We start from the raw sequence: 115,343 nt of genomic DNA on the forward strand, positions 1-115,343 counted from the left end.
ATCAAAAATATCGCAAGAAATTTAAACTCCTTTTAGACACCGTGGTTTTAGCGAAGGCGGCTTTCACCTTTCTCTTTTTTTTCAATAGACAAGTGATCACTATCAATTTGAAATAGAAACCCGGCTGTTTAATTCTCCATTCTCAACTCTCCATTCTCCATTCATTTTTGGCTGTTTAATTGTCAATTGTCAATTTACAAGTAACCCACCCATCCATAAACTCCGCATTATATTTTTTATAAAAATTAATTGCAGGTTCGTTCCAGTCGAGCACCTGCCATTTAAGAATGGTTTTATTTTCTTTTGTAATATTTATCATTTCATCAAACAGCAATATGCCAATTCCTTTTCCTCTGTAATTTTCTGTAACAACAAAATCTTCGAGCCACAGGTATCTTCCTTTCCACGAGGAATATGCATAATAATACAATGCCATACCAATGATCTTATTTTCATTCAGATCCAGGTCTTCTGCAACTATTGCCTCGAAATAATTTGCTGCAAGATCTTTTTCATAAGTTTCAGCAGTAGTTTTTACTTCGGCAGGTAATTTTTCAAATTCAGCAAGCTGTTTAACAAGTTCATACACTGCTTTCATATCGGAGATGGTTGCTTTGCGAAGTTGGATATTCATTGTATAAAGATAGGGGGAATAGAGAATTGATAATTGAAAATGTGCAATAAACTGAAAATCGGGGTCACGGTTGTTGAAAATTGCATTTTTGTAGCGTCGCAAAATTTTGCGACGCTACAATAATGCAATTTTCAACCGGGAACGTAGAACCAGAATCAGTCACAGTCGCAGTCACGCAGTCTCCCGGCAGCCAATTAAATATCCAATAACAATCAAAAAATATAAAACTTCAATCGGATTGACATCCCGGGAGATTATCCTTCGTATTGAAACTGCAATATCGAATAAAGAACAAAGAATAAAGAACCCGTCAGTGGCCGGGCAGGCATTAAACGGGTCTCAACCCTGAAACTATGTCAAACCATGAAACTTTAAGTAACCCTGAACCCAGAACCCAGAACTCAGAACCCCGAACCCAGAACTCAGAACTCAGAACCCCGAACTCAGAACTGAAACAAGTAGTGATCGACGAAGGAGATCTACTACATGTCAGAACTTCACTGCTTTATCATTACCTTTGCGTTAACAACCATTCTGTATATGAAGGTAAAAACCCTGGGCGAATTTATAATTGAGAGACAAAGCGATTTTCCATTTGCTACCGGAGAGCTCACGAGACTGCTTGCCGATCTGAGCATTGCGGGTAAAATAGTGAATAGAGAAGTGAATAAAGCTGGACTTGTTGATATTTTGGGAGCGGAAACCAGCGAGAATATGAGTGGCGAAACGCAGCAAAAGCTGGACATGTATGCCAACAAACAATTTATGAATGCCTTGATGGCGGGAGGAGAGGTGTGTGGATTTGCAAGTGAGGAAGAAGATAATTTTATCAGTTTTGATGGTGCAATTTCGTCTTCAGGAAAATATGTGGTGCTAATTGATCCATTGGATGGCTCCGGAAATATAGATGTGAATGTCTCAATAGGAACAATATTTTCAATTTTCCGTCGCCTGAGTCTCAGTGGTGGCGCTACTTTGGAAGATTTTTTACAAAAGGGAACAGAACAGGTTGCAGCCGGATATATTATTTACGGTTCTTCCACAATGATGGTTTATACAACCGGAAATGGCGTTAACGGATTTACCCTGGATCCATCCATTGGCGAATTTTGTTTATCACATCCCGATATTACCATACCGAATAAGGGCATTATCTATTCGATAAATGAAGGAAATTATGTTCATTTTCCCGAAGGAGTAAAACGATATATAAAATATACTCAGGAGGAGGATGATAAAACAAATCGTCCCTATACTTCGCGTTACATTGGTTCTTTAGTGGCTGATTTTCATAGAAATATGTTAAAAGGTGGGGTATATCTTTATCCTGAAACTGCTAAATCGCCAAAGGGTAAATTGCGACTATTATACGAATGTAATCCCCTTGCTTTTATTGCAGAGCAGGCAGGTGGATCTGCTTCTAATGGAAAAAGGCGAATTCTTGATATTGATCCGAAGGAATTACACCAAAAAACTCCACTTTATATTGGTTCTTCGGCTATGGTGGATAAAATAAAGGAATTTTTGGAAAGACATATTGAAGTTGGGGCCTGAGATCATAAAAGTTTGCCCTTTTCCTCCTGTTCAAAAAAAAGATCTATTTCCAGATTTCTTCCTTCTGCCGCTTCCACGGCTAATTGGTCGCAGCGTTCATTTTCGAGGTGTCCCGCATGACCTTTTACCCAAACAAAATTTACCTTGTGTTTAGCGTATGACCGCATTAAACGCATCCACAGATCCTGATTTTTTTTGCCCTGAAATCCCTTTTTCATCCAGCCGTAGATCCATTTTTTTTCAATGGCATCCACCACGTATTTCGAATCGGAATACACAGTAATTTCCAATCCATCCTTTGTTAAGGCTTCCAAACCCGCCACTACAGCCATAAGTTCCATGCGGTTGTTGGTGGTTTTTCGGAAACCTCCCGACAATTCCTTTTCGTGTTTACCGAATTTAAGGATGGTTCCAAATCCGCCTGGCCCGGGATTTCCTCTTGATGCTCCATCTGTATATATTTTTACCATTGTGGTCCCGGGTTTTAAATTCCTTTTACGTAATCTTTCAAAAAATATTTGTTAACCTTATAAAAATGCATAAATTTTACACCTTTATCGCAAATTTCAATTTGACACACACTTTTCGTTAAACGAAACACCACACAAAATGAAACAATTATTCCTTATCCTGAGTTTTATTTCCATTAGTACTGCGTGCAATACTGTTGAACGCGGTGCAGCGGAAAATGATACCCTGTCCCGTAAATTATTTGATACTTTACGGGATAATGATTTTGATAAATATGTAATACTTATTCCCGACAAAGGTACGTTCCGAAAAATTCAGGAGCATAACGGTCAGGAGATGGAAGATGTGAATAAGGTGTATGAGGAAGCATTACAAACAGCCGAAAACAGGTTTAACGATACAAGATCCATGTTTGGAAAGTGGGAAACTTGTAAATTTCTGCATAATACGGTGGAACCATCTAAATATGGCAATCTACCCTCTGAAGTGATTACGATAAAATTTAATGGCGATGGCGGTCCTTACAAGGTAACGGTCACCTCCGTTAAATTCAACAACCGATGGTATTGTATGGGAGATCTGAACTGGGTTGTTAAAACTGATTAAAAAGAGATTCTCCGCAATGAAGGAAGGCTTAAAAAAGGTTCCTTATCAAATATAAATACGATTGATTTTAGCGCAGTAAAATATTTTTTTATGCTTTTGCGTTCATTATCAACAATGCCATGTTTATTCATTTTAATATGATTTGACCTTTACTACACGTTAATAACCGTAATTTTCGCCACGTTTTTACATTACTTATTTATTGGTACGATATTTTACTTACTTGAATTTTATATGCTGAAATTAAAAATAATTAGACTCCTGATTTTATCTGTATTTATACTTGCAGGAGGAAGGTCATATGCACAACAATCGCTCATTCATTCGGATGTTTATGCCGATTATAAAAAAGCTTTTGAGTTATATGAAAATAAGATGTATTCCACAGCGCGCGAGTTATTCGATCAGGTGGCAATGATAATTCCCGAAGGAACCGAGGATGAAATATTTAATTATGTTTCAAACAGCAAATATTATTCTGCACGTTGTGCAATAGAACTTCGCAATCCCGATGCAGAAAAACAAATGCTGGAATTTATATATAATAATCCGGGAAACGTTTTGATAGGATCAGCATATAATGAACTTGGAAAAATATATTATAATAAAAAGGAATATACCAATGCCACAACCTGGTTTGAGAAGGTAGATGTTAAGGATCTTTCGCTGGAGGAGAGAGATCTATATAAATTCCAATATGCTTATAGTTTATTCAACAAGAAAAAATTTCCGGAAGCAAAAATTTTATTTGCACAGTTAAAAGATAAACAGGAAAGCCCTTATTATTTTGCCTCCAATTATTATTATGGTTTTATTCAGCAGGATGAAGGTAATTATGAAAACGCTTTGAGTTGTTTTGAGATAGTAAAAGATGTTACACCATACTCGTCGGTTGTTCCATATTATATTTCCAATATATATTTTCAGCAAGGTAAATACGATAAGGTTATCAGTTATGCAGAACCATTGATGGCTGATACTAAGTTAGTTTATTATGCGGAGATAAACAGTTTGTTAGGTCAGGCTTATTTCTATAAGAATAATTATAAAAAAGCTTTGCCTTATTTGAGTTATTATATTGAAAAAGCAAAAAATATTCGTTCAGAGGATTATTATCAACTTGCCTACACGCACTATAAAACGGGTGATGTAAATTCTGCGCTCACTACCTTAAAGGAAACTTCTGATGATAATGATACTTTATATCAGCATATTCAATTTTTATATGGTAACTGTTATCTCGATCTCAACAAAAAGGAAGAAGCCCGCAATGCTTTTATGGAGGCATCACGAATAGGTATTGATACGGAAATTCATGAAAATGCATTGTTGAATTATGGTAAACTTTCTTATGAATCAGCTTATTACACAGCTGCTGTATCAGCTTTTCAGGATTATTTAAAAACTTATCCAAAAGGTAAAAATAAATCGGAAGCGCAGGAATTACTGGCAACATCTTTATTAAGTACCAACGATTATGTTGCTGCGATGGAAGTGATTGAAAAGATACCACAAAAAACACCTAAATTAAAAGAGGCGTATCAAAAGGTATCTTATTACAGCGGCGTACAATTATTGGATCAGAAAAATTATACTGAAGCGGAAAAAATGTTTAACCAGTCGCTCGAAAATCCTATAGATGCAAACCTTCAGGCTGCATCCTATTTCTGGATAGGAGAAATACGATTTAACGAATCAAAATATCCTCAGGCGATTAATAATCACGTTAAATTTCAGGAACTTGCAAAGGTTGCAAAAGATCTGCCGGCAGAAACAACGGTGCCTTATTCCAATTACACTATAGGGTATGGGTATTTCAAACAAAAATCGTTTAGTAATGCAGCAAACTACTTTTCGAAAGTAACTACATCACTCAAAACAAGTAAAACTGATCTTATCCAGAATAATGTTTATATCGATGCTGTTTTGCGTTTAGGCGATTGTTATTTTATGACAAAAGATTATAAAAAAGCAGAAACTAATTACACAAAAATTATCGACAATAATAATAAAGGTGTTGATTATGCATTATTTCAAAAAGGAATGTTATTAGGACTTCAAAATAATGGTTCAGGTAAAATATCAACATTACAACAGCTCACTTCCAAATACAGTAATTCTCTTTATGTGGATGATGCTATGTACGAAATTGCAAATACACATTTTATCCTGAAACAAAACAGTCAGTCGATAGCTGCATTTAAAGATCTTATAAATTCAAAACCAAATAGCAGTTATGCAATTAAAGCATATCTTAAATTGGGATTGATCTATTACAATGAAAAGGATTACAAAAATTCCGAAAAATATTATCGACTTGCTTATGAGATGTCACCGAACTCGGCAGAAGGTAAGGAAGCCAAAGAAGGTTTATTGGATATTGTGACCATAACAGGTGAAACAGGTGCTGTTGATGGTGTTGCGGCTACATCTGAAGTGGATCAGAAAAAATATGATTACGCTAAAAATAAATTTGATGGTTCCGAATTTGCTGGAGCTGCCATTGCTTTTTCTGATTATTTAAGAGAATTTCCCAAAGGCCAGTTTAAAACCGAGGCGGAATTTTATCGCGGAGAAAGTTATTTTAAAGTGGAACAATACGGAAAAGCATTACCTGATTACGAATCCATTATAAAAAATAACCGCACGAAATTTTTAGAGTCTGCATTATTGCGTGCGGGATGGATTGAGTATTATCAAAATGAAGATTATAAAACTGCTTACGATTATTACGATAAATTATATGATGTTGCAGATTATAAAGAAAATACATTTGTAGCCATGGTCGGTTTATTGCGTACTGCATATTTCCTCAACGATTTTGATGAAGTAATAGTGAACGCGAACAGGATACTTGCAAGTGATCTGGTTTCCAACGATGAAAAAATTGAGGCTCATTATTTTTCGGGACAGGCACATTTATCCAATAATAATATTGATAAAGCATACGATGCATTTTCGAAGGCTGCTGCATTAACTACCAATGAATTTGGAGTGGAATCTCGTTTTCATATGGCGGATATTTTATTTCAAAAAGGTAAACTGGATGAATCAAAAGCAAAATGTCAGCAGATCATTAACGATATGCCTGCCTATGAAGAATGGATAGTAAGAAGTTATATTCTTATGGCAGATATAGCTGCTGCTAAAGGCGATTTTGCGCAGGCTAAAGCTACTTTGAACAGTATAATTGAAAGTTACACCGGTGATCCTGATCTTGTGGAACTCGCAAAACAAAAATTAGAACAAATTGAGGAAATGGAAAAATCGGGCAAGAAAAAATCAAATCCGGATGATTCCAATGAGGAACTTGAAATAAATTTTGACAACAATTAAAAATGAAAATAACCATGGTATTTCCTTCAAAAAATATAAAATATATCTTTTTATTTTCATTTGTATTTGCAACAATTGGAACTGTGCAGTCGCAGGTGACAGGTAATGAGGATGTAGATGTAGTGAGTGCATATAATCCGATACTTGCAGATGCAGTGAAAGAAAATTTCGATGCACAAATTCCGGCTAATAATGTGAAACCCGAAAAATTGGATTATAATATTCCTATCGATTTTTATCAGATTCCTTATCAGCCAGTTAAAGTTAAACCAATTCGATTGCCGGATGCACCTGCAGAAGAACTTGATAATATTTATGTAAAAGCTGGTTTTGGAACACAGTTTACACCTTTGGCAGAAGTTTATATCAACTCAAATAGAAATAAAAAATACACCTATGGGTTATACGGAAAATATATTTCCTCCAATGGTAGTTTGGAAAATCAGAATTATAATGATCTAAGATTAGGTGGGAATGCAAAATTTTATTTTGATGATAAGTATGCATTGCCAATAAATGCTTATTACTCCCGCAATTCGTTATTTTATTATGGATATAATGATGAGGATACCACAATTAAAGGTTCTGATATTAAACAGGTATTTAATAAATATGGATTTGATGTTGGATTTCACAATATTGGCGATAATCCGCTCAATATGGATTTCGGAATGAAATTCGGATTTACAGGCATTACCGATATTAATAAGTACAAAGAAATAAATCCGTTTATAACTGCTTACGGTGAAAAGAAATTAGAAAATAAAAGTATTTTGGGAGCAGAAGTAACTTATGAATATTATTCTTACGAAGGTGCAGGGGAGAACTCCAATTCTTTGGCGGGATTAAAACCGTATTACAAAATGATCAAGGATGAATGGAGTTTGAATTTTGGAACAGGAATAAAAGTGGACAAAGATGAAAATGCTTATTTTTTACCGGATATCCTTTTTTCCTATGATCTTATCGGAGATAAATTTGTATTTATTGCAGGAGCGCAAGGACATTTACAAAAAAATAATTTTGCCAATATCGTAGATGAAAATCCTTTCGTGAATGATACGCTTCAATATATTAATTCACCCATTCAGGAAATTTTTGCGGGATTGCGTGGATCCACCAATGGAAATTTTTCTTTCAGTGTAAAAGGATATCAGAAATCGGCTAAAGACCTTCCTTTTTATATCAACGACAGTACCGATATGAAAAGATTTAATGTGGAATATAGCGACGCAACCATTTGGGGTGGAAATATTGAACTCAGTTATTTTAACATCGACAAATTCCGTTTCACGGGTTCAGTTAATGCATTTACTTTCTCCGAGATCAAAAAATTCGACAATCCTTACCACCGTCCTACACTGGAGTGGACACTCAGCGGAATGTACCGTTTTAACAAAAAGCTGAACATGAATGTCGACATTTTTGGACTAGGAAAAACATTTGCTTTACTTCCGGGAGATGTTGAGGAGCAGATTGATGGAGTGGTGGATTTTAACCTTGGGGCAAATTACATGTATTCCAAATATTTTAACATTTTCGTGAATGTGAACAATATGGCCTCGTTTAAATACCAGCGATATTATAATTATCCGTCGTATGGCATACAGGCATTGGCGGGGATATCATTTACGTTTTAAACATTTGGTGGATTTCTTCTGAAGTTTTTGATGTGATAGCGGCGGATATTTGCGTTTAAAGACGCTCGTTGCAGAAGATCACCCAACATATTGTAAAGCTGTTACACGATCACAATTATGTGATAGTGCCTGGTTTTGGTGGATTTGTAACCAATTACCAGCCTGCAAAGGTGCATCCTACCTCATTTATCTTCAATAGTCCTTCAAAATCGGTTGCTTTTAATGTAAATCTGACCTCCAATGATGGATTACTAATCAATACCATCGCCAGAGAAGACCAGGTTCCCATAAAACAGGCAGAGGATCTTATTACCGAATTCGTTGTTAAGATCAGAGAGGCACTGCACGAACATAAACCGGTAAAACTGGCGGGAATTGGGCGATTAACCCTTGATGTAGAAAATAATATTCAATTTCTACCGGACAATTCACAAAACTTTTTGATGCAGAGTTACGGACTATATTCGTTCACTGCTCAACCGGTTGCCCGCGAACAAAAATCATTTGAGGTAAAACCGCTCAAAGCGATTACGGTTGCTAAACCACGTAAAAAAAGAACTTTTGCTGATTCTCTTTTACCGATAGCGGCTGTTCTACTTCTTACCATGTTAACCATGCAAATATTTATTCAAACGAGTATGAATGGTTTTGATTATGCGGAGATATTCGGAATGAAAAAAGTATTCGCAAAAAATACTTATTTGCTCGAAAAATATGAACCCGTTAAATTTGAAGTGAATCCCGGTATTGTTTACTTCAGAAAAACAGATACTCTTACGATCAGACCGACAATTGCGCCAATTACAGAAGTTAAAAATGAACCGGTTATAAAAAACAATTTGACTCCCGTAGTTACCAATGAAAATAAATATATTTTAGTTGCAGGATCTTATTATTCCGCAGCACAGGTAGAAATTATTCTCAATAAAATTCAATCCAAAGGTTACACAGGATACAATAAACCCTGGGGTAAATATCAAATAGTTGCAATATCAATTCCCGATAATATTTCACCATCCAGCTTTCGCGAAATTTTTATTACCGATACCGGCATTAAAGATGCGTGGGTGACTAGGAATAAGTAGGAGGGAGGAGAGAGGAGAGAGGAGAAAGGAGTTTAAATTTCTACGACATTTTTCAAATCCCACCGTTTGTTTTCCTGATTCCTGATACTTGATACATGATACTCATTGTAAAGGAGTTTAAATTTCTTGCGAAATTTTTTGTTATATGCCTTTAGTGAGACCCTCGCTGGGAGCGAGAGCCTCACTATCATCTGAAAAAAATTTACTAAATCCCACCGTTTGTTTTCCTGATTCTTGATATTAAAAAGGAGTAAGGAAAGAGGAGAAAGGAGTTTAAATTTCTTGCGAAATTTTAATTTATTCCACCATTTGTTTTCTTGATTCCTGATACTTGATACCTGATACAATTTTGTTTTCCTCTGTCCTCTTTCCAATGTCCTAAGTCCATTCCTATGTCAAATTTCCAATGTCCTATCTCCAGTCCTATGTCCTTTATCCTATGTCCTATGTCAAAAAAAATAGATCAAAAAAAAATCCGCCTTTAGGCGGATTTTTTTTTGATCTATTTTTTTTTACTCAGCGGATTTCTTTTCTTTCTTCTCTTTCAGTTCTTCTTTCATTTTTGCTTGTTCTTCCGGAGTAGCATTTTTATACTTTTCTTTTACATCGTCTTTTTTATCGGAATTATTACCAGCTTGATCAGCATCATCTTTTTTATCGTTGCGGTAATCTTTGAATTTCTGCATTTGATCTTTAGAAAGAACCTGAGAATATTCTTTGAAACGTTGTTTAGTCATTTCATCTTTTTCCGCTTTAGCTGCATCAGCATTTGGATTTTCCATGCCTTTGTATTTAGTTTTCAGATCTTCTAATTTATTTGCATAACGAAGATTGATAGCCAATACTTTTTGTTCCTGACTTGCATCAAGGTTGCAGATTTCATCCATTTTTGTTGTCCAATCTTTTGCAGTTCCTGCTGCATCACCTGACATTTCAGATTGCACTTTTTCTTTCTTATCAGATTTGTCACCTGATCTAGGCTCATCTTTCTTTTCAGTTTTAGATTCAGTACCGCCTTTTGTAGTAACCTGGGCATAACTGTTATTAAACAGTAGGGTAGCGATCATAACCAGTAGTAAACTTGCTTTTTTCATTTTATTGTTTTTTAGTAATGAGTATATTTGTAAAAATCATGCCATTATTTTAATAATGAGCTATAGCTGCAAAGTTATACTTTCCTTTTGTATTATGAGCCTAAAAAGAAGCTCTTTTTAATCTATCATTTATTGCTCTTCCAATTCCTTCATCCGGTAGTAATTCTGAAATAATGAGATCGGCTCCCGAATTTTCGGCTTCATGCATCAGCGAAAAGAGATTGTGTGCAGCCTCATGCAGTTCTTTTTTAGGAGAAAGCTGATAAATTTTAACTATGGCAGGGTGTTCGAATTTTGCGTAATAGGATAAAACAGCAATTTTCTTGTCAGCAAAACGCTTCAGCAATTCCTCAATATTTCCAAGTACCAAAGGCATTTTAGGAGCATAATGGCTATTTAACATGCCGGGTGCTTCAGGTGTTTCACTGCCCGATATGGTTTTTGGCAAATAACCCGTAATTTCTGCTATTTCCTCTGCTGAAACTCCGCCTGGACGCAATATCTCCACCTTTTCGTACATATTCATTTTAATAATAGTGGATTCAACACCTACACTGCATTCGCCACCATCCAACACATATTCGATCTGATCGCCTAATTGTTCCAAAACATGAGCGGCAGTGGTAGGACTTATTTTTCCAAATAAGTTTGCACTTGGTGCGGCGAGTGGGAAATCAAGCTCGGTTAATAATTGAATCGTGAGCGGATGATTGGGCATTCTCACGGCAACATAAGCACTTCCCGCGGTAATAATTGGATGAATTTGATCTGATTTCGGAAATAAAATTGTTAAAGGTCCAGGCCAGAATTTTTCGGCTATCTTTTTTAATAAGGGATCAATTGTGGTAGTTATTTTTTCCACCATTTCCCAAGATTGCACGTGAACGATCAAAGGATTAAATTTTGGTCTGTTCTTAATTTCGAAAATATTGATCACCGCTTCAGCATTAAATGCGTTAGCTGCCAAACCGTAAACAGTTTCGGTAGGTATGGCAACTACTTTTCCGCTTCGGAGCAATGTGGCTGCATGTTTTATATCACTACCCGCTTTCAAGATGCTGTAGTTTTAAAACAGTAAATTAAATTTCCTCCGGTATCAATATCCTTTCCTCCCACAAAAACTTTTTGTAAATTTTGATGCAATGATCTTTCTGATTTATAATTTTCTTTTAATCGACTGAATAATAATACTCCTTGTTTTGACAAAGCATTTTTAAGTGATATCATAAAATCTTCCGAATAAAATTTTTCAGGAACGTGTTTGTCAATAAAAAGATCAACTGTTATCAAATCAAATTTATTTGTATTTTTTTTCATCCATTCCAATGCATCGCTGTGATGAATTTTTATTTTTGAAATATCGCAGCTTGCCGGATAATATTTTTCTGCGAGTTCAATTATGGTCTTATCATATTCAACACAATGAATATCGCAGTCAATTTTATGAATTTTTTGTAACATTTGAGGAATACTTCCTAAACCTAAACCCAATACTAAAACCGATCTTACATTTAATAGTTCAGGTTTGATAAGGTAAAGTGCTGAGCGGTAGGATGTGTAACGATCTTCATAAGAATAGGTTGCATTCGGAGAATTAAGCATGTACTTTCCATTCCAAAGCAACACCTCAAGGTTATCACCAAATTGCCCTTTGCGCGACTCGATGTGAATTTGTTTTACAAAACTTATTATTTGCTTAAATGAACGCTTTTTGGAGGGAGTATCCACAATATTCTCAAAATTATTTGGTTTTATAGAATTTCATTGCCTCAACCATATATTCATCCCTTATATTGTTTATTCTTGTTTCATCGCTAGGGTGAGTACTTAAAAATTCAGGAACAGAAGAACCATTTGCCGACATTCTTGTCCAAAAGTCTATTGCAGTATGTGGATCATAACCTGAAGCAGCCATAAATATCAATCCCAAACGATCGGCTTCCGATTCTTGTAATCTCGAAAATGGAAGTAAAACTCCAACGGTTGTTCCCACACCAACTGCTCCTAATAATAATGTTCTGGTTTCAGCTGGTTTGTTCGCGAGAGCTATATCCAATGCCATATATCCTGTAGTTGCCAACAATCCCTGACTCATGCGTTCATTGCCATGTCGCGCTACGGCATGAGCTATTTCATGTCCCATCACAACTGCCAAACCTGCATCAGTTTTAGTGAAATCCAAAATTCCGGTATAAACAACAATTTTTCCACCGGGCATACACCAGGCATTCGCTTCCTTGCTTTCCACAAGATTAACTTCCCAAACATAACCTTCGATAAGATCAGCATAACCTTCCTGCTTCAAAACGGCTTCCACAGCGGGTATCAGCTTATCGCTCACCCGATTTACCGAAGAATAATCATTGCCCTTTTCTACCACATCACTCGTTTTCAAAAAATCGCTATAAGCAGTAAGACTCATAGCTATCATCTGACTTTCAGGCAATAAATGCAATTGATTTCTACCCGTGATCGGCACCTTCGAACAAGAAACAAAAAAGGTAATAAGGAGCAACGATGGAACTAATTTTTTCATGTAATTATATTTATGTTCTCATATGATTCAAATATCATACTAGAATGAATTGAAGTTTGTGCTAAATTAATGGTTTTTTACATTCTGATTGCTCAAAGAACCTCATTCTTCTGGCAAATCGAATGGTGAGTTAAAAAAGAGGAACGCGGATGACACAGATCGGGCGGATTTAAAAGGATGTTTTTACAGAGTTTAAATTGAATCTTAATACTCAATGGACCGTTCCACATTACTAATTGGACACAACTAAAACGTATCAGGTATCGGGACTTAGTCTGATTTTAATTGGAAATTTTATTCCAAATAAAAGTTTTGGCTAGATGAAAAATTTTAGATCCCAAATAAATCCCCCCTTTTTTAATCTTAACCAACCCTTCCTTCCTTTTTTCCTCCTTAGATCCTTCACCTTCGACTCTTCGAATCTTCTCCCTTCGAATCTTCAAATCTTCTCCCTTCGAATCTTTAAAAGGCTTTTCATGCCTATTTACCCTACGTTCATCGAAAATATTTCTTTCTTGGTTAAACACATCTTTACTTTGCAACGTTATTCAGTGTATAGATGAAAAAGTACTTTGTAATTGTTTGGATGTTGATCTTTTCCATCCCCTTATTCTCCCAGAACAAATATACCCTAAGCGGTTATGTTAAGGATTCCGAAACGGGTGAAGACCTTATAGGAGCTTATGTTTATCTCAAAAATGATGTGGCAACAGGGACTGTTACAAATATCTATGGTTTTTTTTCATTGACCTTGCCGGAGGGTAGTTATGACATAGTAACCTCTTATATTGGATATGAAACCCAAAATAAGACGATCTTATTAAATACCGATGTCCGACTCAATATTAACCTGACTCTTGGTAAAGAATTGGAGGAAGTTGTAATAAAAGGTGAAAGAGAAGATGCGAATGTGCAAAGCACCGATATGGGAAGGGTAGAATTAAATATTGAACAGATAAAAACAATTCCGGTATTATTTGGTGAAGTTGATATTTTAAAAGCGATACAATTATTGCCCGGTGTTGGTGGGGCAGGGGAAGGAAATACCGGTTTTTATGTGAGAGGTGGTGGTCCTGACCAGAATTTAATTTTATTGGATGAAGCTGTAGTGTATAACACTGGTCATTTATTCGGATTTTTTAGCGTTTTTAATTCAGATGCAATTAAAAATGTAACATTAATAAAAGGTGGTATGCCTGCTCAATATGGAGGTAGATTGAGTTCAGTTGTTGATGTGCAAATGAAGGAAGGTAATAATCAGGAATATCAGGCGGAAGGAGGAATAGGATTAATAGCATCGCGTTTAACAGTGCAAGGGCCAATTGTAAAGGATAAATCTTCTTTTATTGTTTCCGGAAGACGAACTTATATTGATGCCTTACTTGCACCTTTTTTAAAGGGAGGAGAATTTGAAGGAAACGGATATTATTTCTACGATCTCAATACAAAAGTGAATTACAAATTTGATGATAATAACAGATTATTTGCAAGTGGTTATTTCGGACAGGATGTATTTAATTATAAGGCACCTGATAACACTTTAAATGTAACAGTACCCTGGGGCAATGCCACCGGAACCCTTCGCTGGAATCATTTATTCAACGATAAACTATTTATGAATATGAGTGCAATTTATAACAGTTTTGATTTCTCGGTTGAAAGTGCATTTCAGGATTTTAATTTTAATTTATATTCGGGAATACAGGATTGGAATGGCAAAATTGATCTCGATTATTATCCCGGTTCTAATCACAATATAAAATTTGGAGGAAATTATATTTATCACACCTTTATTCCTTATTCTGCCTCCGGAAATTTTGATGATGTTGATTTTTCCACAGATACTTTAAGTCGCAAATACGCGCACGAAGCCGGAGTTTATGTACAGGATGAATTTGATATTACCGATCTTATAAAAATAAATATTGGTTTGAGAGGAAGTTATTTCCAACAAATAGGTCCTTATAATGATATTGTTTATGATGAAAGTAATCAGCAAATAATTGATACAGTTTATTATAGCAAGGGAAAATCAATTGCAGATTATTTTGGACTGGAACCTCGATTAAATGCACGTATAATTGTAGATAATAATTCCTCCATTAAAGCAGGTGTAACATTTAACAATCAATATATTCATCTTGTAAGTAGCTCTACAAGTACTCTGCCAACTGACCTATGGATACCAAGTTCAAAAAAAGTAAAACCGCAGATCGGAATACAATATTCGCTCGGGTATTTCCGAAATTTTTATAGTAATAAATATGAAACCAGCGTGGAAGTGTATTATAAAGATCTGAAAAATCAGATTGAATTTGCAGATGGATATGTTCCGGAGTTGGGAATTGATATTGAAGAAAATTTTGTTTTTGGAAGAGGAAGAAGTTATGGAGCTGAATTTTTTATAAAAAAAGCCAAAGGACAATTTAATGGATGGATAGGTTATACTTTGTCGAAAACGGAGCGTCAATTCGACGATCTGCAAACCGGTGCAAGTTGGTTCCCCACAAAATATGATCGTATTCACGACCTGGAGATCGTAGCAATTTATAAATTAAATGACAGGTGGGATTTTGCTTCCACCTTTGTATATGCAACAGGTCAGGCAACTACCATTGTTGAAAGTTTTTATGTTATAGGAGGGCAGTTGCAAACAGATTATGGTCCGCGAAATGGTTATAGATTACCGGCTTATCACCGTTTGGATCTTTCTGCAACCTTGCACAACAAACCCGAAAAAAAATATGAATCAAGCTGGAATTTTTCAATATACAATGTATACTCCAGAAAAAATCCATATTTTATTTATACTACGTGGGAAGGAGATTTTGCTTATGGGTCTGTGGATGTGCAGGCAAAACAAGTTTCCATTTTTCCTATCATTCCTAGTATTACCTGGAATTTTAAATTTTCAAAACAAAAGAATTAAAATAGACAATGAAACTTAATAAAATAATTGAATTAATAAAAGTAATACCTGTATTGATGTCAGGATTATTTTTATTTAATTCGTGTACACAAGACATCACAATAGATATTCCTGATCCTGAATCTAAAATAGTTGTGGAAGGTAGTATTGAACAAGGTTTACCTCCTATAATTTCATTAACATCTACTGTTCCTTTTTATGGTGAAGTAAATTTTAATGAGTTGGATAATTATTACGTTCACGGTGCAATTGTAACGGTAAGCGATGGGATTAATACGGTTGAATTAACGGAATTTTGTCTTGCAGATCTTCCCGATGAAATAATTCCTTTGGTAGCTGCTTTTTTAGGAGTTGATCTGGATACTGCAGGAACGATACCAATAAATATTTGTTTATATACCGTACCTGATATTTTTACCGGATTCCCTGCTTTCACTGGTGAAGCCGGTAAAACTTACGACCTGAATATTCAGTTTAATGGTAAAACCATAACTTCCTCTACAACCATATTTCCTCCCGTTCCTCCCGATTCAGTTTATTACCGCGAGCACGATGATCCGGAAAACGATTCTTTATTCAGATTGTACCTTACACTAACAGATCCTGTAGAACCCGGCGATTTTTATCGATATTTTACCAAGAGAAACAGCGAAGCATTTTATTCGGGATATTCGAGTGTATTTGATGATAATTTAATTAACGGGCAAACTTTTGATTTTACTCTTGATCGAGGATTTAATCCAACCGAAGAGTTTGAAGAACTGCCTTATGGATATTTTTTAAGAGGTGATACTGTAATTTTAAAGTGGTGCACCATTGATTATCCTACTTATAATTTTTGGAGGACTTTGGAATTTGACAGTGGAACTGATGGACCATTTTCCTCTGCTACTATAGTGCAAACAAATATTACCGGTGGACTTGGTATATGGTGTGGTTATGGTGTAAGTTATGATACTTTATATATGCCTGAATAAGGTTTCATGTAGTATTTATAATGCACTGAATTTTTAAATGGTTGATATATGTCATACTTGCCAAAGTGTATTGGGTTTAATTTTAAACCCAAAATATAACTATTATGAAAAAAAACATTGTCATTTTATCAATTTGCCTGTTCGCATTAGGTCAGGTAAATGCACAAATTGAACAGGGAACTATATTAGTTGGAGGAATGCTGGGGTTTAGTTCATCATCTGCAACCTTTACTTCTACAGCCGGTGGAACCAGCGTAACAACTGATCTTCCTAAATACAGTTCCTTCAACCTTGGTCCCTGGATCGGATATATGATCACTGAAGATCTTGCTGCCGGAATAGGAATCAACTATTCACAATCTAAATCTGTAGCTAAAGATGTTATCACTACAGGCGATGAGAGCACATCTACTAACAGCATGTTCACTATCGCACCGGGTGTACGTTATTACTATGTTCATGGTGATATGGTTCATCTTTATGCACAATTGGGTGTTCCAATTGGTTTTGGTTCCATGACCGACGAATACAACGATGGAAATACAACCACAACCACCGAAACAAAGGTTTCCTCCTTTGGAGTTGGAATTAGTCCGGGTGCTACAATTAATTTAACCGACAGATGCGGTCTTGATTTCTCTTACGGATTTTTAGGGTTTTCATCCTATACCGAAAAAGCTGATCTTAAAGACTTTAATGATGATCCATACACCGAAGAATATAAATCCAGTGGATTCGGTCTTGATTGGGCAGGTACTTTTAATTTTGGAATCTTATTTAATTTCTGAGATTATTTAATTAAATTTTCCAAGGGCGACAATTTTTTTGTCGCCCTTTTTTATTGAAAATCGAAAGCTTTCGTGAATGTGAATCGTGAGTCCGGATTGCTTCCTGTTCACTAGAATTATTAATTAATAGTAAAGTCATCAGGCTCACTAGAATCATACTCACTACTCCCTACTCACCACTTTCGCTTAGCAGAATTATTAATTAAGAGTAAAATCATCAAGCTCACTCGGATCAAACTCATTACTCATTACTCATCACTCATTTCGTGAATCGTGAATCGTCAATCGTGAGTCCGGATGACTCTAAACTCACTGGAATTATTAATTAAGAGTAAAATCATCAAGCTCACTCGGATCAAACTCATTACTCATTACTCATTGTTCATTCAAACACTGAGTACATTTCTGTACAAGGTGTACAACTATGTTAATTACCACTATTGTACAAGGTGAAGAACGGACATAATTTTGTATAATCATAATAATCAAAAAGAAGAAATCGTTAAGCAGAAGTAATTAAATAATTATCTCTGTAAAAATATAAAAATATGCTTTTGCTGTGTTTCGTTCAAGAAACAGCACAAGTATGAAAAGAGAACGGCTCCGGGTGAGCCGTTTTTTAGTTTAGGATGGTTTCTCAATTGTCAAATAATAAACTACAGGCTTCTTGCGTTTTACAATTATTGAGGGGCTGGCGCATACACACAATTAAATAAATTTCTTATTTTTAGATTGAATTTGGTTCGGAATGCGACAAGCGCTTACTATTATTTCAATTCTTGCCCTGTTTTTTGCCTCCTGTGCAAAAGATAGTATAATTCATGAAGATCTGATCATCGATGGGAACGTAGCTCCTCCAATTGACGGTGTCTCGCAGATCACTTTAAACAGTTATATCAATAACTTATATATCGACCTTTATGGGAGGGCAGCTACAGAATCGGAACTATTGGAACAATCCGATTATTTAATTGAATTTGATTACTCCGTAGATGCCCGTGAAGATATTGTTGAAAATTTGATGACGAGCTGGGAGTATTATAAAAATATAAACGTACTTACCACCCAAAAGTATCTGGTTTCTTTGGATAGTTTTTCTTTAAAATCGCAAATTGATTATTGGGTTTATATTATTGATATATATTATGATACGGGTTTGGATGTGGAGGCGCTTTATTATACCATCGAAAATGAAAAACTAATATTGTTGTCAACTGCACATGTGGAGTTATATGAAGGCTCCATTTTTATTGACGAATATTTTAAGCGTTTTATTAATAATTATTTTTACGACATGGTAAATATGGGAAGCGAAAATTTCGTGATCTCCTGTTTTCAGAATTTATTTCACCGATATCCTACCGACGATGAATTATTGGATGCTGTGTCAATGGTGGATGGTGCATCCAGTCAGATCTTTTTACAGGACGGGAGCTCGAAATCTGATTTTATTGATATCATAATTCATTCTCCGGAATTTTACCAGGGACAAACCATTGATGTTTTTAATTCCTTATTGGCAAGAGCGCCAAATAGTGAGGAAATGGATATGTATGGACAAGAAATGATGGATGTAAACCACTTTAACAGTGTAAAAATTAAACTTTTAATTTCTGAGGAATATGCAGGATTTTAAGAATACACAAACCGTTAAATATTTTATTTTTTCTATATTAGGAATTATATTTTTTATTTCCTCCTGTAAAAAAGAAATTGTGGAAGAGGTGATCTATGATAATATTATTTATCAGATCGATACTGTTCCAGTTTATCAATCCAACACCGAAAAAGATCGTTTAAAAACACCCATTCAATATATTTCGAGCCTTTATAGCAACCTAGCCTTTTCGAGTATTCCTACCACAATATTAGATAACCTTGTAATTTATAGATTATCTATTGGCGACAAAACCCTGGTAAATGAATTGATCTTAAATGCCATGCTCGAAGATCCCGCAGTTACCGCAATGTTCCCAACAAATGCAGAAATGCGCGATGATATTGATGCCTTTATAAATGAATCGTATTTGCGTTTTTATTTGCGCAATCCTACAGCCTATGAAAAATATAGTTTACACAACATAATTGAAAATGATGAGGATATAACTGTAACAGATGTGTTCAGGGCGTTTTTATTGAGTAACGAATATATGTTCTATTAATTGACAATTGATAATTGACAATTGATAATTAAACCCGATAATGCCCTCGACCTACAAGGTTTTTTTTAACCTGGTAGGTCTGAGGGAAGGGAGAAAATAAAATGAAAGAATGAATGAATGAAAGCATGAAAAAATAAATGTATTCATATTCGACATATAATCACAATAAATATGATCAGACAAAAAATACTTAACCTAAGATCTAAATTAAAATGTGATCACATTGTCAATTATCAATTATCAATTGTCAATTAAAAAGATGAACAGAAGAAAATTTATTCGAAATTCGGCAATGGCAGCAGCGGGGTTGATCGCTTCGCCATATATTCTTCCTGCAGGTACTTTTTCGAGGAGTTCAGGAGTGCGATTGGCTAATCATGTTGTATTAGTAATATTCGGCGGAGGAATTCGAAACCAGGAAACCGTAGAGCAACAATATTTAATAAATCAGGCTGCAGGTCCTTCTGGAAATATTATGCGCAATATGTTGTCAGGTGCGTCTCCTGCGTCTAACCTTGTATATAATATATGGGATACGGTTTCACCTGCTCCCTTAGCTACTAAAGGAACTTTATTCAAACACATGCGATATGCCAGTGGTCCAACGGGACATTTTAACGGACATACTGCAATCATCACCGGAAATTATACGCCGGAGAGTTTAAATTTATATGTAAATCCGGAAATGCCAACCATTTTTGAATATTATCGCAAACATAACGATCCTGTGAAAAGTGCATTAAATGCCTGGTGGATGTCGCTCGATCTTGGTCCATATGTAAATTTAAATTATAGCAATTCTCCCAATTATGGATCTTTATATGGTGCAAATCATATCAGCCCTTTAACTACTTTCGGAAATATTGGTTTCGATTATTTTTCTACCTTAAATGCCATGCATCCCGATGAGTTGAGCCGACTTGCAACAATTCGTTCGTTTCTTGATAGTAATTTTGATAGATCGGTTACAGATATTCCGGGCATCTCCAATATTGCCGAAGACAGAGAAGCAATTCAGGATTTTATTTTGAAATTAATTAAAGGAGAAATTCCAATTGAATGGCCTATTCCTGTTGGTACTCCTTATGATCAAATTACAGGTGACCTTTCTAATATTGCAATTTCCTGGAAAGTTCTTCAACAATTTCATCCTGAATTAATGGTGATAAATACTACAAATCTCGACATCTGTCACACCAATTTCAGCGATTATATTTCTTACTTACACAGAGCAGATTATGGTGTTGGTTGGTTATGGGAGAAAATTCAAAGCGATCCTGAAATGGCGAATGATACAATTATGATCTGTATACCTGAACATGGTAGAAATATGACACCCAATGTTATTGCAGATGCCAACGGATTATTTGCTTATGATCATACTGGTGATGAAAATTCACGAGATATATTTAGTTTAATTGTTGGTCCGCCTTCCGTTGTAAATCAAGGTCTGGAAGTTGGTGATGCAGAAGATCCCATTGGAGAAACGATTGATATTGTTCCGACGATCGCACATATTTTAGGATTTAAGGATAATATTCCCGGTGGATATTTATCGGGTTCCGTTTTAGAGCAAGCATTTGTATAAAATGAAAAACACCATTAAAATATTTTTATTTTTTTTAGCAATTGTTGTTTTTATAAACAGTTGTAAAAAAGAAATTATAAGAATAGAACCCGATCCTCCATTTAATCCTTTTGATACCATCAATTATTCTGATGGAGTGTTGGATGATATTCCTATCGACTCAAATAGTTTTTTGGGATTACATAAATATATATTCAGTCAAACCTGTGCTGTGCCGGGTTGTCATGACGGTTCATTTGAACCTGATTTCAGAACGGTGCAAAGTGCCTATAATACACTCGTTTATGCTCCCGTAATAAAAAATGACGCAGATGGAACCTTTAGTTGGAGAGTTGTTCCGGGTGATACTGCCTTTTCCTGGTTATATGAACGCATTACCACGGAAGATGAAATTTTGGGTCGAATGCCATTATACGATACCTTGTATCCAAATGAAAGACAAATAATTATTGATTGGATTTTAGATGGCGCAAAAGATGTTTTCGGACAGTCGCCAACGCTTGCCGATTTTCAACCGACAACTTATGGATTTATAGCATATCAAAATGATACAGATGGTATTCGCCTGGATACTATTCGCGCCGATTTTGTATCACCTGTTCAATTACCGGCATCTTCCAATGTGGAATTTTGGGTTGGAATTTATGATACCGATGAAAATCTTGTTTTCCAAAATCCTTCAAGTTATGTATCGAGCTCCATTAAAATATCTCAGGATGGATTATTTAATACAGGTGTAACAGAAATAGATTTTGAAGTGGAACCAAACTTTTTTCCATATTATGGTCCGTCCTATTATGATCCACTGTATATACTTCCTTATTGGCATCATTTTACAATTAATACCTCCGATTTTGAATCCGGTAAATTATATTTTTTGCGCATAAATGTTCAGGATAATTCGCATGATTATATCACCGAAATTCCTGATGATTCACAATTTTATATTATGACCTATTTTTCTTTTGTAATAGAATGATAAGAAAACCTTTCAATTTAATTGTGGTGATTGTGATGCTATTTGCAGGTTGCAAAAAGGAAGAGCCGATAATAAATCCACCTATGCCGGATGAACCCTATATTGAAATTCGATCAACTTCACCGGGTACTGTTACGGCCTTTGAAGACAGTATTGTTTTTATTATTTATTATGAAGATGGAAATGGCGATCTCGGATATAATTCACCCGATTCACTTTCCTTATTTGTAACTGACACCAGAATTCCTTTAACGGAATCGTTTTTTGTGCCGCTGCTTGCTCCTGAAGGTGCCGATATTGCTATTCAGGGGGAATTAAAGGTGGTTATGAATAATACCATTCTTGTTGATCCGGATGCTGCTTCTGAAAATGTAAATTTTGAAATACAATTGAAAGACAGGAGTGGGAATTTGAGTAATGTGGTTGTATCACAGAATATTACTGTTTTGCATCAGTAAAATCAGATGAGCACTTTTTCTAAGGTTAAAAATTTAAATATTTACAATTTCTTTTTCATTTTGTATGCTGCATCATACCCAATAAAATTATTAACTAAAATTGCTCTTCCCCACCTCATAATAAGTGGTTGTAAAACCAATAAAATAATTCCTATTAAAACCAATGAAATATTGATGGATATTGCTAACCACACCATAAACAAAACACATAAAAATCCAGTTATTATGATTACAATTGGATAACTCGTCCAAAGAGCTGCAGAATAAAATCCGGGTTCAAACTTATAACTAATGCCACAGTTGGTACATTTATCGGGCATACTTAAAGTGTATTTAAAATTATAGGGATTTTTATGCGTAAATAAATTACCCTCCTGGCACTTAGGGCATTTCAAATATACAATACTGTAAAATTGTGTTCCTTTTTTTACTTTTCCGAAAATACCCATGCTTGTGATTAATTTTCCTTTACCCAAAATTTTAATTCATTCTCAAAATCAGAATCCACTAATCTATAGTTATTCGGTACCTGATTAATATGCCCATAATAAGTTACCAATCTTGTATTAACCGGTAAATTTTCCAACTGCTCATACAAATAATTGGAGTAGTCGTAATACATTTGTTCCGCGATCAAAGCTGGGTTTTCAATCGTATCATTTTCTAAAATCAGTTCGTGAAAGGCATTATAAAAATAGATACCGGAATATCCTTTTAAGGAGATATTTTTTATATCATCGTGCAAAAACGTGATGTTTGGTACGTTTTCCTTTTTTTGAATCTTTTTACTGATATCACACAGTTTTTTTATTTTTTCCACCCCTGTAAAGTGTCCTTTTGTAGTTATGGCTCCAACAAAACAAAATTTGCCTGCTCCGGAGCCAATGTCCAATATTTTATCACCTTCCTTATATACAAGCCACGCGGCTGCTTTTGATGCAACTGATACCGGCGTCCAATGCACGGCTGATAAACGTTTAACCTCGTCCCCATAAATCATATCGAATGATTCATCAGTTAAAGTATTGGGCGACAATAATAATTTGATCGACATTTTAGTATGTGATACTCCCTATTGTAATGATAATCATTTATTAATTCCAATTTATACAATACCGAGGTGCATAACTTAATTCCCTTTTTGGAGAATTGTCATAGGCTTATGACAAATTCATGACAATTCCATGACCGTCTGTAAGGAATTTTGCAGCGCCTTTTTACGTAAGTAGTATATATATTTTAAGCGACGGTGAATCAATACAAAGTATTAACAGTTACCCATAAACAAGTTCCGGTTGAACAATTGAGGCATTATGTGATCAATTCGGATAAAGAAAGTAAGGATCTTGCCGAAAAACTCCATTTTATCAAAAAGGAGATGGGTTTGGATGAACTCATGTATTTGAATACCTGTAACAGGGTTACCTACTTTTTTACTACTACTGCTCCGATAACCGGAAATTTCACCACAAATTTTTTTAGGTCAGTAAATCCTCAGTTTGAAGCTTGTAATGCTATGCATTCTTCGTTCTATGAAGGTTCGCAGGCTTTAGAACATTTGTGCGAGGTAAGTGCTTCGCTCGATTCGATGGTTGTAGGTGAACGTGAGATCATTCGCCAGTTGAGGGTTGCTTATGAGGATTCGAAGGATATGCAATTAACCGGAGATGATATCCGACTTGCAATGAAATTTTTGATCCCGGCTGCAAAAAAAATATATTCCGAGACCAAAATTGCAGAAAAACCTGTTTCTATTGTTTCGCTGGCAGCCTTAAAATTGCGACAATTTAAGTTACCAGTTAACACGCGGTTTTTACTAATCGGTGCAGGAGAAACTATATCGCATATGTGTGATTATCTCCTGGATTTAGGATTTAAAAATTTTACTGTTTTTAATCGCACATTAATTAATGCAGAAAAACTTGCATCTTCAATTCATGGAAGAGCTTTTCCTTTATCCGAATTAATTAATTATAACGAGGGATTTGATGTTATAATTACCTCAACATCCTCCCACAAGAAAGAAATATCGGAAAATATTTATAAGGCACTTATTGGGGATGATACTACGAAAAAAATAATAATTGATCTCGCCATTCCACTGGATACGGAGGAAAGTGTAATTTCCAATTTTCCTGTTGAATATATTCAAATTGATGATCTGCGTTCCATCGCTCAAAAAAATCTCGCGTCAAGAAAAGCAGAGGTGATAAAAGCAAAACATCTTGTGCATCAGTTTGTAAAGGATTTTCAGACTGCCTATGTTGATAGGATGGTGGAGAAGGCGCATAGCATTATTCCATTAAAATTAAATGAGATCAGAAAAAAAGCAGTGGAAGAAGTTTACGTAAAAGAAATTGCTGCATTAGACAATAATTCAAAAGAAGTTATTGATAAGTTACTAGATTATATGGAAAAAAAATATCTTGCACTCACCATGGCATCTTCAAAAGAGGCAAGACACCATAAACACTGAGATTTATGGAAAAAACTATCATTATTGGTTCACGGGGTAGTGATCTTGCTCTATGGCAGGCAAATTTTTTGCAAGAGGAATTAAAAGAACTTGGTTTTGTTTCTGAAATTCAAATAATTAAGACCCAAGGTGATAAAATTCAACATTTGAGTCTGGAAAAACTCGAAGGAAAAGGATTTTTCACAAAAGAAATTGAAGATGCGCTCTTAAATAATTCTATTGACGTTGCCGTACATTCACATAAAGATCTTCCTACAGATTTTACACCGGGATTAACTATAGCTGCAGTATCGCACCGTGAAGATCCATCTGAATTAATTTTGATAAGGAAGGATTGTGTTGATCCATTAAAAATTTTTCAGGTAAAAGAAAATGCTGTAATTGGAACTTCTTCTTCCCGCAGAAATGTGCAGTTAAAATTTTTTCGTCCTGATCTTAATTGTGAAGATATACGTGGTAATGTTCCGACAAGAATTGAAAAATTGCGTAAGGGTGATTTTGATGCCATTGTACTCGCGTTTGCCGGTGTTCATCGCCTGCGATTGAATCTTGATGATCTGCATGTGGTGAAGGTGAAACCACAAAAAGTAGTACCCGCTCCCGCGCAAGGGGTGCTGGCCTTTCAATGCAGGGACAAGGATGATCTTATTATAAATATTTTACAAAAAATAAATGATGTTGATGTTGCGGAAACTATTAAAGTGGAACGCAAGGTCATGAATTTATTTCAAGGTGGTTGCCATATGCCTTTAGGAGTGTATTGTGAGGAAAAAAATATGGAATATCATGTTTGGGTAGCACAAGCTGATGATAAAGGAACGGGTTTAAAAAGATTGTACTTAAAATCAAATTCCACAGATAAATTAGCGCAACGAATATTTCAAATACTAACACAAACACAAAATAAAAAGGTGTTTATTTCTTCACCATCTTTGGGTTTCGAAAATCATTTACAGATATTAAATAATGCAGGATTTTTAGTTGAATCAGTGTCGTTTGTCGATATAAACAGAATTGAAATAAACAATGATCTTACATTGGATGCATTTGATTGGATGTTTTTTTCCAGCAAGAATGGAGTTATTCATTTTTTTGAGCAAATAAATTCTCTCCCCGAAAAAATAAAAATAGCTGCAATTGGTGCCGAAACTGCAAAAATGGTTCAGAGATATGGTTACAAGGTTGATTTTATTGGCGAAGGTGAAAATGCAATAATATCAGATGCATTTATTGCTTTGGCCGAAGGAGAAAAAATTTTATTTCCGGGAGCTCAAAATCGTCAGCCCGATATTCAGGAAATAATTTCAAAATATTGCAGAACTACTGCGTTATCTGTATATAATAATAATGCTTTCTCCACCCAAAAAATTGAAGCGGATATTTTAGTATTTACCAGCAGTTTAAATGTGGAGGGTTATTTGATGCAAAATTTCATCAATTCAAATCACACCGTTATTGCAATTGGTTCCAATACAAAGAAGTATCTATTGGAACGCGGATTCGCGAATGTAATCACACCTCCGCAAAAATCGCTGTTGAGTATAGCTGAATTGATCTGCGGATTACAAGAAACAGAATAACCTTTTAAATTTATTCCACAATTATTTTTCCGGAGGTAACACGGTCATCCTTTGTGAGTATATATAAATATATTCCTCTTCCCCAATCAGCGCTATTTATTGTTATGGAATTTTTTCCGTTGATATTTTCGGTGAATAATAATCTTCCATTGAGGTCATAAATTTCTATATCATCAAATTTATCATTCAAACTAAAAATGATAACATCCATGGAAGGTTGCGGATAAATTACCGGTGCCGCATCATTATTTCTGATGTCGTGCAAACCAGTAAAATCACAGCCACCCAATGCATCAAATATTGTTTGTAAAGAATCTATCGGATCAACACTATCGCCTTCCACATCTGTAACTTTAAGATCGAGCCAGAGACTATTTGCAGCATCAGTTGGTTTAGCCACACGAATAAAGGAAGATAAAGCAGAAATTCCGGCATCCAAACAACGTGTATCAGCACCAGGAACTTTTGCTCCCTGAAGAGCAGCCATTAATTTACAAGCTAAATTTCCATCGGTATTGATGAAATTTGTTTCCATGCCATCCAAAATTTCAGGTCCCAATAAAATATTTCCCTGAATTGCGTAGGTAGTTCCCGTAAGATGTCCTTTCCATTCGCTGCAACTTTCGCCTGTAAAAGCAGCACTTCTGCCTCCATCCCCAAGATCAACCACGCCATATTGACGTATTGTAGAATTGTTAAAAAAATCGTTTAATACTAAGGAATCAATAATTGCCAAAGGTGCAACTCCTGAGTCCATAAGGTGTTCAGCATAATTTTGATTACCCGGAACATAATAAGCCTGAGTATGAATAACTCCCACTCCCGGATGAACATCACTGATAATATGTGAATTTTCTATACAAGACGCACCTGCACTGCCAACCTCACCGGTAACAGGGTCAACTGCACATATAGAAAATGTATGTTGCGCAAATAATGGAGTGCAAATGAAGAATATTAAAGCGGAAATTACCTGTTTCATAGTTTTTGATTTCTCGTCAAAGGTAAGAATTTAGCGTGAAGCCTTCGAAAGTAACATTATTTAGAATGCTATTTTTAGAAATAGTCTTTAGTTAGAAAATTATCTTTTCCGTATATCAAACCTTTATGTAGTATTTACAGTTGCATTTTCAGAGTAAAAATAGCGCTACTCTTCGTAATTTTGCAGGCTCATGGCATTTGGTATAAACAGCAGAAGAATTAAAAAAGCGATCCGGCGATTAAAAAGTTTACCCGGAGGGATCAACTTTTTTCGATATACCTCCAATAAAATGTATGGCTGGTATCTTAAAAGAATTAAAAGTACCAAAGTTGCCCATCCCTCCTCCATAATGTTGGAGGTTACCAATCACTGTAATTTAAAATGCATCACTTGTCCACGCGAATACCAATATGGTGAAGATATGGATAAGGGATTTATGGATATTAAACAATTAAAAAAGGTTGTTGATGAAGTGTATCCTTATGTTGATTCCATCGGATTAACAGGTTTAGGTGAAACGCTTATGTATAAACAACTTCCTGAAGCACTTAAATATATACGTTCAAAAAATAAAGGGATCATTACAACAATTTCCATAAATGCACATCTGCCAAATAGCATTGAAATTGTAAAGTCCATTGCAGATGATCTTGATACTTTGCAAATATCAATGGATGGAGTAGGAGAGACCTATGAAAATGTACGTCTGCGAGGAGAGTTTAAATTGTTTTATGATAATGTTAAGGCGATAGTAGAATATTGTAAAGATAAAAGAGCAGATGTGATGTTCAATTTTGTTGCAATAAAAGAAAATTATTTCAACATGGCTGAAGTTGTGGAAGCTGCAAGCGAATTAGGTGTTGATTATATTAATATCACACCATTTAATGTTGCAGCGGTTACTGCGCATGATATCAGTTATTACGATTTCTTTCACAGCGATGCATTTAAAAATGAATTAAAAAGAGCAAAGGATAAAGCAGACGAACTTAAAAATGTTGTGCTCACCCTTTGGGATGTAAAATCAAAAAATGAATTCAAAAAATGTCATCTCCCCTGGGGACATTTTTATATCAGTTGGGATGGATATGCAACACCATGTTGTGCCAAACCTTTTCCCAAAGAGCTGAACTTCGGGCATGTTTTTGAAGATGGGTTATTAAAATGTCTTAACTCTCCCGGTTATCGTCAGTTCCGCCAATTATGGTATGAAAATAAAACACCCCAGTTTTGTGAAAAATGTCATATGGTTGATCTGAAACCAATTGATCTTCTTTTCGAACTTCCCGTAAATTAATTACCTAAAACGTATTGCCAGAAAAATAAACCGGATAAAAGGAGTAGTCCGATAAGAAACATCCATTTGAAGCGGTTTCTGCTCCGCGAAAATATATGTTCCATTTTATTTTGAGTGGCAGGTGCAAATTTTAGTTTACCCCACATCCACAAAGTGCCGACAATAAAGAACAGGAGAAAAAATATATCCTTGATAAGATCAAAGGTTGCGGCGGTCATAAATTTTTATTTGTAGATGAAATATGTATTTTTGAATATCCAACTACAAAAGTATGCGAATAAGACCTATATCCACACTATTTATCATGATTTTATTGATCTCAGTATCTTATGGTCAGGTGTGGACTCTCGATAAAAATGAATTGTATGTCAATCTTTCCTTCAGTAATTCCGCTTATGATATGGCATATGATAGCACGGGAGAGATTAAAACACTACCTGTGAATGTTAATGATAGAACGATCCAATTATTTGCTCAATATGGAATTTCTGATAAATTGACACTGCAGGTTGCCGTTCCCTTTAAAATTTTATCTACCGAAGCTGATCTTACAGAATTTAATGCCATAGAAGGAAACTATTTGGAAACCGGAACACTAAATTATTTTGGAAATATTGAAGTGGGGGGATTATATAAATTTATAGATGATAAACCTATGGTTTCCATTTCATTTTTTGTTGAAGCAAATACCATGGATTATAATTATTTTACAGGATTACAATCAGGATTCAATAGTTTCGGATTTAAACCCGGTGCAGGTGTTGGATGGGGTTTTAATAAAACATGGTTCAGTTATTATTTAGGTGGCGATCTGAGAACAAATAATTACAGCAGCGCAATTTTATCTAATTTAGAAGTGGGTTATAAACCTGTTCCCTACTTGTATGCGGCCGGAGATCTATTTGTAAAACGATCGTTACAAGCTGGTGGAGATTGTGATTGTACAAATACATATACTTCACTTTATTTAAATGATCAGGATTATTTTGCCTATGCATTAAAAGCAGGATTTATTTATAAGGATTGGGGACTTAATTTTGGTTATAACGGTGCTTTTTCTGCTTCTAATTTACCTGCCGAAGGAATTATTACTATTGGGTTAGAGTATAAAGGAGTAATTATTAAAAATCCTGATGAAAAAAATACAATAATTACACCGAAGTTTTAAAAGTTCATATTTTTATAGCTTCAGCCGTACATTATTTATTCGCTTTTTCCGTAAGTTTTTCGTGAATTCTTAAAACCTGCCTTATTAATGGTGTTGCTCCATCGTTGTAAATAACATAATTGCTGAGGGTAATTTTTTCCTCTTCAGGCATTTGATTATTAATGCGGGCTAAAATTTCCTCTTCTGATAGTCCATCTCTTTTTTTAATGCGATCAATACGAACTTCGAGCGGAGCAGTAACACAAATTATGGTATCTAATTTTTTGTAACTGCCTGTTTCAAATAATAATGCAGCCTCTTCTAATATGTAGTCAAATTGTTGATGGCGACGCATCCATTTTTCCACGTCATCATAAACTGCAGGGTGAACTATGGCATTATATTTTTCCAATACTTCCGGAAAATTAAATACAACAGCTGCTATTCTTTTTTTATTTATATTATTTTGTGCATCGTAGGCATCATCTCCCAACAATTTTTTAATTTTTTTGATGAGTGTCGTATCTGTAGTAATTAATTCTTTTGCCCGATCATCAGCATAATAAACAGGAACTCCCAATACTTCAAATATTTTGCAGACAGTGGTTTTGCCACTTCCGATCCCACCTGTAATTCCTGCTTTTATCATTTTGGTTTAGTAGTATATAGGAACGCCGGAATGGTATTTATATTTTGTGCACCTTCCGGATATTTCACGTTAATAATGTTAAATCTATGGTTAACGGAATCGTATCTTGTAATAAACTGGAAACCTTCACCATTGGTTGTTGTTATATTTTTATTTTCAGTGGTATAATTTACAACAACCGTTTTAAGATCTTTCGTACCCGGAATAGGAATAAGCGTAGTAAAGGAATGTATGGTATATGGCGATATCATAATTTTATATGATACAACAATAGCCGACATCTGAATATTATTCTGATCGGGATATTCCAATGCAACAGAACCTTTGTATAAAGTATCGACAGGTGAAATTTCGATGGGTTCTGTTGGCCAGAATTCCGTTTCTCCAATCAGGGATTCAGCTCCGGAAATAGTAATAGAATCGGGTTCAATAAAAATGGAATCAATTCCAAAGGCGTTTTTATTTGTAGCAGATGTAGTAATAAAAACAGGTATACTTTTTGATATTAGTTCATCAAATTGCATATTTAATGTATCCGGCGAAATATGTAATATCTGATAAACTGCGGGTAATTCCTGACTGAAAATTGAAATATTATTATTTGTAAGCAAGAGCTCCTTGTCTGTATAATTAATAAGATCCAGCGATAAGGAACGATTAAAAAAATATTCTTTTAATAGGTTCCATCCACTTGTTCTCACAAGTATACTTGCTTCATCAGGGAGTTTAATGGTATTTACTTTGTTATCTGCAAGTTTGTAGTTTAATTCCACTGCAATTATATCTTCCTGTGGTTCAGATAAAACATTGAGCAGCCATAACATTATAGCAAGAACCAGGCAAAATATAATACGAATTATATTTCTGCCCGGTTTTGGTTTTACTGAACGAGAATAAGAATCAGTAAATGTCAATTAAATAAATTGAATTGATTAAGATTGTTGTTTACGCGCGGCAACAGCTTTTGTAAAATCTAAAGATATTACTGATTTTTCGATACGCACTTTGGTATTGGTATCTACTTCGATAAGATAAGTATCTTCATCAACTTTTAAGATCTTACCGTGCACTCCGCCTATGGTAACAATCTTGTCGCCAACCTTAATTTCATTTAAAAATGATTTTTGTTCTTTTGCTTTTTTAGATTGCGGACGTATCATAAAAAAATAAAGGATCAGAAAAAACAATACAAAAAATGCAATGCTCATAAAACTGGAAGATCCTGAAGATTCGCCACCGCTTGGTGCCATTAGAAATACTAAATTATTGATCATGTTTGTTAGTTTTTGGTTATTTTGGTTTATTTATCTTTTGGAACAATTACAACACCCTTAATTATAATTCTGCTTTCAGCAGGGTTTGTATTTGCAGTTACTGTTACGGTTTTATTAAAAGGACCACTTTTATTTTTACTGTCGAAACCCACTTTAATTACGCCCGATTCACCGGGTGCAATAGGTTCAGTTGGCCATTCCGGTTTTGTACATCCACAAGTACCTCTGGCACTGGAAATTATAAGATCATATTTTCCGGTATTGGTGAATTTAAATTCTGTGTGTACAACTTCGTTTTGTATCATCTCCCCAAAATCATTTAGGTCGCGTTCAAAGGTGATGGTGGTTAAATTTTCCACTACATCAGTGGAAAGTTTTTTCTCCTCACCGGATTCAGCAGTAGTATTTACAGTTGCAGGTTTGTCTTTACAGGAAATCAAGGTTCCTGCTGCAAAAAAAGCGAGGATAAGAACGATGGAATTTAGTTTTGATCTCATAGTACAAATTTAAGGGTTATTCGATTAAACCACGGCCTGTTTTTATAATCTGGCCGTTTGATTTCATTTCATTCATAAGTTTGTCAAGTATACCGTTTATGAATTCTCTGCTTTTGGGTGTGCTGTATAATTTAGAAATGTCGAGATATTCGTTTATGGTAACTTTAATTGGAATGGTAGGAATAAATAAAAATTCAGTGATGGCCATTTTCATTAGAATTCGGTCTATCAGCGATACACGGTCAAGTTCCCAATTCTGCAGTTTTGATTTTATCAGCTCGTCAAAGTGAGCATCTTCCTCCATGGTTTTTCCGACTAAAGTATCGGCAAATCGCTGTTCCTCTTCGCTGATATGAAAATCGAAAAGTGCTTTTTCATTTTGTGATGAAATGGATTTAGCTCTAAAAAATTCCTCCATCAAACCTTTCACAATAAATTCATCATCAGCCCAGGTTCCCACCACATTTTCCATGTGCTCATCAAAATATTCATTTTTCAATAAAAAATTATCGAAAATTTCCTGCACTATCTTTTTATCTCCTGTTTCATCACTTACTTCTGCAGCATATTTTTCATAAGGTTTAAATTCCTTCATTTGATTGTAGATCATTTTCACGATCTCTTCATCAACCCAATCAAGTAATTTTTCCTTTTTGAGTTTGCTTTGAAAATATTGATTTTCCCAAAGCGTGTTTATTAAATGATTTCTGAAAAATTTAACAGGAAAATTGAGATCCTGTTCTGTAGGTAAATATTTATTTTTTTTAATATGTGCTTCCAGTTCAACCTGGTGCGCCATTTCAGTAATAAAATGCAAACCATACAAATACGCTAAATGCGAATTGTTGATGCTATAATTTAACTGTTTTAGTGCTGATCTCACATCCATATTGTCGGTACTCGAAACAATATACAATGTTTGCATTGCCTTAATTCTTAATCCTCTTCTGCTCAGCATTTCAAGTAACGAAAGTTAGTAAATATTAAATATTTTTTTATAAAATAATTGATAACAGGATTATGACAAAATAATTATCCTGTAATCGCTCATTTTCTATTATAATCTTGAATTCATATGTGCAATAGCCGCTACTCTTTCTTCTGCAATTCTGTTTGCTGCAGCTTGCGTTGTAATATTTTCTTTTCTCGCAATATCAAATATTTCCAAAGCACGTGTATAAATGATCTCTGTTTTTTGTAATGCTCGTTCTCTGTTATAACCTTCCAACTCAGAATAACAATTGATCAAACCACCGGCATTAATTAAATAATCAGGTGCATATAAAATTCCGCGATCAATTAATTCGCGGCCATGTTTTTTTTCATCCTTTAACTGATTATTTGCAGCGCCGGCAATAACACTACATTTTAATTTCTGAATAGTTTCATCATTAATAGTTGCACCTAAGGCACATGGAGCATAAATATCCATTGCAGTGTCATAAATGGCATCTTTACCAATTACTTCCACATTGTGTTTTGAAGTGATCTTGTTTATTCTGTCCTCACTAATGTCAGAGATCATTACAACTGCTTCTTCCTTCAATAATCTCTCCACTAAATGATATCCAACATTTCCGACACCCTGTACCAACACTTTTTTGCCTTTAAGGTTATCACTGCCTGTTGAAAATTTAACAGCAGCTTTCAATCCTAAAAAAACACCGTAAGCAGTAACAGGTGAGGGATCGCCACCTCCACCCATTTCTTCGGGTTTTCCGGCAACGTGATTCGTTTCCATGGCAATAAATTCCATATCGCCCGTAGAAGTTCCAACATCTTCGGCAGTAATATATTTTCCATTCAACGATTCCACAAAACGTCCATAACGGCGAAAAAGAGGTTCGCGGTTGAAGGTGGTTTTAGAATCTCCGATTATAACAGCCTTTCCTCCACCAAGATTCAAACCGCTGATAGCTGCTTTATAGGTCATGCCCCGCGATAAACGCAAAACATCAATGATGGCTTCATTTTCATTGGTATAATTCCAGAAGCGGGTACCGCCAAGTGCGGGACCGAGAGTGGTATTATGTACTGCAATGATGGCTTTTAAACCACTTTTTTTGTCGGTGCAGAAAACCATTTGTTCATGTTCCATTTCCAACATTGTTGAAAAAATTTCACCATTGGCCAGCTGCAGAGAAGTATTAGACATAAATGAACATTTATTTTTGGAGGCACAAAGATAGAAGAAGTTAAACAGAGAAGAAACTTTTGAATGGTTTTATAGCTTTGCACTTGCATGCAACATCTGAAATCGCTCAACTTTTATTTTTTAAAATATAAATGGCTGTTCCTCACAGGGACCCTGTTTGTAGCACTTTCGAATGTTTTTCAGGTTTTTGCTCCGCATTATATCGGTGATATGATCGACCTGGTGGAAAAAAATATGGATGTGTTAAAAAATGGGACTGGAATTCCATCCACTGTTTTAAATACTTTATTGCTTTTTGCAGGATTATTTGTTGGATTCACCTTATTGCGTGGTATTTGTATGTTTTTTATGCGGCAAACCATCATTATCATGAGCCGGCATATAGAATTTGACCAAAAAAATGCCTTGTTCGCCAAGTATGAAACTTTAACCCCGGCATTTTTTAAAAGAAACAATACCGGTGATCTTATGAGCAGGGTAGCAGAGGACGTTGGGCGCGTAAGACAATATGTTGGTCCGGCAGTAATGTATTTCATCAACCTCGTATTTAACTCCGTGCTTGCTATCTGGATGATGGTGCACATTAGTCCTTCCCTGGCTCTATATGTATTGATCCCATTGCCTATACTTTCCGTTTCCATTTATTTTGTGAATAGTATCATCAACAAAAAAAGTGAATTAATTCAGGCTCAATTATCAAATCTCACCAGTATTGCGCAGGAATCATTTTCAGGGATCAGGGTGATACAAGCCTATGCACAGGAGGAAAAGGAAGGGATCTATTTTGAAGAGAACTGTGAAAAGTATAAAAACCTTTCGCTGAGTTTGTCGAGAGTGGATGCACTTTTTCAACCGCTGATGGTATTTCTTATTGGAATGAGCGTGCTCATCACCATTTTTGCGGGTGGAATGCAGGTAATGAACGACAAGATAAGTCCCGGTGATCTTGCTGAGTTCCTTTTTTATATAAATATGTTGACCTGGCCGGTTACCTCTTTGGGGTGGGTAGTTTCTATCGTTCAAAGAGCCGCAGCATCACAAAAACGCATAAATGAATTTTTATTGATCGAGCCGGATATTGTATCTGCAAATAAATTAAAACGCAATATCAAAGGGAAAATAAGGTTTGAGGATGTTACATTCACCTATCCGGATACAGGTGTTACCGCTTTAAAAAATATTTCATTCACTATAGAACCCGGTGAAAAAGTTGCGATAGTTGGCAGGACAGGCGCAGGAAAAAGCACCATTGGCGAATTACTTTTCCGGCTTTATGATCCTGATTCGGGAAATATTTATATAGATGATATTCCGATCAAGGAGTATAATCTGGAGGATCTTAGAAAGGGAATGAGTGTTGTGCCTCAGGATGTTTTCCTATTTTCAGATACAATTAAGAATAATATTTCCTTTTCAAACCGAAAAGCAACTGAGGAAGAGGTAAAACGTTATGCTGCCTTTGCCTCGATCAAGGATGAAATTGAACTTTTTAAGGATGGTTTTAATACGATGGTGGGGGAGAGAGGGGTAACACTCAGTGGAGGTCAAAAGCAGCGTGTCTCCATTGCAAGGGCGTTTTTGAAGAATGCACCGGTTATTTTGATGGATGATAGTTTAAGTGCGGTTGACAGCAACACCGAAAAGACAATTCTAGGCAATATGAGAACATATCTGGAGGAAAAAACTGCAATTATAATAACGCACAGGATCTTCTCCCTGCTTGAATTTGACCAGATTTTAGTGCTGGATAAACAAACTATTTCTGAACGCGGAACTCATGAGTCGCTTTTGGAAAGAAAGGGCATTTATTATGGGATTTACGAATCTCAGCGGCGCGAAGAAAACAATTTATAAAATAAAAAGTTTGATTTTTACACTTGAATTTTCAAAATCTTTATATATTTCGGAAAATTTGAAGTCACCCAACACTAAAAAAACAAAAAACGACCACAGTGGAGAACGAAAACAGCCAGCGAAACGACAGCGTATTTTCAAGAAAAATACGTGCAGGAAGACGCAGAACGTATTTTTTTGATGTTAGAACAACAAAAGCGAATGATTATTACCTTACCATTACCGAAAGCAAGAAGCGTTTTGATGGAAATGGGTATGAGCGACATAAACTTTTCATCTATAAAGAAGATTTCAACAAATTTCTTGAGGAAATGACTCTGGTTGTTGATCATATTAAAGGTTTAATGCCTGATTTTGATTTTGATGCCTTTGCGCATAAATATGATGAACAATCAGGTTCTGATATGGACAGAGAAAATAACCATATGGCGTTTTCTGAAAATCATTCTGAAAATCACCGCGATTCTTCTATGGATAATATGGAAGAAAATCATAGCATGGATAACCATGATATTATTAATGAAGAAGATCTTAAATTAGATAATGAAATTAAAAATGATCAACACCACGGTCATCATGATAACACACATATAGATGATGATTTGAAACTGTAACCGGTCATTTTATTTATCAGGAAGGGAGATGTGAACTATCTCCCTTTTTTTATGGAAATTAGTGAGGGTTTAAGCGTATAAATTATTCTCTTGACTATTTTAATCTATTGAAATTTTAGCACCCTAAAAAGACTCAATCTATTTGAAATTATTTACTTGATGAAAACTATAGGTGATCATAATTGAAATATGCACAATCTCAGCACATATTTCAAAATGTATTGGATATTGCGATATAATGGCGGAAAGGGGTGATAATTGTCCTTTTTTACGATATAAGTCGAGTTTATTTTTGGTGTAAGATTGGACAATATGATTAAGCTGAATTCATTTTTTATTTTAATGTTGTTAACAATAAAACTAAACTTTGTTTACGCTCAAAATATAGTGCCAAATAATGGTTTTGAAACGTATACTAGTCTGCCAACAGGATATGGACAATGGTATAAAGCAACCGGTTGGCTAAATTTAAACGGTGTTGCCCTATTTATCTGGCCTTATGCAAGTGCCGATTATTTGCATAATACTGGTAGTGGAGGTGTAGATCTGCCAGTATCAACTTTTGCCACCGTAAATCCACAGTCTGGGAATGCAGTTATGGGATTTGTAACATATTATTTACCTGCACCTGAATTCAGAGAATATATTTCCATACAATTTACCACTCCAATGATTGCCGGAACCCCTTATACAGTTTCCTTTTGGGTAACAAACGGAACAGCGGGATACTATTGTAATTCCTCGGCAAATCATTTTGGTATCAGGTTATCTGTTGCACCATTATCACAGGTGGATCACGAACCCATAGGTGGAATTCCGCAATTAGAATATCCGGGAGAAATTTGGAGTCCTACCTGGCAATATGTGTCATTCAATTATATCCCTGATCAAAATTATAATTATATTACAATTGGTAATTTTTATAATGACGCTTCAACAACTCATACTATTCAGGTGGCAGGAATTTCTACAGGAGCCTATTATTTTATTGATGAGGTGGTTGTAACACCCGCAGTGCCTTTACCTGTATCTTTAACGCAATTCGGAGCAGAATTAAATGGAGATAAAATTGACCTGACATGGAAAACAGAAAGCGAATTGAATTGCGATAACTTCAGAATTCAAAAATCAATTGACGGGAATAATTTTACAGATATCGGAACCGTAAAATGTGCAGGAACCAGCAATAATTTGCTATCTTATTTATTTTCCGATGAAAAGCCAGTGTCCGGATATAATTTTTATAGGTTGATTGCAGTGGATATAAATGAATTAGAAAATTTTTCAGAAATTGTTTTGGTAAATTATTCTGATATATCCCCTTTAATTTCGCCCAACCCTTGCTCTCAATTTTTTAATATTGATGGTATGGGCGGAAATTATAATGTAACAATTTTCGATGTGGAAGGAAAAGAGGTATTCTCAAAAATTAATATAAATGATCATCAAACGATAGATATAACGAATCTGCATTCAGGAATTTATTTCGTTTTTATAAGTTCTGAAAACACTAATATTGTTAAAGAATTAGCGGTTAAATAAAAATATCATACTTTACATAATTAACCTACCTGCTTAATTTTTGGTAATTTGTCTGCTGATCTCTTTATTATTGTTCCCCACTATTTTAACGGTGTAATTTCCGCTCTGAAGATGGGTGATATCAATATTAACCAGATTGCGATTTACATCATTAAGTTGGAATACACAACTTCCCAAAATATCATAAATTAATATGTTGTCAATTGTTTTATATTCAATACTAATTAAATCTGACGATGGATTTGGATAAATAGTAATCAGCTCTTTGGATTCGCTTGCAATATTTTGAATGCCTGTGCCAGCTAAAGTAAGGGCAGATATTTTATTAAACCAAATGTTTAAATTTCCATCGCGTGTATCACCCCATGCAGCATATATAGTATCATTGATCATGGCATTACACATAAAATCATTGCCATTTCCTAGTAATACATCATCAAATTCAACAAGGGTATTTGATATTTTAAAATTATTGGAAAATTCCAGTGAGTCTTTCCAGCGAATGGCACCATAAATTTCGGAGGAAACACTAAAACCGGTATCAGTAGCACTTCTTCTATCGCGCCAACTCACTAAAAGATCTCCATCCAGATCAAAATTTGCCCAAACGAGATCCTGCATTTTTCCGGAATTAATTGGGTCATCATTTATGCGAATTTGATCATTCCATGTATTTCCTGCATTAAATGTTTCCAATAAGTAAATATCTGCATCACCCTCTGTTTGTAAAATGGTAAAGAATGCAAGATGATCTGCATTTATTGGATCGCACTTTAATAAATATCCGACCTTGGCGCTTGTATCCGTAATTAATTCATCACCTGCTGATTCAATAACCTCATGATAATTAAATGTTCCACCGGCATTTGAACTGGATGCTAAAATAAATCGCGGTAAAATGTTTTCTGTAAATTCCCATGCCGGATAAATGGTATGAAAAGTTCCGTTCAACGATACTGCTGGTGTTGCCATCGGAGCCTGAATAAAATTGCCTATTCGCCAACCCATGGTATCAATATTTCGCCAATCATTAAAACTCATTCCATTATTTGTGGAGGAAATAAAATAATTTCTATTGGGAAATGGAATCCAGGGTGCAGGTTTTGTGGTAATATAAATATTGCCATCAGTAACTCCTCCCGATTTATCAATCACCATCCACGGGCGGTCTATCGGTAATTCCATTCCGTCGGCAAAAGCATCAATTACTTCTGTTGGTTCTTCCCAGGTTAAGCCGCCATCCGTTGATTTATAAACTAATACCGCACCTGCTGTTCCCGCGGGATTGTAATCGATAAAAGATAAAAAAACATTACCATCACTGTCAAAATCCATAGATGGGTCAGCTGATGTAAAGCCGGATGTGGTATGCGGTATTTCAATAATATCACTCCAGCTGTTTCCTCCGTTAAAACTCACACGTTCTTTTATTTTGACGAGTTCAAATCCATCAAATCCCATCCAGACAATAATAATATGTTGCTGGTTTTGCGGATTAACAAGCATATAAGGTTCGCCATCGAAAATATTGCCCTCCGATATATTTGTTGATTGAGAAAAAAGGGAAGTGAAGATAAATCCTGAAAGAAAAAAAACAAGTAACAGATACCTCATGTTTGTTTGACTTAAAAAAGTAAATTTTGTTTAACGGTAGAAATTTATTTTTTCAACAATTTTTGTCTTCCTTTCGCCGCTACTAAAATTCCATTTTCTATGATTCCTTTCATGGAATTGAGAAAATAAACTGATTTTCCATCTTTATCGGTTTCTTTTGATTCGGCGTCCTTAATGTCGTAATTACTTTTTATAAAGGCTTCCAAAAATTCGAGATTTGATTGTGTTGCGGGCAACAGATCCTCAAGTCGGGCGCCAATTAATTGTTCGGGTTCCGCAAACCCATACATCTCGCACATGGTCTGGTTGCAACCTGTTAATACTCCATTTTCGTAAAACATGGTTATTTGTTGAGCGACAGAAAGTGTAATAGATAAGGGCTTTTCAAGAGTTATTACCCAAATACCTTCATTTTCTTCAATAAATTCTCCCTCAAATTGATGTTTTATATCCATGGTTGTCGTGTTTTACCGGAGACCAAAATGTGCCTGAATTCTACACCAAATTAATAAATTTTAGTGAATTCCCAAATATATGGCAAGGAAATGGAAAATAAGGTATGTATATACAGAGTTTGCATTTACCAGGCGTGGGACAAAATTCTATTATCGTGAAATGGAAAAGGATTTTACATTCTTTTCTATATTGCATCGTATACTTAAAAGATAATTAGCAACAGGAAATTGTTTTATCTCAATGTTAAGAGAATTAAATCCTTTTTCAGCTTTGAAATTTTGTGTGAACATTAATTCACCATTCATATTAAATATTTCGATGTTGGTAAGATCCTTATTATTGGAAACAAAGGATAATAATATTTGTTCAACGGCAGGATTTGGTGATAATTGAATATTTGTTATCGATCTAACGCTTTCTAGCTCCGGTTTCTCCTTTTCAATAAATTCTTCCGTACATCCGTCGATTGTAAAATGTACCATATTGGTTGACCATTTTGGTGATTTATTATACTGAGCGGTGAACCAAAATGAACCATCAACCGGATCTGTTACTATACCATTGTAATCGCCATAATCCAATTTTTGATTGGGTGAAGTTCCTTCTTTAAAAATTGCTTCTGATGTTGTCATCAGATTTAAAGGATCACAAGCTGCGCGACCAACCACACGCATTCCGGGATATAATGTTTCACCTGTTATATTATATCCCAAAGCGATACTACCTTCTGCATTAATTGAAATACTGGAAATAAACCGGTGATCATCGTCAGGAGCATAAGTGCCTTGTTGATATACGAACCATTCACCGGCGGGATATTTTCGTAATTCATACCATCTTATTCCGGCTGTTCCTTCACCATCCGCATTACAAATATGTGTTGCGACAATGGATTGATGAGTTCCGAAATTCATATATTTCGATTTATCCGTAATAAAATTGCTGAGTGGCCATAATTTAGTTTCAGAACCTTGTTGTGGCAAACAGGAAAGTGCTTCAAATCCACAGAGGTCGCTGTTGTAATTATCGATTGGCAGATCTAACGGTCCCGACATGGTAGACGTTAACGGAGCATCCCAATTAATATTTAATTCAAATAATTCCATTTGATCGGTTTCGGGAATCGCACCGAACCATGCATCATCAACTACACGCGCAATTATTGCAGGTTCATCTTCAGGAACTCCGGCACTACCAATAACATTTATCGGTGCAAGGCCTTGCCATTTCCAATGTATCACTCTTTGTGGTTGAAACATTAAAACAGGAGAGGAGAGTGTTCCCGATAAAATTTCTGCTCTGTTTAAAACATATACTGCCGGTTTAGCAGGTTTATTAGCTGCAATGGTAATTATATACGAATCTCCCCACACCGCTAATTTTTCGTAATCAGGGAATCCTGCCGGAGTATCAAAAACATACATAAACCATGCACCTGTTGGGTCGGAGGTTTGCGATGCAGCTATACGCAATTTATTATCTGTTCCCGAAAAAAGAAAAGATATTACCCACCGGTCAGCTTGTTCATCATAAATAATATTCGGGTCACCATAATCGAAAAATCCGGATAACTCTAAAAAGGAAATTTTATCAATTAAAATATCCCCGCTTTTATTCCAAACACGTAAATAAGAGAATAAATAATTGGTATTAATAATTTGCACAACATGATCAGGACCAACTGCAATATTATTATCTGACCGAAGGTAATTAGATTTTAATCCTTCATAATTATCTAAAATAGTTAATCCGGTTACTTCTGTTTTAAAGAAAGTTGTTTGTAATGCATCGTCAATAAGTTTCATGTTTTTATTTGCAGAAATATTTTCCATATTCCGCTCCTCATCTTCATGTTGTTTTATCTTAACAAAGGCATCCTTTTCATTATTTCCCGGATGTTGTATATCGGTCATTTTTTTAGATACACCCAGGTAGGTAATCGGAACAGCAGTAGGCATCTCCATTTCCGTTTGTCCATAAACTACCTTCTGACCAATTATTAGTAACAAAAAAAATATTTTTTTCATTCTATATTATTTAAAGCCAAGTTAATACTATGAAATCAAAAAAAAATTTTAAATACCTCCTCAAATCCTAAAAACCCTACCAAATTTTTTTTCAAAGAAAAAAAATAAAATCCGCGAAATCCGTGTAATCCATTAAAATCAGCGATCAAACTTTGTATTCTTTCCAGCGCCCACTCTTCAAATATTTCCAGCACAACCAGGCCAAAACAAGCCAATAAACTATTTCACTTGTCCATGCCACGGTAAGATTTACATTAAGTACTTTTATCAATATCACCACATAAACCATATACACGATGAGAGTAATAAAAACGAGTAATAAAGAATATCTTGTAGCTCCTGTGCCTGTAACCGCCCTGAAAAGTATGCTCGAAACCGCCATTATTATCAAACAAACTCCAACAATTCTAACAGGGTTGGTTGCGAGTTGGATAATAGTATCGTCATTCGTAAATATCTGAATGAACCCCTGAGGATAGATCATAATAAATAAGAAGAAGAGCACGGAGAATCCGAGAGCAACTATTATTACTTTCCTCAACAAAACAAATATTTCATCCTGACGCCCCTGACCAATAAGATTACTTATCAGACTATTGGTGGCATTTGCAATTCCCCAGGTAGTAATTCCCAAAACCATATATACTTCCTTAGCAACATTGGAAGCAGCAAGTGAAGCAGGTCCCATTTTTTCTATCATAAGAAAAAAGATAACCCAGGTTCCGGTGGAGAGTATATGTTGTAAAACAACAGGCCCGGATAAATTAAGTCCCGCTTTAACCAATGGCCAGTCAAATCGTGAGAACTTGAACAACCCGAATTGTTTTCTGAATTTGGAAAATATCAGGTAGAAAAAATTCAATCCGCAAGCAGCAGTGGATGATATTAATGATGCCAAACCTGCACCCGCTATTCCCATTTCCGGAAATCCCATTTTGCCAAAAACAAGGTTATAATTAAAGAACACATTCACCACTAACATTAGAATTGCACTGTAGGTAATTATCTGATTATTGCCGATGCTGGTATAAAATCCCAAAATAGTAAAGGCGAATACTGCAAAAAAGATCTCAAAGTTCCTGTAATGAAGATAGGTCATCCCCGCCTCATAAACTGCCTGAGAACTGAACATCGGTTTAAGAATTATAGGAACCAAAAATTCTAAGAACAGATAAAGCAGTATCGCGACACCCATTAAAAATATGAGGTTATTATTGAATATTCTCCCAATGGATTCCGGATTATTTTCACCTGCCCTTCGCGCTATAATGATCTGAAAACCAACGGATAAGCCGTATGGAATCATTGTTAAGGTGATATAGATCAAGGCAGCAACACCTGCTGCCGCAAGCTCCGTTTCACCCACCCTTCCCATAAACGCAACGCCGATCAAACTGATCAGATTATTGAACAAACTGCTTATCATAAGCGGCAAGCTCAACATGATGATTTGTTTATATGACAGGTTTATTTGCAATGGCTGTAAATCTAAATATGTTAAAATAATTCAACTGTAAAGATGGTATAAAAAAAATGAAGGAATGAAGGAAAGAAAGAATGAAAGAATGAAAGAATGAAAGAATGAAGGAATGAAGTCCGAACTCAAAACCCTGAACTCAGAACTCAGAATCCCGAACTCAGAACTCAGAACCCCGAACTCAGAACCCAGAACCCAGAACCCCGAACAAAAAAACCCTCCGTTTCCGGAAGGGTTTTCTGTTCATACTGGCTGATCGATATTACTGTTTAATGAATTTTGCGTTTTTGGTCTCTCCTTTTTCGTTTGTGGAGATCATATAATAAATGCCGGAAGGGAATTCACTTATGTTCAACTGAATCACCTCACTGCTAACGATCATGTTTTTCATTAACTGGCCGTTTATGTCATAACATGTTAATGTATTAACACCTTCAAATTCGGTAAGGTTCACGTTAATTAGATCCTTAGCCGGGTTTGGATAAACCTCTATTTTTGAGGTGGTTGAGTTATTTAACTGCGACTGTTTACCGGGTAATATGGTAACTGTGTAATCTTCCACTTCGCCCTTTGCAAATGTTTCGCAAGAGCTTGCATAACCGCCGCGTTTCATGGATACACGCATCATGGTGTTTCCTATAACAGCGCTTATTGGAACGGTGAAGGAGTGCGACTCCCAACCAATCTGATCAGAATTATAAGAAACGATATTTTCACCGGCATCCGTAAAATCAGCATCTCCGTTAAAATCGATCCAAACATTCCAGTATTCGAAATGTGGCAGACCTGTCATTGCAGCGCTCAAAGTAAAAGAATAAGTAGTACCCTGAACCATGGAAACCGACAAATAGGTAAAATCAGAATACCCTCCCGTACTTTCAATGGTGCTGTTTAACAGGTCAGATACATAAACAAGATCTATCCAATCTCCTGTGGCATTTACACCTGCAGAAGTGCAATAGGTTGTGCCTAAAGTAGTAAAGGTAGAAGTTGTAGAATAACCTGTTGGACCACTATTGCAAACTGCCTCCACATGATATTCATACGTAGTTCCTGATATCAAACCACTGAGTGAAATATTGGTCTGGTCGGTAGTAAGACTGCTCCAGATTGGTGAAGTTGTAGTCTTATATTGTACATGATATAAGTATGCGTTTGTTACTGGTAACCAGCTTATTATGCTTTCAGTTTCAGTGATTCCCGAAACAGTTATTCCCGTTGGAACCGAGCAAGGATCAGCGCCGGTATTATCAAGAAAATGATAGGTAAGCGAGTTGATATCCACAAGAACAAATGGATTACCTCTGCTGTCGATGTTTATGCGTCTTCCACTTTGATATTCATTGATGGTATCTTGCGCATATGTCCAGACAAGGGTTCCGTTGGATTTGTATTTAACGGTAACAAATTGTCTTGCTCCGAGATTAAATCCTCCCGGAAAAGGTCCACCAATTCCGGTTACAAAAATGTCCCCATCGGTATCAATTGCCATATGTCCGGGAATTTCATCATTACCTGTATGTTCATCATATCTTTTCGACCAGGATAAAACGCCGTTCAAAGTTACTTTCAGTGTAAGCCAATCCACATATCCGCTAATTCCGGTTTGCGTTCCGTAAGCGAGGACTACCATTTTATTATCGGGTGCAAGTTCCATTCTGGAAGGAATTTCCGCTCCTCCAAAATCGAAAAGTTGATGCCACATAAATGTACCGTTCGATTTGTATTTAAAGATAGAAAGATCAGATGCATAACCCGGCGTGCTCGACGTAAGTAAATAAACTTTTCCGGTATTATCTATCATTGCATCAGTGCCCCCAATGCCTGCTTCTGTTTTGGTCCATTTACTGTTTCCGTTCACATCCAATACCCAGATAACCGCATTCGCCAACCAATAATTGGTATGTCCGGCTACTGCCAGTCTGCTGCCATTTAGGCGAATTCTGGAAACAAAATGATAAGGAAACCCTGAAATATTTTTTGTGCTTACCCATTCAATTACTCCTTCCGGGTTCACTTTAATTACATTGAAACCAGTTGTAGGATATCCCGACACATTTCCCGCACTCGCAATAAAAACATTATCTGCAGGATCTGCTACTGAACTTACATTTGTGCGAAACAAACTGTTATTCCACGGACTGAAATCACCTTCGATAATATTTTCCCACAACATAGTTCCTGAAGCGTCATATTTAATTGCCAATAATGCATTTGCAGCTCTTCCTTCTGTTGGAGAGGTGTAACGGTAACCAACTAAAGTAACATTACCCAGACTATCCGCATGTACCTGCGTAGGGTATACATAATTGAATATAATGGGAGTTGTATAATGGTTCTCCCATTGTAAATTTCCGAATTTGTCAAATTTTCTAGCGTAAATGGAGCCATCCCAACTTGCAACAAAAACATTGTCGTTTTTATCTATGGTTGATGTTGCTCCTGTTCCGGTTCCGTCGCGTATCCAATCAATGGATTCATCGGCAAATAATGCTGAGGTTAAAAAGATGCTGATGAGGAGAGTACTTAATGATCTTGTCATAGTTTATTTTTTTTTATGATACAAAAGTAGGGTTGTGGATCGCCCCTAAACAATGACATTAAATGTGCCTTTCCGATGGAAAAAGAGGAAAAATGAATATAAATTCAGGTAAAATATGAAGTAGTTAAGAAGTATTCAAGTGATAATCAATGTATTATCAACCTATCTGGAAACAAATAACCAAAATTTAAGCACTTCACAAAAAGGTGACTTTCGTCAATTTTAACAATAGTTAAATATTAAGGAAGATTAATATAAGTCATTTTGTTTCACATACGAATATTTTATTCCACACTAAGAGTCGCAGTCGCAGTAGCAGTTGGCAGTTAGTAAACCGGGAGATTGTTCCTACGAATTAAACGTTTTCAGCCCTTCAACCCCTTCAACTCCTCCTAACCCTGAAAACCTTTTATGTGAACAGTTGAGTAGTCTATAGTGAGTGAGCCCAACCCAGAACTCAGAACTCAGAACCCAGAACTCAGAACCCAGAACTCAGAACTCAGAACTCAGAACCCAGAACCCAGAACTCACACCCATTTCTTCTCCAAAATATCCTTCGCATGATACGTAATAATAATATCAGCCCCGGCTCTTGAAAATGCGTGCATATTTTCCATTACGATCCGCTGTTCGTCTATCCAACCTTTTAAAGCCGCAGCTTTTACCATCGAATATTCGCCGGAAACATTGTAACATGCAAGTGGAAGGAGGGTATTTTCTTTTACCATTTTAATAACATCCAAATAAGCCAGAGCGGGTTTTACCATTAAGATATCAGCACCTTCATCAGCATCCATTAAGGCTTCTTTTAGCGATTCACGTGTATTTCTGAAATCCATCTGATAAGTTTTTCTATCGCCAAAAGATGGGGCGGAATCAGCAGCTTCACGGAAAGGGCCGTAGTAACCGGAAGCATATTTTACAGAATAACTCATGATCGCGGTATTGGAAAAGCCGCCTTCATCGAGTTTTTGGCGGATGGCACCAACACGACCGTCCATCATATCGCTCGGGGCCACAATATCAGCGCCGGCTTCGGCGTGCATGAGAGCCATTTTAGCCAGTATATCCACACTTTCGTCATTGGCAATTTCGTGACCGTGAATGATGCCGCAATGCCCGTGATCGGTGTATGCACACATGCACACATCGGTGGTGATCATTACATCGTTGCCAAAATCGGCACGCATTGTGCGTACGGCATTTGCCACGGCGTTCGTAAAATCGAAGGAAGATGAGCCTTCAGGATCCTTATCTTCCCCAACTCCAAAAAGCAGAAATTTATTGATACCAACTTTCAGACATGATTCAATTTCTTTGCTTAGAGTATCCGTTGAAAAGTGATAAACACCCGGCATGGCGCCAATTTCGTGTTTTATGTTCTTTCCTTTCATCACAAAAAGAGGGTAAATGAACATATTTTTGTTAAGTTGGGTCTCAGCCACCATTTCGCGTAAAATTTCAGTTTTGCGCAATCTTCTCGGACGAATAAACATAAAACAAGGTATTTTAGGCTGCAAAGTTACTACTACATGACTGATTTAGAGGTCACTTGAAAAAAACAGCTATTTTTACGCCCCATATGTATAATTACATAGACAAAGATTTCAATAAGGATTTTACTAAACATTGTTCGCTGTTGTTTCAGTTGGAGGAACAACAATATTCTTTTGCCATTTATGAAAAGCGCAGCGGACAGTTGCAGGTGCTGAAAACAGTGCAATTGAACGCAGCTTCTCCATTGGAAATGCTCAATAAACTGAAAATTTCTGTCACCAGTGAGGATGTTTTACAGGTGCCCTTTCACGAAGTGAAGGTTGGAATTTGCTGTACGCCCTTTACATTAATACCTCGTGTAATTTTTGAGGAGGATAAAAAACGCAATTATCTGGAACTCACTGCAACGCTTGCAAATGAAGATGTTGTTTTGGTGAATAATATCAATAAGTTATTTATTAAAAATGTTTTTTCCATTTCCTCGGAAGAATTAAATTATATAGACGAAGTTTTTCCAACGCCTAAAATAATGCATATAGGCACATCTATTTTAGAAAATGCCGTTCGCAACAAGGAGGATTTTTATGATCAACAATTGATACTGGATATTAAACCCGGCGTTATTCATATTTTATATTTCGAAAAAAAGGAATTCAAATTCATGAATCAGTTTCGGTTTGTGAACAAGGAAGATTTTTTATATTATGTATTATTGGTTTCTGATCAATATAATATCGACCGCGAAAATTGTGATCTGAAATTATCGGGTGAAATTATGCCTGATTCTCTTTTATTTGGTGAGTTGTGGAAATTTTTCAAAACGATCTCCTTTGTTCCTTTAAACGAAAATATAGTTTTGCCGAAGGAATTACAGGAAAAACCTTTTTATTACTACAACAGTCTGATGAGCCTCGACCTATGCGAATAAACACCGGAAAATTTAAAGGTCGCCGCTTTAATCCGCCCAACAATTTACCTGCAAGACCAACCACTGATTTTGCAAAGGAAGGATTATTTAACATCCTTACCAATAATTTTGCTTTGGATGAAGTAAGTTTTCTCGATCTTTTTTCTGGCACCGGAAGTATTAGTTTCGAAATGGCATCGCGTGGATGTGAAGATATAGTTAGCGTAGAATTAGATAAACGCAGCATCGATTTCATAAAAAAGATGTCGGATGATCTGGAGATGAACATTAATATTCTGCGCATGGATGTTTTTGAATATATACGCTCCACTAAAAAGAAATTCGATATCATATTTGCTGGTCCGCCCTATCCATTGGAAAACATTCCCGCATTACCTGAAGAAGTTTTTGAAATGCAATTATTAAATCCCGGCGGCTGGTTCATTCTCGAAACAAATCAAAAATACACCTTTGATGACCATCCGAATTTTTTGCGGAAGCGGAATTATGGGACGACGTTTTTTCACATTTTTGAAATGGGGACACGGGACACAGGAGACATCGGAACGGTGGAAGAAAAGGGGAACGCGGATGACGCTGATTTGGCGGATTAAAAAGTATAAAAATTCTATAATAAATAAGGATAAGTTTTGATTAACATGGGGAGTTTGCAATTTACGAAAAGTACAGTCCTGAAAGGACGACCCATTTTGTAACAACGGACTTTAGTCCGTGCGAAATACAAAAAAGGGAATCCGCCAGTGGCCGGACAGGCGCGGATGACGCTGATTTGGCGAATTTAAAAAGGTAAAAATAGAGGACACTGGAATCGGGATACGGGACACGAGAAAACAAACGGTGGGATTTAGTAAAATTTACGCCTAAAAGTGTCCCCACAGTGTCAACTCACACAAATAAAAAATCAATTATACCCGTGAGGGACTCTGTGAGTTCGGAGATTTATGTCCCAATTCCGCCAGAGTCCCACATTAAAAATAACATAACATTAAATGATTTATTTACTGTGTAGACTCTGGCGGGCCAGTCGTATAAAATTACATCCAAGACGCCCCCACATAGTCTACTCACACCTATAAAAAATCAATTATACCCGTGAGGGACTTTGTGGATTCGGAGGATAATCCAATTCCGCCAGAGTCCCACATGAAAAATACTGTAACATTAAATGATTTAATTTCTGTGTAGACTTTGGCGGGGCAGTCGTATATAATTACATCCAAGACGCCCCCACATAGTCTACTCACACCTATAAAAAATCAATTATACCCGTGAGGGACTTTGTGGATTCGGAGGATAATCCAATTCCGCCAGAGTCCCACATGAAAAATACTGTAACATCAAATGATTTATTTTCTGTGTAGACTCTGGCGGGGCAAAATCTACATGAAATGGGCCACCTGAAAACAATCACAACACAAAAATTTCGCTAGAAATTTAAACTCCTTGTCCTCCGTAGCTTTAGCGAAGGAGGACTACTCCTTTCTCCTTTCTCCTTTTTCCTTTTTCATTACCTTTACCCCATGTCCAAAATAGCTGTCTTTCCGGGGTCATTTGATCCGATAACCTTGGGTCATGTGAATATTATTGAACGTGCCATGCCATTGTTTGATAAGATCATAATTGCAATAGGGGTTAATTCGCAGAAATCAGGGTATTTTACCTTGGAGCAGCGGATGAATTGGCTGCAGGAAATTTATGGCTCGACAGGGAATGTAGTTATTGAAAGTTATGAGGGATTAACGGTTGATTTTTGTAAAAGACAGGAATCAAAATACATCCTGCGCGGTTTGAGAGGGGTGTCGGACTATGAATACGAAAGGGTAATTGCACAGACCAATAAAACCATGTATCCGGAAGTTGAAACTGTATTTATTTTGAGTGCTCCCGAATTCTCACATATCAGCTCAACAATAGTCAGAGAAGTGCTGCGTCATAAAGGAGATATCAGTAAATTAGTACCAATGGTAGTTAACCGTGGTGCATAGTGGAAATTCCGGTATCCACCACTAAACGAATATTCGCGTAAGCTTTATCCAGTTTATCTTTCACATTATTGGAATCTATCCATTTTGCAATTTCAATATCCTCCTCCGCTTGCGGCACAGGGGTTGTGGTATCGTTGCACATCATAAGGTACCAATGTGTAACTTTTAACACCTTTGTTTTATTTTCCAATAAATACGTGTGATAGGTCTTCATTAATTTTTTAACGATGGATAATTTTTGAAGTCCGGTTTCTTCCCTAACCTCTCGCAAGGCAGCAACTTTTTTTCTTTCACCAACATCTAATTTCCCTTTCGGAAGATCCCACATATTTCTGCGGAAGATCATGAGAATTTCATCTTTATTATTGAAAACCAATCCTCCTGCAGCTTTAATTTTTTTATATCCAATAAATAAGGAATCGCGAATTTCTTTGGCATCGTCACCATAAATGGTAAGACTTTTTAAAACAGAACTGTTCTCAATAATATTAAATGCCTTGTCAATTTCTTTTTTTTGAGCAAAAGAATACACCGGATTTTTGTCATCTGTAGTAGTATTACCAAGCGGAAGTGGTCCCGACATAATATTTACCGGCACTTCGTTGATGAAAATTTTATAGCTTTGAACCATGCTTTTTAATTCTGACGACGCAATTTTATTCGCTGAAAAACTTTTATCCATAGGAGCCATCAAACTCCGTCCTGAGGAACCCTTCACCTGGGCAAGTGGCTGGAAGTCGCCAATTTACTGCGACAACCGCTTAACCTTATCTTTTCCCGAAATTCGTTCGTGGCTCAAAGTTACGCTAGCCGACGGGATTCGACAAAAATTTCCTGATGTGGAGATCATAGCCGGAGTTGCCACAGCAGGCATTCCGCACGGTGCATTAATTGCGGAAGAACTCGGATTGCCCTTTATTTATGTGCGCAGTGAAGCCAAAAAACACGGGCTGTCTAATCAAATTGAAGGAAAATTGGCGGAGGGAAATAAAGTTGTGGTGATAGAAGATCTCGTTTCCACCGGCGGAAGCAGTTTAACCGCAGTAAACTCTTTGCGAAACGCAGGAGCACAGGTGGAAGGGATGTGTGCATTATTTACCTATGCATTTGATGTTGCAGATATTGCATTTGCAGAGGCAAAGTGTAATTTATACACTATCGGCGATTATCCTTCACTTATAAAATATGCTATTCAAAATAATATCATTGCAATAGAAACAGAATCTCAGTTAAATGAATGGAGAAAAAATCCCTCTGCATGGAAACAACAATAATGAATTTTATTGTTTTAGGAGCAGTGGCTGGTTTTGTCGGGGGAATTATTAATATGTTCTTGTGGCGACAAACTCTTCGCAACAAAAAAATATTTGGAATTAAATTACAGCAAGGATTTTCTGAAGTGTTAAAAGAAAGTTTTGATCCGGCGTTGCAACAACCCGGTTTAGGAAAGTTGGATAAGATACAGGAAAACATCATCAAGCTGTTTGATGATTTTATGGCAAATAAACTCACCCAAAAAATGCCCGTATTAAGTATGTTCATCGACGAACAACTCATCAGTGAAATTCGTGTAATATTTCATGCGGAAATGGAGGAAAGTTTACCGAAATTGTTGGAAGAGAAATTAAATTTTACCGATAAGAGTTCAGAGATGTCCATGTTACTTCAGAGTGCTATTAATAAAATGATTAAAAAATATACCCGCCAGGCTTTATTTTATTTATTAATAGGTGTAATTGGCGGGGGAGTAGTAGGATGCTTATTTGCTATAATTATTTAATCCCCGAAATAAAAACTTTGCGGCTTTGCCTAAAATTTATATTTTTTTCACGCAAAGCCGTAAAGGCGCAAAGATGTGGATTGTGCTTCACCGCGAGAAGTTTATTTCTGCACGATAAATTTAGTGCTTAACATTTGACTTTCACCAGCAAGATTTACAAAATATATTCCTGAAGGAAGATCTGATACATTGATATGGTTTCAAGATGTTAAAATTGACGCTCATACCAAAATTTCAACTTTTCGAGCCTAAAAGGCCTCTCTTGAAATGACCTTCGACTCTACTCCTGCAAAGCTTTGAGACTAATCCACACAAAAGTCACCTCTTTCCAACCAATCCCGTCGTATCTTTGCACAAAAGAAGTATATTAATGCATTCGATAAAATACGTTTCTACCGATAAAAAACAACACGAATTTTTTGCTACCGTAAGGAAAAATGTAAATCAATACTTTCAGGAAAAAGGCATCTCCAAGCAAGCCAATGGCTTCATGTTCATGAAAACCATTGGAATGTTGGCCATTTATCTTGTGCCTTTTGTATTGATCTTGACTGTCGCAATGCCTGTTTGGGTTGCACTCATTCTCACCATTGTTATGGGATTTGGAGTTGCAGGAGTGGGTATGGGGGTAATGCATGATGCGGTTCACCATTCCTATTCGAAAAAACTCTGGGTAAATAAATTATTTGGCGGAACACTTTATTTACTGGGAGCCAATGTGCTCAACTGGAAAGTTCAACATAATATTCTTCATCATACCTACACCAATATTGAAGGACTTGATGAAGATATTGACGCACCCGGACCATTGCGTTTATCGGAACAGCAACCCCTTAAAAAAATACATAAGTACCAATATATTCACGCATTTTTCTTTTATGGTCTATTAACAATCACAAAATTGATATTGGATTTTGTGCAATTAAAAAAATATAATGAAGTTGGTTTAACGCATGCACAAAATGCAAACCCCAAAGCCGAGTATATTAAAATGGCTATCCGGAAAATTGCCTATTTAATTGTAATTATCGGATTGCCATTATTGTTGACCGATTTTTTATGGTGGCAAGTATTACTCGGATTTGTAATTATGCATTGGACCGCAGGTTTAATTCTGAGTATCATATTTCAATTGGCTCATATTGTGGAAGGTGCACATCAGCCTATTCCAACTAGCGAAGGCACCATTGAAAATGACTGGGCCGTGCATCAACTAAAAACCACTGCCGACTTTGCGAGAAACAGTCATTTTTTAAATTGGTATGTAGGGGGATTAAATTTTCAGATCGAACATCATTTATTCCCGAATATTTGTCATATACACTACAAAAAAATATCTCCGATCGTGGAGAAAACTGCAAAGGAGTTCGGTTTGCCTTATAATTTGAAGCCTACCTTATTGAGCGCATTAGCATCGCATGTGCAGCGTTTGAAAGAATTGGGTACGGCGTCGTGAAAAATTCTAACAAAAAGGGGCATTAATCTAAGGTGTAAATAATAAAACATTTTTATAAACAATTGGGTTTATTTTGGATTCGAAATTTCTAAATTTGGGTCATGGCAATAAAGCATCAAAAAATTAGTTGATGAAATCAATTTTACACTCAATTTTATTAGCTGCATTTATATTTATTTCTTTAAATTCATGTGATGCACAAAATAAAACTAATTGGGGTGAAACTAAAATTCAGATCTCAGAGGACTATAAGATTCAATGTATTACAAATTTAAAAGATTCATTAATATATATTGGTGGGTATGTGATAAATGGTGGAAGGAAAGATCTTGAAAAATGCGAACCATTTTTAATTTATAGTTTGAATAAAGGGATTACATGGCAGAATGCTGTGAATGTTGAATGCAATAGTGTTGAAGAATTGGAAATTATTAATGGATTTCTTGTAATTAGATGTCTTAAATATATTGCTGATACTAATAATCCTTCACGAAGTGAAACTGTATTCTATTATCTTAATATTAGGACTAACAAAATTTCTTCAATTCAACCACTTAAAGAAAAACACATATCCTCCGCTTATCTTGTTAATGATAGTACTATTATTTTTAATATTACACATAATCAATTTGGCTCAAGCTATATAATATCAAAAGATTTTGGTAATTCATGGAATGAACTACATTTTATCGAGAATATCAAATATGACTTGTTTCAAGATAAAGCACAATTCAACAATTTGTTATGGGGAGTTGGCACTAAGTTCCCAGACTCATTGTTTATTGCAAGCTTAAACTTTGATACTAAAAAAATAAATGAAGTTGCTACCTTGAAAAACAGCACTTTTTTTTCGTTTTGTAGCGATTATAATCAATTTTATGTTATAGTTAAAGAGGGTTCATGGTTATCATGCAACAAAATAAATAATTCTACAATGGATGACACACCATATTTTAGATACCGAATAAGAGAAGGTATGTCACCTCGGAATTGTTTTCTTAAGGATAATTTGATTTTAATAATAGAACAGTCAAAAGATTTCTTTCCTTCTTATGCTGTAAATTATAAGAAAACCAAAGAAGAAAAGTGGCAAACAATAAATGTTCCAAATTTAGTATTTCCCTTTAATTCTTTTGATCACGGTCACCTTTATTATATTTCGGTTAATAATATTCTTTTGCATTTAGATTTTAATAAAATTGATTCTTAGATATGTTTTTAATAAGAAAAATGTTTATGTAGGCAGATTTAACCCCGGTAGGGGTGGCATTATTATAGAAAAAACACCCATGTATGCAGGAATGTACCCCCGGTAGGGGTGGCATTATAACCCATAACACAAAGTTTTTCGTTGAGATAAAATGCCATCACTATTTGGCGTGTTGATTGATACATCGAACTAATTCCCTTCCTTGATCACTTTTTTAACACTAATACCATTGTAGGATTTACCGGTTAAAAAATACATTCCGTTTTGCAGATCTGAAAGATCGATTGTTGTAGAATTTATTATAGGAATATCTATCGATCTTACCAATTTTCCCTGAATATCAGTAATATAAAATAGAGTAGGAGATGTTATTCCTCTTATGGTTAAAAATGTATTTACCGGATTAGGATAAACATTAAATTCATCAGCAATGGTATTTGATATAGCAATAACAGTAGTATCCTTTTCTCCCTCCGGAAAAATAAAAATTTGTGAAATAGGAATATGATCTGAAGCATAATGTAAAGCATTTGCCACATCCACAGTAACTGATGTATTAGGTAAACTATTAATTGAATCATTAAAATGATTTCCGTCGTTTCCAATTGCTTTTAAACTGCCCACAAAACATTCCATACCTCCGGAAGCATTAATTGCTTTAGAATACAACATCATATCAAACCTATCGTCCATACCGCCCGTGGCACCTCCTCCAAACGACCTTACCCTCGGGCTTTGTGTGTGATAGGGAGCATTTATACTATTATTCCAGGTGGAGGTTAGAACATCTTCTAAATTATCAATTACAAACCCATTGGAAGAACTGTCCAATAATGCGATATAGGCCGCCTCATTTTCTCCATAAATATTAAAATCACCACAAATAATAAAATTTGCACTGTCGGGTAAAAGTGCTGTTGATTTACGCAAACTGTCCACTTCCCCGGCTCTCAAAACTTCATTTTCACCCCCGGAGCTTGCTTTTAAATGCAGCGAATAAATATAAAATATTTCATCTGACGATTTGTGTATCAATTTAAATTGATTGATATCCCGCAAAGCTGTTTTTACGGGAGTATTGGAAATAAAATCAAATTTATCCTTCCTATAAAAAATGCCATTATCCGTATCATAACTATTAATAAAAGTTCCCATGGCGTAATTGGTATCTATTTTGGAAATTACGCTATCAAATAATCGGTTGGCACCGGATAATTCGATCAATTCCTGAACTACCAGAATATCGGGATGTACACTTTCGATAACAGTCACCAAAAAATTTTCTTTATTATTTCCGGTATTGTCGAAATTCAATACATTATACGACATAAAAGTGCAGGTGTCCTGTGCCCAGATTATTGAACAGGAAATACAAATAAACAACAATACACAACATCCTCTTTTCATTATAAAATATTTCATTTGTTCAAAAATCGGGAATTATTCCTTAATAGTTTCGAAATAATTATAAACTAAACTCAGTCAGATAATTATATCATTTTATTTTAATCAATGGCAAACTGGTAGTATTATGTTCCTGTTGAAGAACTACCATGTAATTTCCAACTGCTAAATGTTCAATATCCAGTGTTATCAAATTTGTTTGATGGTTAATATTTTGTTGGAATAATAACTGTCCCTGTAAGGTATAAATATAAACTGCAACAGATTTCTCTCTATTTTTTAATTCAATATTTAAAAATTCGGAAGTGGGGTTTGGGAATAATAAAACCGTGTTCTCATTCTTTAATTCATTAAGTGCAGTTGTAACCTGGAAGGAGCCTGCTTCAATATCCGCACCGCAATCGTTCGTTACTACCAGCGTTACATCCCATGTATTCGCAAAAGGATATTCATGCCAGGGATTTAATTCATAAGAAACTGCTCCATCACCAAAATCCCAATATGTAGTTAAAACATCCGTGGAAGTATTGGTAAATCCAAGTGTTAGTGGACCAAGCGGTTCAGAGGTAAATGCTGCAACTGGTAAAGGTGTAATAGTCAGAGTTATTGTATCACTGTTTGCACAACCGGTTAATGGATTTATTACATCAACATAATAAGTACCACTTTCGGTAACAAATAATGTTTGTGAAATTGCTCCGGTATTCCATAAATATTCCGCTCCAATATTTTCCGCATCCAGCATGGTGCCTTCACAAACAACACCATTATCTCCCAAATCAATTATCGGTAGTGGATTAACAATAATTTCTGAAGTATCGGTGGTATAACATGCAATATTAGAATAATAAATGACCCAATAATTTCCGGATTCAGCAACATTAATAGTTTGGGTACTTTCACCTGTGCTCCAAATATAATTTTCTGCTCCGGGCCCTGCATCAAGGGTTACGGTAGTTCCTGTACAAACAGCTTCATCATCGAGTTCAACAACCGGTGGTGTAACAAAATTTATAGTTTCGGTTACAATTGCATCACATGGAGTAACTGCAAATCGCCATCCTTTTTCCACCATAGAAAATGGATTTTGATTGTATAATTCATCCGTAACATATGCGATCGTGCCATCGATATTTTCAATCCCTTGAGTAATGTCTCCACCATCATCCTCAATTTCAGTAATATGAAAATCTATTGCATTGGAAGTTTCATAGAGAACTATCTGTCCTGTAATAGTTCCCGCTCCGCCGTAATGAGTAACTTCATCATATTCTACTATGAATCGGCGAAAGGGAATTGTTCCCTGAATTTCATATTTGATATCACCACCGGCATCCGGATTAAGATCTGTCCAGCATAGTGCAATAATGTTATTAGGATTAACCGGATCGGGGAAATGTTGATTATTATAAGAGTTTGATCCGGCGCTGAAACCTATTAGTCCGTTGGAGGATACAAAAAGATGGTCATATTCATTTCCAAAAAAAGTAAAATTAAATCCTATATCAATATTGTCAATATAGGCATCATCACCTAGATCTAAATCATCAGGAGAGGCTAAAAAATAAGGAGCAAAAGGGATTTCAGTCACTGTATATTCCCCTTCAGTTATAAAGGTATATGTGATATCAGTACTACTACCAACACCACCCACAATAGAGGGATCTAATTCACCGGTTAAGGGATTTACTATTCCATCTCCGCTCCATGTTCCGCCACCGGCAATAGGGCTCGGAAAAACAGTGCCGCCACCATAACAAATATTTTCAGGAAATCCTGTTGTAATATAAGTAGAGGTGTTAATTACAATTGTGTTATTTGTATCATTTATTGCGAGTTCATCCGCATCATAGTTTACCCAACTTACAATATCGTGTGGTCCTTCCGATGATAGATCTCCGGGTGCATCGAAATTATAGATGTAGGTATTTCCGGCAGGTAAAGTTCCTGCAACCGGCTCAGTGACAGGAGTTCCGCCATCAATGGAAAAACTAACAGAAAAACCGCTTGCGTTTTCAGTTCCAAAGTTCTTTATAGTTACAGAAATTGGTTCCGAATCGCTTAGATCGCATGCGTCGGGAATGTCGGTTACAGATAGAATAGAGAGGTCATTATCCAATCCAAGAATATTGACTGTGTAATCTTCGGCTTCTCCATAAGTTTCAGTTCCACATGCATCAAAATCAAGTCCCCCATAAACACATCTGATCCTCAGTTGTGTTGATCCGGGCATTGCGGAAAGGGGCACTGTGAATGGAACAAAAATTTCTTCTCCTGCAGGCAAATTAAAACCGATAAATAACTCCTCATCAGAAGCAAACACAAGGTCATGATCATAGTCGACCCAGGCGCGGTATGACTCACCAAAATCAGGAGTATTAATAATATGTAAATCATAAGTATTCCCTACAATAAGAGTAGTTGTAAGGGCTGTAAAATCAGAATAACCGCTTCCATCCCCGCCGCCTGAACCGAGATTTCCGATAGTATTTAATTCAAAACCGTCGATAAAGTCGTTGTCTGTGGTCCCTGCGGTATAGTCAGGTATGCAATATTGGGCGCGCGAAATTCCTGTTGTTAATGCAAATAGCAATAATAACCAGCTGACTTTTTTCAAATGTGTGCGAAATAATAAGGTGAAACTATTTGTTCATTGTCTCCATATACATAACCATTTTGGGAGCACGTTTTGTAAAATAGTCGTTCCATCTTGCAGCATCCCACATATTTCCTGCACTATCTCTTAAAGGCAGAACCTGCATGCTGATCTTCTTTTCAGCAAAATTGCCAGTCATTGTAATGTTGTTATCACTGAAATTTGTGCAGAATTGATTCATTACCTCCTGGCTGATGAAATTCATAGATGTAGCATCTAATACATACCATTCTGCCAATGGAAGGTCAACCGGCAGAGTTATAACCAATTGGTCGTTAATAGTAGCTTTTGTAGGGTCAGCAGCGGGTGTGGCAGCTTTTACAGAAAATATCCCAACAGTGATGAGGAGTACAGAAGTAATTACTTTTTTCATTTTTTTTACGTTTTGTTGGTTTAAAGATAAGTGTATTTTTGAACTATTAAAATAAAAATTCACAGCAAATGGTGTATTTTAGGCTAGCGGAGTCAAATTTGTGATTTTAAGGGATTTGTAACAGTTCACGATCAGTTGATTCTAAAGTGAAAAAAGGGTAAATGCGTATTAAATCATGGGAGGATGTAAATATTATTTTTGCAGGATAAAGCTTGTTGAGGCAAACGACCTTATTCCTGTTAAAGTTACCAGGTAAACGCCTGAGGTTTTAATATTTTGAAGAGAAATTGTTTCATTTTCAGAATATATTTTCTGAACAAACACCAAAGAGCCAGTGGAGGAATATATTTTTAATTCAGCACCTATAAAATTTTCAGTGGTTTGGATATGCAAAAGTTCGGTTGCCGGATTTGGAAATAAAAACAACAAATTATTCTCATTTTGATCTGATATTGCGGTACCGAGATCTTTTTCAAATATCATTAATCCCCCTCTCACATTTCCACAAACAAAATCCATATTACCATCGCTATTAATATCCGCACCTTGAATAGTAGAATAAAATCCTGAATTATTTGGAAGATATGCGGTATCTGCAAGATAAAATTCTCCTTCAGGTGCAATTTCAAGTTCATTAAATTCAAATACAAATCCACTTTGAGATCCTACCAATAAATAAAGTGAATCATTTTGGTTGCGATATAAAAATGGCATACTATATCCTGTAATAAAACCTGATTTACGTACATCAACTCCTCCCCAAATATCATTTTCCAAAGTAAAAACAGGATCAGTTGAAGTTCCGGTGTTGCGATAATAATTCAGGTTGCCATTTTGTTCACCGCTGATCAGATCTATAATTTCATCACCGTCAATATCAATTAAGAATGGAGAGGAAAAGGCTCCCACATCCAGTGCCTGGTATGGATAAACAATTGTGGCAAAAGTAGCCTCACCGGTTGGCCCGGAAAGATTTTCGAGATAAAGAAACATTCCATCACTTATGCCGCATATCATATCCTCATCTCCGTCATTATCAATATCTGCAAATGCAGGAGCAAGATGATTAAAATTATATTGCGCCAAAGAACCGAAATCTCTGGTAATTAATTCGTAAGCAGGGGCAGTTGCGGTTCCTATGTTTTTATATAACCAAACACCGCGGAAAAATATATAATCATTTCCATAAGTATTTCCTACCCCTAATACAATGTCTAATAAATTGTCGTTATTATAATCAAAAAATACAGGTTTAGAATATCCACCGGCATCCACCATCTGATTAATAAGAAAAGTATCCGTATTAAAAACAAAATCGAAGGTATCGTTCGTATTTAAATTTTCGTATAACCATACATGTTGTGTATTTAATCCAAGCAGATCATCATTTGTTGTTGCAAGCAGATCCTCATCACCATCATTATCTGCATCAATTAAAAATGCTGCAGGAAATGTGGACATGTCGAATTGGACCGTATTTTTTGGGAAAGTTGAATCTTTATCATCCATTTCTGCATAATCGGAATTGCCGCCGTTCCTGTAATAGACCAGATTATTACAAGAATTATCACCAAGAACTGCGTCAGCATCGCCATCACCGTTTTTATCGAAAGTGACAATGGTGGAACCAATATGGCCTCGCATTGCACTGGCATCCTCCAATGCCCCTTTACAACTTATATGTAATGTTCCACCGTAACAGGAAAATCCCTCATACATTTCTCCCCAACAAAATTCATCCACTTCATAAATTAAACTATCGCATCCGTACCCTGATTCAACGGAAATGTTTTTATAAAAACGAATAGTTGTGTTTGAAACGGAGAATGACAATACATCCATATCTCCATCATTATCAATATCATCAATGGAAGGTATATCAGTTCTGCTGGTATATAGTGCAATTTTTCCACCACCATCTGAGTTGTATTCCAATGTTTCTTTTGCGAGTTCGAATGATAAAACTCCGGCTGTCATTACACCGGTATACACTTTTGTTGAACCTATAAAATAGGTAAATATGTCGGGAATATCATCGCAATTATAATCTCTGAGTAAAACCCAATCTTCCATATGTGGAAATAGGGTATTGTATTCCGGAGCATAAGTAAAACTACCGGCTCCATTGTTTATCATACAGAAATAATTCCATCCTCCCCGGTCGTAAATAAAAAGATCCTGCTTGCCGTCGTTATTAAGATCTATTTCTGAAAACTGTGCTGCTGATAATCCGCCTGTTAATGGTGCTCCAATACTAACACCCCACTGTGTAAAAGGTATATTATTTACTGGAATATATTGAGCAAAAATCTTTGCGGTAAATAAAATTAAAAAAAGAGGGAGGAAAGAGAGTTTCATTTTTTTAATATTTAATAAATTTACCGGTAAAAATTTGCCTGCTTTCTGCATTCGTAAATGCCACAAAATAAATTCCCGGATTCAGATTAATTACATCACAAGATAATTTATTTGTTCCTAAAGTAAATTGTTCTTTTTTCACCATTCGTCCATCCACAGTATAAATAGAAACAGTTAAATTCTCAGTAACCACACCTTCAAATGTTATAATATTTTCTGTTGGATTTGGATAAATTAAAAAGGAGGAATTTGAAATGCCATTCTCTGATACCGCAACAGAATTTTCATCGCGATACATACTTATGCCTCCTCGCTGATTTCCTGTTATTAATTCCAGAAGTCCATCGTTATTTAGATCTTTTAATTGAATACTGCTGAATGCACCTTCATCCAAATTATTGAATGTAGAGGTGATTTTAGTAAATGCACCGGTAAAATCCGGCGTTGGATCATATAAATAAATTGTTCCTGATTCACAACCCACATATAATTTATAAGTATCAGTATTTATTTTAAGAAGGAAGGGAGTTGCATGTCCGGTTAATACTCCAATTGTGCGCACATCCACATTTCCCCAGAATTCACTTTGTAATGTAAATATAGGAGCGGCGGCTGTGCCGGTATTTTCGTAATAATTGAGGTTGCCATTTTTTTCACCAATAATAAGGTCAGGAAGTTCATCTCCTGTTATGTCTATTAATTGAGGTGCAGCATTTGCTCCGGGATCGATACCCTGATAATTGGCAGCAAATAAAATAAATTGGGCTGGTCCATCGGGTGGACCAATATTTTTAAAGAAGTGAACAAACCCATCACTTTCTCCAAGCAACATATCTTTATCTCCATCATTGTCGAGGTCGCCGAATGTTGGCACTAGCGAAGTGAAATTAAATGCTGAAATTCCTGCAAGGTCGCGTGTTATTAATGTGAATTCCGGATCTGTAACAGTGCCGGTATTTTCATAGAGCGCAAGTTTGCCCACATTGTCACCTGCTTCAAAATAACCGTAATTTCCAATAATGATATCATCCAATCCATCGTAATTAAAATCAAAAAATACAGGATATGCTCCTTCACCGAGGTCAACCATATCGCTCACAAATAAAGAATCCGTTTGGAAATCGAATTCATAGGTTTCATCATTTGAAACATTTTCGTAAAAGGCCACATTAATTAAATTTTCTGCCAGGTTGATATTATTTGGAGATACCAACATATCCTTTTTGTTATCATTGTTGACATCAATTAAAAAAGGAGCTGGAAATATCGGAACCTCATAAGGAAGGTCATACGCAGGAAATGTAGTATCCTGATCGGTAATATGTGCAAGATCTTTGTCACCGCCATTTACCAGTTTATTTAAATTGCCGAATGCAAGATCACCCAAAACAACATCCATGTCATTATCGGCATCCTCATCAAATATCATAAAAGTGGAACCTGCATGCACGCCATCGGTTGTTTTAGAAACACCTTTGCAGTCGTAATCCAACTCTACTTCTTTTGTTAATCCGCTTTCATAAAAATCTCCCCAACAAGAATTAATATGTTCCAGTGCAAGTGTTCCACAGGGAAGTCCATCTTCAATTTGATTATTGATATAATGATCTACAATACCACCAACCGGATTAAAGGTCAGTACATCAATGTCACCATCAAAATCAACATCTGCAAAGCCGGGTATATCAATGTAACCAACTACCATGTCAAAGGAGAAACCGGCTTCCGTAAATTGTAATTTTGGTATGTCCTCTGCAAACGTAATGGTAAATCCGTCGTATGATGCTAAATATGTTTTAACACCACCATCATAACCTGAAATTATATCTTCAATGCCATCACAATTATAGTCCACTAAAATTGCCCAATCAGAAAGTAATGGAAAGCTCTGTTGATATTGTTGCCAATAAAAATAATTGGTCTCTCCAAAAGATCCTTCATTTATTAAAACAAGGGATTTATTTCCAGTGCGATCAAAAATAAAAATATCTTTTAATTCATCATGATTGATATCAATTGCAGAAAACTGCGGATTATTTAATCCTCCGGCAAAAGGGAATTTTAATGTATTTCCAAATTGGTTAACCTTAATATTATAATCGAAAATATAAGTTTGTGCCTGCATGTTTTGGAGCAGTACGAAAATTAGAAAAAGTAGTATAATCCTGTCCTTTATTACCATAAAAAGAATATTCATAAAGATACAAATGAAATAACATTTTAAAACCCTCATTTATTAAAATTACGTAAATATGATAAGGTGTTTGTGAAATTGGCACGAAATTGTATTTATGCAATACCAGTTAATGCAACATCTATTATTTAAAACTATTAAAAAAGCGAGCTATGAAAGCGAAAAATGTGCAACAAATCGTATGCGCAGAGGGCTCGCGAACTTTTGGGCCCGGACGCGTAACTTCTAATCCTGAACCTGGTGAACAGGGCAGGCAACGTGAAATTATTATTATTCAAAAACCATCGCCGGCGGTTCTTATCACGCAATAAATATTTTTAGAAAGGATATCCAATAGCGATATTGAGGGCAACTTTTTTTGCAGGAATTTCAAAATCCAGTGCATCATAATATGTTTTGTATTCTTGCTTAAAAGGCCCATCCAAAGCGGGATCATAAAGCGGATAGGCAGCATCGAGTCTTATTACAAAAAGTGAGAGCAGATCGAGACGTAAACCTACACCCGGTCCAACAGCCATAAGTTTAAACAAATTGGGCTGTTTGATCTCTGCATGTGGTCTGAAAGGATCCTTTTTTAGAGTAAATGTATTTCCAACATCACAAAATACAGCGCCTTCCAGAATTTTGATTATATCGAAACGGTATTCCAGGTTAAATTCGATCTTGATATCCGCTACCTGATCGATACGGGAGAAATCGGAAGTGTCGTAGGCTACATAGGCACCGGGACCAAGTTTGCGCACGCTAAATGCTCTGATACTGTATGCACCTCCGGTAAAAAATTGTTTTACATAGGGAATTACATCGGTATTTATAAAGGAAGAATCGGCGGTTTTAAAGGGTATTGCGATACCTGCGTTAGCCCGGCCAACAATATTATTTTTTGTGTTCAGATTTAAATAGGCACGATAATCTCCATCAATTCTGATGAAGTCGGAAAAAGGGGTATTTATTTCACCGGATGCTCTTAGGTATTGATCCCAACGATGAAAGGTAGGTGTTTGGGTATTTAAAATTAAAGTATATCCATAACCAACAATAACTACCTCTTCAAAACTTTGTTTTAATAATGGATTTAAATCTAATTCTGTCTTAAATTCATCTGAAATTTCAGGTACTCTAACAATATTTATGGTTGGAATTGGAAATTTTACTATATGTTGTTTAAAGGCGCGGTCTTTTTTCGAACTTTCAAAAACAGAAAATGAATATTCAAATGAAGTGTTAAATAAAGTGAAATCATTTACCTGTTTAATGTAGTTAAAATTCAGATTGAGATCTGTTTTCGGATAATATTTTTTAGGGACCTTAAAGGGTGATGGCCACATAAAGGTCGGTATCCGCAAACCTAAACCTGCGTTTAATTCTGAGGTATTTATAAATGCCTCTTCACCCCCCAATTGTGTTTCGATACCCCCTTTTAAATTTATTTTAAATTGATCGAGGTTATGAAAAAGATTTTTGTGGGTGTAACTGAGATTTAATGAATTTCCCAATAGATAATCGGCTGTTGTGCTTGCATTTAGTTCATAGGAAACACCTTTAGCCGGCAGAGGGTCAAGTTTGATAAGCAGATCTATATATTGTAAATAAGAAGTGGAATCCCAGTTTTCCAATACTTCTACTGTTACATATTTATACATGCCTAAAGTACTAAAAGATGCAACAGTTCGCTGTATCAAGGAGTCGGAATAATTATTTTCCGGATTTATGAAAATACTGTTAGCAATGGATTTTGGTTCGTAGTTATTTTTTGAATTGATGAGATAATAATCTGTGCGCAATTTTTTTTGATCAACTCTTTTTATTTTACCATTTTTGGTCACTTCAAATTGTTTCTCGGAAGAATTATCGTGTTCTAAAAAGTATCGCAATAATTGATCGTCATTGATCTCTTTAAGCTCTCGTTTTTTCACCATTATCATTGCAGCGGTGTCATAAGCGGTTTTAATATAACGCTCCAATATTTTTTGTTGGCTTACCTTATTTACATTGGCGCTATCAGAAAAATGAATTGCGTAATCAGGGATAGTTCCTTCTACAAAATCAGTTTCAGAATTCGGGTAAACATAAATATTTTTTATCCTGAAAGGGTGATGAACAGTATCGTTTATTGGATTGCTTATTTTAACAAAAACATCCAATGAGTCGTTTCCGGAGGTGCTGTCCACTTCAAAATACACGTAGTCTTTTTGGAATCTATAATATCCTACATTGCGAAGGTTATCACTTAATCGTGATCGTTCCGCTTTTAAAAGATCAACATCAAATGGTTTGCCCGGCGCAAGTTTGCTTTTCTCCTCTATTCTGGTGATTCGATATGCTAATCCAACATCATTTATTTCATAATAGATATTGCGCATTTTATAGAGTGTATTTAAGGTAACCTCATAATTTACACTACCAGTTCGTTTCTTTTGATCGTAGGTTACCGAAGATGTTGAAATACCATAAAAAAAGCCGCGATTGTATAAATAATTATTGATACGTAACTCAGTTTCTGCAATAAGTACAGAATCTACAAGCTGAGGTTTTTTGCCGGCCTTTGTTGTGAGCCAAACTCTGAATCTGCTTGTATCCACAGCGAGTGGCTTTATTTTTTTTAATAATTTATCGTAGTCAAAAAGGAAAAAGAATTTAGTATCGTGTGTTTCCTGAAATTTAATATAATGGTCAATCCCTGTATCCCCAAGCATATAAAGTGAGGTTTTAAGTGGAATTATATTAAACAATTCATCATTTTTTTCCAGTTTGCTGAGGTCAACAAGAGCATCCGCAAGTTTATCGGGGTCAATATCACCAATAATAGAATCGGTATAAGTTACGGTGGTTTTGTCGTAGAGATATTCATTAGTTTTGAGATATTTAGTAGCATTGCATCCTGTAATAATAGGAATGGCGCATATAAAAACCGCTACTAACTGGTAAAATGATCTTCTATGTTGACGAAAGCCCGAATTAAACATTTACAAAACTTAAAACTTAAAAAGTATCGGCAAAATTATACCGAATTTGTTATAGAAGGAGATAAATTAATCACCGAGGCATTCGTGGAGAATGCAAATATTCGACTTATAGCAGCAACTAAAGCATGGATACAGGAGCATGGGCATTTAATTCCTATGCATTTAATACCGGAGGAAATCAGTGAAAAAGAAATGGAAAAGATATCCTCCTTTAAAACGCCACAAGCGGTAATAGCATTGATTGAAATTCCAAAACAAGATATAAAAAAAAGTATAAAAAATGGAGATTGGATCCTCGTTTTGGACGGCATTCACGACCCCGGAAATTTGGGTACAATAATCAGGTCGGCCGACTGGTTTGGAGTGCATACTATAGTTTGCAGTGAAGATTGTGTGGAGTTATATAACCCAAAAGTAATTCATGCAACCATGGGTTCGTTGTTCAGAGTGCAGGTATTTTACGAGAATATTGGGGAATTTCTTCAACAATCTACCAAAAACAAATACGCAGCCACCCTAAACGGAGAAAACATTTTTAACGTAAACTTTGAAAAAACAGGAATTCTAATAATTGGCAGCGAATCGCACGGAATTCGCCCTGAGGTCTTAAAACACTGCACAACCAGCATCTCCATCCCCGCCTATGGCAAAGCCGAATCGTTAAATGCCGCTGTTGCTACTTCTATTCTACTGAGTCGAATTCGGGGGTAGGTTTGGGAGGAGAGTCAGGCAATGACAATGGGTGAGTGGTGAGTAGGGAGTGGTGAGTTTGATCCTCCAAAGCCGAAAATTTTATTTCTTCCTAATGACTCTTGGCTAATGACTCTTGACTAATGACTCTTGACTCCTGACAATGGGTGAGTGGTGAGTAGGGAGTGGTGAGTTAGATCCTCCAAAGCCGAAAATATTATTTCTTCCTAATGACTCTTGACTCCTGACAATAGGTGAGTGGTGAGTGGGGAGTAGTGAGTTTGATCCAACCAAGCCGAATATACTATTTCTACCTATTGATTCCTGACTATTGAATTCTGCTTTGATTTGGCGATAATGGATCGGAGATTAATTTTCCATCAAAATCGGAAGCCCCTTTTTTTAACCTTAAACACTTTCCTTCCTTTTTTCCTCCTTAAAACCTTCCCCTTCGAATCTTCGAATCTTCTCTCTTCGAATCTTCACTACCTTTGATAAATATTCGGATCCACCCCTTCCCGTTTCGGAGTATTATCAGGTGGTGCATCTAAGGTTTGATCAAATATTTTTTCTTTGAAGTGCCACATGCCTTTTTTGAAGTAAAAACCGACATAGGTTCCGTCGGGGATATAAGTGAAATATATGCCTTCCGACAAGGGGTTTTCAGGTCGGAGGTAACTTATTACTATCATTTCAAGTTTGTCGTCATAATTTACATTCGGTGATGCGTCCTCTTTATATTCCACAACAATTCTTGTTTTTGGTTGAGGATTATCTTTCAATAAAAACATCGGAGATCCAAACATTGGTGAGCCAAATTGATCAAAAGTGAGCACATCAACAATTTTTTTATTACTCCATTTATCATTTCCATCCCATCCAAATAATAAATAATAATCCTGTTTTTTATAACGCTGTTTTACGATATTAAAATAGATACATCCATACCAGCTATTTGCAGAGAGAACCGTATCCTGTTCGTTTCCGATAAATAAACTCATGTCGATCAAAGGCGTCATTTTTAATGTGGTATTGTTCATCTGAATTGTGCCATAATACCTGTACGACTGGTCTTTCATGGTTAATTGCCAGGTAATAATGCGAAAATTATCATCTTCAGGTTTGACGATGGAAATTGTTTTAAGGGAATCGAAAGGGTAGAGGTATGAATTTTCAATTTTAAGGGCTTGTACCAATCTTTTCAAAAATTGAATACAAGCAACTTCTCTTATTTCCCAATTCTTACTTTGAACTGCAGAATCGCCCAAAAACTGTAAGGTATCCTCATATTGCTGCAGTTTTAAAAAATTCTCGGGAGTGATCTCCGAACTTTTCTGAGCATTAGCAACAGATGCAGAAAAAACTAAAATGGCAAAAATGATTTTTCTCATTAACTATTTTTGGCTGACAGGTAGGAATTACATTCCAACAAACACTATGAAATGCAAAACTCAACCATATAAATGATATTTGGGTTAGATTTATTGTGTGGAAAGATGTGAATATTCTTGATAATTAATCGATTTAGGACACGGGAGCGAAACGCTGTATCATGTATCGGGTATCGGGACACGGGAAAACAAACTGTGGAATTTTTTAATTTCGAAGAAATTAAAACTCAGAACTCAGAACTCAGAACTCAGAACTCAGAACTCAGAACTCAGAACTCAGAACTCAGAACTCAGAACTCAGAACTCAGAACTCAGAACTCAGAACTCAGAACTCAGAACTCAGAACTCAGAACTCAGAACTCAGAACTCAGAACTCAGAACTCAGAACTCAAAACTCAAAACTCAGAACTCAGAACTCAGAACTCATCACATCCTTTCAATCACAATCGCACTCGCACCCCCACCACCATTACAAATTCCTGCGCAACCATATTTCGCGTTGTTATTTTGAAGTGCACTCAATAAAGTAATCGTAATTCTCGCACCAGAACTTCCAACTGGGTGTCCGATAGATACGCCACCACCATAAATATTAGTTCTGTCGTGGCGAATTCCGAGGTCTTTCATGTTTGCAAGAGCGACCACGGCAAATGCTTCATTTATTTCAAAATAATCGATATCACTTATCTCCAGACCTGCATTTTTAATTGCTTTAGGCATTGCCTTGGCTGGCGTTGTAGTAAACCATTCCGGAGCTTGTTGTGCATCGGCAAAACCGATAATTTTAGCCAAGGGTTTTATTCCCATGGCCTCTACTCTTTCTTTGCTCATTAAAACTACTGCAGCTGCGCCATCGTTGATATTACTTGCATTTGCAGCCGTTATGGTTCCTTCTTTTTCGAAGGCCGGAGATAGGGTTGGAATACGATCCATTTTCACCTTGGTATAATCTTCATCTTCACGAATAATTATAGGTTCACCCTTTTTCTGAGGAATAACAACCGGAACCACTTCGTTAGCGAAATGTCCATCTTTCCATGCTTCCGCTGCTCTGCGATAACTTTCTATTGCATAATTATCCTGATCTTCTCTCGAAAATTTATATTCTCTTGCACAGGTCTCCCCGCAGCTTCCCATGTGTTTGTTGCCATAAGGATCCCACAGGCCATCTTTAATAACTCCGTCAGTAACTTCCTTATTTCCCATTTTAGCTCCCCAACGCTCACTTGCGAGATAATAGGGAACATTACTCATACTTTCCATTCCTCCTGCTACCACAATATCGTTGGTTCCGAGCATAATTGATTGAGCACCAAGCATTATTGCTTTCATTCCCGAAGCACAAACTTTATTAATAGTTGTGGATGGAGTGGAATCCGGAATACCTGCCGCCAACATAGCTTGTGTTACAGGAGCCTGTCCGATATTAGCGGAAAGCACATTTCCCATATACACTTCCTGAACATCTGAGAATTGTATTCCTGAACGTTCAACAGCAGCCTTAATAACATGAGCACCTAGTTGTGGTGCGGTTAACGACGCTAATCCTCCCCCAAAACTCCCGATAGGTGTGCGGGCAACGGCAACGATATATACTTCTTTCATAATTTCTTTTGATTATTAATGAGTTGGCGCAAAATTAAGTTTCAAAAACGAGAAAAATGAATGTACCAATTAACAGCCGAACCTGCGGTCCAAATGTACCAATGTACCGATTAACAGCCGACCTTCGGTCTTGATGTACGGATAATGCCTCGACCTACCAGGTTTTTTTTAACCTGTGAGGTCTGAGGAAGGGTGAAGAAATGTACCAATTAACAGCCGGACCTGCGGTCCAAATGTACCAATGTACCGATTAACAGCCGACCTTCGGTCTTGATGTACGGATAATGCCTCGACCTACCAGGTTTTTTTAACCTGGTAGGTCTGAGGAAGGGAGAAGAAAATGTACCAATTAACAGCCGGACCTGAGGTCTCGATGTACTGATAATGCCTCGACCTACCAGGTTTTTTTTAACCTGTGAGGTCTGAGGAAGGGAGAAGAAAATGTACCAATTAACAGCCGGACCTGCGGTCTTGATGTAACAATTTGGACCTGCGGTCTAGATGTACCAATTCGGACCTGCGGTCTAGATGTACCAATTCGGACCTGCGGTCTTGATATACCAATAAACAGCCGGGCTTCGATCAATTACTAAATTACCCGACTATCAAATTAACAAATGGTAAGCCTCGACCTACCAGGTTTTTTTTAACCTGTGAGGTCTGAGGAAGGGTGAAGAAATGTACCAATTAACATCTGGGCTTCGAATAATTACCAAATTACCAAACTAATAAATTAACATATTAATAATTATTTCGTTATTCGAACAAAATTTCCTTTTCCAACTACAATATTTTGCTCTTTAATTATTAATGAATAATTCTCTTGTTTTAAATCTTTTATCGATAAAAATATTTTATCTGAACCTTGAATTAATATTTTGGATACAATTTTTCCGGTTATATCATAAACAATTAATTCACCATTGGAGATTTGGTTTTGCAGTTGGATGGTAATTGATTCTGAGGAAGGGTTTGGATAAATTAAACAATTTTGAATTGCAGGATCATTTATTCCGGTTTCAAGAAATACAGTTTTGCAAACTACGTCGTATCCTCCGGCATTAGTAGCAATGAGACAAATATCATAATTACCTTCTTCAGTGTATACATGTGTTGGGTTTTGTTCGGTGGATGTATTTCCATCACCAAAATCCCAATCCCATGCAAAGGGATCGTTGGTTGATTCATCTACTAATGCAATTCCGAGATCGATAATTAAATAAGAAAATTCTGCATTGGGTACTGCAATAGCCTCTTCTATAAGTATATCTTGACAATAAGTATTTGACCCTCCTGCATTTGTTGCAGTAAGACAAACTGTAAATGTGCCTTCGTCAATGTAAGTATGAAAAGGATTTTGCACTGTAGAAGTCGAGCCGTCACCAAATTCCCATTCCCAGGCAAAGGGATCAAGGGTTGATAGGTCGGTAAATGCAACCATGGGATCGCCTGTATAACTAAATGCTGCTTCCGTTGTTGCATAACTGCTGATCGTTACTGTTTTACAAACATAACTTGTCCCACCCGGATTGCCTGCCGATAAACAGGCAGTGTAATCTCCATTTGCCAAATAGGTATGTTCCGGATTTTGCAGAGCCGACATTTCGCCGTCACCAAAAAACCAATCCCATGTGGAAGGAAAATTTGTTGTCATATCGGTAAAAATTACTGTTGGGTCGCCGGTAAATGAATAATCAGCAGAGGGAGGATAATAAGTATTTAAAGTATCACAATACGTATCCGAACCAAAATCATTCGTGGAAGTTAAACACACGATAAAAATTCCGGGTTCAGGATAAGCGTGTACGGGATTTAAATCAGTGGAAGTGCCTCCATCACCAAAATCCCAGAAATAGGTTACACCATCAATACTCTCATTTAAATAATATACTTCCGATCCAAAGCCCACATACTCAATATAATAACTATAATTTGCAATGGGAGCGTCGCCACCACCTTCAGAAGCATGTAAATTATTAATTGTTATCAGGGATAAAAGGAGGAGTATATAATTTTTCATGAATGTAAATTTACCAAATTGATTAAATAGTTTTATATTGCGGGATAAAATTTAATACTATTTACTTTTCGAAAGCATTCGTATTATTAAAGTTTGATAATGATTGGAAGTATTAGTTACTGGATTGTTGGAGTTATTCTTGATTTTTATCCTTTCGCACTCGCATTCGTCCTTTTTTTTCATTTGAGTAAATCTTTATTTAAAGGATTAGACCGGTCATTAATTTTGCAAATAATAAATGTCTGGACTGCGATTGCAGCATTAGCGATGTTTTTTTGGTTGCCTGATTTTAGTTATTATAGTTTTGGGGATGTTGGTGAGGAACCAGAATTTAAAATTGATCCTGATTATGAATGGTTAAGGATAATTCATATAATATTTTCAATTACCTCAATTCTACTTCCTCAAATTTTTTGGATAAAACAAATTAGAAAAAATATTTGGATATCAATATTAGTCATGATCATTTGTTCAAAGTTTTTATTCGAAATATATTACTCCTATATTTTAGATATTGATCTTTCATTCAGCAATATTTTCTATTTTAGGTTGAAGGAGGAAGTTAAGTTTTTTGTTAGGCATAACATTCCATCATTGGGATTCTATGTATTAATTGTATTAATTCCATACTATAAAATTGTAAAATCGGCAAAGTATAAAGTGCCGGAATAACAAATTTTCGGAATCCTAATTTTTCGAGAATTGTCTAAATTAAATAATTACCTTCTCAATTAAATTACTCGCAAAACTATACGGTATCTCCGCAAGCGAATTTATTTTTTTTGTGAGGATTAGATTTGCTTTTTTGCCAACTGCAATTGTTCCCACTTCATTTTCGAGTTCCATTGCAGCGGCGCCATTTATAGTTGCAGCATTAATTGCTTCTTCGGGAGTTAGTTTCATTTGGGTGCAGGCAAGGGCAATTACAAAGGCCATATTTCCGGATGGTGCAGTGCCAGGATTAAAATCACTTGCCAATATCAAGGGTAATCCCGCGTCAATTATTTGTCGCCCCGGTGTATACGGAATATTGATAAAAAAGGAACACCCCGGCAGAGCAACAGGTAAGGTTTTGCTGTTTTTTAAGGCGTCTATCTCGGTTTCATTTAAATATTCTAAATGATCAACACTAAGCGCATTGTTTTTTATCGCAATATCTATTCCTCCGCTATTGGTAAATTGATTTACATGGATCTTCCCTTTTAAATTATATTTGGAAGCAGCCTGTAAAATTTCATCCGTTTCCTCATTTGTAAAATATCCCTTTTCACAAAATACATCACAATAATCGGCGAGACCTTCACCTGCGATTTTTGGCAACATCTCTTCAATAATTAATTTGATATAACCACTGCGATCATTTTTATATTCGGCAGGAATTGCATGTGCACCGAGAAAGGTTGATCTGATCAATACTTTACTTTTTTCCCTTAGTGTTCTAATTACACGAAGCATTTTAAGTTCTGCTTCTAAAGTAAGTCCATATCCGCTTTTAATTTCAATTGCTCCGGTTCCGAGCTGTTTTAATTCTTCCAGTCGCACCCAGGCTTTGTCGAATAATTCCGATTCCTCCATTAACATTAATTTTTTAACGGAGTTTAAAATGCCTCCACCGGCAGCTGCAATTTCTTCATAAGATTTTCCCTGAATGCGCATGGCAAATTCATCCTCGCGATTTGCGGCAAAAACCAAATGAGTATGGCTATCGCAAAAAGCAGGTAATACCATTTTATCTGTTGCGTCGAATATTGTATTTGCATTTTGAGGTGCATTGTTCATCTCCCCGAATCCTGTAATTTTATCATTTTCCATTAATAACCAGGCATTGTTTATATGGGGTATTTCGGACATATCCTTTCCCGAAACAAGTTTTCTTGTCCCGTTATCAGTTTGCCAGAGAGTTTTGATATTTTGAATCAGAGTGGAAGCCATACGTTCGCCTGCAAATATGCATGAAATCCCGCTAAACCTAAAATGCAACAGATTCTCATTATTTTCGCACTTATGGCGGGGAATAGTTTTGGTAATTTATTTCGCATCACCACCTTCGGTGAATCGCATGGTGTGGCACTTGGCGTTGTTATTGATGGTTGTCCCCCGGGATTAAAACTTGATATTCCATTCATGCAAAATGAAATGGCACGACGCAAACCGGGACAGTCGAAAATTACAACTCAAAGGCAAGAGGGTGACGAATTTGAAATTTTAAGCGGTGTTTATGATGGAATTACAACAGGAACTCCAATTGGGATAATAATTCGCAATGAGGATCAAAAATCTAAAGATTATTCGCATTTGGTAGATAATTATCGACCTAGTCATGCCGATTTTACTTATGATGAAAAATACGGTTTTCGCGATCACCGGGGTGGAGGAAGAAGCAGTGCCAGAGAAACAGCCGCCCGTGTTATTGCAGGTAGCATCGCGAAACAAATTTTAATAAAAAATAATATCACTGTTCAGGCTTATGTAAATTCGGTGGGAGAAATTAAACTGAACAAACATTATACTGAATTGGATCTTTCAAAAACAGAGGATAATATTATTCGTTGTCCCGATGAAAACATCGCACAACAAATGATAGATTTTATTGCGGAAATAAAAAAACAAGGTGATACAATAGGTGGAACAATTTGTTGTGTTATAAAAAATTGTCCTTCGGGAATTGGTGACCCTGTATTTGATAAATTACATGCAACATTGGGAAAAGCGATGTTGAGTATTAATGCTGTTAAAGGATTTGAATATGGTTCCGGATTTTCAGGAACAAAAATGAAAGGATCGGAACATAATGATATTTTTGATTACGATGCTGATAATAAAAAGATCATTACCAAAACAAATAATTCGGGCGGTATTCAGGGTGGAATAAGCAATGGGATGGATATTTATTTTAATGTGGCATTTAAACCTGTGGCCACAATTTTACGTCCGCAGGAAAGTGTAAATAATAATGGGGATAAAATTGTAGTGGAAGGGAAGGGGCGACATGACCCTTGTGTATTGCCAAGGGCAGTGCCGATTGTGGAGGCAATGGCGGCGTTGGTGATTGTGGATCATTTGTTATTGCAAAAAGCATTGGGTGGGGAAGCGGACGCTTCAAGGAACATTGCACAAGCGTAACGCTTGCGCTATTTGGACAAGGAATAAAGAACCCGTCAGTGGCCGGGCAGGCATTAATTGGATATCGTAACCCTGAAAACCCTGCTAACCTTGTAAACTTTTGCTAACTCAAAACTCAGAACTCAGAACTCAGAACCCGGAACTCAGAACTCAGAACTATGCAATATTGGTATATCACAGGAACAGGCTCAGGATTAGGAAATGCAATTGCACAGGCAGTGCTAATGCGTGGTAATACAAAAGTGTTTGGATTATCAAGACATCAAACAATTTCTCATCCTAATTATGTGCATCATATTATTGATCTTTCGGATCTGGAGCAAACTAAAAAATTTAAATTTGAACCCTTTAATAAAAATGATCAGGTAGTTTTAATTAATAATGCAGGTTCCTTAGGCAAGATCGGATTTGTTGGAAATGTGGATGATGAAACTATTATTGAAACCTATAATCTGAATTGTATCTCTCCGCATATTTTAATGGGAAAATTTATTGCGGAATATTCGGGTTGGGAATGTAAAAAAGTAGTTATTAACGTTTCTTCCGGTGCTGCTACAACACCTTATGATGGTTGGGGAATTTATTGTGCCAGTAAATCGGCGCTTGAAATGCTTACACTCTGTGTTGCAAAAGAACAGGAACTCATATTAAATAATATTAAATTTTTCTCCGTTGCACCGGGTGTTATGGATACTGCCATGCAGGAACAGATCAGAAATATTGACCCCGGAGTTTTTTCCCGAAGAGAAAAATTTGTAGATCTCAATAAAAATAAACAACTTTATGATGTGCACGCTGTAGCGGAAAAGTACCTTGAAATTGTAGATAATGCGTATACAATGAAGGAAACTATTCAAAGAATTGTTTTATGATCTATTTTTTACTTGCGCTATTTTCATTTTCCAAACCGGATCAAATTCAGGCCGACCGCATTGTAATAAATGCAAAAATATATACTGTGGATTCTGCTTTCTCTGTTGCAGAAGCTATGGCTATTTTTGATGGTCGCATTATGGCAGTTGGTTCAAACGATTCAATAATGGCAAATTATTGGTCGCTTACGGTGGATGATATGGAGGGCAAAATAATTTATCCCGGTTTTATAGATCCGCATTGTCACTTTTTAAATTATGGTATCCAAAAATCATATACCGATCTTACAAATACAACATCATTTTTGGAAGTAACCGAAAGAATTAAATTACACAATGCCTCCAAAACCGGCGGTTGGATAATTGGCAGAGGTTGGGATCAAAATGATTGGGAGATAAAAGAATTCCCGGATAAAACCGCATTGGATCAGATATTTCCCGACAAACCTGTTTATTTAATTCGTGTGGATGGGCATGCTGCACTTGTAAATACTAAGGCAATGGAGGTGACAGGTATTAATGAAAAAACTGTTATAGAGGGCGGAGTAGTTGAATTAAAAAATGGTAAATGCACAGGTATTTTATTGGATAATGCAATGGAGCTTGTAAATAAAAAAATGCCGACTAAATCTAAAACATTTTTGCAAAATGCATTATTAACCGCACAGGAAGATTGTTTTGAAGTGGGATTAACTTCTGTGCAGGATGCTGGTTTGGATGTATGGGAAATTCAAAACATAAAAGCCCTCGACGAAGCGAAAAAATTGGAGATGCGAATGTATGTAATGGTAAATGCCGGGGAAAAAAATTATAATTATTTTAGAGAGAATGGTGGAATTTTTACACATCATTTGCGCGTGCAATCATTTAAATATTATGCTGATGGTGCACTTGGAAGCAGAGGTGCATCCCTATTAAAACCGTATTCTGATGATGCAGGTAATACAGGTATATTATATTTTCCATACGATTCATTATTAAAGGAAGCACAAAAAATATATGATATGGGATTTCAAATGTGCACCCATGCGATCGGCGATTCGGCAAATAGAAATATGTTGAATATTTATGGTGCCATTTTGCAGGGTAAAAATGACCTGCGATGGAGAATTGAACATTGTCAGGTCGTGAATAAAAATGATATCAATAAATTCGGTAAATATTCTATAATTCCATCAGTGCAACCCACTCATTGCACAAGTGATATGTATTGGGCAGATGAAAGGTTAGGTGCCGAAAGAATTAAATCGGCTTATGCATATAAAGACCTGTTAAAACAAAACGGATTTATAGTAAATGGTTCCGATTTTCCGGTGGAAGGAATTAATCCGCTTTTTGGATTTTATGCTGCAGTTTCCCGAAAAGACCAAAAGAATTTTCCAGAAAAAGGATTTCAAAAAGAAAATGCTTTAACCCGTCAGGAAGCATTAAAGGGCATGACCATCTGGGCTGCCTATAGCGCTTTCGAAGAAGATGAAAAGGGAAGCCTGGAACCCGGAAAATATGCCGATTATACTGTTCTCGAAAAGGATATTATGACCATTCCTGAAAATGAATTGTGGAATGTGAAGGTGTTGCAAACTGTTGTGGGAGGGAGGGTAATGTATGATGCTAAATAATAATAGATCTCGTGGAATTACATCGAGACGGATTAAGATAAATTGTTATATTTTATTTCGATAAAGCTCAATAATTTTTTCCTGCGCACTTAAATGAAAGGTGTCTACATCAATTGAATTCTTTTTTTGTAATATTAATTGTATATGGAAGGAGTCTACTTGATTACAATCAATAATTAAATCGTAATCGGGAAAATATCCCATTGGCTCTTTAAATTTATTTATATTATCAGTTTGGAAAACCTGTATATACCTGCTTTTTTCAAAATTATATACTTCTATACTAAATCCAATATTTGTATCAAAGGAATATTCTGGTGAATGATCATCCTTTTTGCATTGAGTGAAAATAATAATTACAATGAGTAAAAGACTCAAAGCCGGAGTAATTTGAATTATTTTTTTATTGTTCAATTTTTAAAAAAAAAATACGATAAATTAATTGGAAAAAATGTGGCTTCATTCCAATTAAGAAATGAAGCCACATATAAATTTTTATACTAAGGATTAGGCAGCAGTTTTATTACCTCTTCCCAACATCCAACCAACTGCTCCTCCTATAACAAGTCCCATAACACCGCTTGCTAAAATATCAACTATAAAAACTGAATACGAGGTATACCAATTCATACCTGTTAAATACCATGTGCTCGTCCAGGCGCCAATTAATAAAACTACAATCGCGCCCATAATTGCGCCTTTCCCCAATGACCTGACTCCGGCGGAATTGAGTATATAACACATCAATATACCCTGTAAAATACTACTCACAACATATCCAATCATCGCATCTTCTTCAGGTTTCATCAACCCCTCATAGGTTTGAACATTACTTTCAAAATAGTCCATAAGCAGGAGGCCGTAAAGCAGGAATCCCATTAAAAAACTAACTACAGCGCCAACTAAGGCTGCTAAAATTGTTCTTGAGTTCATAATAGTGGTTTTTTTGGTTAATAAATGTTTAGAAAGCTAAAAATTAAAAATTAGATTTCAAAGAGAGAGATTGTGGATAAGGAAATTGACAATTGATAATTGACAATGGGTCAAGCATTGAAAGATTTAGCTCCGAATAAGCCTGGAGTGAATAGTAAATGGTGAGTGGTGAGTGGTGAGTTTGATCCTTGAAAGCCAATTATTTTCACTCCTGACAAATGACTCTTGACTTATCTGAATGCTTATAGGCGTATTAACTCAGAACCCAGAACTCAGAACCCAGAACCCAGAACTCAGAACCCCGAACCCAGAACCCCGAACCCCGAACTCAGAACCCCGAACTCAGAACCCAGAACTCAGAACCCCGAACTCAGAACTCATTCATGATAAATCAACATCGGAACATTTTCATGAAACACCAGTTTCTTCGTCATACTGCTTTCGAAAACCTCTAACCAGTATTTTTTTTGTTTTAAAACTACAAGAAGATCAATGTCGCGACTTTGGATGAAGTAGTCGATACCATCAATAATGTTTATGTTATCAATCAGTTCGAAGCTGATAAGTCGCCTGTTTGCTTCCGTTTTGTATTGCTGAATAAAATCGTCGATGATAGCATTTTCAACATCGAGGTTGCTATCATGAACGTGGAAACATTTAATATGTGAATTCTCAAAATTGGAGGCTAGTTCTATTATTCGGCTAATTATACTATTGTCATTAAAAGTGAGATCCGTAGCATATGCGAAATTCGTGATCGTATTGATCTCATAATTCTCCGGCACCGTAATTATGGGTTGATCGCATTTTCTAATGATGGAGGCAACGTCGTTCCCTCCAAGAAATCGTTTCACTTTTTTAGCACTTTTAACACAAAGAACAACAAAAGCAGCATTAACTTCCTTCGCTGCACGCGCAACTTCCTCACCCACAAAACCCATTTTCAACATACCGGAAACTGAGATCATTTCCGGATAATTGTTGCTGTATTTGTCGCGAAGTGTGTCTTTAAAGAGTTTTAGTCGCTCTTCCATGGCAGTTTCGGTTATCTGCATCATATTTTCCGACATATCATTAAATCTACCCTCATCCATACTCGGAAAGGTCATAGGTAAGGGGTAAACATGTATCAGGGTTATGGAAATGTTCAGTTTTTTTGCAATATTCAGCGCAAATTCAAAGGATTTTGCTGATTCATCACTGAAATCGGTCGGAAAAAGAATACTCATTGCTCTTTAGTTTGTGTAAATCTACTGTAGAAATGAATATTTTGTGATAATAATTCTTCAATTTCTGATGAAGGATATGGATTTCCACAAGCTAAAAGGTGGATATCAATGCGCTAACTCCTGCTTTTAGCGATATTTGCGGGAGGAAATAAAATATTTGTAGTACCTGTAACCTTTCCCGCACTTCAAACGCCATATTGTCGGATGACACCAAAAGAATATAACCAGATAGTGGATTTATGGGCTGATGGTGTCTATCGGTTCATCCGGAAAAATCTAAGAAGCGACGACGATTCGCACGATATCGTTCAAAACGCCTTCGAAATTTTATGGAAGAATCACGAAAACGTTCAATTTGACAAGGCTAAAAGTTATCTGTTCAGCACTGCGTATCACAATATGATAGATCATATCAGAAAACATAAACGAATGGATTATGTGGAGGAAATTGATGAGGCAGCAAGAGGTGGAACCGCAGATGTGCAGGTAGATGTAAAAGAAGCCATCGAAAAAGCACTGGCAAAATTACCGGAGGTGCAAAAAAACTGTGTATTGCTTCGCGATTATGAAGGATATGCATATGATGAGATAGGAGAAATTTTGCAGTTGAGTGAAAGTCAGGTTAAAGTTTATATTTTTCGTGCAAGACAAAGTTTAAAAGAATATTTAGTAAGCATTCATCATTTAATATGAAAATAACGATCAATAATTACGAAGAGTGGATGATAGATTACATAGAAGGTAATCTATCAAACGATCAGCGCAAACAACTGGCAGAATTCTTAGAATTCCACCCGGAGTTAAAAGCGGAACTCGAATTATTCGAACAAACAAAATTGCATCCCGATACAAATTTGGTTTTTGCAAATAAAGAGTTGCTGAAGAAAAAAGAAAACGGCAGAGTTATTACCATGATGAGTTGGGTGAAATACTCTGTTGCTGTTGCAGCGGTATTAATGGTTTTTATCGGTGTTAGATATTTTAATAATGATACAGGTCAACCCATGGCAATAAAAAAATACGAATCTCAAAATACTGAAACGCAGGTTGCCTTTGATAGAAATACTGATTCTGTTACAAGAATTAAAAACGACGAAAAGGAACCACAACAACAATATTATGCAGAGGAAAAAAAGGAATTAAAAGTACAGGATGAAAATAAAGACGGACAGGAAGATAAAAAACCAAAATTAGATCTGCAAAGAGAAGATATAAATACTATTACCGGAATTGAATTAGCACACGTTGAGGAAATTAAAATGGATCCCAAACATTTCGATATAAATTCAATTGAAAATGTAAAAACCAGAGACGATAGAGATTTGGCTAAAATCAATAAAAAGGACAAGGAAATAACCAATATATCATTAAACGATAATAGCACTGTTGTGGATTGGTGGAATGATGCGGTTGCAATAGGAGGGGAGATGGAAAATGTTGTTTCCGGAATTTTGGAATACGATTTTGATCCCTTTGAAAAAAAGACAGGTGGTGAAGAAGTTTTAAAAACACGCAGCGTAAATATTTTTGGATTCAATTATTACAGCAGAAAAAAAACAAATAATTAAAACACAATAAAAATTAAGATTATGAAAAAATTAGTGTTAATAGCAGCAGTTCTGATGAATGTGGTCATCGCAGTGGCACAGGTTGATCCTCCAGCCCCACCGGCACCTCCGGAAGCACCTGTTTTAAAGGTGGAAGGTGATAAGGTTACGATCACAACCGAAAATGGAGATATTTGGGTAATTGATAATAACATGGTGAGTAAAAATGGAAATGTTATCGTAAGTAATTCTGAGGATATGGAAGATGAAATAGAAGATATTCAGGATGAAATTGAAGACATTCGTGAAGAATCGGCAAATTTAACTCCCGGTTCTGAAGAATATGAAGATCTTCAGGATGCATTAAATGATCTACAGGACGCATTATATGACCTTGGCGGATATTCCTATGAATATAATTATAAAATGGATACTTTACCTGGTGATTCTACCTCCGTTGTAGTTGGAAATTGGAGATTGATTGTTAAGGAAGATGGTGATGATGATGTTGATGTGTCATTTGGAAAAGTTCCGGATGTGGAAGAAGTGGATGATCATTATGTTGATGTTTATGATACAGAATGGTTTCTTTTTGATCTTGGATATAATACTTATTTAAATGCAGATCATGAGGTGCAGGTAGAAGCTCCTTACAATGCAATGGAAGATCTGAAAGCATTTGGTTCATGGGATGTTAATTTACATTTATTTCGTTCCAGGGTAAATATTGCTAAAGGATACTTAAATTTTAATTACGGTTTAAGTTTCGAATGGCATAACTTCCGATACAACGAATCGTTTGTGATATTACCTAAAATGGATTCGGTTACACTGGAATTCGAAAATGGCGAAGCAGAAGCTTACGACTTTAAAAAGAATCGTTTTTCAACCACGCATTTTACCTTGCCGGTAATTATTGGATTCGAAACAAAACCTTGGGATACCGATAAAAGTTTCCGCATGGGATTTGGATATAGCCCTGGTATTATGCTTAAAGGAAAAACAAAAATTGAAAGTGATAATGGAACAGATAAAGTAAAAGATGATTTTAATCTCGCACCCTTCCGCCACGAATTAAATTACATGATAGGTTACGGAGATTTTAATATCTATGCGAGTTATGATGTAAATGGAATGTTCAGAGAAGGTGAAGGTCCGGAATTGCATCCGTTCTCAGTAGGTCTTATAATTAGACAAGGATTTTAATAAATATCTTCTATATAGGTTTGGTCAATCTAAAAGGCAGAAAGTAATTTCTGCCTTTTTTTTACATTTAACTCTGCCTGATAATCTTAGTAACGAAGTAGTTGAATACTTAAGATTCGAAGGGAGAAGGGAGAAGATTCGAAGGGAAGGTTCTAAGGAAATAAAGGAAGGAAGGTTTGGTAAAGGTTTAAAAAGGGTGCACTCATTTTTGAGAGAAAATTTTACATCCAACCCTTAATTTTCACTCAGTAATAAAATTTCCAATATAATGTAGTCAAATCCTATGTCAAATTTCCAATGTCCTTTATCAAGTCCCGTGTCCTATGTCCTGTGTCCTAAGTCCCCCTCCGGAAATATCTGCAAACTCTCCGGTTTTTTTTCACGACTTAACTTAATGTTAATTATTGTGGCAATTAGAAAACATGCTGTTACCAGCCAATAACCAAACTTCATTTCAAACTCCAGATTCAGATCAAAATTTAGTTTTCCATTTCCTCCATTTTGGGCTTCGGCTAGTTTTGATTTGAGATTTATCATTAAGCCAAGCATACAAATAAAACCGATGGCAGATATTATTGCCTGTAAAACATACCCGGTGCGGAATTTTTTAACGAGGAATAAAAAAATTCCCATAATGGAGGCAAGCATCGCATTTAAAGCAAAAATATTGGGGTCGTAACGCTCCATTTTTGCTGTTTCCTCTTCTCCTGAATTAGTAATATCAAAATCCTGTTTGTATCCGGTAACTAACTCAATTCCATTTATAGTATCTAATTTCTGTTCATTGCAATTAATATCCGTGAACGGTAAAAAAAATCCGAAAAAAGCAATTAGTAAACTGAAAGGGGAAAGAAATTTTATTGGTGAATGCATATTATTTAATTGCGTTTAAAACGATATTATAAATGTTAAATGGTTTTTAATTATTAAAATGGAAATTACATCATAATAATTGTGCGATCATTAATTCACTTCTTCCACTTCAACAACATCAAAATTCACAACTTGCTCAATTATACCTTTGTTTGCGATAACAACAACTCCTATCTCCTCCGTTTTTTTATTTCGCCATAATTCAATTCCATCCCATTTATCACCGCATCGGTTGGTGATCTTACCTCCGTCAATAATTAATTTACCTCCCGGTTTAACAATTATTTTAGCTTGTTCGGGTAATGATACTATGCTTTTAATTGTTAATGTTGCGCCACCTCTTATTTCAATATCCCCCCAAAGATCTTTTATTCCATTCCAAACAATATTCTGATTTTTTGTAATTACCACCCGATTAAATGCATGATACTCGCACCAATAAGGAATGGCATATTTTCTTGCTCCGTCAGTTTCTTTTGCAAAATTGTATTCTATTTTACCTATCTGGCATGGACTAACAGCTTGCTGACTCCAATTATAATCCATCATATTATTACTGATAACACCATCACAGGGAGCTTTTCCTGTTTCACTCCAGCACCCGGGATTTTTCGGTGTATCATCACATCCATCATCCCAATTCCAGCTGTGGTTTAAACCGAAACTATGGCCGAGTTCATGATTCATTAATTTGGAAAGAAAATAGGCATCATGCGTATAGGTGGATCCGTCATCTCTATATTTTACCAAAGTTGACTGCAAATGCATACTAAATAATTTGATGCTTCCATTAAAAGAAATTCCCGACAAGGTGCCTCCGCCATAGGTGGGTGAATCGAGACTATCGGGAACATGTTCCATTAAAAAAATATTGATAACGGAATCGTTGCCGATCCCGTATTTTTTTAAAACAGTTTGATCGGTTAATGAAGCATAACCTTTTTTAAGACTTCGGTTCCAAAAACAGAGAGAATCATTTTTATGAAAATAAATTGCATCCTGACCGGTTTCGGCATCTTTTTCTAAAACCACACGTATTCCAATTGGTAAAACTTCGGTCAAATTTCCTACCGGTAAATTCATTTTATGGTTATTCGACCAGCGAAAATTGCTTTGATCAACCAGATCGCGACAAAATTTTCTTCCTGCAGCCTCATCAAAATTTCCTGTTCCATCACTTCGCTGCATAATGTGAAAATTAATTCTCACATACCTGATTTGTGATGCCAGTGGATGTCCGGGATCAGGAATATAATTTGTAATTTTTTTATATTCAGGGTCTGTATAGGGAATTTCTTCTTTTAAAAGATCAGAATTTCCGGCATACTTGATAATAACCTTTGAGCAAGAATTCAAAAGAATGACCGCTATTATAAAGATAGATAGTTTCACCAGATTAATATTTACGTAATTTTGTGCCATGTTTGTATAGAACAAGCACTAAAATACAAGAAAAATTATGAAAAAATTATTTGGAGTTTTAACGTTTATCTCCCTATTCGTATTTGTTTCCTGCAATACCAGGGAAAAAGAGCTTGAGGAAATTTCTGAGGCATCCATTGAAATGGATAGTGTTTTAAGAACTAATCCTGTGTTATCAGTTGAACAACGTGTAATGGCGGAGGACCTTATTCAAGAGTATATGGAATTTGCAAATAAGTATCCTGAAGATTCGTTGGCACCCCAATTTATTTTTAAATCGGCAATGCTTTTTCATTTTATTCCATTTTATGATAAAGAGCTCAATACTTTAGAATTGTTGGCTGAACGGTATCCAGAATCAGAATATGCTCCACAAGCGTTAGTAACAGCAGCACGCGTAAGTGAAGAGAATGTGAATAATATTGAAAGGAGTATTAAATATCTTCAGCAAATTAAGGATAAATATCCTGAAAGCCCTTATGCTACAAATATTGATCTGCAAATTGAATATGCAGGAGATGATGAAGCTTTACTGGATGCTATAATGGAGAGAAATGGCGTTGATCTTGATTCTTTGCTGGAAGCTGCAGATTCAATTGATGCTGTGAAAAAGTGACCGAGCAATTAATTTACGCAATTCCTCTTTTTTAATATTCTGATATAATTTTCCTTCGCGGGCATAACTTATTTCTCCCGTTGCTTCAGAAACTATAATACAGGTTGCATCACTTTGCTCCGTAATTCCCAATCCGCTTCGGTGGCGCAGACCGAATTTTGCAGGAAGATCAGGATTATCTGATAAGGGTAAAACGCATTTCGCGGAAGCAATTTTATGATCAGCAATAATCAAAGCTCCATCGTGTAAAGGACTGTTCTTATAAAATATACTTTCAATGATATCTTTCGAGATCATTGCGTTTATCTGAATTCCGGTATTTTGATAAAAGCGGAGGTGAGAAGTTTGTGGAATTACGATCAAGGCTCCGGTTTTCATGTTACTGAGATTGAGTATAGCCTCCGTTAATTCATTTACTTCCTTGTGATTATATTCTCCGGCGCGAATCTTTTTTAAACTCATGGAACGCCAGAATTTTACTTTTCTGAAATCGCTGCTTCTACCCACATATAAGAGAAAACGCCTTATTTCGGGTTGAAAAACTATTAATAATGCAATTACACCAACATTAATAAAGGCTCCGAGAATTTCACTCATCAATCGCAATTCCATGGCCTCTGTAACCAAACTCAAAACATATATTACGATCAAACCAATAAAAATGGTGAAAGCAAGGCTGCCTTTAACTAATCTGTATAATTGAAATAAAATGAATGCAACTAATAATATATCGATAATATCGATAAAGGTGACCTCCAAAAAACCAATTTGAATTTGTAGCAACATTTTATACTTTAACTATTGGCTAAGATAAACATCAGCCTTTTAATATTTCAATAATTATTAAATTCCTATTTTCCGTTCAAACATGGTAAAATGGAAATAATTTTTTCCTAAATTTTAAGTTGTGATACAATTTTAATCACTTCCTTAGCTTCCTTTATGTCATGTACCCTTAAAATGTCGGCTCCCTTTAGCAATAAAATAGCATGCAGGGCAGTACTACCGGTCAATGCTTTTTCAGGATTCACTTTTAATACTTTACAGATCATACTTTTTCGTGAAATTCCCACCATTACAGGCAATCCTATTTGTTTGATCACATCCAGATTTTTTGCAAGCAGATAATTATGTTCCGTTGTTTTGCCAAAACCAAAACCAGGGTCTATAATTATTTCTTCAATTCCCCGGCCTTTCAAAGAGTGAATATTTTTGATGAAAAAATCAAATACCTCCCTGGTAACATCCGAATATTGAGGCTCCACCTGCATAGTTTCCGGTGTTCCCTGCATATGCATCAACACGTAGGGTACTTTTGTTTCCGCAGCAATTTTAAATATTTCCGGATCATAATTTCCTGCCGAAACATCGTTTATCAAATTTGCGCCCGCATTTATTGATTCTTTTGCCACTTTACCATAAACAGTATCTATGGAGATGGGAACAGTTCCAAATTCCTTTCGAATGGCTTTTATTATGGGAATTACCCGAAGGATTTCCTCCTCTGCAGTAATTTTTTTCGCTCCGGGCCTTGTACTCATCCCTCCAACATCAATTATATCGGCTCCTTCCGAAATTAAACGAGCAGTGTGTTTTAGTGCCGCATCCACTTCTGAATAATTGCCACCGTCAAAAAACGAGTCGGGAGTCACATTCAAAATCCCCATCACAATGGGTGTGGATAAATCGAGCAAACTATCACCAATCCTCAATGTTTTGTTCGGGTAGAAATAAGTAGTTTTGTCCATATAATTTTACACCAATAATGAATACAGCAGTGTCGAAAACAAATATACAATATGACGAGGCAGTGGAGGGTTGCCGGAACATTTTCATAAAAAAAATAAAGGATTATGGCACATCGTGGCGCATTTTAAGGCCTCAATCGATAACTGACCAAATTTTTATTAAAGCGCAACGCATCAGAACCATCGAACAAGCGGGTACATCCAAGGTGAATGAAGGGATTGAAGATGAGTTCAGAGGAATTATTAATTATGCGGCCATAGCGTTGATACAATTGCAGCTTACTGACAAGGATCCTATTCAACTTGATGCTGATCGGGCATTGGAATTATATAATGAACAAATCAATTTGGTGAAATCATTAATGGAGGATAAAAACCATGATTATGGAGAAGCCTGGCGCGATATGCGGATCCCGTCTTTTACAGATCTTATTTTGATGAAAATTTTGCGTGTAAAACAAATAGAGGAAAATGATGGTAAAACTTTGATCTCCGAAGGTGTTGCCTCGCATTATATGGATATGATAAACTACTCAATTTTTGCATTAATAAAACTCAAGGAAAATGAAAAATAGTGTTTTGTGGTTTTGCCGGATATTTGTCGGCGGTTTATTTATTTTCTCCGGACTGGTAAAAGCGAACGACCCTGTTGGATTTGGAATTAAACTGGAAGAATATTACGACGTATTTGCAGAACGTTGGTCGTGGACCTCTTTTTTATTTAAAGCAGATTGGGTTTTGGATACCATAAATTTGCAGGCAGTTTTTTTAACCACACTGGAAGTTGCATTAGGTATTGCATTATTATTGGGATTATGGAAAAATCTTACTGCCTGGTTATTATTATTACTTATTGCTTTTTTTACCTGGCTTACAGGATACTCCGCAATTACAGGTTCTGTAACAGATTGTGGTTGTTTTGGTGATTTTATTCCGCTTACTCCATGGCAATCATTTTATAAGGATCTTGTGCTGATCTTTTTGATCATAATTATTTTCTTTCTCCGAAAAAATATTAAACCAATATTAAAACCTGTCCCTTCTTTTTTAATTTTTGTATTGGTTACAGGATTTGCATGGTGGGTTAATTCGCATGTATTAAAACACGATGTATTTTTCGATTGGCGCCCTTATGCTGTAGGAAATAATATTCCGGAATTAATGGTAATTCCCCCCGATGCAGAAAAAGATGTTGTGGAGATGAATTACAATTATTCGAATGTAAAGAGCGGTGAGAAAATTAAATTGAAATTTTTAAACACCGAACTCAGCGATAAAAACAAAATGGCGGAGCTGACAAAATATTCCAATGATAAAGAAAATTGGAAATTGGATACTTCGTATACTAAAATAAAAGTGAAAGGATTTCGACCTAAGATCATTGATTTTGCAGTTTCGGATGAGAACGATAATTATATTACAGATCAGATTCTGAACAATCCTGATTATACTATTATGGTGGTATCGGCACACTTCGATAAAACAAGCGATGAGGGATGGGAAAAAATACACAGCGTTCAACAAAATGCAGAAAAGGAAGGATTATTCACTTTTGCATTGGTTGCGGAGAGCAGAGAGGCTATAGAAACATTCCGTCACGAAAAACAAATGGCATTTCCCTTTTATACCGGTGATGGTAAGGTTTGTTTGACAATAGGAAGAACAAATCCAAACATCGTGCTTTTAAAAAATGGGACTGTGATTGATAAATGGAGCTGGCGCGATCTTCCATCATTTGAGGAAATAAAAGCCGAACATTTTAAAGACAGACCGGCAGTGGAATTAAAACCTGTTACCGATGAAATGTTTGTAGTGGGTGAAAATGTTGTTCCTAAAATTATTAGTTCCAAAGAACCGTATAATGAATTCTTTTTACAGGATAGTATTGGGGGAGATGTAACTGCTGTCACATTAAATGATTCGTCATCCATAAATATGGTGGTGATAAATGAATTGGGGCAAGATAAACTTACCGGCGATACATGGAAAGCGATTCTGACAGAGATGAAAAAGATGGATTCGACCGGACAAAAATATTTTGTAGTGAGCTCCGGGTCACCTGATATTCTAGTTTTGATGAAAAAGGCATCCGGATTAAATTACAGTTATTTTGTTTGTGATAAAGATGTTTTACATAAGATCATGAAAGAAAATACCGGTATAGTTTCTATTGAAAAAGGAATTGTAGTTAAAAAGGTAGTGGAAGGTGCTTTGATATAAATTACTATTTTAATTTATGTAGAGATAAAATTATTAAACCATTCAATAAGAGCAATTGATAAAATTTATTTTCAAACGTCTTCTTTACGGATTATTTGTTTTGCTCGGAGTGGTGATAGTGGTTTTTTTATTATTTCAACTGACTCGTATCAATCCGGAACGGCAGATAGCAGGTGAAAAAGCAGACAAACAGACCATCGAAAATATTAAAAGGGAGTTGGGTTTAGATCTGCCTGTGGGCCAACAATTACTCGTTTATCTCAACGATATTTCTCCATTGAGTTTTCACAATAATACCAACAGCGAATCCAGATATTTTTTAAATAAGGATAAATATGAATACGGAAAAATATTGTCTATTGGTTCCACTTCCTTTGTAATTAAAAAACCTTTTCTCAGTCGCTCCTATACAAGCAAAAGAAGGGTGAGTGAAATTTTATCTGAACGCATTCCGAATACTTTGGTTCTTGCGTTAACGGCAATGATATTTGCGACAGTTATCGGAATTGTTTTTGGCGTGGCAGCAGCTATAAAACCAAATTCGCTGCTCGACAGATTTTGCACTGCGGTAAGTGTTTTGGGAATTTCTTTTCCTTCCTTTTTTGTGGGAATTATACTCCAATTAGTATTTGCATATTTACTGGTTTCCATAACCGGATTAAACATGACAGGTGATCTTTACGTAACGGATGGTTACACCGGAGAAAAATATCTTGAACTTAAAAACCTCATACTTCCGGCCTTTGCTTTGGGAATTCGCCCAATTGCCGTTATTACACAACTTACAAGAAGCGCCATGATCGATGTGATGCATAATGATTATATCCGCACCGCCAGAGCAAAGGGATTAAATGAAAATACCATACTTTTTAAACACGCATTAAAAAATGCATTAAATCCTGTGGTTACCTCTGTATCCGGTTGGCTCGCGAGTTTACTTACGGGTGCATTTTTTATTGAAGCAATATTTAATTACAACGGAATTGGATATGAAACGGTAAATGCCTTAAAAACTTTTGATTATCCTGTTGCCATGGGTGCAATTTTATATACCGCTGTTATTTTTGTGGCAATTAGTATTTTAGCAGATATTTTATATTCGGTTATTGATCCGCGTATTCGAATTTCTTAATATGAGAATATATCTTTTGGGTTTTATGGGCTCCGGTAAATCAACTTTTGGAAAAAAACTTTCTGAGAAGTTGGATTATACACTCATGGATATTGATCAGATGATGGAAGTTTTGGAAAAGAAATCGGTGTCAGAAATATTTAAGGAAAAAGGGGAGGAGTATTTCCGTCGATTGGAAGCCGATATTTTACATTCTTCGGTTTTGCATAAAAATGCAGTTATTTCCTGCGGTGGAGGAACTCCCTGTTATTTCGACAATATGGATTGGATGAATGAAAGAGGATTAACCATTTATCTCAACATGCCACCCGAAATATTATATGGCAGATTAAAAGAGAGAAAAGCAAAAAGACCTTTAATAGCAAACCTTACCGATCCCGAATTAAAGGATTATATTTTTCAAAAATTATCAGAACGCGAAATATATTATCTGCGCTCTAAACTCATCATGGATGTTTCTGTTATGGAAGTAAAAGACAGAATAGAATTAGTAAAAATGAGGATGTTGACCGAACCTTAAGATAAATATATCCCACTATTTTCCGCATCGCTTAAAATCACCTTAATATGTTCGTGAATGGTAGTGCTCAACGACAATCCTACATAATCGGGACTCACAGGAAACAATTTGTGTTTGCGTTCCACTAACACTGCATTGCGGATCTTTTTGGGCGAAAAACTCAATAGAGGTTTTATTGCATACAATAATGTTCTTCCGGTATTCGCAACATCATCCACCACAATAATTACCTTGTTATCTATTTCCTCTTCGGTGAGATTTAATTCCACAGCACTGTTGCCGGGGTCGTTTTTATCTAATTCGATATGCGTTAATAAAAGTTTGGTGCTTACGATCTTCTTTAATTCGTTATATAATAATTCGGCAAAAGTATAACCTTCGGTTGCCTTACAAATACCGGCAATTACAATTTCTGTTTCCTCATAATTATCCTCTGCAATTTCGTACGCAATGCGTTTGATCTTTTGATTTATTTTTTCTGCAGAAACAATTTTTGTTAATGTTTGCTCCATATTATTTAATTACTGTGATAGTTTTTGAATACCGTGTATCCTCGTTATAAATTAATAAATTATAGATCCCGGCGGGTAATGTAGAAATATCCAATATGGTATCTCCCGCATTGCTTAGTGTATTTATTACACTATGTCCTGTGATATTGCTCAATACAATATTACTTTCCACCGATATTCCTTCAATATGTAGGGAGCCTGATGCCGGATTCGGATAAACAATTATCATTTTTTCTTCTTCCATCCCCTCCTTTAATGGTAAGGTTGTGAAAGTGAAAGTATCACTCCAATCACTTAATCCGTAAGTATCACAATATGCTCTAACCGAACAGGTATAGGTTGAATTTGGAGATAATCCGTTTAATATTTTTGAATTGCTGAATGCTTTAATTTTAGTGGTAGTACCTCCGGTTTTATGATAACTTATCTGATACCCTACGGCATTTGGAATAAGGTCCCACTTTATTAATGCCTTGGTTGCCATAACATTTAACAATTCAATATTTTGGGGCGGATTAGAATAATTATCAGCCTCACATCCCCAATCTCCTGTTAAAGTTCTGAATGCATCTGCTTTGCCATATCCCCATCTGTTATTCGGCAGATCTTCACCTGTAAAAACATCAGATCTTCCCTGACTTAAAATCGCATCTTTTATCTCCGCATAATTGGCTTCGGGATTTTTTTGAAGATATAATGCAGCAATTCCTGCAACCTCCGGACTCGCAAAAGAAGTTCCGTTATAAATATAATGTTCACCATCCAACGATATATATGTTGCAAGTCCAAGACCTATCAACCATTCGGTTAAAATAGTGGAGCCCGTAGATAAAACCCTGCAACCCGGTGCACAGATATCAGGTTTTATCCTGTTGTCGCGTGTTGGTCCGTGACTCGATGAAATATACAGATCACCAACAGGATCGAAAAAATTGGCTATCACTCCATAATAATTGGTCATGGTATCTCTGTTCACATAATTGCCAACAGTAATAACATGATCGCTGCATTGCCAGTCACTCACTATAGATTGATCCAAATCGGGTAAACGGTAATTAATTATTTCGGGTAAGGTTCCTGCATCGGGCAATCCGGTAGTAACATAATTTGAAAATCCTGTTGCAGCTTCTGTACTCCAAACATCAAAATGTCCGGCTCCACTTGTGGTTAATCGCCAATAATAGGTTGAAATGCTCGGTGTGATAACAAATTCAATTAAATATCTTCCATCCAATAACTGCGCATAAAGTTGAACATTTCCTGCTCCCGGAATCGTAAACAATATGGAGTCAATAATATCTGTATCAAAATTAAAATCACTCAACATATTAATAGATGGAGTGGAACCAATACTTGCAAAACCTGTCGGATTATCAGCACTGATCCTAAAATCCACATTATTAAAATCAGCAGTATCTGCCCACAATTGCCAATAAACAAGATTCGTATAGCTTAATTTTTTAAACCAGGTAAATTGTTCGGTGGCCGTAACATCGTATCCCAGGTGAAAGGACAAAGTTCCTGCATTACCTGCTGCTGCAACAAATGCCCGGCCATTTTGGGCCTCAATAAGTTCATTCAATGCCTGCGTAGTAAGGTCTAAACCATCATGCGAACCTGCATAAGAACCATAGCTGGTATTAATTACACAGGGTTTGTTTAGTGCATTGGCTCTGTCATAAATATAAGAAACGGCATCAACGGTGTTTGATAAATAATCGCTCTCAAAATTTAGTGCAACCAAAATCAGGTCGGCATTTGGTGCAACTCCCCGGTATTTATTTGATGCATTTCCACTTGATGCTGCAACACCTGCCACTCCTGTGCCGTGACTGTAATTTTCACCGTCATAATCGTTACTGGTGCAGGTTCCGTTTGCAATCATGGCACTGTCACACTCAATTCCATATCCATAATCCACAGGGGCAGTTCCGTCAGCTGAGTTTTGGTCCCACACGTATTTTATGCGCGAATTACCCTCTGAATCTGTAAAATCCTCATGATCAATATCAAATGGGGTGTCAATTACGCCAATAACAACTCCTGTTCCATCGTACCCCTGTTCAAGAGGCCACATCCCCAAATATGCTGAGTCAACATTGTTGTGTTTAACCATCACATCGTTCAACAAGGTGAGTTTTGCTGTGGGAATATCAATAACCTCCACAAATAGTTCTTTGTTTAATAGTCTGATATTACTCACCGGAAGATTAGCGGAAACTATTGATTTTGTTGAAAATTTAACGTTGCCATTGTTACTTAGGATAAAATTTTCAATTTGTTTTACATCACCTTTTATTAAAACAGGAACAATTTCTCCTGCAGTGCGTTTGGCCATTTCATGGTATGCAGATAACGTTATCTTGTTTTTTATGGATTTATTTTGCGTTATACCTACTAGTGGTAACACAAAAAACAGCAGAACCAGTAGTTTTGATCTCATAACTGTGAATAGTTAATTATTACAGTCATAAAATTACGCTTAATTTAGCAACCGTCTAAACTGTGTGTATGGATTTGGTTTTACAGGTAGCATTTGCAGTGATATTCGGTGTTTCCGCCTGGATAGCAGGTAAGAAATTTGTTTCTATCAGAAGGAATATTTTTTTAGGGAGACCGGAAAAATTAAATGACAATCCCGCACTCCGTTGGAAGAATATGACACTTTTTGCTTTGGGGCAGAAAAAAATGTTTCGAAAACCCTTACCTGCCGTTTTACACTTATTTATTTATGTAAGTTTTGTAATTGTAAATATTGAGGTGCTGGAAATTGTTGTGGATGGACTTTCTGGAAGTCACCGTTTTTTCGCGCCTTATTTGGGTGGTTTTTATACTTTCATGATCGGTATTATTGAATTTCTTGCATTGCTCGCATTAATTGCGACAATTATATTTTTGATCAGAAGAAATGTATTAAAAATAAAAAGGTTCACGCAATCAGAATTAAAAGGATGGCCTTTTAAGGATGCAAATTTTATTCTGTTGATGGAGTTTATTTTAGTGATCGCTATTTTAACCATGAATGCAGCAGATGTTCAATTACAGAATTTAGGTGCTGAACATTATTACAATACAGGAAATTTGATAGTATCTCAATTTACTTCTGCAATATTTTCAGGCGTTAATATGGAATCACTAATTGTGATTGAACGAGTGGCCTGGTGGCTGCATATTATCGGTATATTATTTTTTCTGAATTATATTCCTTATTCTAAACATTTACATATCATTCTTGCATTTCCCAATTCTTGGTATATGCGTTTAAATGATAAAGGCATAATAGAAAATATGCCGGTTATTATGAATGAAGTTAAATCAATGGTGGATCCTTCCGCTCAGGTTACCACAATTGTTGATCCGCCTAAAACATTTGGTGCAAAGGATGTGACTGATCTTAGCTGGAAACATTTATTGGATGCCTATTCCTGTACCGAATGTGGAAGATGCACCGCAGCTTGTCCCGCAAATATTACAGGAAAAAAATTATCTCCCCGAAAAATTATGATGGATACGCGCGACAGATTGGAGGAAATAGGAAATAATCTTTCGAAACATGGAAAAGATTTTGTTGATAATAAAGCCTTGTATGGAGATTATATTACAGCGGAGGAATTACGTGCCTGCACAACCTGTAATGCATGTGTGGAAGAGTGTCCCGTTAATATAAATCCATTAAGTATTATTGTTGAACTGAGAAGATATGCGGTGATGGAATTAAGTGATGCGCCACAAGAATGGAATGTGATGTTTAATAATATGGAAAACAATCAGGCGCCATGGCAATTTAATCCTGCCGACAGGATCAAATGGGCAGATGAAATTAAATAAAGATTTAAATAAGGAATATTAAGTATTATTTAATGAACATGAATACGGAGTTAAACAAAGTTCAAATTATGGCAGAGTTATTTGCCAACGGTGAATCACCGGAGATATTGTTTTGGGTGGGATGTGCCGGTAGTTTTGATGACAGGGCTAAAAAAATAACCGGATCGTTCGTTAAAATATTAAATAGTTTAGGAATTAAATTTGCGGTTCTTGGAACGGAAGAAGGATGCACCGGCGATCCTGCGAGAAGATCAGGAAATGAATTTCTTTTTCAAATGCTCGCACAAAATAATATTGCAGTTTTAAATGGTTATGGTATTAAAAAAATTGTAACTACTTGTCCGCATTGTTTTAATACACTTAAAAATGAATATCCTGCATTGGGAGGAAACTATGAAGTTATTCATCACACAACTTTTTTACAACAATTGATCGATGAAGGAAAATTAATAGTAGATGGTGGTGGATTTAAAGGAAAAAAGATCACCTATCACGATTCATGTTACCTCGGAAGGGCAAATAATATATATGAGGCACCAAGAATTGTGTTGGAGAAACTGGATGCGGAACTCGCCGAAATGAAGAGTTGTAAAAGCCGTGGTTTATGTTGCGGGGCAGGAGGTGCGCAAATGTGGAAGGAAGCAGAACCCGGAAAAAAAGAAATTAATATTGAAAGAACGGAACAAGCACTGGAATTAAAACCTGATATTATTGCAAGTGCCTGCCCTTTTTGTAATACCATGATGACAGACGGAATAAAAAATAAAAATAAAGAGGAAGAAGTGAAAGTTTATGATGTAGCGGAATTAATTGCCATGGCAAATCATCTGATATAAAAACCGCTTCATTTATTAATTTAAAACACTCTTTCTTTTGTAACTTATGATGAATTTAAATACTAATTACTCACCTGAATCAAAAGTTTGGATATATCAATCATCTCGTCCGTTTACGGAGGAAGAAATTAGTGCCATTAACGATCAATTGGCCATATTTACAAAACAATGGACAGCGCACAATGCTCAACTTCAGGCGCAGGGAAATATTATTGAAGACAGGTTGATTCTATTGATAGTTGATGAGACCCACACTGCAGCCAGCGGATGCTCCATTGATACTTCCGTTCATTTTATCAAATCGCTGGAGAAAAAATTTAACGTAGATCTTTTCGACAGAACTCTTGTTAATTTTTATCGTGACGGAACGCTTAGCTCTGTGCATCTACATGATCTGCCTGAATTATTTGCCGCACATGTAATTAATGAAGAAACTCAGGTAATTGATCCATTGGTAAATTCAAAAGCTACCTTCGATACAAATTTCAAAACTGCGTTGGGAAATAGTTGGATGAAGAATTTCCTTCAATAATATCTAAATTACATCATCAGATCACTGCAAAATATTTCTTTGTCACTTTTCGTTTTTAAAATATGAAAATCCGCCTCCTCACAACCCTTATTTTCACCTCCGTTTGCACTTTATATGCTCAGGATAATGATTCTACAAATACAAATTATCTCCGGGTATATCTCGATGGTGCAAATAATTATCAGGAATATATAAAAACGGAAATTCCATTTGTGAGTTATGTTCGCGACAGATTTGAAGCTGATCTTCATTTATTAATTACCAGTCAGACGACAGGAAGTGGTGGATCTGATTATACACTCTTTTTACTTGGGCAGGGTAAATTCGGAGGTAAAAATGATACACTACATTATATTGCCAATACGAATAACACAGAGGATGAAACGCGTGCAGGATTGGTGCAAATATTAAAAATGGGTTTGCTGCCATACATTGCAAAATTACCTGGAGATCTGCCTATTACAATAACTTATACTGGTAATGCCGGCGAGGAAACAAAACAAGCGGATGATAAATGGAATAGTTGGGTTTATTCAATCAGCAGCTACGTAAATGCAAATATCAGTTCCATTTTCACTTCCTATAATTTGTCGGGAAATTTAAGTGCAAATAAAGTAACAGATGAATGGAAGATCAGTTTAGATGCAGGAGCGAATTACAATACAAATATTTTTGTGTTGGATGATACTACTAATTACGAAAGCTTTAATAATAGCACCTATAGTGGTATTACTGTTGTGAAAAGTTTGAACGATCATTGGTCATTTGGGGGTGAGGCCGAATATTTTACAAGCACTTATAGTAATTATGATGCAAATATTAATATTTCACCTGCCATCGAATATAATATTTTTCCTTATGCGGAGTCAACAACCAAATTACTTACTTTTTTTTATAAAATAGGCCCGGAATACAGTAATTATACTGATACTACTATATTCGAAAAAGAAAATGAAATTCTTCTGCGCAACAGGTTGGATATTTCATTATCTATGACCCAAAAATGGGGCTCTATAACAATAGGCCTCAATGGTTCGAATTACTTTCACGATCTGAGTAAGAACAGCGCAGGTTGCTTCACATCGCTAAGTTGGAGGATAACAGAAGGATTAACGATTGATGGATTTTTTACAGTGGACTTTCAACAAGATCAATTAAATCTCCCAAAGGGTGATCTTACGGAAGAAGAAATATTATTACAGATTTCTGAGCAAAAATCCAGTTTTAATTTTTATACTTTTTTCGGTATCTCGTACACCTTCGGATCGATTTATAATAATGTTGTGAATCCTAGATTTCAGGGAGGAAATTATTCGTTTTATTTTTAATAGATTATCCTTTGTAATTTTTACCGCTTATTAAAATTTTGAATATGGATAAAATTATTACCTGTGCAATTTCAAATAAGGAACTCCCCGCTCACTTATTATCTGATACCAACTATATTGGTGAAAAGATCAAAGCAGTTTTAAAAACGCAATATCCCGAATGGAACGGTAATGGATTTGTATCCAACGATATAATCAACAAGGCCAGAACTGCATATATCACCGGATTAATTACTACCGAACGGGGTGATCTCGACAAATTGGACAAGGAAGTAATTGAGAGCATTTCCAATGCTGAACTTATGAGCCGCGATGTTTATTTGGAAAAAGCTGATCCTATAAATTTTGGTGAGAAATTGGCAGATAAGGTTGCATCTTTTGGTGGAAGCTGGAAATTTATTATTTTATTTGGTTTAGTAATATTGATATGGATTTTGTTAAATGTATTTTTATTAATTGAGCGCCCATTTGATCCATATCCTTTTATATTATTAAATCTTGTTTTATCATGTCTGGCGGCCTTGCAAGCTCCGGTAATTATGATGAGCCAGAACCGACAAGAAGCTAAAGATCGTATCCGTTCGAAGAATGACTATAAAATAAATCTTAAAGCAGAGTTGGAAATTAGATTATTAAACGAAAAAATAGATCACATGCTCATCCATCAGCACCAACGTCTTTTTGAAATTCAACAAATTCAAATTGAAATGATGGAGGAAATTGCGAAGAAGTTGGAAGGGAAGGGGTAGTGGGCAGTGGCAGTGGCAGTGGCAGTGGCAGTGGCAGTGGCAGTGGCAGTGGCAGTGGCAGTGGCAGTGGCAGTGGCAGTGGCAGTTTGTAACTTGTAAAGTTAACGCTTCGAAATAAAATTTATTTAAAATTTAAAACTTAAATTAGGTACCATTTAGGAATTAAATTTTCATCTGAAATAAATGCAAGTCCTATGTCCTATATCGTATGTCCTACGTCGTATGTTCTACGTCCTATTTCCAATGTCCTATGTCAAGTCCTATGTCCTACATCGTATGTCCTATGTCATTTCCTAACTACCCTCATCGAAGATAAATTCCCCATCTCATCAGAAACTGTAATCAAATAAACACCTACAGGAACTGTATTCCCATTTTCATCATTTCCGTTCCAGGTTATGATATTATTTGAATTATCGAAATGTTTGATATTTTGCCCAAGAGAATTTGTGATATAAATATCTTTTACATTTATAGTTGCATCAATGGTAATAATTAATTGTTCTGAAAAAGGATTTGGAGCTATGGTAAAGAATGTTGGGTATAATTCTTCAATTGCAGTTGGGCATGGTACCACAAAAGGATTTCCGGGTGAACCGTATAAACATCCCGCAACCCAGGTTGTGGCGATATTTGGATTTCCTCCTTCATCTATTTGTTCCAGGGTAAATCCTGTTCCATCAGCATCAGTTGGCCAGGGTGCATTGTCGTTATATCGAACACTGTATTTTATTAATCCGCTTGGTGTATATAATCGAACCCCATCGCCACCATTGGAAAAATGAAAAGTGGGTTCACCAATTACATTTGTAATGGATGGGAATTTCACTGTAAATGATTCGAGGCTATCAGTAACTACCAATCGTTCACCTGCATCTAAAATATTACCAGTGGGAATTACATATATATTTCCGGTATTCGCATCGCGCAATATCCATCCACCAATATTAATGGCAGAAGAACCTCTGTTTAATATTTCAACCCAATCTCCGGGATTATATGCAAGCAGTGAATTATAATTTATCTCTGAAATAACAATATCATAGTCACAAGGAGTATAATCAAATCCCGGAGTTCCTAAAACGCAACTTGCGATCCAGTTGTCAGGATCATTTTCATTTCCTGTTTCATCTAATATTTGTAATGCCGGTCCTAAACCATCCGCACCTTTTGGCCAAGGAATAGAATCTACATAATTTACAAGTCTTACAACAGTTCCCGAATTATCCTCCAGTTTTACACTTCCTGATGTATTATCAAATCCATAACCAAATTCACCTATATAATTTGTTACATCACCATGAACCATTAAAAAGGTATCAATCGATTGAACTATTACAATATATTCATCGGGAGAAAGAATGGTTCCTACAGGAATTGTATAGGAATTAAAAGGTGTTTCATCCTTTAATTTCCAATTGCTGATATTAACGTCACTTCCACCATAATTGTGTAATTCCACCCAAGCGTTGGAATCGTTAAAATTGTCGGAATTGTAATTGATTTCGGTAATTGCTACAGTGTATCCACCGGCAATATCAAATACACCCGGATCACCTGCAATATTGTTATTGATCCAGGGAAACCATGAGCTGATCCATAATTTTACTTTTGATGTTTCATCATTAGGTGATTCTCCTAAAATGAATTTTGATGATGATGCACCTTCCGAAAAAGCGATTTTTTGAAAATTGCAATTAATTTGATTTTGGCTGGCAAATGCAACGCTCACCGAAAAGGTGGTTGCGAGGAGGAGTAAATATTTTTTCATTTATACCGTTTGATTAAACGCTCTGCAAATTTAATTAATTGTTAATTAATAGTATAATCTATGTAAACCTCAAAGCACTCACATTTTTTGCATTTTATTAATAAATAGAGATATTTAAAACGACAAAACCACGCCTTAGCGTGGTTTTGCAATATGTTTTACGAATCCATTATTCTTTTATAACAGGTTCAGTGCCTGCAGGAATTACTCCTAAAAGTTCAACTTCAAACTCAAGTGCTGCATTAGGTGGAATAAAACCTTGGTATCCAGCCGGTCCGTAACCTAAATCTGACGGGATGTATAAAATCCATTTATCGCCAACCTTCATCATTTTTAAAGCCTCTGTCCAGCCTGCCATAAATCCATTTACCGGATGTGTAACGGGTTGTCCGTTTCTAACTGAGCTATCAAAAATTTCACCATCAATAAATTTTCCCGTGTAATGCACAACTACCTGATCGCCATCCACAGGTGTAGCGCCTGTTCCGGAAGTTATTACCTTGTAAAGTAAGCCACTTGGTGTAGATTTAACACCATCTTCCTTAGCTTTTACTGCTAACCAATCATCACCTTCTTTTTTCGCTTTTGCGGTTTCGATATCCGCTTTTTTGCGCATATAACCATTCAAGAACGCTAAAGAACTGGAATCATTCATTTTAAGTCCGAGAGTATCTTCTGTAAGAATAGCTTTTATAACTGCAGCCATGATCTCTGTATTCACTTCAGTGATCTTTTGCTCCTTAAAACTTTCTCCGATATTGATACCGATAGCATAACTCAGCGAGTCAGCACCATTTTCCATTTTAACATTTTGTATTTTAGTCTCTTTACATGAGGAAATTACCACTGCAAACAGCGCAGCTATTGGTAATACTGTTAATTTGTTCATAGATTTTTATTTGAGGGTGCAAAGATACCAAAAATGTTGGAGAGGGGGAAATTTTATGGGTGGAGGGGATTTTGGTTGGGAGTTCCAGTCGCAGTCACAGTCGCAGTCGCAGTCGCAGTCACAGTCGCAGTCGCAGTAAGCAGTGGGCAGTTTGTAGCATTGATGATTTTTCCTCCGAATTATAATTTTTCAACCTTCTCAACTTTTTCAACTTGTCTAGGGCATAATTTGATTATGAATGATAGAGTAATTTTCCTCCGTATCGAACCCAGAACTCAGAACCCAGAACTCAGAACCCCGAACTCAGAACCCCGAACCCCGAACCGAAACATGTAGTGATAGACGCAGGAGATCAACTACATGTCAGAACCCAAACTTTTCCCTACCTTTAAATTTATGGAATTACTCGATCAGGAATTTACTCAACCTGTTTTTCAGGTGCCGGCAGGATTTGGAAAACGATTGGCTGCATGGATGTTAGATTGTATTTTGGTATCCTTTGCAGGATATGTTATCGGGTTAATATTTGGCACGAATATCTTTAAGGAATCATGGGGAATTATATGGTTCAATAATATATTGACTATGGGTTATTTTATCATTATGGAAGGCGGAAATTCGCAAGCTACCTTTGGTAAAAAAATTCTCAACATAAAAGTTACCGGATTAAAAGGGGAACACATAAATTACAAAAAAGCATTCATCAGAAATATCTGCAAAATAATATCAGCACTCATAATTGGAATAGGTTTTTTAATGGTACTTTTCACAGATAAAAAACAAGGATTGCATGATCTGATCGCGGAAACACTTGTGGTGGAAGAAAACTGAAGGTAATTGATAATTGATAATTGATAATTGACAATTAATAATTGACAATTGAACAGCCCTATATGCCCTCGACCTATCAGGTTTTTTTTTAACCTGGTAGGTCTGAGGGAAGGAGGAGGTAATTGATAATTGGCAATTGATAATTGACAATTAAACAGCCCTATATGCCCTCGACCTACCAGGTTATTTTTAACCTGGTAGGTCTGAGGGAAGGAGGAGGTAATTGATAATTGACAATTAAACAGCCACGCAAACTTAAATATTCAGGTTTTAGATATCCAGAACTCAGAATCCAGAACTCAGAACTCAGAACTCAGAACCCAGAACCCAGAACCCAGAACTCAGAACCCAGAACTCAGAACCCAGAACCCAGAACCCAGAACCCAGAACCCAGAACCCAGAACCCAGAACTCAGAACCCAGAACCCAGAACTCAGAACCCAGAACCCAGAACCCAGAACCCAGAACCCAGAACCCAGAACCCAGAACTCAGAACCCAGAACTCAGAACTCTTAACTGTCAACTTCCCGTCATTTCACATTAGATTGCAATCCGATGACACAGCGCTTTTTTTATACCATTACTTTTGGAATATTAAATAACTAAAAAAGCGACACATGAAAAAAATTACTGTTATGTTATTATTGCTCACTGCAACATTTTATTGCAAAGCACAAAACGAAGGAGAAATTACAGGAAAAGTTTTAGATGAAGAAACAAACGAAGCTCTTCCGGGTGCACACATGATCTTAAAAAGTGGTGACACAAAGGTGATGGAAGTTGCCACCAATGATAATGGAATTTATGTATTCAAACCAGTAAAACCAGGTATTTATGATGTATCAATTATTTTTATCGGATATGATACAACCCGATATCTTGGATTAGAAGTAAATTCCAATGGAATAAATTATCAGGATTTTATTATTTACCCGGGAATAAAATTAGATCCATTTACCGTTAGGCCTTCTTTGGTTGATGATCAGGTGCCTGGCGAAGTAAAAGAGTTTGAAGCGGAAGATATTGGTCATATGACTGTTAGCAGCCCGGTAGAAGTTGCAGTACAGGCTGCAAAAGTTCAGCAAAATGATAGAACCGGTGGACTTTTTCTTGGAGGATCCCGGGAGGATGCAACCATGTATGTTGTTGATGGAGTTAAAGTAATTGGCAGCTTATATGTTCCAATGAATGCAATTGAAAATATCTCTGTTTTAACCGGAGGAATACCGGCAAATTACGGCGATTTTACTGGTGGGATTATTGAAATAACAACAAAAAGCTATTCGGGAATATTTTGAGCAATCGTGAAAGGGGAGTTCTGCCATTCTCAATTCTCAATTCTCAATTCTCAATTCTCATTTCACTTGTCTCTGCGCTTTATAATTAGTTAAAAATTGCAATCGACCGCTGTCTCCCTCCATGACAGCGGTCTTTTTTTGTAAATTAAGAGAACCGTCGTAAATTTATATTCTCAATCAACCAAAATGAAAAAATATTTACTCCTTACTTTAATTGTCATTTCCGGATTTTTATTAATTCAATACAAGTATTTATCTTCCGCGGAAGAAATTTCCAATAAAAATACTAGAGAACAAAGCATCGACGATTGGCTTTATCAGCAAAAAGCATTTCCTTATGATAAAACAGATAGAGCTGCACAACGCAAAGCTGTTCAATCTGCTTTAGCGCAAAAAATAAAAAATAAAAATGCTAAAACAACCGATATTGAGGACTGGAATTTTATTGGTCCTGTTACCATCGGGGGAAGAATTCTGGATATTGATTGTCCTGCAGGAAATGATAATACCATTTATGTGGGAACAGCATCAGGTGGTGTATTAAAATCCTATGATAGAGGTGCAACCTGGGCAAATATTTTTGATGATAATTCAACGCTTTCTATTGGTGATATTGTTATTGACAAAATAGATACGAATATTATTTATGTAGGTACCGGTGAGCCCGGAAATGGAACCGGATCTGTTACTTATGATGGAAATGGAATTTACAAATCTACCAATGGTGGAAACACATGGACAAATATCGGATTAACCGAAGGAGGAAATACCGGAAGAATTATTATACATCCTGATAATAATCAGATTTTATTTGCTGCAATGTTGGGTGATCTTTTCGAAAATTCATCTGAACGCGGAATTTACCGATCAGAAAATGGAGGCACAAGCTGGGAAAAAGTTTTATATATAAATGATTCCACCGGAGGAATTGATGTCTGCATAAATCCTGATGATCCGAATATTGTTTATGCATCAACATGGGAACGAGTACGCAGATATAACCGAAAAGATTATTCAGGAAATGGCAGCAGAATTTACAGAAGTGAAGATGGTGGAGATACCTGGAATATGTTAACCAATGGATTGCCATTAGAACCTCTTGCAAAAATTACATTAACTATAGCACCATCAAATCCTGATGTATTATATGCATCTATTGTTGATCCTGCAGAAACATTAAAAGATATTTATAAAACTGTGGATGGAGGTGATACCTGGATAGCACTTGATTGTGCCGATGAAGTTGCAACCTCCGCACAGGATACCTGGTTCGGCGGAATGCGCATTAGTCCGAGTGATGCAAACAAAGTTTATTGGATCGGATTTACCTGCGCGCGTTCCAATAACGGTGGAAATACATGGAGCGGAATGGCAACTTCCGCGCATGTGGATTGCCATGCATTATATATTTCTCCCACTAACGAAAATTTTAAAATAATGGGAAGCGATGGCGGATTATTTTTTACGGAAAATGATTTTGCAACATTTACTACGGCTCAGAATATTCCCGTTACACAATTATATACTTTGGATGTTTTTCCAGGTGATACCAGTTTATTAATTGGTGGTGCACAAGATAATGGTAGTTTTATAAAAAATACTTTCGGCGATTGGTATTTTGTAAATGGTGGCGACGGAGTTAGCGCAAAATGGTTACCGGTAAATGAAAATTCTTACTACGCAAATATCCAATATGGCAATTATTATGGCGTTGTGGATGGAGTTGAAAAAGCATTTTTCGGTTACGATTGGGGCGACAGGCATAATTGGAGAAGTCCTTTGGAATTAAATCCTTTAAATGGATCAACAATTTATATAGGTGGAAGTAAAATTCAGCGCACCACCAATTACGGAGATAATTTTGAAACGATCAGTGATGATCTTTCCAATGGGAGTTCCGGCACGGGATTAACATTTGGAAGTATTTTCACCATTCACAATGCAGCAGCCGATACAAATTATATATATGTTGGAACTGATGATGCAAATGTTTGGAGAAGTAAAGATTACGGAGATAATTGGGAATTAATTACCGAGGGTTTACCATATCGTTATTGTATGAGTATAGAAACGGATCCTGAGGATGCAGAAATTGTGTATGTAACTTTCAGTGGATTCCGTTGGGCAGATAATGCTGCACACGTATATAAATCGACAAATGCCGGCGACAGCTGGACCGATATATCCGGCGACCTTCCCGATATTCCGGTTAATGATATTGTGATAGGACAATTAAATGAGGACTCCACTTCTTTAATGATAGCAACTGATGTTGGATGTTATTATTCTTACAATGATGGAATTAATTGGAATTTTTTGGGTTCAGAAATGCCTGTGGTTTCCATTTATGAAATTTATTACGATCAGGAATCCAATACTTTATTTGCCGGAACCTATGGTCGTGGTGCATGGAAAATTCAAATGCCAAGGGCAGAGCCACCAAATATTTCTATTGAGGAAACACTTGAATTAAATATCACCATATCACCCAATCCAATTTCGGATATAATAAATATTTCCACCAACCAAAATGTTAATGGTGCAAGTTTAAATGTTTATAATATTTCAGGAGAAAAGGTATTTATATCCCAAAATAATTCCGGCAACTATTTCTTCATCCCTGCCAATAATTTAGCTGCAGGAAATTATTTTGTAGAATTAAAAATAGGAGAGAAGCGCCTTGTTAAAAAATTGGTGAAGGCCTGAATTTTTTCCTATACCCATCCGCAGAGTTCGCTGCGCGTAACTCTGCGGGGACACATTGTACGCCGTGGTCGGTGTTTTTCACCGACCACCCTCGGAGGATAAATCATCAAAATTAAATTCATGCAAACACCATATGATAAATATAAAAAATTAGAAGTCTGGAAGGTATTGAAACGAACAATACGAGGGCAGGTAAAAAATAGTGATATACTGCTCACAACGCATGAGGATTATGTAATTGGATTTATCATTGAAAAATTGGATAAAAAACAATTATTGAAAACTAAAAAATAGTCATTAATTATTAATGATTAAATTAAATTAATCTTATACTCAAGCTTAGAATATATCGTGGATAATTTAAAAAAAAAGAGTGCCCCCACAGTGTTACCCGAAGGGAACTCTGTGGATTGGGAGGCTAAATTTTCAATCAATAATTGATATTTCTTCATTCCTTAAGCATAATATAAACAGGTGGCAATGTTATAATATTATATTTATTCTTAACTCGAATATCATGAAGAATAATGATATCACCAATTTCACATTTTTTCAAACATTGCTGCATAGTCATGGTAAATTTTCCACTATTTGACTCATCTGTGATAATATTTTTACTTTTTGATGCCGGATAGAATATTGTTCCAAAAGATATAATATTTTCCGAAGAATCGAGTAAAATGATTTCCCTTACATCTTTGTAAAATATAAATGGATCTGAATTTACACCAAAATAATTTTCAGCAGGTTTAATTTTAAATTTACCATATTTCAATGAATACAGACTATCATTTAAAATAGAGTTAAGGCCAGAATTGTATTTTTCTGGCGAATAATCAAACTCCAATAATTCATTTGCCTCTATCAAATTATTTTCAACTTCTTCACTTACACATCTAAACCCTAACCAAGCCTCTGGCTCGTTATATGGTATATCAATATTTATCTTGCAACTATCCGGATAGTGCCTGTAGCTTCCACCTTTTGCTATTCTATCTTCCGCAACCAATTCTGCAACATTTCCGGGCATATTGTAAAATCCGAATTTGTTAGAATCCCCATAATAATTTTCTTGCGTCAGAAAGCCATTGTATAACCAAAGTTTAGGGGTTATAAATTTATTATGAGTAGTATCATTGTAATTAATTTTATTAAGTTGATATTTTTTGTATTTAAATTTCAGGTCCTCAAATCCATAAGGATAATTTTCTTTATCCAGTCCTCCACTCGCTGCATATTCCCACTCTGCTTTCGTCGGTAAACGATAAATATATTTTATCGGGAAATTCACCAGAGTATCAATATCATAATCCTTCAATTTATTTTCGTCTATAAATATTTTTTGATTTACAACGAAGGTTCGCCATTTGCAATAAGATTCCGCTTGTTGTTTTGTGATACCTACCATAGGGTAATAGTAATAAGCGGGATGCTTGTGATAATATGCTACATAGGGTTCAGAAAAGGTAAGTAATTTACTCCAGACCAAAGTGTCTGATTTCGATAAAGTAAATGCCAAAGAATTGATACCACACATTTTTTTATTCCAAGCCACAAACTCTCTCCATGCAATATTTGTAATTTCTGTTTCATCCATGAAAATATTATCGTTTAACCAGATTGTTCCGGGTGGAGAAGGTGTTTTATTTGCTTCCCGGCGAACTACATCATATTTTGGTGAGCAGGAAAATAGAGTAATAATAAAACTTAATGCCCAAAATAATTTATTCATAGTGTGGTCTATTGAAGTAAATTGGATATAGTTTAGGAATCAATTTACAAAGATAAATTTAATCGTGTGATAAACGTTTCGTTCTTCTTCTTTCTTATATAACACAAAACTAAATAATGCAACATTTCCTTGTTTTACCAAAGGTAAATTCGCTAAGAACATTACAGGCAAATCATCTGTATCTGCTGCTTCTGAAATAACATGTCCATTAGCAGCTCCGAAAACAACTTCATAGGAAAGAACAGTATCAGGTTTAATATCAAAAATATCTGATAAATACTTTACTTTTTTAATTTCATCAATGGAAATGTAAAAAAGTTTTTGCATCGTATCTGCAAATATAGAATCGATATTAATTTTAAGTGATTGCGGTTCAGGATAAACCGTTTTATCGATGGAGGCAGTTGGAATATATTTTTGAGCATCCAATAATTCCTTGGGTTTTATTAAAGTGTCGTTTTCCATTACCTCACAAACACATCTGAACCCAAGCCAGGCTTTGGGAGTAGAATAGGGAATATCAATAATAATTCTACTGCTATCCAGATTATGATAAAAACTTCCGCCTTTGGCAATACCTTCTTCCTGCACAAGTTCCGCAACATTACCTATCATATTATAAAGGCCATAACGATTCTTTTTACCTTCAAATACTTGTATTGGAATTATATTATTGAATACTCTATTTACAGCATCATATGATTTAATTGTTGCATTTTCTTTGCTAAAAATAAATGATTCTTCTCCATCCAATATACTCTCAAAACCAAAAGTTTGCTCGGTTAATGAATCACCCGCAAGTGCTGCATATTCCCATTCTTCCTTTGTCGGAAGTCTGTATAAATACTTTACTGGAAAATGATATAAAGTATCCTGGTTTTCTATTTTTAATTTCTCCTTATTTCGATAAATCATCTGATTTACAACAAAACTCCGCCATTTACAATATGCTTCTGCTTGTTGATTGGTAACACCAACAACTGGCATGTGAGCATATGTTGGATGACTTAAATAATAATTTACAAAAGGCTGATAGTTAAAATACATTTCACGCCAAACCAAAGTATTTGGAAAAGCATTCAAATAAATACTTGAATCCATTGGAGATTCTTTTGATAACCAATATAAATACTCCCGATAATGCACATTTGAAATTTCTGTAACATCAATTTGTAAATTATCACGTAACCAATAACAATTGGGAGCATATAAAAAATCCTTGGGCTGATCTCGCACAACATCTAACTTTCGTGAACAGGAAATTATAGTAATAATAAAACAGAATACCAGGATAAGTTTATTCATAGTGCAGTGAATCAGTGTGTTATTTCATTTGTCTAAATCCTTAATAATATTACATATTAAAATTATAAACGTTAAATGCATTTGGTTTCATGTCCAAATTGAAACTTTATCTCCGCCCTCCCACAGCGTTCCTTCGGTACACTGTGGGGAAAATCTAAAGCCCAATACAATACCCTAGCTTTCATTGTACCTCAGTATCCTGCGAACCCTTCATACTAAACCTCCAAACCACATCTCTGCACCTTTGCATCCTCTGCGTGAAACCTTCCCAAAATAAAATACAAACCACCCTCTGTGCTCTCTGCACCTCTGCGCCCTCTGCGTGAAACTCCTCCACACCATAAAACACATCCTCTGCATGAAATCCTCCACTTTGCCGTTTCCCTTTTTTCATCTACCTTTACATTTTAGTGCAAAGCCGCATTATACTCGACAATCAAAAGTTCCAGCTCACCATTGAGCGGCTCTGTCATCAGTTGATTGAAAACCACAGCGATTTTTCCAATACATGTATAATAGGAGTGCAACCACGTGGCGTATTTTTGGCTAAACGAATTCGCAAAACACTCGAAGAACTGCTTCCGGGAGTAACTATAAGTTTCGGATTATTGGATGCCACCTTCTATCGCGACGATTTTCGTCATCGCGAAAAACCTCTTTTAGCAGAAGAAACAGATATTGAATTTGTGGTGGATGGTAAGGAGGTTGTTTTGGTGGATGATGTTTTTTATACAGGAAGAACGATCCGTTCTGCACTCGATGCCCTGCTCGATTTCGGGCGACCCGCAAAAATTGAATTATTGGTTTTAATAGATAGAAGATTGAGCAGACATGTGCCTATCACTCCCGATTATGTCGGCAAAACGATTGATGCCGTTACAAGTGAAAAAGTGAGAGTGGATTGGGGCGAAAATGGAAGTGGCGATGCCGTGTGGATAGTACCATCTAAAGAATAATATGAGCAACCTGAGTGTAAAACATCTTATCGCAATAAAAGATCTTCAACCGGAAGATGTGCAACTCATATTAAATACCGCTGATAATTTTAAAGAAGTATTAAATCGCCCGATAAAACGTGTTCCGACATTGCGCGATATTACCATTGCAAATATATTTTTCGAAAATAGCACGCGCACCAGAATTTCCTTCGAACTCGCAGAAAAAAGATTGAGCGCAGATATTATTAATTTTTCCTCCTCAAGCTCTTCTGTAAAAAAAGGGGAAACATTAATTGATACTGTAAATAATATCCTCGCCATGAAAGTGGATATGGTGGTAATGCGGCACCAAAGTCCGGGTGCCCCGGTTTTATTAAGCAAACATATCGACGCAACCATTATAAATGCCGGCGACGGAACCCATGAACATCCTACACAAGCCCTTTTGGATGCATATAGTATGATGGAAAAACTGGGTGAAAAAACTGGAAAACGTTTAAACGATCTAAAGGGGGTAAAGGTTGCAATTATTGGAGATATTTTGCACAGTCGGGTGGCAGGAAGCAATATTCACTGCCTTAAAATGTTGGGTGCAGAAGTTACTCTTTGCGGTCCCCCAACTTTAATGCCCAAACATATTGCAAGTATGGGTGTAAATGTTTCTTACAACCTCAAAGAAACTTTGGAATGGTGTGATGTTGCAAATATTTTGCGTATACAATTAGAACGTCAGGATATTAAATTTTTCCCAAGTCTGAGAGAATACAGTTTATATTATGGAATTAATAAAGAATTACTGAACTCTCTTAAAAAAGAGATCGTAATTATGCATCCCGGACCAATCAATCGCGGAGTGGAAATAACCAGCGATGTTGCCGATAGCAAACAGAGTATTATTTTACAACAAGTGGAAAATGGTGTTGCAATAAGAATGGCGGTGTTGTATTTGTTGGCGGGAAGACTCGACTGAATTCAAATTAATTTTTATCGTGTAGATTATATTCGTAATATTGGCAGCTTATATATCCATGCCCCCAAAGATCCATTTCCATACCCTCGATGCTCTCCGGTTTTTTGCATTTTTTAAAGTGTTTTTATTACATATTCCCTATGAAGGAAATTCGCAGACAATTTCTTTTTTAAAATCAGGGGGTGGGATAGGAGTTACCTTCTTTTTTGTGCTGAGCGGATTTTTAATAACCTATATTCTAAGTTATGAAAAATTACATGTAGGACATATCAATATAAAGAAATTTTTCCTTCGAAGAAGTTTCCGGATATGGCCTTTATTTTTTCTCGTTGTAGGTATTGTTGCAATTATCCCCTACGATATTAAACAAGCACTGGGTTTGCATATGATAGGCAACGGATATGCCTTTGATTGGAGATATTCATTCACCTTTACCGAAAATTATAAAATGTTATTGGAGGATAATCGCCCACAAACCACTCCATTGAGTGTATTTTGGTCGTTGTGTATAGAAGAACATTTTTATATTTTGTGGATGCTGGTGATATTTTTAATCCCAGGAAAACGAATCCCTTTATTTTTAATTTGTAGCATCATTATTTCCTGGATCGCTCGCTATCTCGAACCCGGAATAACACATAACGAACGCATTGTAAATCAGGAAATATTTACCAACCTTGATAATTTCGCCATTGGTGGATTACCTGCTTATTTTGTCGCAAAAAATTATGAAAGGGTAGCGTCGTTTATCAGAGCAATTCCGTCTTGGATAAAATATTTTTATTTAATGCTCGCGGTTATTGCTGTTATTTTTCAAACCACGGTTTTTCCCATCACCAATATTATGTTTTTGGATATTTTACGTCCTACATTTATTGCATTATTATTTGTGGGGATTATTTGTGTGTTTATTCCTCAGGACTCGAAGATCCGAATAAATGATAATTCTGTTTTATCCAAACTCGGAAAAATAAGTTATGGGCTCTATGTTTACCATCTTATTTTCATTCATATCATGTTTCAATTTTGTAAATATCTTTCTATAAAAATTGATGATGTTTGGAGTTTGTTGTTGTTTTCTATCATTGCGCTTTTCCTCTCCATAATAATTTCCGGTATTTCTTATTTATTTTTTGAGAAGAAATTTATGGTTTTGAGGGAAAGATTTAATTGAAAATGGAAATTGATCTAAACCTCTTCCAAACTAAGAAACCCGGTAAAATTTAGTGTAAAGGTTGTTAAACTATTGTAAATGTTTTCCCAACAAAGTATTAATGGAAAGGCTATGTCCAATGCAGTTTCGAATGTTCCGGTTATTACTCTCTCCTGAGAATCAATCCTGTAACCAAAAGGAAACTTTTATCATCAAAATTTGGGAAACATTTTCCATGTAAAAATTGTGATCCATCTATTTACACTTCATTAACGCAATTTGTTTAAGAATTTGCTTCCTCGTTTATTTGCAGCCATCAACGAAAAGAAAAAAATAACATGCGAAAAAAATTACTATCCTTTAGCCTATTAATTACCTCATCACTAATCACAGTTTTAGCGCAAGTGCCTTTAGACACTTTTATCGGACAAACAAGTTTACCCAACGATGACGATGCTGTTTGTTATATCCCCATATATCCTGAGATCACAACAGAATTACCTGAGCCGCTGGAAGCTGAACTTGTGCATGATTTTAAATTGTATACATTGGAGGGAGATTCAGTTCAAATGTCGGGATTATTAAACAGTGTAAAACCTGTTTTATTGGTTGGATGTAATTATACCTGTTATGTATTTCGCGGCAAGATTGATGTAATAAATGAAATGAAAGCTATGTATGGCGATGATCTTCAAATTTATTTGGTTTATACCGTTGAAGCTCACCCCGTTATTGATTTCAGTCCTTATTTCGGATATGAAAATGTGGGAGCTGATAATTATGCAGAGGGAATATTATATCGTCAGCCAACTACTTATGGCGAGCGTAAAGATATTGTAAGTGATATGCTTGCAAATGAAACAATAAATGTTCCCGTATTAATTGACGGGCCGTGTAATGAATTTTGGACAAATTGGGGAACAAACCCAAATCCTGCATGGTTAATTGCTCCCGATGGATATGTTTACGATGCACAAAAATGGTTTAACAAAGAACCGGAAGATATGTATGCTTCTATTGATGATCTTTTAGGTTTAGTGGGAACAGGAACCTATGACCCTGAAGGTGCATTTGATGCAGTTTTGGAACCGGAAGAAGTTTTTTATGGTGTGGTGGATAATATAATTGCAGCACATGTTACGTTTACAAATACAAGTGACGATGATGTATTAATAGATTTTGTAAGAACGGAAGCAGATATTCCGGAGGGTTGGTTTACGACACTTTGTACCGATCTTTGTTATTCTCCGAGTGAGGATTCCACAACAGTATTTTTAGCGCCCGGTGAAACGGAAATAGTGAGAGTGGATTTTTTTACAGATCTGATACCGGCTACAGGAACTGTGACCATCTCTTGTACAAATCATTATGAT

At 36.0% G+C, this 115,343-nt stretch carries 102 protein-coding genes (1 of these 102 cut by a window edge); 53 read left to right on the forward strand and 49 right to left on the reverse strand.

Going from position 1 to position 115,343, the window contains the following annotated elements; genetic code table 11:
* Nucleotides 1-175: 175 nt before the first annotated feature.
* Nucleotides 176-634, reverse strand: a complete 459-nt coding sequence (locus IPI31_11075) for a GNAT family N-acetyltransferase (GenBank protein ID MBK7568352.1) — start codon at nt 632-634, stop codon at nt 176-178.
* Between the two features lie 540 nt (nt 635-1,174).
* On the opposite strand from IPI31_11075, the gene fbp reads away from it, so the two are divergent.
* Nucleotides 1,175-2,188, forward strand: a complete 1,014-nt coding sequence (gene fbp / locus IPI31_11080) for a class 1 fructose-bisphosphatase (protein ID MBK7568353.1) — start codon at nt 1,175-1,177, stop codon at nt 2,186-2,188.
* 2 nt (nt 2,189-2,190) lie between these two features.
* On the opposite strand, the gene rnhA is transcribed toward fbp, so the two are convergent.
* On the reverse strand, nt 2,191-2,658 hold the full coding sequence (gene rnhA, locus IPI31_11085) for a ribonuclease HI (GenBank protein MBK7568354.1): 468 nt from the start codon (nt 2,656-2,658) through the stop codon (nt 2,191-2,193).
* 139 nt (nt 2,659-2,797) lie between these two features.
* Between rnhA and IPI31_11090 the strand changes: the two genes are divergently transcribed.
* The 4 genes from IPI31_11090 to IPI31_11105 all read left to right on the forward strand — a co-directional run bounded on the left by IPI31_11090 (nt 2,798) and on the right by IPI31_11105 (nt 9,326).
* The gene (locus tag IPI31_11090) at nt 2,798-3,265 is read left to right on the forward strand and encodes a hypothetical protein (protein ID MBK7568355.1); all 468 of its coding nucleotides are present in this window, start codon (nt 2,798-2,800) and stop codon (nt 3,263-3,265) included.
* 234 nt (nt 3,266-3,499) lie between these two features.
* Nucleotides 3,500-6,601 (forward strand): tetratricopeptide repeat protein, encoded by a 3,102-nt coding sequence (locus IPI31_11095; GenBank protein MBK7568356.1) that lies wholly within the window; start codon nt 3,500-3,502, stop codon nt 6,599-6,601.
* 2 nt (nt 6,602-6,603) lie between these two features.
* The gene (locus tag IPI31_11100; protein MBK7568357.1) at nt 6,604-8,241 is read left to right on the forward strand and encodes a hypothetical protein; all 1,638 of its coding nucleotides are present in this window, start codon (nt 6,604-6,606) and stop codon (nt 8,239-8,241) included.
* A gap of 68 nt (nt 8,242-8,309) precedes the next feature.
* Nucleotides 8,310-9,326: an HU family DNA-binding protein gene (locus IPI31_11105; GenBank protein ID MBK7568358.1), complete on the forward strand. Its 1,017-nt coding sequence runs from the start codon at nt 8,310-8,312 to the stop codon at nt 9,324-9,326.
* Between the two features lie 512 nt (nt 9,327-9,838).
* On the opposite strand, the gene IPI31_11110 is transcribed toward IPI31_11105, so the two are convergent.
* The 5 genes from IPI31_11110 to IPI31_11130 form a co-directional block, all read right to left on the reverse strand.
* Nucleotides 9,839-10,420 carry a hypothetical protein gene (locus tag IPI31_11110; protein ID MBK7568359.1) on the reverse strand — a complete coding sequence of 194 codons (582 nt, stop codon included), beginning with the start codon at nt 10,418-10,420 and terminating at the stop codon, nt 9,839-9,841.
* Nucleotides 10,421-10,520: 100 nt separating this feature from the next.
* Entirely contained in the window at nt 10,521-11,477 is a 957-nt protein-coding gene (locus IPI31_11115) for a threonylcarbamoyl-AMP synthase (GenBank protein ID MBK7568360.1), read from the reverse strand.
* Nucleotides 11,471-12,148 carry a fused MFS/spermidine synthase gene (locus IPI31_11120; GenBank protein MBK7568361.1) on the reverse strand — a complete coding sequence of 226 codons (678 nt, stop codon included), beginning with the start codon at nt 12,146-12,148 and terminating at the stop codon, nt 11,471-11,473. Before IPI31_11120 ends, IPI31_11115 begins: the two co-directional genes overlap by 7 nt.
* Nucleotides 12,149-12,161: 13 nt before the next feature.
* Complete coding sequence (locus IPI31_11125) at nt 12,162-12,956, reverse strand: M48 family metallopeptidase (GenBank protein ID MBK7568362.1); 795 nt, start codon at nt 12,954-12,956, stop codon at nt 12,162-12,164.
* A gap of 281 nt (nt 12,957-13,237) precedes the next feature.
* Nucleotides 13,238-13,498 (reverse strand): hypothetical protein, encoded by a 261-nt coding sequence (locus tag IPI31_11130; GenBank protein MBK7568363.1) that lies wholly within the window; start codon nt 13,496-13,498, stop codon nt 13,238-13,240.
* A 17-nt stretch (nt 13,499-13,515) separates the two neighbouring features.
* Between IPI31_11130 and IPI31_11135 the strand changes: the two genes are divergently transcribed.
* The 8 genes from IPI31_11135 (at nt 13,516) to IPI31_11170 (ending at nt 22,837) form a co-directional block, all read left to right on the forward strand.
* Nucleotides 13,516-15,885 carry a TonB-dependent receptor gene (locus tag IPI31_11135; protein ID MBK7568364.1) on the forward strand — a complete coding sequence of 790 codons (2,370 nt, stop codon included), beginning with the start codon at nt 13,516-13,518 and terminating at the stop codon, nt 15,883-15,885.
* Nucleotides 15,886-15,893: 8 nt separating this feature from the next.
* Complete coding sequence (locus IPI31_11140) at nt 15,894-16,862, forward strand: DUF4249 domain-containing protein (protein MBK7568365.1); 969 nt, start codon at nt 15,894-15,896, stop codon at nt 16,860-16,862.
* Between the two features lie 104 nt (nt 16,863-16,966).
* Nucleotides 16,967-17,650, forward strand: coding sequence for an outer membrane beta-barrel protein (locus tag IPI31_11145; GenBank protein ID MBK7568366.1), 684 nt, complete (start codon nt 16,967-16,969; stop codon nt 17,648-17,650).
* 748 nt (nt 17,651-18,398) lie between these two features.
* On the forward strand, nt 18,399-19,286 hold the full coding sequence (locus IPI31_11150) for a hypothetical protein (GenBank protein ID MBK7568367.1): 888 nt from the start codon (nt 18,399-18,401) through the stop codon (nt 19,284-19,286).
* Nucleotides 19,273-19,812, forward strand: a complete 540-nt coding sequence (locus IPI31_11155) for a hypothetical protein (GenBank protein ID MBK7568368.1) — start codon at nt 19,273-19,275, stop codon at nt 19,810-19,812. The genes IPI31_11150 and IPI31_11155 overlap by 14 nt, the downstream gene beginning before the upstream one ends.
* Before the next feature lie 259 nt (nt 19,813-20,071).
* A complete protein-coding gene (locus IPI31_11160) occupies nt 20,072-21,400 on the forward strand; it encodes a hypothetical protein (protein MBK7568369.1) in 1,329 nt (442 codons plus the stop codon).
* A 1-nt stretch (nt 21,401) separates the two neighbouring features.
* Nucleotides 21,402-22,379, forward strand: a complete 978-nt coding sequence (locus IPI31_11165; protein MBK7568370.1) for a hypothetical protein — start codon at nt 21,402-21,404, stop codon at nt 22,377-22,379.
* Nucleotides 22,376-22,837 carry a hypothetical protein gene (locus IPI31_11170; GenBank protein ID MBK7568371.1) on the forward strand — a complete coding sequence of 154 codons (462 nt, stop codon included), beginning with the start codon at nt 22,376-22,378 and terminating at the stop codon, nt 22,835-22,837. Before IPI31_11165 ends, IPI31_11170 begins: the two co-directional genes overlap by 4 nt.
* Before the next feature lie 41 nt (nt 22,838-22,878).
* Here IPI31_11170 and IPI31_11175 read toward each other — a convergent pair whose 3' ends face one another.
* Both IPI31_11175 and IPI31_11180 read right to left on the reverse strand, forming a co-directional pair.
* Nucleotides 22,879-23,313 (reverse strand): DUF983 domain-containing protein, encoded by a 435-nt coding sequence (locus IPI31_11175; protein ID MBK7568372.1) that lies wholly within the window; start codon nt 23,311-23,313, stop codon nt 22,879-22,881.
* Nucleotides 23,295-23,891, reverse strand: a complete 597-nt coding sequence (locus IPI31_11180) for a methyltransferase domain-containing protein (GenBank protein ID MBK7568373.1) — start codon at nt 23,889-23,891, stop codon at nt 23,295-23,297. The genes IPI31_11175 and IPI31_11180 overlap by 19 nt, the downstream gene beginning before the upstream one ends.
* 195 nt (nt 23,892-24,086) lie before the next feature.
* On the opposite strand from IPI31_11180, the gene hemA reads away from it, so the two are divergent.
* Entirely contained in the window at nt 24,087-25,313 is a 1,227-nt protein-coding gene (hemA, locus tag IPI31_11185) for a glutamyl-tRNA reductase (protein MBK7568374.1), read from the forward strand.
* Between the two features lie 5 nt (nt 25,314-25,318).
* Entirely contained in the window at nt 25,319-26,893 is a 1,575-nt protein-coding gene (hemC, locus tag IPI31_11190) for a hydroxymethylbilane synthase (protein ID MBK7568375.1), read from the forward strand.
* Between the two features lie 10 nt (nt 26,894-26,903).
* On the opposite strand, the gene IPI31_11195 is transcribed toward hemC, so the two are convergent.
* Nucleotides 26,904-27,875: a DUF1028 domain-containing protein gene (locus tag IPI31_11195; GenBank protein ID MBK7568376.1), complete on the reverse strand. Its 972-nt coding sequence runs from the start codon at nt 27,873-27,875 to the stop codon at nt 26,904-26,906.
* Nucleotides 27,876-28,077: 202 nt separating this feature from the next.
* On the opposite strand from IPI31_11195, the gene IPI31_11200 reads away from it, so the two are divergent.
* On the forward strand, nt 28,078-29,172 hold the full coding sequence (locus IPI31_11200; protein ID MBK7568377.1) for an SPASM domain-containing protein: 1,095 nt from the start codon (nt 28,078-28,080) through the stop codon (nt 29,170-29,172).
* Here the strand turns inward: IPI31_11200 and IPI31_11205 are convergent.
* Nucleotides 29,169-29,390 carry a hypothetical protein gene (locus IPI31_11205; GenBank protein MBK7568378.1) on the reverse strand — a complete coding sequence of 74 codons (222 nt, stop codon included), beginning with the start codon at nt 29,388-29,390 and terminating at the stop codon, nt 29,169-29,171. The two genes, IPI31_11200 and IPI31_11205, sit on opposite strands and share 4 nt — an antisense overlap.
* Before the next feature lie 53 nt (nt 29,391-29,443).
* Here IPI31_11205 and IPI31_11210 point away from each other — a divergent pair, with 53 nt between their 5' ends.
* Nucleotides 29,444-30,340 (forward strand): hypothetical protein, encoded by an 897-nt coding sequence (locus IPI31_11210; GenBank protein MBK7568379.1) that lies wholly within the window; start codon nt 29,444-29,446, stop codon nt 30,338-30,340.
* A gap of 31 nt (nt 30,341-30,371) precedes the next feature.
* Here the strand turns inward: IPI31_11210 and IPI31_11215 are convergent, their stop codons facing one another.
* From IPI31_11215 to IPI31_11240, 6 genes are all read right to left on the reverse strand, one after another.
* Nucleotides 30,372-30,968 carry a dephospho-CoA kinase gene (locus IPI31_11215; GenBank protein ID MBK7568380.1) on the reverse strand — a complete coding sequence of 199 codons (597 nt, stop codon included), beginning with the start codon at nt 30,966-30,968 and terminating at the stop codon, nt 30,372-30,374.
* Nucleotides 30,965-31,882: a YbbR-like domain-containing protein gene (locus tag IPI31_11220; GenBank protein MBK7568381.1), complete on the reverse strand. Its 918-nt coding sequence runs from the start codon at nt 31,880-31,882 to the stop codon at nt 30,965-30,967. Before IPI31_11220 ends, IPI31_11215 begins: the two co-directional genes overlap by 4 nt.
* An 18-nt stretch (nt 31,883-31,900) precedes the next feature.
* Nucleotides 31,901-32,218, reverse strand: coding sequence for a preprotein translocase subunit YajC (gene yajC / locus IPI31_11225; protein MBK7568382.1), 318 nt, complete (start codon nt 32,216-32,218; stop codon nt 31,901-31,903).
* Between the two features lie 50 nt (nt 32,219-32,268).
* Nucleotides 32,269-32,739 carry a DUF1573 domain-containing protein gene (locus IPI31_11230; GenBank protein ID MBK7568383.1) on the reverse strand — a complete coding sequence of 157 codons (471 nt, stop codon included), beginning with the start codon at nt 32,737-32,739 and terminating at the stop codon, nt 32,269-32,271.
* 16 nt (nt 32,740-32,755) lie between these two features.
* Nucleotides 32,756-33,697 (reverse strand): transcription antitermination factor NusB, encoded by a 942-nt coding sequence (gene nusB, locus IPI31_11235; protein ID MBK7568384.1) that lies wholly within the window; start codon nt 33,695-33,697, stop codon nt 32,756-32,758.
* 99 nt (nt 33,698-33,796) lie between these two features.
* Complete coding sequence (locus tag IPI31_11240; GenBank protein MBK7568385.1) at nt 33,797-34,894, reverse strand: Glu/Leu/Phe/Val dehydrogenase; 1,098 nt, start codon at nt 34,892-34,894, stop codon at nt 33,797-33,799.
* Nucleotides 34,895-34,981: 87 nt separating this feature from the next.
* Between IPI31_11240 and IPI31_11245 the strand changes: the two genes are divergently transcribed.
* The 3 genes from IPI31_11245 to IPI31_11255 all read left to right on the forward strand — a co-directional run bounded on the left by IPI31_11245 (nt 34,982) and on the right by IPI31_11255 (nt 38,904).
* The gene (locus tag IPI31_11245) at nt 34,982-36,748 is read left to right on the forward strand and encodes an ABC transporter ATP-binding protein (GenBank protein MBK7568386.1); all 1,767 of its coding nucleotides are present in this window, start codon (nt 34,982-34,984) and stop codon (nt 36,746-36,748) included.
* A gap of 98 nt (nt 36,749-36,846) precedes the next feature.
* Nucleotides 36,847-37,362: a DUF3276 family protein gene (locus tag IPI31_11250; GenBank protein ID MBK7568387.1), complete on the forward strand. Its 516-nt coding sequence runs from the start codon at nt 36,847-36,849 to the stop codon at nt 37,360-37,362.
* Between the two features lie 312 nt (nt 37,363-37,674).
* A complete protein-coding gene (locus tag IPI31_11255; protein MBK7568388.1) occupies nt 37,675-38,904 on the forward strand; it encodes a T9SS type A sorting domain-containing protein in 1,230 nt (409 codons plus the stop codon).
* 33 nt (nt 38,905-38,937) lie between these two features.
* Here IPI31_11255 and IPI31_11260 read toward each other — a convergent pair whose 3' ends face one another.
* The 6 genes from IPI31_11260 to hemB all read right to left on the reverse strand — a co-directional run bounded on the left by IPI31_11260 (nt 38,938) and on the right by hemB (nt 48,516).
* Entirely contained in the window at nt 38,938-40,518 is a 1,581-nt protein-coding gene (locus IPI31_11260) for a T9SS type A sorting domain-containing protein (protein ID MBK7568389.1), read from the reverse strand.
* A 44-nt stretch (nt 40,519-40,562) separates the two neighbouring features.
* Nucleotides 40,563-40,973, reverse strand: coding sequence for a PAS domain-containing protein (locus IPI31_11265; GenBank protein ID MBK7568390.1), 411 nt, complete (start codon nt 40,971-40,973; stop codon nt 40,563-40,565).
* 150 nt (nt 40,974-41,123) lie between these two features.
* Nucleotides 41,124-43,001 carry a T9SS type A sorting domain-containing protein gene (locus IPI31_11270; protein ID MBK7568391.1) on the reverse strand — a complete coding sequence of 626 codons (1,878 nt, stop codon included), beginning with the start codon at nt 42,999-43,001 and terminating at the stop codon, nt 41,124-41,126.
* Nucleotides 43,002-43,146: 145 nt separating this feature from the next.
* On the reverse strand, nt 43,147-44,445 hold the full coding sequence (locus IPI31_11275) for an MATE family efflux transporter (protein ID MBK7568392.1): 1,299 nt from the start codon (nt 44,443-44,445) through the stop codon (nt 43,147-43,149).
* Between the two features lie 295 nt (nt 44,446-44,740).
* Nucleotides 44,741-47,020: a T9SS type A sorting domain-containing protein gene (locus IPI31_11280; protein MBK7568393.1), complete on the reverse strand. Its 2,280-nt coding sequence runs from the start codon at nt 47,018-47,020 to the stop codon at nt 44,741-44,743.
* 527 nt (nt 47,021-47,547) lie between these two features.
* On the reverse strand, nt 47,548-48,516 hold the full coding sequence (gene hemB / locus IPI31_11285; GenBank protein ID MBK7568394.1) for a porphobilinogen synthase: 969 nt from the start codon (nt 48,514-48,516) through the stop codon (nt 47,548-47,550).
* A gap of 86 nt (nt 48,517-48,602) precedes the next feature.
* Here hemB and IPI31_11290 point away from each other — a divergent pair, with 86 nt between their 5' ends.
* The 3 genes from IPI31_11290 to coaD all read left to right on the forward strand — a co-directional run bounded on the left by IPI31_11290 (nt 48,603) and on the right by coaD (nt 51,430).
* On the forward strand, nt 48,603-49,445 hold the full coding sequence (locus IPI31_11290) for a DUF3822 family protein (protein MBK7568395.1): 843 nt from the start codon (nt 48,603-48,605) through the stop codon (nt 49,443-49,445).
* Nucleotides 49,436-50,038 (forward strand): RsmD family RNA methyltransferase, encoded by a 603-nt coding sequence (locus IPI31_11295; GenBank protein ID MBK7568396.1) that lies wholly within the window; start codon nt 49,436-49,438, stop codon nt 50,036-50,038. The genes IPI31_11290 and IPI31_11295 overlap by 10 nt, the downstream gene beginning before the upstream one ends.
* A 927-nt stretch (nt 50,039-50,965) precedes the next feature.
* The gene (gene coaD / locus IPI31_11300) at nt 50,966-51,430 is read left to right on the forward strand and encodes a pantetheine-phosphate adenylyltransferase (GenBank protein ID MBK7568397.1); all 465 of its coding nucleotides are present in this window, start codon (nt 50,966-50,968) and stop codon (nt 51,428-51,430) included.
* Here the strand turns inward: coaD and IPI31_11305 are convergent.
* Nucleotides 51,414-52,061 (reverse strand): NUDIX domain-containing protein, encoded by a 648-nt coding sequence (locus IPI31_11305; GenBank protein ID MBK7568398.1) that lies wholly within the window; start codon nt 52,059-52,061, stop codon nt 51,414-51,416. The two genes, coaD and IPI31_11305, sit on opposite strands and share 17 nt — an antisense overlap.
* Here IPI31_11305 and IPI31_11310 point away from each other — a divergent pair.
* Together IPI31_11310 and IPI31_11315 are read left to right on the forward strand one after the other, a co-directional pair.
* The gene (locus IPI31_11310; GenBank protein ID MBK7568399.1) at nt 52,060-52,704 is read left to right on the forward strand and encodes an orotate phosphoribosyltransferase; all 645 of its coding nucleotides are present in this window, start codon (nt 52,060-52,062) and stop codon (nt 52,702-52,704) included. The two genes, IPI31_11305 and IPI31_11310, sit on opposite strands and share 2 nt — an antisense overlap.
* Nucleotides 52,689-53,210, forward strand: coding sequence for a hypothetical protein (locus IPI31_11315; GenBank protein ID MBK7568400.1), 522 nt, complete (start codon nt 52,689-52,691; stop codon nt 53,208-53,210). Before IPI31_11310 ends, IPI31_11315 begins: the two co-directional genes overlap by 16 nt.
* 101 nt (nt 53,211-53,311) lie before the next feature.
* On the opposite strand, the gene IPI31_11320 is transcribed toward IPI31_11315, so the two are convergent.
* Nucleotides 53,312-53,404, reverse strand: coding sequence for a T9SS type A sorting domain-containing protein (locus IPI31_11320; GenBank protein ID MBK7568401.1), 93 nt, complete (start codon nt 53,402-53,404; stop codon nt 53,312-53,314).
* Between the two features lie 176 nt (nt 53,405-53,580).
* Between IPI31_11320 and IPI31_11325 the strand changes: the two genes are divergently transcribed.
* Together IPI31_11325 and IPI31_11330 are read left to right on the forward strand one after the other, a co-directional pair.
* Nucleotides 53,581-54,666 (forward strand): acyl-CoA desaturase, encoded by a 1,086-nt coding sequence (locus IPI31_11325; GenBank protein ID MBK7568402.1) that lies wholly within the window; start codon nt 53,581-53,583, stop codon nt 54,664-54,666.
* Nucleotides 54,667-54,796: 130 nt separating this feature from the next.
* The gene (locus IPI31_11330; protein ID MBK7568403.1) at nt 54,797-55,876 is read left to right on the forward strand and encodes a hypothetical protein; all 1,080 of its coding nucleotides are present in this window, start codon (nt 54,797-54,799) and stop codon (nt 55,874-55,876) included.
* 189 nt (nt 55,877-56,065) lie between these two features.
* Here IPI31_11330 and IPI31_11335 read toward each other — a convergent pair whose 3' ends face one another.
* The 6 genes from IPI31_11335 to IPI31_11360 form a co-directional block, all read right to left on the reverse strand.
* The gene (locus tag IPI31_11335; protein ID MBK7568404.1) at nt 56,066-57,283 is read right to left on the reverse strand and encodes a T9SS type A sorting domain-containing protein; all 1,218 of its coding nucleotides are present in this window, start codon (nt 57,281-57,283) and stop codon (nt 56,066-56,068) included.
* Between the two features lie 88 nt (nt 57,284-57,371).
* Nucleotides 57,372-59,897 (reverse strand): T9SS type A sorting domain-containing protein, encoded by a 2,526-nt coding sequence (locus tag IPI31_11340; protein ID MBK7568405.1) that lies wholly within the window; start codon nt 59,895-59,897, stop codon nt 57,372-57,374.
* 25 nt (nt 59,898-59,922) lie between these two features.
* Nucleotides 59,923-60,309 carry a hypothetical protein gene (locus IPI31_11345; GenBank protein ID MBK7568406.1) on the reverse strand — a complete coding sequence of 129 codons (387 nt, stop codon included), beginning with the start codon at nt 60,307-60,309 and terminating at the stop codon, nt 59,923-59,925.
* Nucleotides 60,310-60,501: 192 nt separating this feature from the next.
* A complete protein-coding gene (locus tag IPI31_11350) occupies nt 60,502-62,667 on the reverse strand; it encodes a T9SS type A sorting domain-containing protein (GenBank protein MBK7568407.1) in 2,166 nt (721 codons plus the stop codon).
* A 4-nt stretch (nt 62,668-62,671) separates the two neighbouring features.
* The gene (locus IPI31_11355) at nt 62,672-64,792 is read right to left on the reverse strand and encodes a T9SS type A sorting domain-containing protein (protein MBK7568408.1); all 2,121 of its coding nucleotides are present in this window, start codon (nt 64,790-64,792) and stop codon (nt 62,672-62,674) included.
* A gap of 386 nt (nt 64,793-65,178) precedes the next feature.
* Nucleotides 65,179-67,827, reverse strand: coding sequence for a BamA/TamA family outer membrane protein (locus IPI31_11360; GenBank protein MBK7568409.1), 2,649 nt, complete (start codon nt 67,825-67,827; stop codon nt 65,179-65,181).
* Here IPI31_11360 and IPI31_11365 point away from each other — a divergent pair.
* Nucleotides 67,801-68,538, forward strand: a complete 738-nt coding sequence (locus tag IPI31_11365) for an RNA methyltransferase (GenBank protein MBK7568410.1) — start codon at nt 67,801-67,803, stop codon at nt 68,536-68,538. The two genes, IPI31_11360 and IPI31_11365, sit on opposite strands and share 27 nt — an antisense overlap.
* A 464-nt stretch (nt 68,539-69,002) precedes the next feature.
* Here IPI31_11365 and IPI31_11370 read toward each other — a convergent pair whose 3' ends face one another.
* The 3 genes from IPI31_11370 to IPI31_11380 form a co-directional block, all read right to left on the reverse strand.
* Nucleotides 69,003-69,908 carry a hypothetical protein gene (locus tag IPI31_11370; protein ID MBK7568411.1) on the reverse strand — a complete coding sequence of 302 codons (906 nt, stop codon included), beginning with the start codon at nt 69,906-69,908 and terminating at the stop codon, nt 69,003-69,005.
* A gap of 426 nt (nt 69,909-70,334) precedes the next feature.
* On the reverse strand, nt 70,335-71,513 hold the full coding sequence (locus IPI31_11375) for an acetyl-CoA C-acyltransferase (protein ID MBK7568412.1): 1,179 nt from the start codon (nt 71,511-71,513) through the stop codon (nt 70,335-70,337).
* Nucleotides 71,514-72,261: 748 nt separating this feature from the next.
* Nucleotides 72,262-73,533, reverse strand: coding sequence for a PKD domain-containing protein (locus IPI31_11380; protein ID MBK7568413.1), 1,272 nt, complete (start codon nt 73,531-73,533; stop codon nt 72,262-72,264).
* A gap of 99 nt (nt 73,534-73,632) precedes the next feature.
* On the opposite strand from IPI31_11380, the gene IPI31_11385 reads away from it, so the two are divergent.
* The gene (locus tag IPI31_11385; GenBank protein MBK7568414.1) at nt 73,633-74,205 is read left to right on the forward strand and encodes a hypothetical protein; all 573 of its coding nucleotides are present in this window, start codon (nt 73,633-73,635) and stop codon (nt 74,203-74,205) included.
* A 39-nt stretch (nt 74,206-74,244) separates the two neighbouring features.
* Here the strand turns inward: IPI31_11385 and IPI31_11390 are convergent, their stop codons facing one another.
* Complete coding sequence (locus IPI31_11390) at nt 74,245-75,465, reverse strand: imidazolonepropionase (protein MBK7568415.1); 1,221 nt, start codon at nt 75,463-75,465, stop codon at nt 74,245-74,247.
* Nucleotides 75,466-75,537: 72 nt separating this feature from the next.
* Between IPI31_11390 and aroC the strand changes: the two genes are divergently transcribed.
* The 3 genes from aroC to IPI31_11405 all read left to right on the forward strand — a co-directional run bounded on the left by aroC (nt 75,538) and on the right by IPI31_11405 (nt 79,147).
* Nucleotides 75,538-76,656 carry a chorismate synthase gene (aroC, locus tag IPI31_11395; protein MBK7568416.1) on the forward strand — a complete coding sequence of 373 codons (1,119 nt, stop codon included), beginning with the start codon at nt 75,538-75,540 and terminating at the stop codon, nt 76,654-76,656.
* 158 nt (nt 76,657-76,814) lie between these two features.
* Complete coding sequence (locus tag IPI31_11400) at nt 76,815-77,528, forward strand: SDR family NAD(P)-dependent oxidoreductase (GenBank protein MBK7568417.1); 714 nt, start codon at nt 76,815-76,817, stop codon at nt 77,526-77,528.
* Complete coding sequence (locus IPI31_11405; GenBank protein MBK7568418.1) at nt 77,525-79,147, forward strand: amidohydrolase; 1,623 nt, start codon at nt 77,525-77,527, stop codon at nt 79,145-79,147. The genes IPI31_11400 and IPI31_11405 overlap by 4 nt, the downstream gene beginning before the upstream one ends.
* Nucleotides 79,148-79,192: 45 nt before the next feature.
* On the opposite strand, the gene IPI31_11410 is transcribed toward IPI31_11405, so the two are convergent.
* The 3 genes from IPI31_11410 to IPI31_11420 form a co-directional block, all read right to left on the reverse strand.
* Nucleotides 79,193-79,561, reverse strand: a complete 369-nt coding sequence (locus IPI31_11410) for a hypothetical protein (GenBank protein ID MBK7568419.1) — start codon at nt 79,559-79,561, stop codon at nt 79,193-79,195.
* Between the two features lie 93 nt (nt 79,562-79,654).
* On the reverse strand, nt 79,655-80,080 hold the full coding sequence (locus IPI31_11415; GenBank protein MBK7568420.1) for a DUF1761 domain-containing protein: 426 nt from the start codon (nt 80,078-80,080) through the stop codon (nt 79,655-79,657).
* Between the two features lie 377 nt (nt 80,081-80,457).
* Complete coding sequence (locus IPI31_11420) at nt 80,458-81,309, reverse strand: universal stress protein (GenBank protein ID MBK7568421.1); 852 nt, start codon at nt 81,307-81,309, stop codon at nt 80,458-80,460.
* Nucleotides 81,310-81,513: 204 nt separating this feature from the next.
* Between IPI31_11420 and IPI31_11425 the strand changes: the two genes are divergently transcribed.
* The 3 genes from IPI31_11425 to IPI31_11435 are packed head-to-tail and all read left to right on the forward strand — an operon-like array spanning nt 81,514 to nt 84,062.
* Nucleotides 81,514-82,002: an RNA polymerase sigma factor gene (locus IPI31_11425; protein ID MBK7568422.1), complete on the forward strand. Its 489-nt coding sequence runs from the start codon at nt 81,514-81,516 to the stop codon at nt 82,000-82,002.
* Nucleotides 81,999-82,877: a hypothetical protein gene (locus IPI31_11430; protein MBK7568423.1), complete on the forward strand. Its 879-nt coding sequence runs from the start codon at nt 81,999-82,001 to the stop codon at nt 82,875-82,877. The genes IPI31_11425 and IPI31_11430 overlap by 4 nt, the downstream gene beginning before the upstream one ends.
* 21 nt (nt 82,878-82,898) lie before the next feature.
* Nucleotides 82,899-84,062, forward strand: a complete 1,164-nt coding sequence (locus IPI31_11435; protein ID MBK7568424.1) for a hypothetical protein — start codon at nt 82,899-82,901, stop codon at nt 84,060-84,062.
* 321 nt (nt 84,063-84,383) lie between these two features.
* On the opposite strand, the gene IPI31_11440 is transcribed toward IPI31_11435, so the two are convergent.
* Together IPI31_11440 and IPI31_11445 are read right to left on the reverse strand one after the other, a co-directional pair.
* A complete protein-coding gene (locus IPI31_11440; GenBank protein ID MBK7568425.1) occupies nt 84,384-84,935 on the reverse strand; it encodes a hypothetical protein in 552 nt (183 codons plus the stop codon).
* A 90-nt stretch (nt 84,936-85,025) separates the two neighbouring features.
* On the reverse strand, nt 85,026-86,327 hold the full coding sequence (locus IPI31_11445; GenBank protein MBK7568426.1) for a hypothetical protein: 1,302 nt from the start codon (nt 86,325-86,327) through the stop codon (nt 85,026-85,028).
* 67 nt (nt 86,328-86,394) lie between these two features.
* Between IPI31_11445 and IPI31_11450 the strand changes: the two genes are divergently transcribed.
* Nucleotides 86,395-86,973, forward strand: a complete 579-nt coding sequence (locus IPI31_11450) for a hypothetical protein (GenBank protein ID MBK7568427.1) — start codon at nt 86,395-86,397, stop codon at nt 86,971-86,973.
* Here IPI31_11450 and IPI31_11455 read toward each other — a convergent pair.
* Both IPI31_11455 and folP read right to left on the reverse strand, forming a co-directional pair.
* The gene (locus IPI31_11455) at nt 86,950-87,759 is read right to left on the reverse strand and encodes a TIGR00159 family protein (protein MBK7568428.1); all 810 of its coding nucleotides are present in this window, start codon (nt 87,757-87,759) and stop codon (nt 86,950-86,952) included. The two genes, IPI31_11450 and IPI31_11455, sit on opposite strands and share 24 nt — an antisense overlap.
* A gap of 107 nt (nt 87,760-87,866) precedes the next feature.
* Nucleotides 87,867-88,721 carry a dihydropteroate synthase gene (gene folP, locus IPI31_11460; protein MBK7568429.1) on the reverse strand — a complete coding sequence of 285 codons (855 nt, stop codon included), beginning with the start codon at nt 88,719-88,721 and terminating at the stop codon, nt 87,867-87,869.
* Between the two features lie 17 nt (nt 88,722-88,738).
* Here folP and IPI31_11465 point away from each other — a divergent pair, with 17 nt between their 5' ends.
* The 4 genes from IPI31_11465 to IPI31_11480 are packed head-to-tail and all read left to right on the forward strand — an operon-like array spanning nt 88,739 to nt 92,593.
* Entirely contained in the window at nt 88,739-89,296 is a 558-nt protein-coding gene (locus IPI31_11465; protein MBK7568430.1) for a DUF1599 domain-containing protein, read from the forward strand.
* Complete coding sequence (locus IPI31_11470) at nt 89,286-90,941, forward strand: DoxX family membrane protein (GenBank protein MBK7568431.1); 1,656 nt, start codon at nt 89,286-89,288, stop codon at nt 90,939-90,941. Before IPI31_11465 ends, IPI31_11470 begins: the two co-directional genes overlap by 11 nt.
* A 55-nt stretch (nt 90,942-90,996) precedes the next feature.
* Complete coding sequence (locus IPI31_11475) at nt 90,997-92,073, forward strand: ABC transporter permease (GenBank protein MBK7568432.1); 1,077 nt, start codon at nt 90,997-90,999, stop codon at nt 92,071-92,073.
* Nucleotide 92,074: 1 nt separating this feature from the next.
* A complete protein-coding gene (locus IPI31_11480) occupies nt 92,075-92,593 on the forward strand; it encodes an AAA family ATPase (protein ID MBK7568433.1) in 519 nt (172 codons plus the stop codon).
* Here the strand turns inward: IPI31_11480 and IPI31_11485 are convergent.
* On the reverse strand, nt 92,590-93,105 hold the full coding sequence (locus tag IPI31_11485) for a phosphoribosyltransferase (protein MBK7568434.1): 516 nt from the start codon (nt 93,103-93,105) through the stop codon (nt 92,590-92,592). The two genes, IPI31_11480 and IPI31_11485, sit on opposite strands and share 4 nt — an antisense overlap.
* Before the next feature lies 1 nt (nt 93,106).
* Nucleotides 93,107-95,548: a S8 family serine peptidase gene (locus IPI31_11490; GenBank protein MBK7568435.1), complete on the reverse strand. Its 2,442-nt coding sequence runs from the start codon at nt 95,546-95,548 to the stop codon at nt 93,107-93,109.
* A gap of 68 nt (nt 95,549-95,616) precedes the next feature.
* Here IPI31_11490 and IPI31_11495 point away from each other — a divergent pair, with 68 nt between their 5' ends.
* The 5 genes from IPI31_11495 to IPI31_11515 all read left to right on the forward strand — a co-directional run bounded on the left by IPI31_11495 (nt 95,617) and on the right by IPI31_11515 (nt 100,378).
* On the forward strand, nt 95,617-96,933 hold the full coding sequence (locus IPI31_11495; GenBank protein ID MBK7568436.1) for a (Fe-S)-binding protein: 1,317 nt from the start codon (nt 95,617-95,619) through the stop codon (nt 96,931-96,933).
* A 38-nt stretch (nt 96,934-96,971) separates the two neighbouring features.
* Nucleotides 96,972-97,769: a (Fe-S)-binding protein gene (locus IPI31_11500; GenBank protein ID MBK7568437.1), complete on the forward strand. Its 798-nt coding sequence runs from the start codon at nt 96,972-96,974 to the stop codon at nt 97,767-97,769.
* Between the two features lie 46 nt (nt 97,770-97,815).
* A complete protein-coding gene (locus tag IPI31_11505; protein ID MBK7568438.1) occupies nt 97,816-98,301 on the forward strand; it encodes a hypothetical protein in 486 nt (161 codons plus the stop codon).
* A 62-nt stretch (nt 98,302-98,363) separates the two neighbouring features.
* Complete coding sequence (locus IPI31_11510; protein ID MBK7568439.1) at nt 98,364-99,629, forward strand: hypothetical protein; 1,266 nt, start codon at nt 98,364-98,366, stop codon at nt 99,627-99,629.
* Between the two features lie 44 nt (nt 99,630-99,673).
* On the forward strand, nt 99,674-100,378 hold the full coding sequence (locus IPI31_11515) for a DUF1003 domain-containing protein (GenBank protein MBK7568440.1): 705 nt from the start codon (nt 99,674-99,676) through the stop codon (nt 100,376-100,378).
* Between the two features lie 286 nt (nt 100,379-100,664).
* On the opposite strand, the gene IPI31_11520 is transcribed toward IPI31_11515, so the two are convergent.
* Both IPI31_11520 and IPI31_11525 read right to left on the reverse strand, forming a co-directional pair.
* The gene (locus IPI31_11520) at nt 100,665-102,149 is read right to left on the reverse strand and encodes a lamin tail domain-containing protein (protein MBK7568441.1); all 1,485 of its coding nucleotides are present in this window, start codon (nt 102,147-102,149) and stop codon (nt 100,665-100,667) included.
* 169 nt (nt 102,150-102,318) lie between these two features.
* Entirely contained in the window at nt 102,319-103,038 is a 720-nt protein-coding gene (locus IPI31_11525; protein MBK7568442.1) for an FKBP-type peptidyl-prolyl cis-trans isomerase, read from the reverse strand.
* 360 nt (nt 103,039-103,398) lie between these two features.
* Here IPI31_11525 and IPI31_11530 point away from each other — a divergent pair, with 360 nt between their 5' ends.
* The 4 genes from IPI31_11530 to IPI31_11545 all read left to right on the forward strand — a co-directional run bounded on the left by IPI31_11530 (nt 103,399) and on the right by IPI31_11545 (nt 108,166).
* Nucleotides 103,399-103,869 carry an RDD family protein gene (locus tag IPI31_11530; GenBank protein MBK7568443.1) on the forward strand — a complete coding sequence of 157 codons (471 nt, stop codon included), beginning with the start codon at nt 103,399-103,401 and terminating at the stop codon, nt 103,867-103,869.
* A 616-nt stretch (nt 103,870-104,485) separates the two neighbouring features.
* Entirely contained in the window at nt 104,486-105,166 is a 681-nt protein-coding gene (locus IPI31_11535; GenBank protein ID MBK7568444.1) for a carboxypeptidase regulatory-like domain-containing protein, read from the forward strand.
* A 186-nt stretch (nt 105,167-105,352) separates the two neighbouring features.
* Complete coding sequence (locus IPI31_11540; GenBank protein MBK7568445.1) at nt 105,353-107,872, forward strand: T9SS type A sorting domain-containing protein; 2,520 nt, start codon at nt 105,353-105,355, stop codon at nt 107,870-107,872.
* 120 nt (nt 107,873-107,992) lie between these two features.
* A complete protein-coding gene (locus IPI31_11545; protein MBK7568446.1) occupies nt 107,993-108,166 on the forward strand; it encodes a hypothetical protein in 174 nt (57 codons plus the stop codon).
* A 154-nt stretch (nt 108,167-108,320) separates the two neighbouring features.
* Here IPI31_11545 and IPI31_11550 read toward each other — a convergent pair whose 3' ends face one another.
* The 3 genes from IPI31_11550 to IPI31_11560 all read right to left on the reverse strand — a co-directional run bounded on the left by IPI31_11550 (nt 108,321) and on the right by IPI31_11560 (nt 111,303).
* A complete protein-coding gene (locus IPI31_11550) occupies nt 108,321-109,604 on the reverse strand; it encodes an SUMF1/EgtB/PvdO family nonheme iron enzyme (protein ID MBK7568447.1) in 1,284 nt (427 codons plus the stop codon).
* A 39-nt stretch (nt 109,605-109,643) separates the two neighbouring features.
* Entirely contained in the window at nt 109,644-110,909 is a 1,266-nt protein-coding gene (locus tag IPI31_11555) for an SUMF1/EgtB/PvdO family nonheme iron enzyme (protein ID MBK7568448.1), read from the reverse strand.
* A 181-nt stretch (nt 110,910-111,090) separates the two neighbouring features.
* Complete coding sequence (locus IPI31_11560) at nt 111,091-111,303, reverse strand: hypothetical protein (protein MBK7568449.1); 213 nt, start codon at nt 111,301-111,303, stop codon at nt 111,091-111,093.
* A gap of 16 nt (nt 111,304-111,319) precedes the next feature.
* Here IPI31_11560 and pyrR point away from each other — a divergent pair, with 16 nt between their 5' ends.
* The 4 genes from pyrR to IPI31_11580 all read left to right on the forward strand — a co-directional run.
* Nucleotides 111,320-111,865 carry a bifunctional pyr operon transcriptional regulator/uracil phosphoribosyltransferase PyrR gene (pyrR, locus tag IPI31_11565; GenBank protein MBK7568450.1) on the forward strand — a complete coding sequence of 182 codons (546 nt, stop codon included), beginning with the start codon at nt 111,320-111,322 and terminating at the stop codon, nt 111,863-111,865.
* A gap of 1 nt (nt 111,866) precedes the next feature.
* Nucleotides 111,867-112,817: an aspartate carbamoyltransferase catalytic subunit gene (locus IPI31_11570; protein ID MBK7568451.1), complete on the forward strand. Its 951-nt coding sequence runs from the start codon at nt 111,867-111,869 to the stop codon at nt 112,815-112,817.
* A gap of 40 nt (nt 112,818-112,857) precedes the next feature.
* A complete protein-coding gene (locus IPI31_11575; GenBank protein MBK7568452.1) occupies nt 112,858-113,991 on the forward strand; it encodes an acyltransferase in 1,134 nt (377 codons plus the stop codon).
* A 317-nt stretch (nt 113,992-114,308) separates the two neighbouring features.
* On the forward strand, nt 114,309-115,343 hold the 5' portion of the coding sequence (locus IPI31_11580) for a T9SS type A sorting domain-containing protein (GenBank protein MBK7568453.1). It continues 321 nt past the right edge of the window; only the first 1,035 of its 1,356 coding nucleotides appear in the window; the start codon lies at nt 114,309-114,311; its stop codon lies beyond the right edge, outside the window.

Source organism: Bacteroidota bacterium (assembly GCA_016706865.1).
GTDB lineage: Bacteria > Bacteroidota > Bacteroidia > Chitinophagales > BACL12 > UBA7236.

Excerpts from the sequence above, each read along its gene's own strand:
- IPI31_11075 (MBK7568352.1), bottom strand. The coding sequence starts at position 634 with ATGAATATCCAACTTCGCAAAGCAACCATCTCCGATATGAAAGCAGTG.
- fbp (MBK7568353.1), top strand. The coding sequence starts at position 1,175 with ATGAAGGTAAAAACCCTGGGCGAATTTATAATTGAGAGACAAAGCGAT.
- rnhA (MBK7568354.1), bottom strand. The coding sequence starts at position 2,658 with ATGGTAAAAATATATACAGATGGAGCATCAAGAGGAAATCCCGGGCCA.
- IPI31_11090 (MBK7568355.1), top strand. The coding sequence starts at position 2,798 with ATGAAACAATTATTCCTTATCCTGAGTTTTATTTCCATTAGTACTGCG.
- IPI31_11095 (MBK7568356.1), top strand. The coding sequence starts at position 3,500 with ATGCTGAAATTAAAAATAATTAGACTCCTGATTTTATCTGTATTTATA.
- IPI31_11100 (MBK7568357.1), top strand. The coding sequence starts at position 6,604 with ATGAAAATAACCATGGTATTTCCTTCAAAAAATATAAAATATATCTTT.
- IPI31_11110 (MBK7568359.1), bottom strand. The coding sequence starts at position 10,420 with ATGAAAAAAGCAAGTTTACTACTGGTTATGATCGCTACCCTACTGTTT.
- IPI31_11125 (MBK7568362.1), bottom strand. The coding sequence starts at position 12,956 with ATGAAAAAATTAGTTCCATCGTTGCTCCTTATTACCTTTTTTGTTTCT.
- IPI31_11135 (MBK7568364.1), top strand. The coding sequence starts at position 13,516 with ATGAAAAAGTACTTTGTAATTGTTTGGATGTTGATCTTTTCCATCCCC.
- IPI31_11140 (MBK7568365.1), top strand. The coding sequence starts at position 15,894 with ATGAAACTTAATAAAATAATTGAATTAATAAAAGTAATACCTGTATTG.
- IPI31_11145 (MBK7568366.1), top strand. The coding sequence starts at position 16,967 with ATGAAAAAAAACATTGTCATTTTATCAATTTGCCTGTTCGCATTAGGT.
- IPI31_11150 (MBK7568367.1), top strand. The coding sequence starts at position 18,399 with ATGCGACAAGCGCTTACTATTATTTCAATTCTTGCCCTGTTTTTTGCC.
- IPI31_11155 (MBK7568368.1), top strand. The coding sequence starts at position 19,273 with ATGCAGGATTTTAAGAATACACAAACCGTTAAATATTTTATTTTTTCT.
- IPI31_11160 (MBK7568369.1), top strand. The coding sequence starts at position 20,072 with ATGAACAGAAGAAAATTTATTCGAAATTCGGCAATGGCAGCAGCGGGG.
- IPI31_11165 (MBK7568370.1), top strand. The coding sequence starts at position 21,402 with ATGAAAAACACCATTAAAATATTTTTATTTTTTTTAGCAATTGTTGTT.
- IPI31_11170 (MBK7568371.1), top strand. The coding sequence starts at position 22,376 with ATGATAAGAAAACCTTTCAATTTAATTGTGGTGATTGTGATGCTATTT.
- IPI31_11180 (MBK7568373.1), bottom strand. The coding sequence starts at position 23,891 with ATGTCGATCAAATTATTATTGTCGCCCAATACTTTAACTGATGAATCA.
- hemC (MBK7568375.1), top strand. The coding sequence starts at position 25,319 with ATGGAAAAAACTATCATTATTGGTTCACGGGGTAGTGATCTTGCTCTA.
- IPI31_11195 (MBK7568376.1), bottom strand. The coding sequence starts at position 27,875 with ATGAAACAGGTAATTTCCGCTTTAATATTCTTCATTTGCACTCCATTA.
- IPI31_11205 (MBK7568378.1), bottom strand. The coding sequence starts at position 29,390 with ATGACCGCCGCAACCTTTGATCTTATCAAGGATATATTTTTTCTCCTG.
- IPI31_11210 (MBK7568379.1), top strand. The coding sequence starts at position 29,444 with ATGCGAATAAGACCTATATCCACACTATTTATCATGATTTTATTGATC.
- IPI31_11215 (MBK7568380.1), bottom strand. The coding sequence starts at position 30,968 with ATGATAAAAGCAGGAATTACAGGTGGGATCGGAAGTGGCAAAACCACT.
- yajC (MBK7568382.1), bottom strand. The coding sequence starts at position 32,218 with ATGGCACCAAGCGGTGGCGAATCTTCAGGATCTTCCAGTTTTATGAGC.
- IPI31_11230 (MBK7568383.1), bottom strand. The coding sequence starts at position 32,739 with ATGAGATCAAAACTAAATTCCATCGTTCTTATCCTCGCTTTTTTTGCA.
- nusB (MBK7568384.1), bottom strand. The coding sequence starts at position 33,697 with ATGCTGAGCAGAAGAGGATTAAGAATTAAGGCAATGCAAACATTGTAT.
- IPI31_11240 (MBK7568385.1), bottom strand. The coding sequence starts at position 34,894 with ATGTCTAATACTTCTCTGCAGCTGGCCAATGGTGAAATTTTTTCAACA.
- IPI31_11245 (MBK7568386.1), top strand. The coding sequence starts at position 34,982 with ATGCAACATCTGAAATCGCTCAACTTTTATTTTTTAAAATATAAATGG.
- IPI31_11255 (MBK7568388.1), top strand. The coding sequence starts at position 37,675 with ATGATTAAGCTGAATTCATTTTTTATTTTAATGTTGTTAACAATAAAA.
- IPI31_11260 (MBK7568389.1), bottom strand. The coding sequence starts at position 40,518 with ATGAGGTATCTGTTACTTGTTTTTTTTCTTTCAGGATTTATCTTCACT.
- IPI31_11265 (MBK7568390.1), bottom strand. The coding sequence starts at position 40,973 with ATGGATATAAAACATCAATTTGAGGGAGAATTTATTGAAGAAAATGAA.
- IPI31_11270 (MBK7568391.1), bottom strand. The coding sequence starts at position 43,001 with ATGAAAAAAATATTTTTTTTGTTACTAATAATTGGTCAGAAGGTAGTT.
- IPI31_11275 (MBK7568392.1), bottom strand. The coding sequence starts at position 44,445 with ATGTTGAGCTTGCCGCTTATGATAAGCAGTTTGTTCAATAATCTGATC.
- IPI31_11280 (MBK7568393.1), bottom strand. The coding sequence starts at position 47,020 with ATGACAAGATCATTAAGTACTCTCCTCATCAGCATCTTTTTAACCTCA.
- hemB (MBK7568394.1), bottom strand. The coding sequence starts at position 48,516 with ATGTTTATTCGTCCGAGAAGATTGCGCAAAACTGAAATTTTACGCGAA.
- IPI31_11290 (MBK7568395.1), top strand. The coding sequence starts at position 48,603 with ATGTATAATTACATAGACAAAGATTTCAATAAGGATTTTACTAAACAT.
- IPI31_11295 (MBK7568396.1), top strand. The coding sequence starts at position 49,436 with ATGCGAATAAACACCGGAAAATTTAAAGGTCGCCGCTTTAATCCGCCC.
- coaD (MBK7568397.1), top strand. The coding sequence starts at position 50,966 with ATGTCCAAAATAGCTGTCTTTCCGGGGTCATTTGATCCGATAACCTTG.
- IPI31_11310 (MBK7568399.1), top strand. The coding sequence starts at position 52,060 with ATGCTTTTTAATTCTGACGACGCAATTTTATTCGCTGAAAAACTTTTA.
- IPI31_11305 (MBK7568398.1), bottom strand. The coding sequence starts at position 52,061 with ATGGTTCAAAGCTATAAAATTTTCATCAACGAAGTGCCGGTAAATATT.
- IPI31_11315 (MBK7568400.1), top strand. The coding sequence starts at position 52,689 with ATGGAAACAACAATAATGAATTTTATTGTTTTAGGAGCAGTGGCTGGT.
- IPI31_11325 (MBK7568402.1), top strand. The coding sequence starts at position 53,581 with ATGCATTCGATAAAATACGTTTCTACCGATAAAAAACAACACGAATTT.
- IPI31_11330 (MBK7568403.1), top strand. The coding sequence starts at position 54,797 with ATGAAATCAATTTTACACTCAATTTTATTAGCTGCATTTATATTTATT.
- IPI31_11335 (MBK7568404.1), bottom strand. The coding sequence starts at position 57,283 with ATGAAAAGAGGATGTTGTGTATTGTTGTTTATTTGTATTTCCTGTTCA.
- IPI31_11345 (MBK7568406.1), bottom strand. The coding sequence starts at position 60,309 with ATGAAAAAAGTAATTACTTCTGTACTCCTCATCACTGTTGGGATATTT.
- IPI31_11350 (MBK7568407.1), bottom strand. The coding sequence starts at position 62,667 with ATGAAACTCTCTTTCCTCCCTCTTTTTTTAATTTTATTTACCGCAAAG.
- IPI31_11355 (MBK7568408.1), bottom strand. The coding sequence starts at position 64,792 with ATGCAGGCACAAACTTATATTTTCGATTATAATATTAAGGTTAACCAA.
- IPI31_11365 (MBK7568410.1), top strand. The coding sequence starts at position 67,801 with ATGTTGACGAAAGCCCGAATTAAACATTTACAAAACTTAAAACTTAAA.
- IPI31_11360 (MBK7568409.1), bottom strand. The coding sequence starts at position 67,827 with ATGTTTAATTCGGGCTTTCGTCAACATAGAAGATCATTTTACCAGTTA.
- IPI31_11370 (MBK7568411.1), bottom strand. The coding sequence starts at position 69,908 with ATGAGAAAAATCATTTTTGCCATTTTAGTTTTTTCTGCATCTGTTGCT.
- IPI31_11375 (MBK7568412.1), bottom strand. The coding sequence starts at position 71,513 with ATGAAAGAAGTATATATCGTTGCCGTTGCCCGCACACCTATCGGGAGT.
- IPI31_11380 (MBK7568413.1), bottom strand. The coding sequence starts at position 73,533 with ATGAAAAATTATATACTCCTCCTTTTATCCCTGATAACAATTAATAAT.
- IPI31_11385 (MBK7568414.1), top strand. The coding sequence starts at position 73,633 with ATGATTGGAAGTATTAGTTACTGGATTGTTGGAGTTATTCTTGATTTT.
- IPI31_11390 (MBK7568415.1), bottom strand. The coding sequence starts at position 75,465 with ATGGCTTCCACTCTGATTCAAAATATCAAAACTCTCTGGCAAACTGAT.
- aroC (MBK7568416.1), top strand. The coding sequence starts at position 75,538 with ATGGCGGGGAATAGTTTTGGTAATTTATTTCGCATCACCACCTTCGGT.
- IPI31_11400 (MBK7568417.1), top strand. The coding sequence starts at position 76,815 with ATGCAATATTGGTATATCACAGGAACAGGCTCAGGATTAGGAAATGCA.
- IPI31_11405 (MBK7568418.1), top strand. The coding sequence starts at position 77,525 with ATGATCTATTTTTTACTTGCGCTATTTTCATTTTCCAAACCGGATCAA.
- IPI31_11415 (MBK7568420.1), bottom strand. The coding sequence starts at position 80,080 with ATGAACTCAAGAACAATTTTAGCAGCCTTAGTTGGCGCTGTAGTTAGT.
- IPI31_11420 (MBK7568421.1), bottom strand. The coding sequence starts at position 81,309 with ATGAGTATTCTTTTTCCGACCGATTTCAGTGATGAATCAGCAAAATCC.
- IPI31_11425 (MBK7568422.1), top strand. The coding sequence starts at position 81,514 with ATGACACCAAAAGAATATAACCAGATAGTGGATTTATGGGCTGATGGT.
- IPI31_11430 (MBK7568423.1), top strand. The coding sequence starts at position 81,999 with ATGAAAATAACGATCAATAATTACGAAGAGTGGATGATAGATTACATA.
- IPI31_11435 (MBK7568424.1), top strand. The coding sequence starts at position 82,899 with ATGAAAAAATTAGTGTTAATAGCAGCAGTTCTGATGAATGTGGTCATC.
- IPI31_11440 (MBK7568425.1), bottom strand. The coding sequence starts at position 84,935 with ATGCATTCACCAATAAAATTTCTTTCCCCTTTCAGTTTACTAATTGCT.
- IPI31_11450 (MBK7568427.1), top strand. The coding sequence starts at position 86,395 with ATGAAAAAATTATTTGGAGTTTTAACGTTTATCTCCCTATTCGTATTT.
- IPI31_11455 (MBK7568428.1), bottom strand. The coding sequence starts at position 87,759 with ATGTTGCTACAAATTCAAATTGGTTTTTTGGAGGTCACCTTTATCGAT.
- folP (MBK7568429.1), bottom strand. The coding sequence starts at position 88,721 with ATGGACAAAACTACTTATTTCTACCCGAACAAAACATTGAGGATTGGT.
- IPI31_11465 (MBK7568430.1), top strand. The coding sequence starts at position 88,739 with ATGAATACAGCAGTGTCGAAAACAAATATACAATATGACGAGGCAGTG.
- IPI31_11470 (MBK7568431.1), top strand. The coding sequence starts at position 89,286 with ATGAAAAATAGTGTTTTGTGGTTTTGCCGGATATTTGTCGGCGGTTTA.
- IPI31_11480 (MBK7568433.1), top strand. The coding sequence starts at position 92,075 with ATGAGAATATATCTTTTGGGTTTTATGGGCTCCGGTAAATCAACTTTT.
- IPI31_11485 (MBK7568434.1), bottom strand. The coding sequence starts at position 93,105 with ATGGAGCAAACATTAACAAAAATTGTTTCTGCAGAAAAAATAAATCAA.
- IPI31_11490 (MBK7568435.1), bottom strand. The coding sequence starts at position 95,548 with ATGAGATCAAAACTACTGGTTCTGCTGTTTTTTGTGTTACCACTAGTA.
- IPI31_11495 (MBK7568436.1), top strand. The coding sequence starts at position 95,617 with ATGGATTTGGTTTTACAGGTAGCATTTGCAGTGATATTCGGTGTTTCC.
- IPI31_11500 (MBK7568437.1), top strand. The coding sequence starts at position 96,972 with ATGAATACGGAGTTAAACAAAGTTCAAATTATGGCAGAGTTATTTGCC.
- IPI31_11505 (MBK7568438.1), top strand. The coding sequence starts at position 97,816 with ATGATGAATTTAAATACTAATTACTCACCTGAATCAAAAGTTTGGATA.
- IPI31_11510 (MBK7568439.1), top strand. The coding sequence starts at position 98,364 with ATGAAAATCCGCCTCCTCACAACCCTTATTTTCACCTCCGTTTGCACT.
- IPI31_11515 (MBK7568440.1), top strand. The coding sequence starts at position 99,674 with ATGGATAAAATTATTACCTGTGCAATTTCAAATAAGGAACTCCCCGCT.
- IPI31_11520 (MBK7568441.1), bottom strand. The coding sequence starts at position 102,149 with ATGAAAAAATATTTACTCCTCCTCGCAACCACCTTTTCGGTGAGCGTT.
- IPI31_11525 (MBK7568442.1), bottom strand. The coding sequence starts at position 103,038 with ATGAACAAATTAACAGTATTACCAATAGCTGCGCTGTTTGCAGTGGTA.
- IPI31_11530 (MBK7568443.1), top strand. The coding sequence starts at position 103,399 with ATGTCAGAACCCAAACTTTTCCCTACCTTTAAATTTATGGAATTACTC.
- IPI31_11535 (MBK7568444.1), top strand. The coding sequence starts at position 104,486 with ATGAAAAAAATTACTGTTATGTTATTATTGCTCACTGCAACATTTTAT.
- IPI31_11540 (MBK7568445.1), top strand. The coding sequence starts at position 105,353 with ATGAAAAAATATTTACTCCTTACTTTAATTGTCATTTCCGGATTTTTA.
- IPI31_11545 (MBK7568446.1), top strand. The coding sequence starts at position 107,993 with ATGCAAACACCATATGATAAATATAAAAAATTAGAAGTCTGGAAGGTA.
- IPI31_11550 (MBK7568447.1), bottom strand. The coding sequence starts at position 109,604 with ATGAATAAATTATTTTGGGCATTAAGTTTTATTATTACTCTATTTTCC.
- IPI31_11555 (MBK7568448.1), bottom strand. The coding sequence starts at position 110,909 with ATGAATAAACTTATCCTGGTATTCTGTTTTATTATTACTATAATTTCC.
- IPI31_11560 (MBK7568449.1), bottom strand. The coding sequence starts at position 111,303 with ATGAAAAAAGGGAAACGGCAAAGTGGAGGATTTCATGCAGAGGATGTG.
- IPI31_11570 (MBK7568451.1), top strand. The coding sequence starts at position 111,867 with ATGAGCAACCTGAGTGTAAAACATCTTATCGCAATAAAAGATCTTCAA.